The 115,343-nt window shown below is 51.4% G+C and carries 87 protein-coding genes and 1 pseudogene (2 of these 88 running past the window's edge); 80 read left to right on the top strand and 8 right to left on the bottom strand.

Features of this window, described 5'->3' with window-relative positions:
* From MKZ07_RS14165 to MKZ07_RS14065, 21 genes are all read left to right on the top strand, one after another.
* Positions 1 to 781 carry the 3' portion of a glycoside hydrolase family 32 protein gene (locus MKZ07_RS14165; protein ID WP_341026231.1) on the top strand. Its footprint begins 770 nt before the window's first position, so 781 of the gene's 1,551 nt are visible here — the last part of the coding sequence; the start codon falls outside the window, past its left edge; its stop codon occupies positions 779 to 781.
* Positions 762 to 1,652 (top strand): ROK family protein, encoded by an 891-nt coding sequence (locus MKZ07_RS14160; RefSeq protein ID WP_341026229.1) that lies wholly within the window; start codon positions 762 to 764, stop codon positions 1,650 to 1,652. The genes MKZ07_RS14165 and MKZ07_RS14160 overlap by 20 nt, the downstream gene beginning before the upstream one ends.
* A gap of 312 nt (positions 1,653 to 1,964) precedes the next feature.
* Positions 1,965 to 3,710 (top strand): sensor histidine kinase, encoded by a 1,746-nt coding sequence (locus MKZ07_RS14155; RefSeq protein ID WP_341026228.1) that lies wholly within the window; start codon positions 1,965 to 1,967, stop codon positions 3,708 to 3,710.
* Positions 3,707 to 4,900: a response regulator gene (locus MKZ07_RS14150; protein ID WP_341026227.1), complete on the top strand. Its 1,194-nt coding sequence runs from the start codon at positions 3,707 to 3,709 to the stop codon at positions 4,898 to 4,900. Before MKZ07_RS14155 ends, MKZ07_RS14150 begins: the two co-directional genes overlap by 4 nt.
* Before the next feature lie 145 nt (positions 4,901 to 5,045).
* A complete protein-coding gene (locus tag MKZ07_RS14145) occupies positions 5,046 to 6,302 on the top strand; it encodes an ABC transporter substrate-binding protein (RefSeq protein ID WP_341026226.1) in 1,257 nt (418 codons plus the stop codon).
* A 32-nt stretch (positions 6,303 to 6,334) separates the two neighbouring features.
* Complete coding sequence (locus MKZ07_RS14140; protein WP_341026225.1) at positions 6,335 to 7,213, top strand: carbohydrate ABC transporter permease; 879 nt, start codon at positions 6,335 to 6,337, stop codon at positions 7,211 to 7,213.
* Positions 7,213 to 8,031 (top strand): carbohydrate ABC transporter permease, encoded by an 819-nt coding sequence (locus MKZ07_RS14135; RefSeq protein WP_341026224.1) that lies wholly within the window; start codon positions 7,213 to 7,215, stop codon positions 8,029 to 8,031. The genes MKZ07_RS14140 and MKZ07_RS14135 overlap by 1 nt, the downstream gene beginning before the upstream one ends.
* 34 nt (positions 8,032 to 8,065) lie before the next feature.
* Positions 8,066 to 9,232 carry a glycoside hydrolase family 172 protein gene (locus MKZ07_RS14130; protein WP_341026223.1) on the top strand — a complete coding sequence of 389 codons (1,167 nt, stop codon included), beginning with the start codon at positions 8,066 to 8,068 and terminating at the stop codon, positions 9,230 to 9,232.
* Positions 9,233 to 9,280: 48 nt separating this feature from the next.
* Positions 9,281 to 10,717, top strand: coding sequence for a GH32 C-terminal domain-containing protein (locus MKZ07_RS14125; protein WP_341026222.1), 1,437 nt, complete (start codon positions 9,281 to 9,283; stop codon positions 10,715 to 10,717).
* 160 nt (positions 10,718 to 10,877) lie between these two features.
* Positions 10,878 to 12,338, top strand: a complete 1,461-nt coding sequence (locus tag MKZ07_RS14120) for a glycoside hydrolase family 32 protein (RefSeq protein ID WP_341026221.1) — start codon at positions 10,878 to 10,880, stop codon at positions 12,336 to 12,338.
* Positions 12,339 to 12,353: 15 nt separating this feature from the next.
* The gene (locus MKZ07_RS14115) at positions 12,354 to 13,703 is read left to right on the top strand and encodes an ABC transporter substrate-binding protein (RefSeq protein ID WP_341026219.1); all 1,350 of its coding nucleotides are present in this window, start codon (positions 12,354 to 12,356) and stop codon (positions 13,701 to 13,703) included.
* Between the two features lie 85 nt (positions 13,704 to 13,788).
* Positions 13,789 to 14,670 carry a carbohydrate ABC transporter permease gene (locus MKZ07_RS14110; RefSeq protein ID WP_341026217.1) on the top strand — a complete coding sequence of 294 codons (882 nt, stop codon included), beginning with the start codon at positions 13,789 to 13,791 and terminating at the stop codon, positions 14,668 to 14,670.
* Complete coding sequence (locus MKZ07_RS14105; RefSeq protein WP_341026216.1) at positions 14,670 to 15,506, top strand: carbohydrate ABC transporter permease; 837 nt, start codon at positions 14,670 to 14,672, stop codon at positions 15,504 to 15,506. The genes MKZ07_RS14110 and MKZ07_RS14105 overlap by 1 nt, the downstream gene beginning before the upstream one ends.
* Positions 15,507 to 15,578: 72 nt before the next feature.
* Positions 15,579 to 17,330, top strand: coding sequence for a cache domain-containing sensor histidine kinase (locus MKZ07_RS14100; RefSeq protein ID WP_341026215.1), 1,752 nt, complete (start codon positions 15,579 to 15,581; stop codon positions 17,328 to 17,330).
* 15 nt (positions 17,331 to 17,345) lie between these two features.
* On the top strand, positions 17,346 to 18,914 hold the full coding sequence (locus MKZ07_RS14095) for a response regulator transcription factor (RefSeq protein ID WP_341026214.1): 1,569 nt from the start codon (positions 17,346 to 17,348) through the stop codon (positions 18,912 to 18,914).
* A 115-nt stretch (positions 18,915 to 19,029) separates the two neighbouring features.
* Positions 19,030 to 20,358 (top strand): ABC transporter substrate-binding protein, encoded by a 1,329-nt coding sequence (locus MKZ07_RS14090; protein ID WP_341026212.1) that lies wholly within the window; start codon positions 19,030 to 19,032, stop codon positions 20,356 to 20,358.
* A gap of 158 nt (positions 20,359 to 20,516) precedes the next feature.
* Entirely contained in the window at positions 20,517 to 22,298 is a 1,782-nt protein-coding gene (locus MKZ07_RS14085) for a cache domain-containing sensor histidine kinase (RefSeq protein WP_341026211.1), read from the top strand.
* Positions 22,299 to 22,303: 5 nt separating this feature from the next.
* Positions 22,304 to 23,923: a helix-turn-helix domain-containing protein gene (locus tag MKZ07_RS14080; RefSeq protein ID WP_341026209.1), complete on the top strand. Its 1,620-nt coding sequence runs from the start codon at positions 22,304 to 22,306 to the stop codon at positions 23,921 to 23,923.
* A gap of 95 nt (positions 23,924 to 24,018) precedes the next feature.
* A complete protein-coding gene (locus MKZ07_RS14075; protein ID WP_341026207.1) occupies positions 24,019 to 25,926 on the top strand; it encodes a glycoside hydrolase family 32 protein in 1,908 nt (635 codons plus the stop codon).
* 17 nt (positions 25,927 to 25,943) lie between these two features.
* A complete protein-coding gene (locus MKZ07_RS14070; protein WP_341026205.1) occupies positions 25,944 to 26,879 on the top strand; it encodes a carbohydrate ABC transporter permease in 936 nt (311 codons plus the stop codon).
* An 82-nt stretch (positions 26,880 to 26,961) separates the two neighbouring features.
* Positions 26,962 to 27,801 (top strand): carbohydrate ABC transporter permease, encoded by an 840-nt coding sequence (locus tag MKZ07_RS14065; protein WP_042238663.1) that lies wholly within the window; start codon positions 26,962 to 26,964, stop codon positions 27,799 to 27,801.
* A gap of 325 nt (positions 27,802 to 28,126) precedes the next feature.
* On the opposite strand, the pseudogene MKZ07_RS14060 reads toward MKZ07_RS14065, so the two are convergent.
* The 3 genes and pseudogenes from MKZ07_RS14060 to MKZ07_RS14050 form a co-directional block, all read right to left on the bottom strand.
* Positions 28,127 to 28,684, bottom strand: a pseudogene (locus tag MKZ07_RS14060) (aldo/keto reductase); the annotation flags it as partial.
* Positions 28,599 to 28,793: an AraC family transcriptional regulator N-terminal domain-containing protein gene (locus MKZ07_RS14055; RefSeq protein ID WP_341028003.1), complete on the bottom strand. Its 195-nt coding sequence runs from the start codon at positions 28,791 to 28,793 to the stop codon at positions 28,599 to 28,601. The gene MKZ07_RS14055 and the pseudogene MKZ07_RS14060, both read right to left, overlap by 86 nt.
* A 63-nt stretch (positions 28,794 to 28,856) precedes the next feature.
* A complete protein-coding gene (locus tag MKZ07_RS14050; protein ID WP_341028000.1) occupies positions 28,857 to 28,976 on the bottom strand; it encodes a DUF2642 domain-containing protein in 120 nt (39 codons plus the stop codon).
* Between the two features lie 435 nt (positions 28,977 to 29,411).
* Between MKZ07_RS14050 and MKZ07_RS14045 the strand changes: the two genes are divergently transcribed.
* The 7 genes from MKZ07_RS14045 (at position 29,412) to MKZ07_RS14015 (ending at position 35,116) form a co-directional block, all read left to right on the top strand.
* Complete coding sequence (locus tag MKZ07_RS14045) at positions 29,412 to 29,732, top strand: PadR family transcriptional regulator (RefSeq protein WP_341026203.1); 321 nt, start codon at positions 29,412 to 29,414, stop codon at positions 29,730 to 29,732.
* Complete coding sequence (locus MKZ07_RS14040; RefSeq protein WP_341026201.1) at positions 29,725 to 30,285, top strand: HAAS signaling domain-containing protein; 561 nt, start codon at positions 29,725 to 29,727, stop codon at positions 30,283 to 30,285. The genes MKZ07_RS14045 and MKZ07_RS14040 overlap by 8 nt, the downstream gene beginning before the upstream one ends.
* Positions 30,275 to 31,057 (top strand): DUF4097 family beta strand repeat-containing protein, encoded by a 783-nt coding sequence (locus MKZ07_RS14035; RefSeq protein ID WP_341026199.1) that lies wholly within the window; start codon positions 30,275 to 30,277, stop codon positions 31,055 to 31,057. Before MKZ07_RS14040 ends, MKZ07_RS14035 begins: the two co-directional genes overlap by 11 nt.
* Before the next feature lie 23 nt (positions 31,058 to 31,080).
* On the top strand, positions 31,081 to 31,857 hold the full coding sequence (locus MKZ07_RS14030; RefSeq protein WP_341026197.1) for an ABC transporter ATP-binding protein: 777 nt from the start codon (positions 31,081 to 31,083) through the stop codon (positions 31,855 to 31,857).
* Positions 31,858 to 31,860: 3 nt separating this feature from the next.
* On the top strand, positions 31,861 to 34,272 hold the full coding sequence (locus MKZ07_RS14025; protein ID WP_341026195.1) for an FtsX-like permease family protein: 2,412 nt from the start codon (positions 31,861 to 31,863) through the stop codon (positions 34,270 to 34,272).
* Between the two features lie 96 nt (positions 34,273 to 34,368).
* Entirely contained in the window at positions 34,369 to 34,767 is a 399-nt protein-coding gene (locus MKZ07_RS14020; protein ID WP_341026193.1) for a hypothetical protein, read from the top strand.
* A 61-nt stretch (positions 34,768 to 34,828) separates the two neighbouring features.
* On the top strand, positions 34,829 to 35,116 hold the full coding sequence (locus MKZ07_RS14015; RefSeq protein ID WP_341026191.1) for a hypothetical protein: 288 nt from the start codon (positions 34,829 to 34,831) through the stop codon (positions 35,114 to 35,116).
* 369 nt (positions 35,117 to 35,485) lie between these two features.
* Here MKZ07_RS14015 and MKZ07_RS14010 read toward each other — a convergent pair whose 3' ends face one another.
* Positions 35,486 to 35,623: a DUF6809 family protein gene (locus MKZ07_RS14010; protein ID WP_341026189.1), complete on the bottom strand. Its 138-nt coding sequence runs from the start codon at positions 35,621 to 35,623 to the stop codon at positions 35,486 to 35,488.
* A 120-nt stretch (positions 35,624 to 35,743) separates the two neighbouring features.
* Between MKZ07_RS14010 and MKZ07_RS14005 the strand changes: the two genes are divergently transcribed.
* The 9 genes from MKZ07_RS14005 to MKZ07_RS13965 all read left to right on the top strand — a co-directional run bounded on the left by MKZ07_RS14005 (position 35,744) and on the right by MKZ07_RS13965 (position 48,600).
* The gene (locus MKZ07_RS14005) at positions 35,744 to 36,124 is read left to right on the top strand and encodes a hypothetical protein (protein WP_341026187.1); all 381 of its coding nucleotides are present in this window, start codon (positions 35,744 to 35,746) and stop codon (positions 36,122 to 36,124) included.
* A gap of 200 nt (positions 36,125 to 36,324) precedes the next feature.
* The gene (locus MKZ07_RS14000; protein WP_341026186.1) at positions 36,325 to 38,136 is read left to right on the top strand and encodes an ABC transporter ATP-binding protein; all 1,812 of its coding nucleotides are present in this window, start codon (positions 36,325 to 36,327) and stop codon (positions 38,134 to 38,136) included.
* A complete protein-coding gene (locus tag MKZ07_RS13995; protein ID WP_341026184.1) occupies positions 38,129 to 39,895 on the top strand; it encodes an ABC transporter ATP-binding protein in 1,767 nt (588 codons plus the stop codon). Before MKZ07_RS14000 ends, MKZ07_RS13995 begins: the two co-directional genes overlap by 8 nt.
* A 574-nt stretch (positions 39,896 to 40,469) precedes the next feature.
* The gene (locus MKZ07_RS13990; RefSeq protein WP_036699367.1) at positions 40,470 to 41,519 is read left to right on the top strand and encodes a LacI family DNA-binding transcriptional regulator; all 1,050 of its coding nucleotides are present in this window, start codon (positions 40,470 to 40,472) and stop codon (positions 41,517 to 41,519) included.
* Positions 41,520 to 41,786: 267 nt separating this feature from the next.
* Positions 41,787 to 42,755: an ABC transporter permease gene (locus MKZ07_RS13985; protein ID WP_036699368.1), complete on the top strand. Its 969-nt coding sequence runs from the start codon at positions 41,787 to 41,789 to the stop codon at positions 42,753 to 42,755.
* A gap of 12 nt (positions 42,756 to 42,767) precedes the next feature.
* On the top strand, positions 42,768 to 43,679 hold the full coding sequence (locus MKZ07_RS13980; protein ID WP_036699369.1) for a carbohydrate ABC transporter permease: 912 nt from the start codon (positions 42,768 to 42,770) through the stop codon (positions 43,677 to 43,679).
* A gap of 93 nt (positions 43,680 to 43,772) precedes the next feature.
* Positions 43,773 to 45,359, top strand: coding sequence for an ABC transporter substrate-binding protein (locus MKZ07_RS13975; RefSeq protein WP_036699370.1), 1,587 nt, complete (start codon positions 43,773 to 43,775; stop codon positions 45,357 to 45,359).
* A 257-nt stretch (positions 45,360 to 45,616) separates the two neighbouring features.
* Entirely contained in the window at positions 45,617 to 48,001 is a 2,385-nt protein-coding gene (locus MKZ07_RS13970; RefSeq protein ID WP_036699371.1) for a glycoside hydrolase family 2 TIM barrel-domain containing protein, read from the top strand.
* A gap of 149 nt (positions 48,002 to 48,150) precedes the next feature.
* Entirely contained in the window at positions 48,151 to 48,600 is a 450-nt protein-coding gene (locus tag MKZ07_RS13965) for a macro domain-containing protein (RefSeq protein ID WP_036699373.1), read from the top strand.
* Positions 48,601 to 48,627: 27 nt separating this feature from the next.
* Here MKZ07_RS13965 and MKZ07_RS13960 read toward each other — a convergent pair whose 3' ends face one another.
* On the bottom strand, positions 48,628 to 49,425 hold the full coding sequence (locus tag MKZ07_RS13960) for a helix-turn-helix transcriptional regulator (protein WP_036699375.1): 798 nt from the start codon (positions 49,423 to 49,425) through the stop codon (positions 48,628 to 48,630).
* Between the two features lie 187 nt (positions 49,426 to 49,612).
* Here MKZ07_RS13960 and MKZ07_RS13955 point away from each other — a divergent pair, with 187 nt between their 5' ends.
* From MKZ07_RS13955 to MKZ07_RS13775, 37 genes are all read left to right on the top strand, one after another.
* Positions 49,613 to 50,626, top strand: a complete 1,014-nt coding sequence (locus MKZ07_RS13955; RefSeq protein ID WP_036699376.1) for a glycoside hydrolase family 5 protein — start codon at positions 49,613 to 49,615, stop codon at positions 50,624 to 50,626.
* Positions 50,627 to 50,662: 36 nt separating this feature from the next.
* Positions 50,663 to 52,609 carry an alpha-L-arabinofuranosidase C-terminal domain-containing protein gene (locus tag MKZ07_RS13950; RefSeq protein WP_036699378.1) on the top strand — a complete coding sequence of 649 codons (1,947 nt, stop codon included), beginning with the start codon at positions 50,663 to 50,665 and terminating at the stop codon, positions 52,607 to 52,609.
* A 246-nt stretch (positions 52,610 to 52,855) separates the two neighbouring features.
* Positions 52,856 to 53,875, top strand: a complete 1,020-nt coding sequence (locus MKZ07_RS13945) for a hypothetical protein (protein ID WP_036699380.1) — start codon at positions 52,856 to 52,858, stop codon at positions 53,873 to 53,875.
* A gap of 24 nt (positions 53,876 to 53,899) precedes the next feature.
* Complete coding sequence (locus MKZ07_RS13940) at positions 53,900 to 54,322, top strand: hypothetical protein (protein WP_036699381.1); 423 nt, start codon at positions 53,900 to 53,902, stop codon at positions 54,320 to 54,322.
* A gap of 313 nt (positions 54,323 to 54,635) precedes the next feature.
* The gene (locus tag MKZ07_RS13935; protein WP_036699382.1) at positions 54,636 to 55,211 is read left to right on the top strand and encodes a TetR/AcrR family transcriptional regulator; all 576 of its coding nucleotides are present in this window, start codon (positions 54,636 to 54,638) and stop codon (positions 55,209 to 55,211) included.
* Positions 55,212 to 55,276: 65 nt separating this feature from the next.
* Positions 55,277 to 55,888, top strand: coding sequence for a GNAT family N-acetyltransferase (locus MKZ07_RS13930; protein WP_036699383.1), 612 nt, complete (start codon positions 55,277 to 55,279; stop codon positions 55,886 to 55,888).
* 840 nt (positions 55,889 to 56,728) lie between these two features.
* The gene (locus tag MKZ07_RS13925; protein WP_036699384.1) at positions 56,729 to 57,907 is read left to right on the top strand and encodes an ROK family transcriptional regulator; all 1,179 of its coding nucleotides are present in this window, start codon (positions 56,729 to 56,731) and stop codon (positions 57,905 to 57,907) included.
* A 43-nt stretch (positions 57,908 to 57,950) separates the two neighbouring features.
* Entirely contained in the window at positions 57,951 to 58,934 is a 984-nt protein-coding gene (locus MKZ07_RS13920) for an ROK family protein (protein ID WP_051493943.1), read from the top strand.
* Between the two features lie 10 nt (positions 58,935 to 58,944).
* Positions 58,945 to 60,147, top strand: coding sequence for an MFS transporter (locus MKZ07_RS13915; protein ID WP_036699386.1), 1,203 nt, complete (start codon positions 58,945 to 58,947; stop codon positions 60,145 to 60,147).
* An 18-nt stretch (positions 60,148 to 60,165) separates the two neighbouring features.
* Entirely contained in the window at positions 60,166 to 62,415 is a 2,250-nt protein-coding gene (locus MKZ07_RS13910) for a helix-turn-helix domain-containing protein (RefSeq protein ID WP_036699388.1), read from the top strand.
* Positions 62,416 to 62,763: 348 nt separating this feature from the next.
* Positions 62,764 to 64,356, top strand: coding sequence for an extracellular solute-binding protein (locus MKZ07_RS13905; protein ID WP_036699389.1), 1,593 nt, complete (start codon positions 62,764 to 62,766; stop codon positions 64,354 to 64,356).
* A gap of 133 nt (positions 64,357 to 64,489) precedes the next feature.
* Positions 64,490 to 65,356 carry an ABC transporter permease gene (locus MKZ07_RS13900; protein WP_051493947.1) on the top strand — a complete coding sequence of 289 codons (867 nt, stop codon included), beginning with the start codon at positions 64,490 to 64,492 and terminating at the stop codon, positions 65,354 to 65,356.
* 27 nt (positions 65,357 to 65,383) lie between these two features.
* Complete coding sequence (locus MKZ07_RS13895) at positions 65,384 to 66,256, top strand: carbohydrate ABC transporter permease (RefSeq protein WP_036699393.1); 873 nt, start codon at positions 65,384 to 65,386, stop codon at positions 66,254 to 66,256.
* Positions 66,257 to 66,341: 85 nt separating this feature from the next.
* On the top strand, positions 66,342 to 68,075 hold the full coding sequence (locus MKZ07_RS13890; RefSeq protein WP_036699394.1) for a hypothetical protein: 1,734 nt from the start codon (positions 66,342 to 66,344) through the stop codon (positions 68,073 to 68,075).
* Positions 68,076 to 68,169: 94 nt separating this feature from the next.
* Positions 68,170 to 70,542 carry a glycoside hydrolase family 95 protein gene (locus MKZ07_RS13885; RefSeq protein WP_341026175.1) on the top strand — a complete coding sequence of 791 codons (2,373 nt, stop codon included), beginning with the start codon at positions 68,170 to 68,172 and terminating at the stop codon, positions 70,540 to 70,542.
* Between the two features lie 410 nt (positions 70,543 to 70,952).
* Positions 70,953 to 75,281 (top strand): endo-1,4-beta-xylanase, encoded by a 4,329-nt coding sequence (locus tag MKZ07_RS13880; RefSeq protein ID WP_341026174.1) that lies wholly within the window; start codon positions 70,953 to 70,955, stop codon positions 75,279 to 75,281.
* A 964-nt stretch (positions 75,282 to 76,245) separates the two neighbouring features.
* A complete protein-coding gene (locus MKZ07_RS13875; protein ID WP_445670281.1) occupies positions 76,246 to 77,214 on the top strand; it encodes an ABC transporter permease in 969 nt (322 codons plus the stop codon).
* 18 nt (positions 77,215 to 77,232) lie between these two features.
* On the top strand, positions 77,233 to 78,111 hold the full coding sequence (locus MKZ07_RS13870; RefSeq protein WP_036699399.1) for a carbohydrate ABC transporter permease: 879 nt from the start codon (positions 77,233 to 77,235) through the stop codon (positions 78,109 to 78,111).
* A gap of 103 nt (positions 78,112 to 78,214) precedes the next feature.
* Positions 78,215 to 79,921, top strand: coding sequence for an extracellular solute-binding protein (locus tag MKZ07_RS13865; RefSeq protein ID WP_341026172.1), 1,707 nt, complete (start codon positions 78,215 to 78,217; stop codon positions 79,919 to 79,921).
* Between the two features lie 56 nt (positions 79,922 to 79,977).
* Complete coding sequence (locus MKZ07_RS13860; protein WP_036699402.1) at positions 79,978 to 81,690, top strand: sensor histidine kinase; 1,713 nt, start codon at positions 79,978 to 79,980, stop codon at positions 81,688 to 81,690.
* The gene (locus MKZ07_RS13855) at positions 81,644 to 83,272 is read left to right on the top strand and encodes a response regulator (protein ID WP_051493945.1); all 1,629 of its coding nucleotides are present in this window, start codon (positions 81,644 to 81,646) and stop codon (positions 83,270 to 83,272) included. The genes MKZ07_RS13860 and MKZ07_RS13855 overlap by 47 nt, the downstream gene beginning before the upstream one ends.
* A 292-nt stretch (positions 83,273 to 83,564) precedes the next feature.
* Positions 83,565 to 84,926, top strand: coding sequence for an ABC transporter substrate-binding protein (locus MKZ07_RS13850; protein ID WP_235218531.1), 1,362 nt, complete (start codon positions 83,565 to 83,567; stop codon positions 84,924 to 84,926).
* 84 nt (positions 84,927 to 85,010) lie between these two features.
* The gene (locus MKZ07_RS13845; protein ID WP_036699404.1) at positions 85,011 to 85,892 is read left to right on the top strand and encodes a carbohydrate ABC transporter permease; all 882 of its coding nucleotides are present in this window, start codon (positions 85,011 to 85,013) and stop codon (positions 85,890 to 85,892) included.
* Positions 85,892 to 86,719, top strand: a complete 828-nt coding sequence (locus tag MKZ07_RS13840) for a carbohydrate ABC transporter permease (protein WP_036699406.1) — start codon at positions 85,892 to 85,894, stop codon at positions 86,717 to 86,719. Before MKZ07_RS13845 ends, MKZ07_RS13840 begins: the two co-directional genes overlap by 1 nt.
* 74 nt (positions 86,720 to 86,793) lie before the next feature.
* Positions 86,794 to 87,783 (top strand): LacI family DNA-binding transcriptional regulator, encoded by a 990-nt coding sequence (locus tag MKZ07_RS13835; protein ID WP_036699409.1) that lies wholly within the window; start codon positions 86,794 to 86,796, stop codon positions 87,781 to 87,783.
* Positions 87,784 to 88,210: 427 nt separating this feature from the next.
* Entirely contained in the window at positions 88,211 to 89,185 is a 975-nt protein-coding gene (locus tag MKZ07_RS13830) for a LacI family DNA-binding transcriptional regulator (protein ID WP_036699410.1), read from the top strand.
* A gap of 46 nt (positions 89,186 to 89,231) precedes the next feature.
* A complete protein-coding gene (locus MKZ07_RS13825) occupies positions 89,232 to 90,164 on the top strand; it encodes an alpha/beta hydrolase (protein WP_341026168.1) in 933 nt (310 codons plus the stop codon).
* A gap of 97 nt (positions 90,165 to 90,261) precedes the next feature.
* Complete coding sequence (locus MKZ07_RS13820) at positions 90,262 to 91,218, top strand: carbohydrate kinase family protein (protein ID WP_036699433.1); 957 nt, start codon at positions 90,262 to 90,264, stop codon at positions 91,216 to 91,218.
* Positions 91,219 to 91,229: 11 nt separating this feature from the next.
* Positions 91,230 to 92,696, top strand: coding sequence for a sucrose phosphorylase (gtfA, locus tag MKZ07_RS13815; protein ID WP_341026165.1), 1,467 nt, complete (start codon positions 91,230 to 91,232; stop codon positions 92,694 to 92,696).
* A gap of 26 nt (positions 92,697 to 92,722) precedes the next feature.
* On the top strand, positions 92,723 to 93,514 hold the full coding sequence (locus MKZ07_RS13810) for an alpha/beta hydrolase (RefSeq protein WP_036699435.1): 792 nt from the start codon (positions 92,723 to 92,725) through the stop codon (positions 93,512 to 93,514).
* 342 nt (positions 93,515 to 93,856) lie between these two features.
* Complete coding sequence (locus tag MKZ07_RS13805) at positions 93,857 to 95,575, top strand: sensor histidine kinase (protein WP_341026163.1); 1,719 nt, start codon at positions 93,857 to 93,859, stop codon at positions 95,573 to 95,575.
* A gap of 1 nt (position 95,576) precedes the next feature.
* Positions 95,577 to 97,172 (top strand): helix-turn-helix domain-containing protein, encoded by a 1,596-nt coding sequence (locus tag MKZ07_RS13800; protein ID WP_036699438.1) that lies wholly within the window; start codon positions 95,577 to 95,579, stop codon positions 97,170 to 97,172.
* Positions 97,173 to 97,396: 224 nt separating this feature from the next.
* Positions 97,397 to 97,687, top strand: coding sequence for a hypothetical protein (locus MKZ07_RS13795; protein WP_143804197.1), 291 nt, complete (start codon positions 97,397 to 97,399; stop codon positions 97,685 to 97,687).
* A gap of 25 nt (positions 97,688 to 97,712) precedes the next feature.
* Entirely contained in the window at positions 97,713 to 99,254 is a 1,542-nt protein-coding gene (locus tag MKZ07_RS13790) for an ABC transporter substrate-binding protein (RefSeq protein ID WP_341026161.1), read from the top strand.
* Between the two features lie 70 nt (positions 99,255 to 99,324).
* Positions 99,325 to 100,254: an ABC transporter permease gene (locus tag MKZ07_RS13785; RefSeq protein WP_036699440.1), complete on the top strand. Its 930-nt coding sequence runs from the start codon at positions 99,325 to 99,327 to the stop codon at positions 100,252 to 100,254.
* Positions 100,255 to 100,266: 12 nt separating this feature from the next.
* Entirely contained in the window at positions 100,267 to 101,160 is an 894-nt protein-coding gene (locus MKZ07_RS13780; protein ID WP_036699441.1) for a carbohydrate ABC transporter permease, read from the top strand.
* Between the two features lie 20 nt (positions 101,161 to 101,180).
* The gene (locus MKZ07_RS13775) at positions 101,181 to 101,987 is read left to right on the top strand and encodes a Nif3-like dinuclear metal center hexameric protein (protein ID WP_341026160.1); all 807 of its coding nucleotides are present in this window, start codon (positions 101,181 to 101,183) and stop codon (positions 101,985 to 101,987) included.
* Between the two features lie 48 nt (positions 101,988 to 102,035).
* Here the strand turns inward: MKZ07_RS13775 and MKZ07_RS13770 are convergent, their stop codons facing one another.
* Positions 102,036 to 102,605 (bottom strand): hypothetical protein, encoded by a 570-nt coding sequence (locus MKZ07_RS13770; RefSeq protein ID WP_341026158.1) that lies wholly within the window; start codon positions 102,603 to 102,605, stop codon positions 102,036 to 102,038.
* Complete coding sequence (locus tag MKZ07_RS13765) at positions 102,602 to 104,230, bottom strand: xylulokinase (protein WP_341026156.1); 1,629 nt, start codon at positions 104,228 to 104,230, stop codon at positions 102,602 to 102,604. Before MKZ07_RS13765 ends, MKZ07_RS13770 begins: the two co-directional genes overlap by 4 nt.
* A gap of 946 nt (positions 104,231 to 105,176) precedes the next feature.
* Here MKZ07_RS13765 and MKZ07_RS13760 point away from each other — a divergent pair.
* The 5 genes from MKZ07_RS13760 (at position 105,177) to MKZ07_RS13740 (ending at position 112,739) form a co-directional block, all read left to right on the top strand.
* Positions 105,177 to 106,760 (top strand): acyl CoA:acetate/3-ketoacid CoA transferase, encoded by a 1,584-nt coding sequence (locus MKZ07_RS13760; protein ID WP_036699446.1) that lies wholly within the window; start codon positions 105,177 to 105,179, stop codon positions 106,758 to 106,760.
* A gap of 55 nt (positions 106,761 to 106,815) precedes the next feature.
* Complete coding sequence (locus MKZ07_RS13755; protein ID WP_036699448.1) at positions 106,816 to 108,051, top strand: L-lactate MFS transporter; 1,236 nt, start codon at positions 106,816 to 106,818, stop codon at positions 108,049 to 108,051.
* Positions 108,052 to 108,106: 55 nt separating this feature from the next.
* A complete protein-coding gene (locus MKZ07_RS13750; protein WP_036699450.1) occupies positions 108,107 to 109,060 on the top strand; it encodes a DUF561 domain-containing protein in 954 nt (317 codons plus the stop codon).
* Between the two features lie 104 nt (positions 109,061 to 109,164).
* Positions 109,165 to 110,553 (top strand): sigma-54 interaction domain-containing protein, encoded by a 1,389-nt coding sequence (locus MKZ07_RS13745; RefSeq protein ID WP_341026154.1) that lies wholly within the window; start codon positions 109,165 to 109,167, stop codon positions 110,551 to 110,553.
* 68 nt (positions 110,554 to 110,621) lie between these two features.
* On the top strand, positions 110,622 to 112,739 hold the full coding sequence (locus MKZ07_RS13740; protein WP_341026153.1) for a serine hydrolase: 2,118 nt from the start codon (positions 110,622 to 110,624) through the stop codon (positions 112,737 to 112,739).
* 694 nt (positions 112,740 to 113,433) lie between these two features.
* On the opposite strand, the gene MKZ07_RS13735 is transcribed toward MKZ07_RS13740, so the two are convergent.
* Entirely contained in the window at positions 113,434 to 114,393 is a 960-nt protein-coding gene (locus MKZ07_RS13735; protein WP_036699652.1) for an ankyrin repeat domain-containing protein, read from the bottom strand.
* 184 nt (positions 114,394 to 114,577) lie between these two features.
* Here MKZ07_RS13735 and MKZ07_RS13730 point away from each other — a divergent pair, with 184 nt between their 5' ends.
* On the top strand, positions 114,578 to 115,343 hold the 5' portion of the coding sequence (locus tag MKZ07_RS13730; protein ID WP_036699649.1) for a leucine-rich repeat domain-containing protein. 275 nt of this gene lie beyond the right edge of the window; only the first 766 of its 1,041 coding nucleotides appear in the window; its start codon is at positions 114,578 to 114,580; its stop codon lies beyond the right edge, outside the window.

Below are 115,343 nucleotides of genomic sequence, written 5' to 3'. Positions count from 1 at the left end.
TAAGACATTTACACCGGACGAGCCTATTCTTTCGATTCATGATGTGAAATGGATTGATTTCGGGTCCGATTTCTATGCAGCCGTCACCTGGAGCGATATACCGGAAGGAGACGGCCGCAAGCTCTGGATCGGCTGGATGAACAACTGGCGGTATGCCGGGACGCTTCCGACTGACAAGTGGCGGGGAAATGCATCCATTCCACGGGAGTTGAAATTGAGAACCTATCGGGAAGGCCTTCGTCTGGTGCAGGAACCGGTAAAAGAATTGAGAAAGATAGGTTCACCGCTTATGGCTCTGGAGAATGTAACCTTGGTTCCGGGTACGAATCCGCTGGCGGACATCACCACAGATAGAGCGGAATTGATCGTGGAATTCGAAATTGGAACCGCAACGGAGTTCGGAATGAAGGTTAGAAAGTCTGCAGATGAAGAAACGGTGGTCGGGTACGATACCCTGAACATGGAGTTGTTTGTCGATCGCACGAATTCAGGCACTACGAATTTCCATCCGGACTTCGCAGCTAAGCACCAGGCACCGCTGCTGCCTGTTGATAACCGTGTACGCATGTCCATCTTCATGGATTGGTCTTCGATTGAAGTGTTCGGTGGTGAGGGTACAGCGGTCATCTCTGACATGATTTTCCCCGCTTCCGAAAGCAACGGACTTGAGCTCTACGCGGTAGGAGGAAATGTAAAGCTGGTGTCGCTCCAGATCAATGAGCTGGGAAGCATATGGAGAGATAAGATCAAGGAGGAAGCTCATGCGAATCGGGGCAATTGAAGCAGGCGGAACAAAGTTTGTATGTGGTGTCGGGAATGAATTAGGGGAAATTGAGGATCGGGTTCATTTTCCGACGCGTCGACCTGAAGAGACGATGGAGAATGTCATCGCCTACTTCCGGGATAAGAGAGTCGATAGCATAGGGATCGGATCATTTGGTCCGATCGACCTCGAACACTCCAGTCCGACTTACGGTTATGTGACGACAACGCCAAAACCTGGCTGGTCCGGATATAATTTCGTAGGTACGCTAAAATCCGTCTTCGATGTTCCGGTCGGTTGGGATACGGACGTCAATGCTGCCGCGTTGGGCGAAGCCACATGGGGTGCAGCACAAGGATTGGATAGCTGCGTCTACTATACGATCGGGACTGGCGTAGGAGTCGGCGTCTATACCGAGGGTAACCTGGTACATGGACTTGTTCATCCAGAGGGTGGACATATCCTCACAAGGCGGCATCCGAACGATGACTTTGGTGGCAATTGTCCCTATCATGGCGATTGTCTGGAAGGCATGGCCGCCGGCCCGGCGCTGGAAGCAAGATGGAAGGCTAAGGGTGATACACTGCCGGAAGACCACCCGGCATGGGAGATGGAGGCGTTCTACATCGCGCAGGCCATATCAAATGTCATCCTGACGTTATCCCCTAAGAAAGTCATTCTCGGCGGGGGCGTGATGAAGCAAGTCCAGTTATTCCCGATGATCCGGGCGCAGGTAGGCAGCATTCTCAATGGATACGTGAGTGCCAAGCCTATTGTATCGGATATCGAACAATACATTGTCGCACCTATGCTCGGCGATAATGCTGGCTTGTGTGGGTCCTTAGCACTGGGAGTAAGAGCATTGGATTTAGGCACCGGTGTAAGTTAGTAGTTGAATCATATCAGAACAAGAATACATAAGGAGCCGCCGAATTGGCGGCTCTTTATGTATTTGGTGGAGAAATCTGTGCGTAGAAGCGTCAAGAACTTGGAACGGCAGTGAAGAATCCTCCGGCGTATGGGGAGACCCTCCCCCACACGGGATTTTTTTAGAAAACCGTAAAGAGACGCTCTATAAGTCCAAAAGATGAAATGAATGGTCTGTGGGAAGGGAGTCCGAGGGGTTCATAATGCGTGCGAGTTGTTGATACAATGGCTTTTGGACAGACTATATTAGGAATCTTAATGGAGGATGTTTGTGATGGCGCTGCATCGTAAAATTTATCTTGCCTTTGTTGTATTTATATTGGTTCCGATCAGTTTGTTGGGGATCGTATCCTACCGTTTGTCTTACGCCGCGATCAAGGAAAAGGTGGGCCAGGAAACACTTCAAACCTTGCGGGCGACAGACCTGAATATTCGAAATGTGGTAGAGCAGGCCGATTCCTTCTCCGGGTATGTGATTGCATCCGAAGAAATACAGAGTTTCTTAAAACATAATAATAAGGATTCCCTGCTGGACTTCTACTACCAGCGCCAGGCCATTGCCGGAATTCTGTACGGTCAAAATGCGCTGGATGATCTGATTCTGTATAGCGCCGGGGGGAGCGACTATCACTTTATGAACGGGGACATTCTTCCGTTTAGAGATTTTCAGCAAACGGATTTTTATCACCGTATGCTGGAAGCCGAGGGGAAGAGTGTATGGCTCCCGCCCACGGAAAGATATCCGGATCAAAAAAAGTGGTCGTTCATGCTCGGGAGGACGATCAAGGATACGTTAACGTTGAAAAATCTCGGCTACCTGATTCTCGAAATCAATATCAAACGCTTCGATGATATCTTCCTCACGCGTTACCCGGATGGATCAAGGGAACTCCTGATGGACAGCAACGGGAACATTCTCTATGAAGCCAATCACGACAACATTGGAAAACGTCTGGAACTGCCGATCGTGAATAGCTTGTCCTCTGGGACCGAAGGTACCCTGATTGATACGGAAAGCGGTCAGAAGAGTCTGATTTCCTATATCACATCCGATTCGCTGCATCCGGGGGATGCCCCCTACTATCTGATATCTATCAAGCCTTGGAGCGCCGTTTCCAAGGAGACCGATTACATCCGCAATACGACGGTTTGGCTGGTTGGTTTTGTCATCCTGCTGGCTGTACTGTTTAATTTTCTGTATGTACGGCAAATCGTAAGCTTCATCATTCAATTGCTGGCCCGCATGAAAAAAATAGAAAGCGGTAACTTGAATGCATCCATGCCTGTATACCGTTCGGTAGAACTGTCGCGGCTGGCTTACGGCTTCAACCGGATGAGCAACAGGCTGCGCCAACTGGTCGAGGAGGTTGGGCTGGAGCAGGAGCATAAACGGAAGGCCCAATTTCAGGTGCTTCAGAACCAGATCAACCCGCATTTTCTGTACAATACGCTTGAATCGGTGAACGCGCTGGCGCTGATGAACCATCAGAAGCCAATCAGCAATATTGTGATCAATCTGGGCAGGCTGCTGCGGTCCAGCATTCATGCGGACGATGAGGTTACAGTCAATCACGAGCTGAATCATGTGGTCAGCTATATTGAAATTCAGAAGGTACGGTTCGATGACCGCTTCTCCTACAAGATTGACGTAGATCATGCCTTGCTGGACCACCATGTACTTAAGCTGGTGCTGCAACCGCTGGTCGAGAACAGTCTGCTTCGCGGATACAGCAAGAAGAAGCCCGATTTCTCCATCCATATTACCGGAGGAATCAATGCGCGGGGGGATGGCTATCTTCGGGTGCAGGATAACGGAACCGGGATTGATGACGACACTTTACAGCGTATACTGCAACAGATGTCGGCTGCCAAGCCCGGGCTCGTCCACGGACTGTCCAATGTGCAGGCTCGCTTGCGTATGTGGTACGGGGACTGCTATGGTCTGATGATCTGTTCCCACCCTCATGAAGGAACGGCCATTCAATTGAACTTTCCACTGAAACGGGAGGCAGCTAAATGAAATATAAGGTACTGATCGTTGACGATGAGCCGCTAATTCTAAAAAGCCTGCAAACTTCAATCAACTGGAGCGGCATGGATTGTAAGGTCATCGGAATCGCGGAAGACGGCGAGGAAGCGCTGGAGCTGATGCAGTTAGAACTTCCGGACATCATATTAACGGATATCTCCATGCCGGGAATGAACGGTATCGAGCTGCTGGAGCAGATAAGCCGCTGGTCCGAGCGCCCGGAAGTGATTATTCTGAGTGGATACAGCGATTTTGAATATGCCCGCAAAGGACTGCAATACCGGGTGTTCGACTATATACTCAAGCCGATTGATCCTCTGGAGCTTGAGAAATGCATCCGCAGTATGATCGCCTGGTTCCAGGAAAAGGAGCAAGTCAGACACTCCACAATGAAACAGCAGCTCTATGATGCGATGATGGGCAGCGGGTTTGACTCCAGTAAGTTCCGCAGTACCGCCATGTACCGGACTGCAGTCATTCTGGCTGACGATTCCAGCGCTTTGCATCTGGTGCAATGGGAAGGAAGGGCGATTCCTGAAGGACTTCGCAGATTCGTCTATTCTACCTCTAAGCGCTACACTGTGGTCGTATTTTACATAGAAAGTGAGGACGATGATTTTGCGGAGTTGACTGCGGCTGAATTGCAGGACCTGGGCAGTCTTCTCGGGGATGACATGTTGATCGCTGCCGGGCCGGTGGTACGCGGGTTGGAGGAACTCGCGGAATCGTATGATGAGGCAGCCGGCATATTGGATCTGCTGCAAACGCTGAATTCGGCGGAGACTTCTCAGCACCGGGTGTGGACGATTCAGGAGGTGGACCAGTCGCTGTCGAGCCGCAAAACGCCGGCCAAACAGATTGGAGCAGCGCTCGCATATATGAATGAGCATTATCGCGAGGATTTGGCTATTGATCAGGTGGCGAAGCATGTAGCCATGAGCACTAGCCATTTCAGCGCACTGCTTAAGCAGATGACGGGCAGCACTTTTTTAGAGCATATGACGGAGCAGAGAATACAGCAGGCCTGTATGCTGCTCTCGGGAACCAATATGAAGACGTATGAGATTGCAAACCAGGTAGGTTATACCGATCAGCGTTATTTCAGTCAGGTGTTCAAGCGCAAAATGAACATGACGCCGAGTGAATACCGGGCGGGATTGTCCCGGAACGCAGATGTATGACCTTATATGAATGACAGAATAGATTTTTCAACATGAATCATAGAAACGCCTCGTTTTTAGATGCGCTTACAAAAAATATAATAGAGTTGTAAACAGAGAAAACAAGTTCTTGAGAGCACTTACAAACAAAGAGGAGGTAATGATTTTGAAGAATCATGGGGTCAAATGGGTAAGCATGATGCTAATGGCGGGGCTGGTGCTTGGCGGCTGCGGGGCGAAGAATAATGCTTCGGAAGAAGTGAAGGGCAGTGAACCAGCAGAGAAGAAAATTGAATTTTTTCAATGGAAAGTGGAAGCGGTTAACTTTTTTGATGAAAAGATCAAAGAATTCGAAGCTGCTAATCCCGGGGTCAAAATTGAGCAGGTCAATGTTCCCGACGGTCCCGCGGTGCTGAAGACCAGAGTTGCCCGGGGGGATATACCGGATATCTTCATTTCCTACCCGATTGAACAAGACTATGTGCTCCGCGCACAAAACGACTATCTGCTTGATCTTACTAACGAAGAATTCGTTAAGAATATCATCCCGGAAGTGCAGGACCGTTATTTGATCGACGGCAAAATGTATGGAGTGGCCTTGAGTCAGAATGCAATGGGCGTCATTTATAACAAGAAAATGTTCGCTGAGAACAAGATCGAGATTCCTCAAACCTGGGATGAATTTGTCGCTACCATGGAGAAATTCAAGCAGCTGGGCATAACTCCGATTCTGATGCCTAATGCGACAGCGGATGTTAGCGCCTTCAATATGAACCTGTTGGCCAACTCGTTTGACAAGGCATACTGGGAGAAAGCCAACAAGGGAGAAGCGAAAATCGAGGGTGACCCGCTTTGGGAAGATATCGCCAAGAAAATGCTAGTAGCTTATGATTACGCGCAAAAGGATTCGATCGCTACCAAGGCGGATCAGATCAACCAAAGGTTCGTGAATGGTGAAGGTGCTATGTATGTCATGGGGACATTTATATTGCCGCAATTAGAAAAGCTGAGCCCGGAATTTGAATATGGCATGTTCCCGTTCCCGGCCACCAATGATAAAGACAAGAATCTGGTTCTTGGCGGAGTGGATACCGGATTCACGATATCGTCCAAAGCCAAGTATCCGGAAGAAGCTAAGCAATTCCTTACCTTCCTCACCTCTAAAGAGAGCGCACAACAGTTCTCCGACTATGAAGGCAGTATCAGTGCGGTGAAGGATGTCCAAATGAACAAGGAGCAAGTGAAACAGATCGCTGAGCTAGTGAAAGAGGGACGGTCCTCGAACTGGCCTAACCACTACTGGCACGGAGGGACTGGAGCGGAGAACGATTTCCGTAAATACTCGCAGCAATTCCTGATGAGCAGAGACAGCAAGGCTTATCTAAAGAATCTGAACGACATGTTCATAATGTATAAAGAATAGAGAAATTATAGATAGAGAAAGGGTGTTGACACATGCGACAGAAAGGTGGGCGTGCCTCCTGGATAAATGCCGGGTTTATACTGCCCGGGTTGCTGTTGCTGATTGTCTTTCATACGTACCCGCTGATATCTGGATTTGTTTACAGTCTTACGGACTGGAACGGAGTGGCGAGAAGCTTTGACTTCATCGGGTTGGACAATTACGTATCATTGCTGACGGATGCCCGAATTCTAAATACACTATTATTCACTTTTAAGTATGCGCTGGTGTGCGCGGTCATGGCCAATGTAGTGGCTCTGGCCGCGGCCCTCGCGCTCAATCGCAAGATGCGGTTCAGAAATATGCTCCGTTCGATTTATTTTTTACCATCTGTTCTTGGCCTCTTAATTATCGGGTATATCTGGCGGGAAATCTTCGGCAAAGTGATTCCTTTATTAGGAAATTCTCTTCATATCAGTTTTTTGCAAAGTAATTTGCTATCCGATTCTGACTTAGTATTCTGGGCAGTTGCGTTAGTTACGGTATGGCAGTCAGCTCCTCTGCTGCTTGTGATTTACCTGGCAGGACTGCAGACCATTCCTACAGATCTGTATGAGGCGGCAAGCATCGACGGGGCAAACCGGTTCAATGAATTTGCGAAAATCACGCTTCCGTTGATCATGCCATCCATTACGATATGTTTTGTCCTGGCCATGAAGAATAACCTGATGGTGTACGATTTGCTCGTTGCCCTGACCGGTGGCGGACCAGGCTTCAGTACCGAGTCCGTAACGATGCTGATCTATAACGTCGGAATTCTAAATAACCGCTATGCCTATGGGCTGGCCTCCTCGATTCTGTTGTTTATCATCATTCTCTTGACCGCTCTGCTGCAAGTTGTGCTGTTGCGGCGGAAGGAGGTGCAGCTGTAATGAAGTCGAACCGTTATGCAAATTGGGCTATTCAGCTTCTGGTATGGCTTGGAGCCGCACTGATGCTGTTTCCGCTCTATCTGACTGTTACCGTTGCACTGAAGAAGCCTGGGGAGGGCGGCAATATTATGACTTTTCCCAAAGAAATATACTTTGGGAATTTCAAACAGGCCATTGAGCTTGGACGATATTTCGAGGGATTGCTGAATTCGACCTTCATAACAGTCATCTCCCTGTTCCTGATCATTTTGTTCGGGGCGAGTACGGCCTATGGCATTTCCCGAAGCCATTCCAAGTCTTCCCGCCTTCTGTACTACTTCTTCATCAGCGGAATGTTCGTTCCGTTTCAGGTGCTTATGCTGCCTCTGCTGAAGCAGATCAGCGCGGTGGGGCTACTGAATAAATACGGTGTTATATTGCTCTATACGACTTACAGCCTGTTCCAGAGCGTCTTTCTCTACACCGGCTATCTAAAGTCGATTCCGAAGGAACTGGAAGAAGCGGCTCAGGTGGATGGATACGGGCCGTTCAGACTGTTCTGGAAAATCATTTTCCCGCTGCTGAAGCCGATGACCGCCACGCTGATCATTCTGAATACGATCTGGATCTGGAATGATTTCCTGCTGCCGCTGGTTATGCTGTCCGATCCTGGCGAATATACGCTGCCATTGCTCCAATATGTATTCCAGACACAATATTCTACGGATTTCAGCCTGGCATTCGCGTCCTATCTGCTGGTTATGCTGCCGATATTGCTTGTATATTCCGGCCTGCAAAAATACATTATTAACGGGATCGTAAGCGGTGCTGTCAAATAGTGCAGGCCCGGATCTGAAGGGAGATTATAAAGAGATGAGTGAACTATACAACCTGATTCATAAACAGCCCGGCAAAAGCAGACGGCAATCGAGCTGGGACCAAACCGGGGGGAACCGGGATAATGTCACGGTCAAGGCAGGTGCCTCCTTATCCATCGGTCAAATGAAGGGATCAGGAATCATCCGTCACATTTGGATCACAATCGCTTCTGAAGAGCAGTATGTATTCCGGAAAATGCGTCTGCGCATGTTTTGGGATGGAGAAGCCGCGCCGAGTGTCGATTGCCCGATCGGTGATTTTTTCGGAGTCGGACATGGAGTAGCCAGCCATTTTGTGTCTCAGCCTCTGAATATGATTACTTCGCAGCATGAGATAGAGACCAAAGCGGCGATGAACTGTTTCTTTCAAATGCCCTACCGCAAAGAGGCGGTCATTGATATCGTGAATGAATGCGAGCAGGATATCGTGTTGTATTACTATATCGATTACACAGAAATGGCCGTAAGCGATGATTGCTTTTATTTCCATGCCCAGTGGAGACGCGAGAATCCAACGCCGGGCAACATGGACCTTGCGGCGCTGCGTCCGGCGCATGATCTGCAAACCGATCCGTGGTGGAGCGAGAATCAGGTGAATGCGGCCAAAAATCTGTCGGGAACCGAGAATTACTGCATCCTGGATGCAGAAGGAGAAGGTCACTACGTTGGCTGTAATCTGAGCATAGACCATATCGACCCGATTCCTGGCTTCAGCTGGCCGGGGGAAGGCGACGATATGTTCTTCATCGACGGAGACCAGTGGCCGCCGACGCTGCATGGCACGGGTACGGAGGATTATTTCTGTGCGGCCTGGGGATACCCCTCGGGTAAATATGATTCCCCGTATCACGGGATCTCACTAGCGGCACCGCTTCGGGGCTATGGACCGGCATGGCGCTCGAAGGCAACGATTCCCTTTAAGGATTATTCCGGTAAATGGACTATGTACCGCTTCCATCTATTGGACCCGATTATATTCAGCAAGTCCTTGCGCTTCAGCATTGAGCATGGCCACGGCAATAGTCAATCCAATGACTATTCTTCGGTCGCTTACTGGTATCAACGTGAGCCGCATAAGGCATTTCCGGAAATGCTGCCGGTGAATCTCCGGCTTCCGCTGTCCGAGAAGGAGAGCGCACGCAAATTTTATCAGGGCTTCTAGCAGGCGAGAGAATACATTTATTCAATATTTCCCGAGGAGGAATTTTTAATGAAGGGCAGCAGACATATTTTCTTTATGCCGGAAAAGGAACGGGCACCGATGCCTGGTACTGACGTATGCGGGGACTTTATGCCATTTTACCATGAGGGTGTTTACTACCTGTTCTATTTATATAAATTCTGTATTTATTATACCACCACGAAGGATTTCGTAAGCTACACGGACCCGGAGCCGGCACTTATTTGCGGCAGTCCCGAAGATCAGCACTGGCATATCGGTACCGGCAGTGTCATCCACCGCGACGGCGTCTTCCATTTCTATTTCTCGGCATTTAATGAGGGGCATAAGGATATTGAAGGGAAATTCGAGCAGGTGCTGATGCGGGCAACGAGCACGGATCTCAGAAGCTGGACCTTTGATCCTGACTTTTTTGTGACACCGGATGTGGAGCATTACGGCAATTTGCACTGGCGTGACCCGCATGCCTTTTGGAATGAAGAAGCGGGCTGCTATTGGCTGGCCGTAACGGCGACCGAGAAGGATGAACTGCTCCACCGGAGCAGCTGTACCCATATCATGACTTCTTCGGATTTGAACGAATGGACGCACAGCAAGAAGCTGTACGCCCCTCGAATGTTCGACTCCCAGGAATGTCACGACTTCTTCAAGATCGGCGATAAATGGTATATGATCTTCTCCAACCTGACCCGCTGGTGGGAGACCCGTTACCGGATGGCTGACAGCCCCGATGGGCCATGGATCACGCCAAGCTTCGATGATATGTTTGACGGACGGACGTTCTATGCAGCTAAGACCGTAACCGACGGGGAGCGCCATTATCTGGTGGGCTGGCAGGGCATCCGGATGAACATGGACGACAACGCCAAGTATCAATGGGGAGGCAGTGTGCTGGTTCATGAACTGGTGCAGCGTCCGGATGGGACGCTTGGCGTGATGCCGGTCCCGGCGGTGGAGCAGTCCTTCGACCGCCCGCTGGTGCTTGACCCCGAAGTCCATCTGGGTGAATGGAGCGGGACAACCCGCATCACGGGTATTGAACGTTATGGTTTTGGTTGGCAGGAGCTCGCGCAGCTTCCAGAGCATGCTCTGCTCCAGGCGGATGTAGACTGGAAGCCGGGAACCGGTGCCTTTGGCTGGATGCTGCACACGGGTGGAGACAAGCTGGAACAATGGTGCCAGGTTCGTATAGAGCCTGAGAGGGGAAGACTCCTGTTTGATCGTTCGAACAAATTCCACGATGATTATCATTATATCGAAGAACGTCCAATCTCCCTCAAGGCAGGGGAGCCGGTCCGGATCAAGGTGATCATCAGCGGCAACATCGTTGTCGCCTATGCCAATGATGTTGCGCTGGCCGCCAGAGCCTATGATTTCCCTACAGGGGGATCCGGCCTGTTCATTGAGAACGGCGAAGCGGTATTCACAAATGTTGAGATCAGAGGAAATGCTGAGGCAACACTTTAAACTAATAATTCAAAAGAACCTCCGGTTGCCACTTTGTGATGGCAGACGGAGGTTTTTTTGAAAGCCAAAAATATTGAACATAGGATAAAGAACTTGGAATATAAAGCGCTTTCTTAATGTTATATACTCAAGGCACGTTAAAAGAAAGGGGTTGCAAACAGTGTCGAATTTGTTCTACAGGCCGGCAGGAGCCTGGGTGGGAGACCTCATTCCCTACTATAAAGACGGTACATTCCGGTTGTTCTATCTTCATGACTGGAGGGAGAATAAGAGTATTCACGGGGAGGGAACTTCCTGGTTTGAGCTACGCACAAGCGATTTCGTACACTACGAGGAAATGGGGGAAATGCTGAAGCATGGAAGTGTGGGCGAGCAGGATCTCAACTGTTATACCGGCTCGATCATCGAAGCCCAGGGAGAATATCATCTGTTCTACACCGGCCTCAATCCGAATCCGGAATTCGTAGAGAACGGGGTGCCGCTCCAATGCGTCATGCACGCCGTGAGCACGGATATGGAGCAGTGGATGAAAATTCCTGAGGATACCTTCTATTCCGACGGTATTCAATATGAAAGGCATGACTGGCGTGATCCCTTTGTATTCTGGAACGAAGAGGCGGGGGAGTACTGGATGCTTCTCGCCGCAAGGAACAAAGAAGGGCCTTCCCGGCGCCGGGGAAGCATCGGTCTCTGTGCTTCGAAGGATCTGAGGCAATGGGAAATCCGCGAACCGTTCTGGAATCCGAACCTGTACGTGACGCACGAATGCCCGGACTTATTTCAAATCGGCGAATGGTGGTATCTGGTCTACTCCACGTTCTCGGAACGGTTCGTCACCCATTACCGCATGAGTAAATCTTTAAGCGGACCTTGGACGGCGCCGAGAAACGACGCGTTTGACGCCAGAGCGTTCTATGCCGCCAAAACATGGAGTGACGGAAATAAGCGTTACGCCTTTGGCTGGGACCCAAGCAAGGAAAACGGGGATGATTACGGGGATTGGCAATGGGCCGGGAATCTGGTCGTGCACGAACTCGTTCAGGAACAGGATGGAACCTTAACAGTTCGTATCCCGGAGACGGTCTCCCGTCATTTTGCCAAGGAGCAGGCTGCCGTGTGGGGTTCCCGGCTTGGGGAGTGGAAGGAGTCAGAGGGAGGGATAGCGGCGGCGGCTGACGAGACCTTCTCTTGCATATCTGCGGGTTCCATGCCGGAAACCTGCAAAATTTCGGCCCGGTTATCCTTCACCGAAGGAACCAGAAGCTGCGGGATTATGCTTCGTGCAAGTGAGGACAATAACGATGCCTATTATGTTCGCCTTGAACCCCTTCATAACCGCCTGGTGTTCGACATGTGGCCCCGCCGGATCGAGGGGGAGATGCAGTGGCATATCAAAGGAGACCACCCACATGCGGTAGAGCTGGAAGTACCCATAGAGTTGCATGCCGATACGGATTATAATATCGAGATCGTTGTGGAGAATTCGGTATGCGTCGTATACTTGGCCGATCAGGTCGCCTTGACTACACGTTTGTATAATTTAAAAACCGGCAACTGGGGCTGTTTTGTTCAGGAAGGCCGGGCGAACTTTGAACAGGCATCCCTTTCAGTTCCCAACTAACAGGAGGTCTTATAAATGAAACGTTATGTCAAAAGGCTGACTCTCTCGTTATCTCTGGTTGTCCTGGCGGCGACGGTGAGCGCATGCGGAGGCACAAATAATAATAACGGTGCTTCAGAAACCGGATCGGCAAATCCGCAGAAGGTGGACAAGAAAACATACAAGTGGTTCGTGGCCCGCGGCGTAGACAGCCCTCCGGCTGTTACTGTAAAAGAGATTGCAGAGGAGTTCTCCCGGACGCATCCGGAATTCGAGCTGGTTCTGGAGGGCACGGGTGACCGCCCTTCCTACCTGCAGAAGCTGCGGACATTGATTGCCAGCAATGAGATGCCCGCCATGTTCGATACAGATTCGGATGCCTATGCTTCCAAGCTGGTGGAGCAAGGCAAACTGGTCGATATGAAAAAACTGCTGGAGGAGCTGGGGAAATATAAGGATTTCCGTCCGGTGGCCCTACAATATCAACAGTTTGCAGACGGCAGCATGTATACTTTCCCGCTGGAATATGGCATCGAGGTATTCTGGTACAACATCAAGATGTTCAAGGATCTTGGCCTGGAGCCGCCGAAGACGTTCGATGAGTTCATGGAGGTTGCCGAGAAGCTGAAGCAAAGTGGGGTTACGCCGATTGCCGTAGACGGCAAGGATAAATGGCCGGTTCTCCGGTATCTGGCGTACAAACCGTTCCGCATGACAGGCAATGATTTCATCGAGAATGTAAAGCAGGGCAAAGCATCCTTCAAGGACCCGGCCGGCATGGAAGGGATTAAGTTTGTTCATGATCTGGGCACCAAAGGGTACTTTCAGCAAGGGTTCACTGCAACGGACTACACCGCAGCGCGCGATTTGTACCTGAGCGGAAAAGCTGGTATGTATTACATGGGTTCATGGGAAACCATGAACTTCGTCAATGATAAAGTAAGCGCGGAAATGAAGGACAATATCGGGTTTTTCCGGCTTCCCATGATGGAAGGTGCGACAACGGCTGACAATGATTATTTTATTAACTCGGGCATTGGCGTTGCCTTCAACCAGGAGACCTTCGATGATACGATGAAGGAATTCGTCAAATACCTTCTGGAGCAATACCCGAAGGCCTATACGGAGAAAGGCCAATTCTCGCCTTTCAATTATTCACTTGATCAAGAGCAGGGGATGCCGGAGCTCTTCTACAAGATTCAAGATGAAATCGCGAAATCCGGCAACGTGTTTGCGGTTCCGTGGGATACGCGCCTTGATCCGGCCACGAATGAGCTGCTCGGCAACGAATTGAATGCCCTGGCTCTGGGAGCCCATACTCCGGAAGAATTTGCCGAACTAATGGATCAGGCGATTAAAGAAAACGCACCGAAATACTTCAAATAGCGATTCTAAACAAGGCGGCCAGCCGCAAGCTGGTTGGCTGCTGTAAGTACAATAAAAAAACTAAAATTAGGGAATGAGCAAGCCTATGGATAAAGTCCTGCGCAACCGCAAAGCCGCTCTCGTCTTTCTGCTGCCTGCATTATTGGTGTATTTGCTCACCGTGCTGGCGCCTATTCTTTGGTCGATGTATTTCAGTTTCTTCTCCTGGGACGGAGTATCCGATATGCTCTATATCGGCTTTGACAATTACACCAAGATGTTCGGCGGAGATAAAACCTTCTGGAAGGCATTCAGCAACAATCTGATCTATGTCTCCATTATTGTAGCCATGCAGGTGTTGCTCGGTTTGCTGGTTGCCATCCTGCTGACCAGCATCACCAAAGGGAGAGAGTTGTTCAAAACCTTATATTTTGCCCCTGCCATCATCACCTCAGTAGCGATAGCCCAGTTGTTCCAAAATGTGTATTCGTTCGAGCCGGTCGGAATCCTGAACTATTGCCTGCAGCAGATCGGTCTTGGCGACTGGAGCAAGCCTTGGCTGTCCGACCTCAATTGGGCTCTGAGTGCGGTATCGGTACCTGAAGGCTGGCGTTATATCGGTCTTTATATGATTATCCTGTATAGTGCGTTGATCTCCATTCCTGCCGATATCGAGGAGGCGGCCAGAATAGACGGAGCTTCTTCGTGGAAGCTGTTTCGTTCGATCAAAATGCCGCTGATTAAGCCGGTTCTGATGGTCTCAATTATTATGGCGACTACAGGGGCGCTGAAAGGGTTCGACATCCCGTATATCATGACGAACGGGGGACCCGGCCGCGTAACCGAATTGCTGCCGACCTATATGTATAAAACCGCATTCTCCAGTCTGGACTTCGGCTATGGCAGCGCGATGGCTGTATTTATCGTCATTGAAAGCCTCATTGCAGTTGCCTTTATCAGACGGATGATGGACAGTAAGGAGACCTGATGATGAAAATTTCTGGATATTCCAAGGCGGTCCTTCTAGTTGTTTCCTTTGCGCTGCTTGTCATTCAAGTGTATCCGCTGGTTTGGGTGTTCATCTCCAGTTTTAAGGGTCCTAACGATTTCTCAGGGGATAATCCGCTCAGCCTGCCAAGCCAATACACCTTCGATAATTATTTCAATGTGTGGAGCAAAGGGAACCTGGGGACTTATTTTTCCAATAGTATCATAGTCGCCATGACGACCATCGTGCTTGTGATCTTATTCAGTGCCATGGCTGCTTTCGTGATCGAGAAGATGTCCTTTAAATGGAGTCAAAGTGTGCTGTTCTTATTTCTGTGCGGCATTATGATCCCGATTCAGGTCGTGCTCATCCCGCTGTTCATTCTTTATAACAAAATAGGAATCATCAATACGCTCGCTTCTCTTATTTTGCCCCAAGTAGGTTTTGCCCTGCCGATCTCGATTTATCTGTTCGTGAGCTTCTATAAATACATTTCGAATGAGATCATGGAGGCCGCTGTAATGGATGGCTGTGGTGTGTATCAGGTGTTCTGGCGTATGATTTTCCCACTATCCCGGAATACGATCGTCACAGTTGTCGTTATGAATCTGATATTCGTCTGGAATGAATTTATATTCGCCAATACGTTTATTCATGATCTGAAATCACGGACCATTCCAGTTGGCTTAATGGATTATATCGGGCAGTACGGTTTAACGGATTGGGGAGCGACCTTTGCTGCCATCAGCATCACGACCATTCCGACGATGGTGGTCTATTTCATGTTCAACAAGAGCGTTATTTCCGGCATGACCGCAGGAGCAACGAAAGGTTGATCTCCCGTATCCCTTGGCCAGAGGGTATACTGAAAGTACCAGGCTGCAACTTTGCAGGGTCAGGGGGATCTCATGAAAATACACCGGCTGTTCCTGTCGATCAGCATCCGCAGCAAAATCATTATACTGTCCATCGCCTGTTCCTTGCTGCCGCTTGTGCTGATTGCTTCCTTAACCTTCGTCTATGTAAGCAAAGTGATCGAAAACAAGATGTCCGACACCACCTCCAATCTGCTGGGCTCCATCAATTGGAATATCCAGACGTTCGTGAACGATGTGGAGGCGATCTCGAAGCTGATGTTGTCCTCCCGTGACGTTCAGAATTTCCTTGCCTATAGCAAGAATGATTTCAAGGAGATCTATGACCTTCAAAATGCGACCCGCAGTCTGATCGTCAATATTACCAACAACAAATCCTATATACGTTACGTTTACGTGGGCAGCGGGCAAAGGGAACTGATTACCACAAACCAATGGGACAGGTTAACGTACGACAATATCTATCAGGCAGTCTCACGGACGAAATGGTATCAACAGGTGGGAGATATGGGCGGGCGGGGCTTGTGGCTGAACAGCGATGAAGTCCGGCTGGTCAAGGACACTCCGAACCTGCTGCTGTATGGTAAACAGTTAAACAACCTGGAGACGCTCGAACCGATCGGCATGTTAATCATTTCAATCGACAGGCGGGTCTTCGATGAGATGTTTCGAAACATTTCCAATGCGGAAAACGGGAATTTGATGATCCTGGAGCAAAATAAAGTCATTTATTATAACTCCCGCACAGCCGGCCTGAAGCAGCTTCCTCCCAAAGAAATGAATCTGCTCTACGGTTTGCCCGAACGAGGCACCCGCATCGAAACGATGGGCGGAGAACGGTATGTCATCACCTTCGATACCAATCCGGTAACCCGGTGGAAAGTCGTCAGCATGATCCCTTATTCTAATATCAATTCGGAAATTGTCTGGATACGTAATATTACGCTAACACTGACAATGGTGGCTTTCCTGCTGGCTGCTTATGGTTCGTATTTAATCTCGAAGCGTATCACGAAGCAATTGACTTTACTCTCCTCTGTTGCCAGAAAAGCGGCCAAACGGGAGAGGATCGAAGGAATCCTCTTTCAGGAGGAAGATGAAATCGGGAAAATAGGCAATCAGTTCTTAAGGACCTTCCGCACCAACTCTGAATTATCGGACAAATTAATAGAAGCCAGGCTGAAGGAGCGGGAAGCAGAGCTGCACGCGCTGCAAAGTCAAATCAACCCTCACTTCCTGTACAATACGCTGAATTCCATCTATCTGATGGCCGAACGAATCGGTGCCAAAAACATCTCGAAAATGGTCATGTCGCTGTCTAACATGTTTAAGTTAAGCTTGAATAACGGGGACTATATTACCACTGTCCGCAATGAGATCGACCAGGTGAAAAATTACTTGGAGATTCAAAATATCCGCTATAACGGAAAGTTCGAGGTGACCATTGAGCTTGAACCGGAAATTGGGCATATCCGTATGCTTAAGCTCCTGATACAGCCGCTGGTGGAGAATGCGATTTTTCATGGAATCGAGCTGAAGGAGAGCCAAGGGAATATTTACATTCGGGGACGTATCGAAGGAGAGACGCTTGTATTCGAAGTCGAGGATGACGGCGTAGGCTTTGATCCTGCGGTTACGCAGCCTAAGGGATATGCATTAAGGAACATCCAGGAGAGGATTCAATTGCATTATGGCCAGAACCACGGGCTGCGCATCGACAGCATTCCAGGCACCGGAACCAAAGTTACCGTAAGGATCGGAATCATGGATGAAGACCGGCTATGAAGGTGGGATTACATCATGTATAAACTGTTTATAGCGGATGATGAACAGCTGGTGGTGGAGACATTGTCGGCTGTGATCGACTGGAACGCGTATGGTATAGGGATCGTAGGGACGGCAACTAACGGCAAGCAAGCCCTGGAACGGATTCTTCAGTCCGATCCGGACATTGTGCTGACAGATATTCGGATGCCCGGCCTGAATGGGCTGGAGCTGATCCGTGCCTTGAAGGAGAAAGGCCGTAAGGCGGAATGTATCATCATTAGCGGGTATTCCGAGTTCGAATATGCCAAAGAAGCCATCAAGCTGGAGGCTGTGGATTATCTGATCAAGCCGGCAGAGCTGGAGGAAGTAGCCAAGACTGTCTCAAGAGCGCTCAAGCGTCTGGAGCGTAATGCGGATGCCACGGAGAATCGCCCTGAGCTTCGGAATGTGGCAGCCTTGAACCGGGCGGCGTTTACAGATCTAATCGTCCATGCCAAACGCCCATCGTTCGATCAGACGCCCTACGAACGGTATAACCAGTTTGCGGTCCTCGTGATTGGAAGTACGCAGACGCTGTGGCTTGAACGAATGAAGAATAATGGCGCTACGGATGCGCTCCTCAGCTTTTTGACGAATCGCGGAATCGTTGTGGACCTGCTCTACGAGCAGCAGAAAGTCATCTTATTGTGTATGGCGGCCATGGAGGACAATGAGCCGTTAACAGAAATTGTGCTGGCTGCAGCCGAAGCCTTCTCGAATGACAGCTCAGCGGACGATATTTCATTGTCGTTTGGACTGGGGCCGGTTGTAGCTGGAATTATAGATGCAAATCTCTCTTTTGTGGCCGCTGACAAGGCATGTGAAATGGGGGTGTTCTTTGGGGTTCCGGTTATGGAGGGAAGCCGCTTAGAGGAGATTACCCGCATATCCTGGAAGTGGCTGAGCGAGTGGTCTGACTACCTCCAGTCCTTCGTCCGTTACGAACAGAAAGAATTCGAGGAGATGCTTGAACGCTGGATGGAATGGGGGACGGGTCGGCTGATGGCTCCTGTTCTGCTTAAGAAGGCAGGCATAGAGTGGGGGAACAAGATGCTCGATCTGATTGAACAGGACTATGGAATTAAGATTGAGAAAGTGATCGGCGCCCGCCCGCAGCTGATGGACAGGATACTGGACACGACGGACTGGGCGTCTTTGCAGCAACAGTTGCAGGATTTAGCGAAGAGTGTGCAATTCTATTTGAGTGTAACTAAGACTACCATGAAGGAAAAAGTGGTTCAGGAAATCAAAGCGTATCTTGAAGCCCATTACCATGAAAATATCGGGCTGGATCAATTGGCCGAACGGTTCGGGCTCAATTCCTCCTATGTAAGCAACTTGTATTCCAAGTCGACCGGACAGACCATTCTGGAATATATCACTTTGCTGCGCATTCAGACAGCGAAAAAGATGCTGAGAGAAAGCAGCTTCAAAATCTTCAAAATATCCCAAAGTGTCGGCTATGATAACCAGCGGTATTTCTGCCAGGTATTCAAGAAGGTTGTGGGTGTAAGTCCCGGCCAGTATAGAGAAGAACATATGATGAAAAGTGATTGCTTTTGATAGAAATACCGAACATTTTGAAAGTTGAGTGCAGAGAATAATGAATTTTATCATCGGGCAGGTTTGATAATATTCAATTGTAAGCGCAGACAGTAGATGAAAGGGGAGGGCATTATTGAACAGTAAGAGTAAAGTGGTACTAAGCGCAATGTTGGCATGCGGACTGCTCGCCGGATGTGGAAGCAAAGGGGAAAACGCGCAGCCGGAGGCGGGAAGTTCGTCGGCACCCAAAGAAGAGAAGGTGTCGCTCACGTTCTGGAGAAACTCGGGCAATGACGCCGAGAATTCAGCCTATGACAAGCTGGTGACCTCGTTTAATGAAGCGCATCCAAATATCAAGGTTGAGATGAGTCCAATTCCGTATGCCGATTACGATACCAAGCTGAGAACATCCATTGCTTCGGGCAGTCCCCCTGATATTATGGCCGTCGACGGCCCGAATATGGCTTCTTACGCCCAGGCGGGTGCTTTACAGCCGCTGACCGCCTTTTTCAAGAAGGACGGTAACCTGGAGGATATTCCGGAATCGACCATTGCCACGTATACCTATAATAATGAAATTTACATGGCTCCGCTCACTGAATCCTCCATTGCTCTTTTTTATAACAAAAAAATGTTCGAAGCGAAGGGAATCCCTCTTCCCTCCAAGAACCCGGAAGAGCCTTGGACTTGGGATCAGGTGCTGGATGCAGCTAAAAAGCTTAACGACCCGGCCAAAGGCGTGTACGGCATTGACCCGGCGCAGGGCTTCGGTAATGCAGGAACAGCAGCATACTTTAAATATCCGATTATTTGGCAGTTTGGCGGCGAGATCATGAGCCCGGATGGAACAACCTCCAAAGGCTACCTGGATAAGCCGGAGACCAAAAAGGCGTTGCAATTCTTCTCCGACCTGTATAATAAAGATAAAGTGTCCTCTCTCGAATACCCGCCAGATCCGTTCCCGAACAGCCAGCTGGCGATGACGGTTGACGGCTCCTGGTCACTGGGCAATTATGCTGACAAGTTCCCTAATTTCAAATTAGGCGAAGATTATGATATCGCGCCGCTTCCGAAGGAAACCCAGCAGGCTGTCGCGAACGGAAGCTGGTCGCTGGCCATTTCCTCGAAGAGTAAGAATGCTGAAGCTGCCTGGCAGTTTGTAAACTGGGTGACGGGTTCTGAAGGGGCTAAGACCTATTGCTCCATCACAAAAGATATTCCGGCCCGCTATTCAGTAGCCAACGAGTTCCCTGAGCTGGGTCAATATCCGAAGAATATCTTCGTCGTACAGAATCAGAAATTCGGCAGACCGCGTCCGATTACACCGGTCTTCCCTCAAATGTCCGAAGCGGTAAACAAGATGATTGAGGAAGTGACCATCGCCGGACGCAACGCGGATGCAGCCATTGCCGACGCCATCAAAAAGATTGACAAGGCATATGCAGATCTGCCGAAAAAATAATAAAATCTCCAAACATTACAGAAACGGCAGCCGCCCTTTATCAAAAGGGCGGTAAAGCTGTTTCTTCTTTCAGCTTCAAGAAGCTTTAAAATTCAGCTTTACGTTGTGGGGTTATTTTGAATTTTTGGACCATAATGATAGCAAGGGGCGCGGTTGTCATGTTCTACTCGTTACGCAGCAGATTGATGTGGGCTTTTTCGGTCCTGCTGATCCTTCCGATTACGGCGGTTGTCTTCATCCTCAGCAAGGAATCGTCGGAGCAGATCCGTAAATCTACCCAGACTTCCACGCTGCAAACCATAGACCAATTTGCCTCCCATGTCAGCACGCTGCTGACGCAGATTGAGGATATGGGCAACCAGGTGCTGAGCAGCGACATCACCCAGGAATGGATAACCGCCGACCTGAACGATGAGAGCACTAATGGGGAAAAGTATCTGGCCAAGCAAAAGCTGCGGGAGCTGTTATCCTCTTATGCGATCAATAATTCGAATGTGATTTCCATTTCCACCTTTGCGGACGGAAAGGGCGGGTTATGGACACAGGACCTGGGCTACTTGAAGAGCGACTGGTACAGCCAGTTTATGGAGCAGGACGTACGCTGGACGCAGGCTCATAAGGACAAGGATCAGGCCGACGACAGCATACGTTCGCGCGAAATCAATAGCCTTGTGCTTCCTTTGGTGCAGCTCCAGTCCTTTAAGGATGTCGGAGTAATCAAACTTAATTATCCTACGGTGCTGCTGCGCCAGGATTTGGATAAAATCAGCTTCGGCAAAAGCGGCAAAGCCTTCCTGCTGACGGCTGATGGCCTGAGTGTACTCAATCAGGATCTGAGAGGGGCTGAGGGGCTGCTTAGAGACGGGCTTGCTACTGTGCAGAAACAAAGTGGAGGACAGACCAGCGGGATTTTCCCGCTTCACCAAGGGGGGACCGACTATCTGTTCTTTTACCGCAGGCTGCCTGCACAGAACTGGCTGATCGTCGGCGAGGTGCCGGAGGCGGAGCTGTATGCCACCATCACCAAGCTCAAAGAAACGCTGCTCCTTGCCAGCTTTGTGCTGCTGCTCCTTGTCATTATTGTGGCGCTGTGGCTCTCTACCGGCATAACGAAGCCATTAAGTGCCATGGCCCGGGCCATGCGGCATGTCAAAAACGGGCAATTTGAGCTGGCGTTGAAGGATATGCCCAAGGTTAGATCGCGGCAGAGCGAAGTGGATTATGCGGCGGGTGTATTTGAGCAGATGACCCATCAGCTGAAGTATCTGATCGAGACGGAATTCGAGACCAATCTACGCCGGAAAAATGCCGAATACAAAGCGCTCCTGCTGCAGATCAATCCACATTTTTACAACAATACACTGGAGATCATCAGCGGTCTGGCGGCGATGAAGCGGGAGGATCTGGTCATGGACGCCACGGAAGCACTGGGTAAAATGATGCGGTATTCGCTGAGTCTCGATACGGATCTGGTTCAAGTCAGCGAGGAGCTTGGCTATATCCGTGACTACCTGTTCCTCCTAAAGCTGCGGCATGAGGATCATTTGATGGTGGAGGTCCGGCAGGATTCTGCCGCGGATCAGCTGCTCATCGCCAAGTTCATTCTGCAGCCGCTGGTAGAAAATGCGGTGAAGTACAGCCTGGAAAAAGGGGGAATCGCCGAGGTGGCGATCACCTCCAGCGTGTGTGGAGAGCGCCTGCACCTGCAGATCCAGGATAACGGTTCAGGAATGACACCGGAACTGATCGCCAGCATTCTTGCCGATACGGAGCTTAGGGACAGTGTGGGAATCTTAAATCATAAAGGGGACAGCATCGGACTGCGCAATGTACTCTCCCGCTGCCGTCTGTATTACGGCGGGCAGTTTGAAGCCGTGCTTGATTCGAAGCTAAATACAGGAACAACCATTACACTGAAGCTGCCGCTGATAGAGAGGTGATTATTATGTATGATATTATGCTGGTGGATGATGAGAAGGGGGTCCGCAACAGTATCAAAGCTAAAATCGATTGGGAAGCCGCCGGATTCCGGGTCGTCTCGGAGGCCTCAAGCGGCAATGAAGCGCTGCAGCTGCTGGAGCAGGGACCGCTGCCGCAGCTCGTCATCTCCGATATCCGTATGCCGCAGATGGACGGCATTGAATTTATCCGTATCTGCAAAACGAAGTATCCGCTGCTTAGGACGGTTGTGCTGTCGGGATACTCTGACTTTGATTATCTGAAATCGGCCATACAGCTTGGAGTGAAGGATTATTTGCTGAAGCCGGTAGCCCGCGCAGAACTGAATGAGCTGCTTGGCAAGCTGGGTGAAGAAATTAGACAAGAGCAACAAAAACTGCAGGCCTCAAGGCAGGATCTGCTGCAGAAAAATGAGCAGCTGCGGCTGCTGCAGGAGAATTTTTTGCTGCAAATGGTCAAGGACGAGTGGTACAGCTTGGCGGCGATCAAGGAACGGCTGCAGCAGCTCCAGCTGACCCCGCTGACGGCGGATGATCTGAAGCTGCAGTTTGTCGCTGTGGAGATGAGAGTGCCGGCAGGGCGGATGGCGGACCGGCAGGAGCGCCGGGATCTGCTCAATTTGGCTTTTCAGATGTTATGCCGGGAGACGGCTGCCAAGCGGGAAGGAATCTATCCATTCAGCGATGTCGCCAATTCCGCGATGATGTATTTTCTGGTTATTATGAAGCCGGGGCCGGAGCATACCGATCGAACGGACAGGTTCGTAGAAGAACTGAAACGAAACATCGCCAGTTACCTGAAGCTGGAATGTGTGACGGGAATTGGCGAGGAAGTGGAGGGACTCAAGCGGCTGAAGAACGGTTATGCTTCATGCATGCTGTCCTGGAGTCAAAGCACCGTGTATAAAGATGAAGAGGGCGAACGGAGCCGGGTGATGGAGCTTACGCAGGCTTTTACCCCGGAGGTGGAGCGGAAGCTGGTGCAGGCGATTGAGAATTTGGACATGAGCACCTTCCGCCAGCAGCTTGACACCATTTTCAGTAGCGACAGAGATACGCCGATGTTTGCTTTTACCTTTCTGGCCCTGCGGATGCTGCTGATGTTCAGCTCCATCGCCAAAAAGTTCGAGCTCGGCGGCTCCGCCCTGCAAAAGTATTTGTGGAACTGTCAGATGACCATTGCCGATTACCAGTCGCGTGAAGGCGTGCGGGGGCAGATCGATGAGCTGGCGCAGCTTGTCATGGGCGAAGTGAAGAAGCTCCGCTTCTCCAGCGGACAGCATATGGTCGAAGCGGTCAGGAAATACGTGGAGGAGAACTTCTCCTACGAGCTGGCGCTCTCTTCTCTTGCTGAAATGTTTCATCTGAATGAGACCTATTTATCCGGGCTGTTCAAGCAGCATGTGGGCATTACGTTCAGCGACTATGTCACCAAGCTGAGAATGACCAAGGCGGAGCAGCTTTTGCAAGAGAACGAACTGAAGCTGACTGATATCGCCATGCTTGTCGGCTATTCCAGTTCCAGCTATTTCAGTACCTCTTTCAAGAAAAACAGCGGCAAAAGCCCCAAGGAATACCGTGAATGGTATTTGAAGAATCAACCCTGAGAACATCACAACTTCTGAGCCGATCATATTGAAATAATTTCTCTGGCCGATCAGCTACAATAGTGTCAACTAAACAAGGAATAGGAGTATGCAGCATGAATGTTTCCGGGGAGAAGCAAGCGCATAAAAGGAGCAAAACTATAAGCAAACTGGCGTGTGCGGCTGTAGTACTGCTGGTTATCGCAGGGTGCACTATTGGCGGCAACGGCAATCATAGAAGCAATACTTCTACAACTCCGTCCAATGCCATCTCTACTACTGCACCTGCCGTCTTCCAGTTTTCTGATGATCCCAATTACTACACGGAGCTATACCGCCCGCAGTATCATCTGTCGCCGGAAAGCGGGAATATGAGCGATCCGAACGGAATGGTATATTTCGAAGGTGAATATCACCAGTTCTACCAGAACAGCGGCCAGTGGGGTCACGCCGTCAGCACGGATCTGATTCATTGGCAGCATCTGCCGGTAGCGCTCCTGCGCGATTCGCTCGGGGAGATTTGGTCAGGCAGCGCCGTGGTGGACTGGAAGGATACGAGCGGTTTTTTTGGCGGTGAAGCGGGACTGGTTGCGATCTTCACCCATTTCAAAGGGGGAATGCAGTCGCAGAGCCTGGCGTACAGTTCTGATAAAGGACGCACCTGGATCAAATATGAGGGCAATCCCGTGATTCCTAATCCGGGACTCAAGGATTTCAGAGATCCCAAGGTGTTCTGGCATGAGCCTTCGCACGCTTGGGTGATGGTTGTCTCGGTGGACAACCGGGTGAGATTCTATTCCTCTCCAGACCTGAAGACCTGGCAGATGACCAGCGAATTCGGCGCCGATCAGGGCTCGCATGCCGCCGTCTGGGAATGTCCGGATCTGTTTGAGCTTCCCGTGGAAGGCAGTAAGGAGACCCGGTGGGTGCTGGCGCTCAGCATCGGCAATAACAGCTCAACCCGTGGCTCGGCGGCGCAATATTTCATCGGCAGCTTTGACGGACAGACATTCAAGAACGAGAATGAGCCCTCCAAAGTGCTGTGGACCGATTACGGAAAAGACTTCTACGCCGCAGTGTCCTACTCGGATATTCCGGAGAGTGACGGCCGCCGGATCTATGCCGGCTGGATGTCCAATTGGCGCTATCCGTTCTCGATGCCAAGCGCTCCGTGGAAAGGGAATTTGTCGCTGCCACGGGAGCTGAAGCTGCGCGAGATTCCCGGTGAGGGATTACGCCTCGTCCAGCAGCCGGTGCAAGAGCTGGAAGCTTTGCGTGGCCAAGCGGTCAAGGTGGAATCCCAGCGGCTAGAGCCAGGCAGCAATCCACTGGCCGGTCTGCACGGGACCTCCTATGAACTTGATACCGAGTTCACCGTGAAGGGGGAGGCGGAATTCGGAATCAAATTGAGAAAAGGTGCAGATCAGGAGACCAATATATCGTATAACAACGCTAATTCAACGCTAACGGTGGATCGAACCCAATCAGGCGACAGTTCATTTGAAGCCGGGTTTGCTGAAACAGTCCAGGCGCCCTTAAGAGCGGTGAACGGTAAAGTCAGGCTGCATATCTATGTGGATGAATCGACGCTGGAGGTGTTCGGCGCAGACGGTGAGACTGTGATTTCCAGTATTCTTTTCCCGGAGGCTACCAGCAATGGGTTGGAGCTGTATGTGAAACAAGGGGACGTGACGCTGGACAAGGCCGTCTTTTATCCGATGGCCAGTGTATGGCGGAATGAGGATCCGGATAGCTCGGAACCGCTTCGCGTCCTGCTTAGCCAATCTAGTGTCGATGTTCCGCTTGGCGGCACTACGGAAGCGGCAGCGGCGGTCGTTCCGCTAGCAGCTCCCCAGGAGCTTACTTGGGTGTCGAGTGATGAGGCCGTTGCACAGGTGGAGAGCCGTTCCGGAACAACCGCTGTCGTAAAGGGGCTGAAGGAAGGCCAGACGGAGATTAAAGCTCTTGCCCCGGGTGGGCAAATATATACCGTAATGAACGTGTACGTCTATAAACCGGATTGAAATGGAGTGAAAAGATCATGACAAGCGTTACAGCGGCAGCTGAGTCTGCCTCCAAAACTGCCCCATCCAGCAAAAAGCCCCGCCGGTTTCTGCGGGGAGAAGAAATAACCGCCTGGTGGTTCGTGCTGCCTTCCTTTGCTTTGCTGCTCATCTTTGTGTTCTATCCGATGCTGCAAGCCTTTGTGATCAGCTTTCAGAATTATAACCTGGTAGGATCGACCCGCAGCTTCATCGGGCTGGACAATTACAAGTCTCTGATGACGGACAGGGATTTTCTGGCCAGTCTCAGGCATTCGTTTCATTTTGCCATCGTAGTGATTCCGATTCAGACCGCGATTTCACTGGGCTTGGCACTATTAATCCAGAAAAAGTTCAAGCTTACCGGTCTGTTCCGCACACTCTATTTCATTCCGGTAGTCATTTCTACGGCTGTGGCCGCAACGGTGTTCAAACTGATCTACAACAAGGAATTCGGGATTCTGAACAATGTGCTGAAGACACTTCATCTGCCCACTACCAATTTCCTGTCCAACCCGGATACGGCGATGAACGGCGTGATCATGCTGGGAATATGGAAAGGCGTAGGTTTTTTCATGATTATCTTCCTGGCCGGACTGAACAACATTCCGCAAGATTTATACGAGGCGGCCCGGGTAGACGGTGCTACCAAAGTTCAGCAGTTCTTCCGCATTACGCTTCCTTTGCTGAACCGTACCACGGCCTTCGTGGTGATTATGACGACCATTGATGCCATTAAGCTGTCCGGCCTTGTGTTTGTATTGACCAGTGGAGGACCCAACGGGGCTACCGAAACCGCAGTCTATTATATCTATAAAATGGCCTTCCAGCAGATGCAGATGGGCTACGGCACCGCTGCCGCCTTTATTCTGTTCGCGATTGTTCTCGCCATCTCGCTCGTGCAAATGAGACTGTTCCGGAACGCGGAACATTAATGGAGACGCTTCTGTAGTCCATTTTGCTGCAGAGGAATTTTAAGGAAGCGGCTGTTTCGTAAAACTACTAGGAGGAATCCACATGAACCGCTTTGCAAGCATTGCCAAGTATACGGTGATGACCGTTCTGGCTGTCATTTCAATTATCCCGATCCTCTGGATGATCTCGGGTTCACTACGCCCTTATGAGGAATTATTCAAGTACTCCTCCAGTCTGAATATTCATTTGTTCGTTCCTGTTCAGCCAACGCTGGCTAACTTCAAAGAGGTTATCTTCAGTGAGGGCAACCCTTTTCTCCGCTATATCGCTAATACACTGTTTGTGGCAGGGATTGTAACCCTGCTGGTGCTGTTAGTGAATTCGATGTCTGCGTTTGCTTTTGCCAAGCTGCGTTTCCGTGGCAAAGCGGTTGTCTTCGCCCTGTTCATGTCGGCGATGATTATTCCCGGTGAAGTAACGCTGGTCCCGAACTATCTGCTGATGAATTATTTCGGCTGGCTTAACTCCTATAAGGCGCTGGTGATTCCTTCGATGCTGTCTGTGTTCGGAATCTTTCTGCTGCGGCAGTTCTTCGCGGAGATTCCGGATGAGATTCTGGAGGCGGCCAAAATCGACGGAGCCTCGATGTCCCGGACTTTCTCCAGTATTGTCTTGCCTGCGGCTGTCCCGCCGATGATCACTCTTGCGCTGATGACCTTTCTTGGCAACTGGGATTCCTATCTGTGGCCTCTAATCGTTATCAATGACGAAAAGAAACAGATGATTCAGGTAGCCATTGCCACGTTCTCCTCGGTGGAAGGAACAGATTGGTCCAAGATTCTTGCCGCAAGCACCATTTCCACGGTTCCGATCCTGATCCTGTTTCTGTTCCTGCAGCGCTATTACATTCAGGGCATTACGATGTCCGGTGTGAAAGGGTAATGGAAGGAAGGGGAATAACGATGAAATACGACAAGGTGGCTCATGCTGACGATACTTGCTCCAATGTCTGCAATGGCCGCCCCGGCTGCCATGAATAACAACAGCAACCTTACGTATGAGGCAACGAAGAAGACCGTGATCGAAAAAGCAAGAGGCCCATGCAACCCCGCATGGGCCTCTTACTCCGTTCAATTCACTTCAAACCACCCGGAATCGCAACCTCATGCCCAACGGTAGCTGCCATGCGGGCTATCGATTTCGGGTCGGGATTTTTGACATTTACGTCGATACGAGGGGTGTATGCGGCTTCCAGCCGCTCAGCTTCTTCGTCGGCACAGAGCGGGATCATCTCGTTCTCTTCTTCGCGTGCAATCAAGTTGTAGTTGTGTTGCATGGAGATGAAGCGGGCCCAACCGTTTGCTTTCTGGAGATGAAGGGCCTTTGCGAACTGCCAAGTTCTCATGGTGGAAGCGCCCCAATAGCGCACTTTGCCCATTTTTACGAGATCATGGAGGGCTTCAAGCGTCTCTTCCCACGGGGTAAAAGGGTCAGCCCCATGAATCTGGTACAGGTTGATATAATCCGTTCCAAGACGTCTCAAGCTGTGGTGAATTTCCGTCATAATCGCCTTGCGTGAGAGCCCGAATGAATTAGGTCCTGAACGCATGGGAGCACCCAGTTTGGTGGCAATGACGACGTTCTCCCGTGTAGCATAATCCTTGCGCGCCCTGCCGACGCTTTCCTCGCTGGTTCCGTGCGAATACAAATTAGCGGTATCGAAGAAGTTGATCCCTCCCTCAAGTGCGTGTCTGATCACAAGGCGGCTGCCTTCCTCGCCCAGCGCCCAGCCAGGGTAACCACTGAGGGGATCTCCAAAGCCCATACAACCGATGCAGATCGGGGGATGCTTCCAGCACTTCGGCAATGATCGGCAAATCCATAGAGGCTACAAGGTAGTGCGGTGGACCATACCTGAAGCGCTCTTTACCAATGACGATATCCTTAAGACCTTGAACGACGATGCATAGTGAAGGGTGTTAAGCTTGCAGGGAGGTTCAGCCTCGGTGGAATGGTAAGGAACGGAACAAGCAGCCGCTAATCCTACCGCGAGTGGTTTCGAGCACCACCTGCTTACCTTTTACAGACATTAAGGTTTCGACTACGTAGGGATCAATAGGCTAGACCATAATTGCTTGCGGCATTTGTTGCTACAATTCCAGGCAACTTGTTGATAATTCGTTTCCATGGGTAAACCTCCTCAAATACTATCTCGTCAACAGTCTATGGACTACAACCCATATCCATCACGGCATATGCCCATAGCACACAAAATTCATAATGAAATAAGCCCATTGTAACGAGAGATAAACGATGAGAATGGATATGAACGCAATCATTACAATAGCCTTGAGCAGTCCCGACAGTAGCATAGAATTGATCTCCGCCAGTTACATCTGAAGGACTAATGTTAAGGAGTGAGAAAATCATGAGTAAACGTGAAATACAACTATTACCTCCAACTACCTTGCATTAAACAGTAGCAGATGGTAATCTTTGTATTAGTAACTACTGTTTATTGCACAGTACTAAATAAAGCGTGGTGATAAGTATTGAATGTTCAGTTCAAGAAGGGTGTGCTGGAGCTTTGTGTTCTTGTTTTAACATCGCAGAAAGACCGTTACGGATATGAGCTGGTGGAGCAGATCTCGCAGAAATTCGCCATAGCCGAGGGCACCATCTATCCGTTGTTAAGAAGGCTGGCGGCGGATGGATTATTTTCCACCTATTTATCTGAATCGGGTGAGGGGCCGCCCCGGAAGTACTATAAGATTACCGATGAGGGAAGGAGAGTCATGAACGACATGATTGAGGAATGGAATGCTTTTGCCATAGGAGTGCAGGAGATCATTGGGGGGGATCAGATTGAATAAAGAGGCCTATCTGAATGAATTGGCACGGTATCTGAAGCTGCTTCCTCCTGAGGAATGTGCTGATCTTATGGGGGAGTTCAAGGAGCATTTCGAGTATGCCCGGTTAAGCGGGCGGTCTGAAGCAGAGGTGATCACCAAGCTGGGTCATCCCCGGTTGATCGCCCGTGAATTACTGACCCAGTCGCAAATTGAAAAAGCGGACAAAGCCCCAACGCTCTTAAACGTAACGAGAGCGGTTAAGGCAACGGTTAGTTTGGGATTATTCAACTTAGTTATTGTTCTGCTGCCTTTTGTCGCCTCTTTGGCGATCTTGGCCGGGGTATTCGGCTTTGGATTTTTCTTGATCCTCTCTCCGGTTATATTAATAATTCAGTATCAGTCGGCCATGCTTATCTTCAATGGTATTTTTCTGATGCTTGTTTTGGCCGGCGGGGGGCTTCTGATCGTCATCGGAGCACTAAAGTTCACCCGGGTGTATTACCATCTTGTGCTCCGGTACCTGAAATATAATATGACAGTCATCAAAAAGGATGTGACCTCTTTTGAAAAATAGATTCCGGAACGTAACCAGACTTGCCCTTCTATTAATTGCTGTCGGAGTCATTGGAAATGTAGTGCTGTATCTGTTAGGCAATTCACCATTCAATTTGGTTGAGCTATCGGTTGAACAACCTGTCCGGATGGACAAGACCACAAAACTCCTTATCCATGCAGAGACGGGGACGGTGGATGTGGTTCCTATTCAGGGAGATGAAATCAAGGCAACCTTAGGAGGAAAGACGACCAAGTCGCTCCTTAAGGATTACCGGCTGAATATTACTCAGGATCAGGGACAGACCAGCATTGAGGTTGTTCAGGACAGCCGATTCCGCTTTTGGGATATCTATACGGATCTTAAGCTCACGGTAGGGATTCCTGCAACCCGGCTAGACCAGCTTGAGGTGGTAACGGACACGGGAAAAATTGATGTCGGCCCCGTCCTGGCGAAGGAATATCGGGCAATAAGTGACACGGGTTCTATCAAGCTGGATATAGAGGAGGGGATCATTCATGCGGAGACGGATACTGGTGAAATCACGGCCTCGCTTGAGCGCATCCGTCAAGATATCCATGCCACCTCGGATACTGGAGATATTACCATACAGACCGCTGAAGCGCCTCAGGCGCTCCGTACCCAATTCTCTGCGGATTCTGGAACCGTTCAGGTGACGCTGCCGGGTTATCAGGATGGTACTATCGGTGAGGGCGGGCCGCTCGTCAAGCTTATCTCTGACACCGGCGATCTTAAGATTGAACATTCAGGCGAAGATCAGAAAGAAGAATAAGATTGATTTTAGGAGGCGACCCCTTGATAACACAGATTCCCGGCAAAGAAGTCTTAATCAAGACTGTTGATCTATGCAAAATCTACTCCTCAGGCAATGAACAGTTTCTCGCAGCTAAAAGCATTAATCTCGAAGTATACAAAGGTGACTTTACGGTGATTATGGGCAGCTCGGGCTCAGGCAAATCTACGTTGCTATACCTCCTCAGCGGCCTTGACGGGATTACTTCCGGAGAAGTGATGTTCAAGGGACAGCGAATCGATGCATACACAGAGAAAGAGCTTACGGATTTCCGGTCCAACAAAATCGGCTATGTGTATCAATCGATCAATCTGGTTCCTGATTTCACCTTGCTGGAGAATGTGGCTTTCCCGGGATACGTGGCTGGCCGCAGCGCAAGCGGGGTGAACGAGCAGGCATTAAGCCTGCTGCACCAGATGGGGATCGGGGCACAAGCCGGACGCCTGCCGTCCCAGGTATCTGGAGGACAACAGCAGAGAGCGGCGATTGCCAGGGCGCTCATCAATTCGCCGGAGGTGATTTTTGCGGATGAGCCTACAGGGGCATTAAGCCAGGAGCAAGGCGCAGTGATTCTGGATCTGTTGACGGAGATGAACCAGAATGATCAATCGATCCTTATGGTGACGCATGATATCCAGGCTGCGTGCAGAGCGGACCGGTTAATCCTGGTCAAAGATGGCACGATCGACGGGATTCTGGAGCTTGGCAAATACGCACCGGATCAGTTGAAAGCGAGAGAAAACCAAATTTTCATGTTCATGTCAGGGGAGGAGAGGTAGCGGATGTATGCGGTATGGAAACTATGCTGGACGAATCTGAAGCACAAAAAAGTGCAAAACAGCTTCATTGCGATCATCATCATGCTGGCAGCTCTGCTCCTCTCGACCGCCGTGTCCGTTCTCAACAACACCAACCGGATGTATGGGAGTATGCATGACCAGTCCCGTGGCGCTCACCAAATATTGCAGATGGAGAATGGCATCCACGATCCGGTCGAGGTACATAAATGGTGGGAGGAGCAGTCAGGGGTAACGGCTTCGGATTTGATGCGGTACCGCTATCTGTCCAGTATGTCTCACGCCGGGAAAGAGATCCCCAATGTGGACTTGTTCATGATGGATGCGCCCGAAGGGCCTTTTCCCGTGGACCGGCTGCAGTTCGTGGAAGGGGAAGAACAGAGCACACCGGAAGCAGGAACGGCCTGGATTCCCACCTCGCTGGCTTATTCCAATGATATTCATGTGGGCGATTCGGTTGAGTTCAAGACAGATGAAGGGACCATCCGGTTGAACGTTGCGGCCGTCGTTGTGGATATTTCCTACTGTTCGCCTTTTGCTACAAGCGGGAGAATCTGGCTGAATCATGAGGATTATAACACGCATATGACCCTGCTGCCAGGCGGCGATAAGTATATGACCGGACTAAGATTTGAGGATTACAGCCAACATAGGACCTACTGGGATAGATTCGAGCAGTCTCTCGGGACCCCCTACCTGGAGTCGGTTAAGGACTTCGAGAGCTTGTCTTCCTATTATATGATTGCGAACCAGGTGATCAGCTTTATGATGATTTTTCTGGCTGTAGTCATGATCTGCGTGGCCCTGTACACCTTGGGATTCACGATTGCCGATGCCGTCCTCTCTAATTACAGAACGATAGGGATCATTAAATCTGTCGGATTATCGTCCCGCAAAGTCATTATGGCCTATGTTGCGCAATACACCTTCCTGGCGCTCGTATCGGTCATTCCGGGGATGCTGGTCAGCAATATCCTCTCCGGCACCATTGTTGCGGGTTCCATGGCTTATCTCAACACAGGTTCATCAGGGATGAATGATCTATTATCAGTTACAGGCGTGGGGACCAGCATTGCTGTTGTTGCAATAATTTTCCTCTCGACCCTGCTGTTTGCGAATAAGGCGCGCCATGTTGAGCCGGCCCAAGCTGTTCGTTATGGCATGTCCGAGAAGGAATACTCCCACCAATCCAGGGGTAATGGAACATGGAAAAGAAAGCTTCTGCAGCTAGGCACTCTTCCCACCTCGATGATTATCGGGCTAAGGAGTGTCACCAAGAATATCCGGGGTTCGCTGCTGATTGTGCTGATCTCAGCGTTGTCCACTGCGGTACTTGTCTTTGGGTTCCTGTTCGTATACAGCATTGCTTCCATCCATGGAACCATTGCCAAATGGGGGTATGATTCGGCCGATCTGTCCATCAGAATCGATAATCCAGCCAAAATGACTTTTGCACAGCTTCAGGAAGAAGTCCTCTCCGACCCAAGGGTTAAGAATTACTCGCGGTACGGGGATGCCAATGCGGTGGTGCCGATTCCTCCGAAGGACGGGTCTGCCGTGAAGCAGGATACGATGGGAATCTTACTGACGGTCGCGGATGGAAACTATGATGAGATAGGCTATGAGAATGTGGACGGTCACAACCCTGTGTCTGCCAATGAAATCTCGGTTGGAGTGAATGTCGCCCGAACGCTGGGCATCCAAGCAGGGGATTCTCTGGACATTTATATTGAAGGGGAAGAACATACACTGACCGTCACCGGAATCTACCAGGCGATCGCGAACATGTCCAATTCGGGGCGGATTACCGCCGATGTCATCAGAACGAGTAATCCGGATTATGGAAGTGAGATGAGCACCACTTTTATTAATCTGAATGAGGGTACTTCAACCGATTCATTCGTGAATGAATTGCAAGAGCGGTACGGCAGTGTACTCGGCATCGCCAGTCAGGCTTCGCTTGTGGATGAGGTATTCTCCCAGGCGGTCAAAATCATCGTGCTGCCAGTGTCCGTCATGGCGCTGTTGTTCATCGTCATTACGTTCGTGATCATCTACAGCATTTGCCGGATCAATATGAAAAAAGAGAGCCGAACCTACGGCATTTACAAGTCCATCGGCATGACCTCACGCCAGATCCGTCTGTCGGAAACCACCGGAATCCTGGTCGTATCGGGGATCGGTGCGCTGGTAGGGATTCCTGTAGGTTTATTAGGCCTCCCGCCACTGCTGAACGTGATCCTGTCCGATTATGGGATTATTCAAGTTCCTTTGATTATGAATGGGGGAGGTATCACTGCGATGATTCCCCTGAGTGTCATTGCCGCAGGTTTGGGGTGCTGGGCAGCATCTAAATCTATTCGAAGTGCGTCGCCGCGGGTGTTGGTGGTGGATTGATGGGGGGGAAGGTGTTAATAAGAAGGAATAAATACTGCACTAGCGTGAATATTCTAAATATTCATGCTAGTTTAATTCGCGGGGGGATTAAAGAAGATGAATAAAAATATCTTAAGATTAATCTTGATTTTAGTTGCAGGTATGATTATTTGGGGTGGAATATCTCTGTATCGTTCTCCAACAAACGAAATCAATCATTACATATCTGAATTTCAGTTCAGTAAAAGTGACCCTATTTTATATCCTGTAAATATCTCTAAATTTCTTGCATTTAGCGAGCAGGAGAGTCTTCCCGCTCCATCAGTTAAACTAAATGTCCTCAAACGATCTTTAAATACTACTGAAGTATTAGCCAGTTTTGAAATAATGGTATATGGTCCCGAAAATGTATTGAAAGAGATATACTCCGGCCAACTGAAGTTTTTCTTAGTTCAAGACGGAATAGAATGGAAAATTAGTGCTGTTGAAGTTATAAATGAAATGAAACATAAATAACTACTAGTCTCTTCAGTGACAATGGAAATTAGGTGGGGATAAACACTTTGCATAGATTTAAGTGACTTTATTTGGAGAACCCATCTATAAAACCTCCAATATGGAAGATGCATATTGTTATATAATTCAAGTTAAAGATAATACATTGGATCATTGGATATTTACTGCTTATGAAGGTCAGAGTGGGCCGGCCATTGGATACGAAGGGGTTAATGATAAAGGAGCTGAACTTGCTGCAAATGCTCTTCTTGACGAATTAGACAAAGTTATTCCAAAAGACTTTGAGGAAATACTTTTTTATGAGGACTTTGAAACCACCATTACTTATGGTTATAAAGCCGGAGTATGATATTATAACGAGGAATTAGGTAATGTTAAATGATAAGGATTAATTATGCGAATTCCCTGAAAATTGTTTGTAATTCTTCGTTTCATCATATTCCCAAAGAAAAAGTCTATTAATGGACAATGCAGTTTTTTTCCCAGTCATCCTCAGCGCATTTTGAAATGGTAACTTGAATAACTTCCTTTATAGCTTCTAAGTTGAATTCAGGAACTACCAAAAACCCGCGGTCTCCGGTCACACCTCCTTCAGCAAAAACATGAACACCCTTTAGTTCCTTTTTACCTTTATATAACGATTAATTTGTTATTCATGAAGTCTTATCACCAACACCACTCAACCTACCAGCAAGCTCCTCCTCCCCCGTTAAAACCTCTACCATAATCCCCACTCCCAAGCGAAATCCATACTTGAAACTCTTTTTCTTAAAATAGAATACTGCGGGTCATTGGGTATGATATTTTCATCGGGATGCAAGTTGCCGTGATACAGGCTCTCTAGGATACTATCCACTTGCCCATCTCCTTCATCCTTAAAGTACTTTGTGTTCAACAATAAAAGATATAAACTGTTAAATCCACGTAGTATACTCTACAGAACGATAGAAATATGGTTTTTTTAAAGGAGGTACCCATGAAAAAGAGAAAATTACTGCTTTCATTCATTCTTCTATTTGTTATTGCCTACATCGCGTTTGGGGCATGGATATTGCATGATACCAAGCTCCTTTTAGAAGAAGCGATGAAAAGAGACGCTAATATGAATTACATGAGTCCTTCAGTATACAGCAAAATAAATCCTGTTGAACGTGGTATGACATCCGATGGCTTTGAGTACCATTCAAGCTCTCATCATATCGGTTTTGTATTGCCGCTACATTACTTCGCAGGTGCAAAAGTATATGTGACTCAGAAATATGATGACGATTATTTTGGATTCAGAGAACCTGTTCAGTTAACGCTGAAATTGAAAGCCGGGAAGTGGTACGCGACAAAGGTAAGTATTCAGCCCTAGCGGGAATATCATACTTGGCTCTAATGAAATGACTGCTGCCCACCCCGGCACAGTCATTTTTATTTTCCAGCCACCCAACCCCTATAATCTGACAGGTTATTCCTCCAGGATGGAAATGATACTATGAATTAGGGCACGCTTTGCGAGTCTTTCCTATTGTGATTCGTCCCTACTATAATTCATTCCAACAAGGAGACTACATGCTTACTTCAAGAAAATATACAGTATTCGATCTGATCAGGATTCCGCTTCGGGTGATTCCGGTGCAGACGGCGGCGGCGATAGGGTATATGCTGGTGGATGCTCTGATGCCTGCTTATCAGACGCTGGTGTTGGCTTATTTCATTAATACGGCGACCCATATTGTGAATGGGAGGGCGGAGTATTCGTTAATCTATAGGCCGCTAGCGCTGATTATGGTTTATGTGATCGTCACTCATCTGCTTCCCAGCCTGATGCAGCTCATAGAGTTGACGGGGCGCAACCGGCTGAATGTGCGGCTGAAGCGGGAGATGGTGCTCAAGCGGGCGCGGCTTGCATATCAGCATATTGAGAATAAGGAGACTGCGGAGTTAATCCATAGGGTGTGCGGAGATCCGGTGGGTCATTTCATGGGCGGGTTCAACAATCTGATGAATGGACTGAATCTGCTGATTGGGACCGCTTCGCTGCTTGTGATTGTGATGTCGTCCACGTTCATTACGGGGATTGTGATTGTGCTGGTTACGGTGCCTTTGTTCTATATCGCCATGAAGACGGGCAAGGCGAATTATGTGCTGGGGATGGATGCGCAGCGGATACGGAGGAGGAGTGCGGATCTGGCCCATATCCTGACCAGCCGGGAGGATGCGGAGGAACGCACGTTATTCGGGTATAGTCCGGCGCTCAGGGATCGGTACGACAAGCTGTATGATCAGACGTACGCGGTGGAGAAGAAGATACAGATCCGCAGCTTCCTTCATCTGAAAAGCGGCTCGATCATCGCCCTGCTGATCGGCATCATTATTGTGGCCTTGCTGCTACCAGCGCTGCACTTGGGCGAGCTGTCGATTGGCCTGTTCATCTCGCTGGTGACCGCGATCTTCAGCCTCGTGCAGAGGATGTCCTGGCAGTTAGCCGAGACGATGCAGGAGCATGCGCGGATGAAGGAGTATCTGAAGGACTTCTCTGCTTTTGCCGGACTCAGTGAGAAGACGGATGCTGCTGCTCTACCTGTGGAGCTAGACGGCTTCGTCTTTCAATCGCTGGAATTCAGGCAGGTGAGCTTCCGCTACCCCGATACGGAGAGATACATATTGAATCAATGCTCGTTCACTATGGTTAGCGGGAAGAGCTATGCCATTGTCGGAGACAACGGGGCCGGTAAGTCTACCCTGATCAAACTGCTTACCGGGATGTACGATACCTACGAAGGTGAAGTCTTCATTAATAATAGGAACCTGCGGGAGTACAGCTACCCGGAGCTGAAAGGCATCATTGCAGTAGTCTTCCAGAATTACGCCAAGTATGCATTGACGATACAAGATAATATCCGGCTGGGGGATATCCTGAAGCTGGATGAAGAAAGAATCCATCACTGTATAAGCGAGATGAATCTGGACGGGATGGTCCAGGGGCTGGAATCCGGTCTCAATTCCTATGTCGGCAAAATCAAAGAGAACAGCGTTGATCTCTCCGGTGGACAGTGGCAACGGCTGGCGATAGCGAGACTCTTGTATTCCAGCTCAGCTATCCATATCATGGACGAGCCTACGGCTGCCCTGGACCCCATAGAAGAGAGCCGGCTATATGAAATGTTCAGCAGCATCCGCGCAGACAGGTTCACCATTTACATCACCCACAGACTGGGCGCTGCGAGAATCTCGGATGAGATCCTGGTGGTGCGTAGCGGGCGGATTGCGGAGCAGGGCTCCCATGAGCAATTGATGGAAAAGCCGGACGGCATATACCGGAAGATGTTCGCCAGCCAGAAGTCGTGGTATGAAACAGAGAGTAAGGTGCAGCATGGATAGAATACAGGGGAAGGGATTCCTGAGGAACGGAGCCAGATGCCTGCGGCTGTTATTCCAGGTGAGTCCCGGGAAGTCTTACACATACATCGGCATTGCCTTGCTCCAGGCGGTCTCATGGGTGCTGCAGGTGTTATTGTTGCAGAGATTTTTGGATGCGGCTGCTGCCTATGCTACGGACCGAATAGACTTCAAGATGATTCTCTTTTCCTTAGGTGCGCTTGCCCTTATGTATCTGTTCTATCATATCATGGACGGACTCGGGAATTGTTATGAGGAGATTTACGGGCTAAGCGTGGGCAAGCACCTGAACCTGATGATTTTTAGAAGAGTAGATTCTCTGCAGGTCTCTGAATTCGAGGATACGAGGCGGCTGGATTATATCCACAAGGCTGTGAACGGGAGCGGCAAGCTGATGTGGATCGGGACTACCTTACTGGATATTCTGTTCTACTATACGACTTATTTCGTGTTCATCGGGTGGTATCTGTTCACGCTCAAGCCGGTGCTTGCGCTAAGTATTGTCGTCGTATTTGTTCCGGTGATGCTCTCTGAGTGGGTGATGATGTCCGCATTCAAGAATCTGGAGGCGGCATCTGCCCCGATCCGGCGGGAAAATGAGTACTATGAACAGTGCTTGACGGACAAAGCGTATCTCTCGGAGACCCGATTGCTGGGAGCTACTTCCTTTTTCGAGAATCTGTATACCTCTGCCCTGCAACGGTTGAACGCTATTGTACTTCGGACGCAGGTACGCAAGCATCTCGTTCAGCTCATTCTGAATATAGTGACGGTTATTGGCTATGGCCTGATCGTGTATATGCTGTTTGTGTCTGTGATGAAGCAGGAGATTTCTATTGGAGCTTTTGCGGCGGTGCTTGCTTCGATTGGCAGTCTATACCGGTTCATGAACAAGCTAATCACCGAGAGAATCGCCTGGGCTACGGAGAATATCGGTTCTACTGAGAATTTTCTGGACTTCATAACCGAACCGGCCGAGGAAAACAGCAGCATGCCAAGGCCCGAAGACAGTGATATTGAGTTACAAGGTGTCCGGTTCCGCTATCCGCTGGCGACCCGCAATGCGGTGGAGCAGATCAATCTAATCATTCCGGACAAGCAGACGCTGGCGATTGTAGGCGAGAATGGAAGCGGGAAGACCACACTGTGCCGCATCATTATGGGGTTATACCCGCCAACGGCAGGAGAAGTGTGGTACGGGAACGTGGAGGCTTCGCGGATTAGCTATGAGCGAACGTCGGCTGTTTTTCAACATTATCGCAAGTATAATGAGACCATCCGGGAGAATGTGCGGATCAGCCAATATTCGAAACCAGCAGATGTCGCAGTAGTATCCGTGTGTGTGGAGGCCGGGGTGCTTTTATCCGGTGAAGGGGTTAAGGAAGGGCTGGATACGATGCTGGGACGCGAGTTCGGCGGCACGGATCTATCCGGCGGTCAGTGGCAGCGTGTAGCGATTGCGCGCGGATTGTTCCGGGACAGCGACTGTATGATCTTGGATGAACCTACGGCGGCCATCGATCCTCTGGAGGAGACCCGTCTGTATAACGGCTTCGCCGCCCTGTGCCGGGATAAAACCGCAATCCTCGTCTCCCACCGATTAGGCTCTGTGAAGCTCGCGGACCGAATTCTCGTGATGAAGGACGGACGGATCGTGCAAGACGGCACGCATGAGAAGCTCATGAGCACGGCGGGCGAGTACCGGACGATGTATGAGGCGCAGCGGAAGTGGTATGTGTAGGGGAAGGGGACACAGGCTTAACCCGTACTTTTTCAAAACCTCCCTTTTGGAGTTCGTTATAGTTCCCGTGTGTGTATTTTATGGTGTCTCCAGCGTTGTGTATAAGGGCCAGGGGCTCGATGATTTCAAGGGTCAGATCGTCTGTTCTAGCCGTATCTAACGCATCTGCATTTTCAAACTTTAGATAATTGGCATCTACTGAAACGGTTTCTATTAAATACGAATCGGGTTGTGAAGTTGCTGATTGGGAGTCTGTTTGCCTCAAGTAGACACCAACCATAATAGGAAGAGCAGCCAGACCTGCAATTATGAAACTTCTTGTTCTACGGTTGATCATCACTTCATCTCCCTATTCAGATCCTTTATACTAAAATTATACCCTATCTCATGTATTATGCCTGTTACCTGCTTGATTAACTTGATAGTGAGTGCCATGGAATGAAACCGATTACATCAGAGTAAAGCCTGGATTCAAAGTGGGGAGGAATAGCAATAAATGGTTTACTAATACAGAGCTAAACGATAAGATGAAGCCAAAACCAGTTATTGCCGATGGGCAAAGAGAGGAAGCAGAATGAAGCCCGTTACCGTATATGATATCGCGAGGGAAGCCAACGTCTCGGTTGCCACTGTATCCAGAGTGCTTAATAATACCGCCCCCGTCAAAAAAGAAACGAGAGAGCGGATTACTGCGCTGATTGACAAGCACCAGTTTCAGCCCAACGCGCTTGCGCGAAGCCTGATCCGCAAAGAAACCGGGATGATCGGGTTCATCCTGCCGGATATAACCAACCCGTTTTTTCCGGAGGTTCTGGCCAGCTTTGACCGGGAGACGAGAAAACTGGGCTATACCTGTTTTTTGTGCGATACCGTCTCTTCGGACGAGGAGACAGACCGCCAGTATGCGCGGGAATCACAGTATCTGGGGATATTGATGGAGAAGCAGGTCGATGGCATCGTGATGATAGGCGGCAGGCTGGATTTGTCCAAGCCGGATGAATCGCTGGTGCGGGAGGTAGAAGAAGCGGCCAAACGTGTTCCGGTGCTGATGATTAACGGAAATCTGCCCAACACGAAGATTCACAGGGTGGCGGTCGACCAGAGGCTGGGGGCGGAGCTGGCTGCACAGCATTTAATCGATCTTGGACACCGGGATATCGCCGTCATTGGCGGTTTCGTGCATATGTCCAATACGCAGCAGCGGCTTCAAGGATTCCGGACGGCTATGCGAAACAACGGTCTGGAGGTCCGTAAAGAATGGATGGTTCATGGGGGATTCTCTGTCAATATGGGCTTCAAGTTTGCAGAACAGGTGCTGAATTTGCCGGATCGGCCTACAGCTATCATATGTATGAACGACCTGGTGGCCATCGGCGCACTGAAAGCGGCTGACCGGGCGGGACTTGCCGTGCCGGCAGAATTGTCCATTGTTGGTTATGATGATATTCCATTTGCGTCCTTCAGCATTCCTGAGCTGACTACGGTTTCACTGATGGCGAACGAAATCGGCCATCTTGCGGCAGAAATGCTGCACAAGCTGATTGCCGGCAAAAACGTGCCCCGTTTACATTCGGTTATTCCCGAGCTAAGGGTACGCCAAACGACAGCGCCTCCCCAGAAATAATGGATTTAAAAATATAAATTAATAGTTGACTTTGAAATAACGAGGGCTTATTCTGTTGAAGAAAGCCCTTACATTTTGATTTTTAATGAAACCCATTTCACCTATAATCCGATTACTTGCTGAATGAACAAGGAAACTCCCTGGGAAATTTGCGAGAAGAAGAGAGACAGGATGAATAACGGGTTTCATTTTTTTATTTAATTGTGAAATGGGTTTCATTAATTTAACAGTCGGTAGCTGCTATCTAATCAATTAAGGAGGGGTCTTATGTCTACTGCTTCACCTGCCCAATTGACAGAGAAGAGGTATACCAAACCCAAGCGCGGCCGCTGGAAACGTTTTAAGAACAACAAGACATTGCTGCTGATGTGCTTTCCGGCGATAGCGTTTTTTCTCATCTTTTCCTATATGCCTATGCCTGGGCTGTATCTGGCGTTTATCAAGTACAACTATTCTGACGGCATCTTCGGAAGCGCCTTTGCCGGGCTGGAGAATTTCCGGTTCCTTGTCATGACGGGTGATCTGTGGCGCCTGACCTTCAATACCATCGCTTATAACATCGCGTTTATCCTCCTTGGGAACATGCTTCAGATTACGGTCGCTGTACTGTTGAACGAGATGCGGTCCAAATGGTTCAAAAAAGTATCCCAAACCATGATGTTCCTGCCGTATTTCGTATCCGCCGTTCTGATCGGCCTCATCGCCTACAACATTCTGAGCTATGATTATGGCATTTTGAACTCGGTCCTGCACTCCTTGGGACTTGATCCGGTGAAGGCTTACTCGAGTCCGGGGGCGTGGCCTTTTATCATAGTCATCACGTATTTATGGCAAAGCACCGGATATGGCTCTATTGTGTATTTCGCCGCCATTATGGGGCTGGACAGTGAGATTGTGGAGGCTTCGGAGATCGACGGAGCCAATGCTTTTCAGCGTATCCGGTATATCGTACTGCCTTGGCTCAAACCGACCTTTATCATTCTGCTGCTGTTCTCGCTTGGCGGAATCCTTAAGGGGAACTTCGGATTATTCTTCAATCTGGTGGGGGCTAACAACACAGCGTTATACGCCTCTACGGATATTATCGAGACCTATGTGTTCCGCTCGCTGATGACCAACTTCAACTTCTCGATGGGCAGTGCGGTCAGCCTGTATCAGTCCTTGTTCGGATTCATCGTTGTTCTAACTGCTAACTGGCTGGTCAGAAAGGTATCGCCTGACAATTCACTTTTTTAGGAGGACTTGCCCATGGATGAGACTTTTGTAAGCGCACGCAAAAAAAAGGATACCAGCGGCCTTGTCGTTCAGTGGATCGGATATCTGTTTATCGGCTTGTTCGCCCTCTGCTGCCTGTTGCCGTTCTTGCTGGTGCTGGGCACCTCCTTCACCTCCGAGTCGGCCATCAAACTCTCCGGCTTCAACTTCTGGCCCAAAGAATTCAGTACGTTCGCTTATAAAATCGTGTTTGAGAATCCCGATCTGATCATCGGATCGTATATTGTAACCATAGTTATGACGATTGTAGGTACAGCGATCGGCCTGCTGCTGGTGGCTATGACGGGATATGCGCTGCAGCGGCCGGACTTCATGTACCGCAATAAAATTTCTTTCTTCATTTACTTCACTACACTGTTCTCTGGAGGTCTGGTGCCGTTCTACCTGCTCATCACCCAGTATCTTCATTTAAAAGATAACTATCTGGCGGTTCTGCTTCCTGGTCTGCTAAGTCCGTTCCTGATCATTATGATGAAAAGCTTCGTCCGCTCTATTCCTCATGCCATTACGGAATCGGCGAAGATCGACGGAGCGGGCGATTTTACGATTTTCCTCCGGCTGATTCTGCCCATGACCACGCCCGCCCTGGCCACAATCGGGCTGTTCATCGCCTTGGGTTACTGGAACGAATGGTATAACTCCATGCTGTTTCTGTCGCCAGATATGAAATATCGCACCTTGCAGCTTTTTTTGTATAACGTGATCACCAGTGCCGATTTTGTCCGTAATTCCGCTGCCGCCTCGAATGTGCAGCTTCGTGATGTGCCGCTCGAGTCCATGAAGATGGCGACAGCCGTAGTTGCCACGGGTCCAGTCATTTTGTTCTACCCGTTCGTACAGCGCTACTTCATTAAGGGTATCACTGTAGGGGCCGTAAAAGGCTGATCTTCCAGACCCTTCAATTCTACTGCAACGATGTGCCAAGGCAATCAAGCCTTCTCACATAAAGTAAATTAAATACAGGGAGGTTGTACAAGAATGGGGATCAAAAAAGCATCAGGCATGTTGTTGACACTCCTCTTACTGTTTACGCTGGCCGCCTGCGGTGGCGGAAATAATGCGGCTAACAATGGGGCAAATACGACGAATGACACTGGAAACAAAGACAGCTCGGCGCCGGACACCTCCAAGTTCGTAAAAATCAGTTATGTAGTGCTGGGTGATAAGCCGAAGAATGGACAATTCGAAAAGGTGCTGGCCAAGGTCAATGAAATTATGAAAGAAAAAATCAATGCCGAGCTGGAATGGAAATGGGTCGAATGGGCCGATTGGCAGACCAAATACAACTTGCTGCTGGCCTCTGGGGAGAAGGTTGATCTGATCACCATCGGAACAGATTGGCTCGATACCTGGGCCAATGCGCAGCGCGGAGCCTTCATGAATCTGGATGAGCTGCTGCCGAGGTATGCACCGGAAACCTGGAAATCCGTCCCGGAGAAGGATTGGAACGAGAGCCGTTACAACGGCAAAATTGTGCTGATTCCTGAGAATGATTACACGCAATGGGTCAACCATGGATTCTTCTACCGCGGCGACTGGGCGAAGGAGGCCGGGCTCAACGAACCGATCAAAAATTGGGAGGAAATTGGCCAGTATCTGCAATATATCAAAGACAACAAGCCGGATGTCATTCCATGGGATATGGCTTCCGGTGCGGTGACATGGGGAGGCTATATTCAGTCCTATACGGATAACCTGGACCTTCCGCTCTCTACAGGCTACATGCCCGTATTTACAGCGGTATCGAACGATGAGAAATATACCGTAGCTGAACCCATCTTCAGCGATCTCTTCCTGAATTATGCCAAGCTTATGAAAGAATGGGCTGATAAAGGATTCTGGCGCGAGGATGCGCTCAATAACAAAAATGACAACCGTATAGCCCTCAAGGCCGGGTTATCCGGTCTGGACCAGCATCACACACAGACCTTCTCCACGCTGCGAGTAGAGATGGACAAAGCAGAGCCAGGCTCTGAGCTGCAGATGTTCCCGTTCAACCGGACCGGCGGGAAGAATCTGATGGAGCTGTCGATTACGCACGGCGGTACCTCCCTAGGTGCCCACAGCAAAAATCCGGAGCGGGCGCTGATGGCGTATGATTTGATCCGCAACAACGAGGAAATCTATCATCTGATCAACTATGGTATTGAAGGCGTTCAATATGAGATCAAGGATGGAAAAAGAACATTGCCAGCCAACTACAATGAAGCTTCTGACAGCTTCTATGCAGATTTCTGGGGTGGCCGAATGGATAAATTCGAAATCCCAAGTGAGACGGTGTGGAGTGAAATCGGCACACTCTATGACGAATACGACAAAATCAAAATTCCGTATCCTTACGGTCAGTTTGTCTTCGACAAAACTCCTGTGGAAAGTGAACTGACTGCGATCTCGCAGGTGGCCGGGGAGCTTGGGCCGGCTATCAACTTCGGGAAGGTAAGTGATCCAGCCAAAGCAGTGGAGGAGTTCAGAGCCAAAATCAAGACTGCCGGATATGATAAAGTCAAGGCTGAATTGCAGAAGCAGCTGGATGCGTTCAAGAAAAAAATGGAAGATGCGAAATAAACGGCTATATAAATTGAACTGAAAAATTTAAGTTAAAGGAAAAGTGGCGGAGGGGAATTTTGGAACTGGAGGAGCGGGAGCGTCCGCCTTTGTCTGCGGATTTCAACCGTTAAAAACGGGATAAATCAAGAAATCTGCAGACAACAGCGGCCGGAAGTCCAAAACTTCTCTGGAGTCACGGTTAATCCTAAAACCTAAAAATCATTAGTTCAATTTATCTAATAACCTATTCTTAAGACCGGATAAAGGAGAAGCGCATGAACGAGTCCAGAAGCAAGATATGGCTTAATGCGGAGTGGTGTTTCAATCGCGGGGATGTACCTGAGGCATGGTACAAGGGATATGACGACAAAGATTGGCGTGAAGTCACACTTCCGCATGACTGGGCCATCGAGGCTGATTTTTCCAGAGATTATTCCAGCGGCAGCGGATATCTGCCCGGCGGAACCGGCTGGTACCGCAAGCATATTGTGTTGCCGGACCGGCTGGAGGGCAAGCGTGCGTACCTTACCTTTGAGGGCGTCTACAACCATTCACAGGTCTGGGTTAACAGCTATTATTTGGGCAAACGGCCTTATGGTTATAGCACGTTCACTTATGAAATCACGGATCTGCTGGTGTATGGCGGAGCCGTGAATACCATTGCGGTAAAGGTGAACCATGCGGAGACAGCAGACACCCGCTGGTACACCGGTTCAGGGATCTACCGTGATGTATATCTGACATTTACGCATGACATTCATGTTGCAGAGTACGGTGTTTTTGCATCGACAGCTGAAATTGGCCGGGAATGGGCGGAGCTGCAGGTCGAGACCCGGATTATGAACGAAACAGGGGAACCGGCAGAGATCTGTGTACGTCATACTCTTGTGGATGAGGAGGGTGTCGAATCGGGTACCTCGGCCAATCTGCTCGCGGCGGCGGGCGGTACGGAATTCAGTCAACAGGTCATTCAAGTGAAGGAACCGAAGCTCTGGTCGCCGGAAGCCCCCAACATGTATACGCTTCTTACAGAAGTTATCTGGAAGGGTGCAACGGTTGATGAGGTCCGCACTCCCGTTGGCCTCCGGAGCATTCAGTTCGATCCGGCAGAAGGGTTCAAGCTGAATGGAGAGGCTCTTAAGATCAAGGGAGTCTGTGTGCATCATGACGCCGGTTGCCTCGGCGCTGCCGTTCCTGGCGATGTCTGGGTCCGGCGGCTGCGCTACCTTAAGGAAATGGGCTGCAATGCAATCCGCATGAGCCATAATCCGCCGGCTCCGGTTCTCCTGGATTTATGCGATCAAATGGGATTTATGGTGATGGACGAAGCTTTTGATGAATGGGAGGGCGTCAAAAACAAGTGGTCTACCGGACATAATGTATATCCTCCAAAGCACTTCGGCTATTATGAGGATTTCCCGGACTGGGGCATTACGGATATTCAGGAGATGGTGCAGCGTGACCGAAACCATCCTTCTATTATTATGTGGAGTATTGGCAATGAGGTAGACTATCCTAATGATCCGTACTGTCACCCCTACTTCCAGACGATGACCGGCAACAATGATGCCAACAAGCCTGCTGAAGAACGTGTATATGATCCGAACAAGCCGAATGCTGAACGTCTTGCTGTCATAGCCGGTAAATTGGTGGAGGCTGTGAAGGCATGTGACAAGACAAGGCCAGTAACGGCTGCGCTTGCTTATCCGGAACTAGCCAATCTTATCGGTTATTCCGATACGCTCGACGTGGTCGGCTATAACTACAGAGAGTCTTTATACCAAAAGGATAGGAGCTCTTACCCGGACCGTGTGCTCTATGGCAGCGAGAATTCTCCGGGACTGCAGGAGTGGCTGGCGGTCCGCGATAACACCGATATTTGCGCACAGTTTATATGGACTGGAATCGATTATCTGGGAGAAGCGCATGGCTGGCCGATACGGGCTTCGCAGGCAGGGTTCATGGACCTTGCCGGCTTCCCGAAACCAAGCTATTACTACCGTCAGAGTCTGTGGAGCGATACGCCGATGGCTTATCTCGCAGTCCGCAGGGCAGATGAACCGGGAATATCTGACACTGGTGGACGGTCAGGTGGCGAGCCAAGCTGGAACTGGGAGCCGGGCGAGCGGTTGATCGTAGACGGCTATACCAATCTGGCGGCTGCGGAACTGTACCTTAACGGCAAGCTGCTGGGGCGAGGACATCCGGATGAGAGCGGGGAGCTGCTGCTGAGCTGGGAGGTGAACTTTGAACCGGGAACGCTGCTTTTAACGGGGAAAGACCAACAGGGCAGAACGGTCAAGCGGGAGTTGCATACGGCAGCAGCGCCGGAGCAGCTAAGGCTGACAGCCGATACCCTGCAGTTGCGGGCCAACCTGCGGGATATCGTCCATGTGGAGCTGGAAATTGTGGATTCGGCGGGCATTGGGGTATATAGCGCTGAGGTTCCTGTCACAGTGACCGTAGAGGGCGCGGGTAAATTACTGGGATTGGAGAATGGAAATGTGCAGGATCTGGAGCCTTACCGTTCCCATACCCGAAGTACCCATCACGGCAAGCTGCTGGCGTATATCAGGACCGGAGCAGTCTCCGGAACGATTAAGGTCACTGCGGTCACTCCAGGACTATCGCCGGCAGAGTTTGAAATAAGCTCTTTATAGATAGCAATTGCATTATGGAGGGCATGACGACGCTATTCGGTTTCTCCGAATGGTGTCGTCTTTTTCTCAATTTCCAAGCTGATAATGATATAATCCTACATAAAAGCTCTACTAAGCTATCTAAAGTCACAACAAACAAGGAGAAAACCATGGCCATCCAACTCGTAAACGGCGATCTACTAGAAGCTAGTGAAGATATTCTGGGGCACCAGGTGAATTGCCAGGGGGTGATGGGTTCGGGAATTGCGAAGATCCTGCGGGACCGTTATCCGAATTTATATCCTGAGTATAAAAAGTATTGTGACCAGTACACACCTGACGGGTTGCTCGGACACTGCCAGCTGGTGCAGACGGGCGCGAAGTACACGGCGAATCTGTTCGGTCAGCTGAACTATGGAAGGAGCAAAACCCGGTATACGGATTATGCTGCGCTGGAGCAAGCGTTAACTACACTGAAGACAGAAGCACAGGCCAAGGGGCTGTCTGTGGCGCTCCCGTACAATATTGGCTGTGGGCTGGCAAATGGGGAGTGGAGTGTGGTAGAGGAGATGATCGGGAAGGTTTTTGCAGACTATGAAGTTACTTTGTATAAGATTTAAATATCACTAAAAATAAAGCCAGATTGCTTACAAGCGGTCTGGCTTTATTTTGTGCTCCCTGTACTGGGTGGGCGTCTGCCCCGTCTGCTGCTTGAACTGGCGCATGAAGTGAATCTCGCTGGCGTAGCCGCTCATTTCGGCGATTTTTTTGACGGAGGTGTCTGTGGTGGTGAGCAGGTATTTCGCATGTTCGATCCGGCTGGTAATGACGTCGGCCATCGGGCTTACGCCGAAGAAGTCCTTGTACAAGTGCTGGAAGCAGGACCGGCTCATGGTCAGCTCGTGGGACAGTCCATCTATCGTCCAGTTCAGGAAGGGCTGGTTGTAGATTTTGGTGCGGATAATGGACATCTTGTTGTAATGCGTGTTGCCGACTTCCTTCTGGGTTGAATGAATCCGGTTGCTGAGCTTAATGAAGAATAATTGCAGATATAATTCAATGGTCTCGTCCTTATGCGGGTTCTCGGAATAAGCCTCATAGCACAAATTGTTAATGATAATCGACAGCTCGTTCAGGTCGCCAATCGGGATCACTTCATCCCTGGGGATCGCCAGCCGGTCCAGTAGCGCTTCATCCCCCGGCTTGTCCAGCCGGAAATGGAACCAGTCATTGGTGAACTGTGACCCGTAAGCCCGGTAGAACTGGGGCGTATGTTCACTGTACAGAATGAAGGAATCTGGACCTGTCACCCGGCTCTCTCCCTCCAAAGTGAAGATGGCTGGGGTCTTCAGCAGCAGCAGCATATAGTCTCCTGACCCTTGGGGCCTGTTGATAATAAAATCCGCGTCATGGCTGTGATTGTAGCCGATATTGTGTATGTTCATATGAACCTCCTGCGCAGCAGATAGGTCTATTGTAGAAGCTAAGGGTGCCTTTTGTAAATGAGGATTGCACAATAAGTTAGTACTTACGCACGATGTGTAATTGTTCTGCGGCCCGGGTTTATCTATGCTTAAGACAGGTAGCAGTAAGAGCTTACAATGAAGGCTGAGGCCGGAGAGGATGATTGTGATGAAAGAATGGATTGGTTATACCAGAGGGGTGAATCTCGGAGGCTGGCTGTCCCAGTGTCCGTATCAGCATGCCCATTATGAGAGCTTCATTACAGAGAAGGATATCGAGACGATTGCCTCCTGGGGTCTGGACCATGTCCGGCTGCCGGTGGATTATGAAGTGATAGAGGATACGGGGAATGCTGAGACTTACGCCGGGTTCAAGCATATCGACAATTGCATCCGCTGGTGTGCTGCCCATGGGCTGAATCTCATTATTGATCTGCATAAAACACCGGGCTTCTCCTTCAACAGCGTGGCCGAGAATTCCCTGTTCGATGATCCTGCGCTCCAGGAGCGGTTCCTGGATCTGTGGAAGGCGATTGCCAGCCGGTATGCCAGTTATAAGGATACTGTGGCTTTTGAATTGTTGAATGAGATTGTGGAGAAGGACAGCAGCCGCTGGAATGCGCTGGCTCACCGGACAATTGCCGAGATCCGCAAGCACGCCCCGGAGACCAAAATCGTTATCGGCGGCATTCAGTGGAACAGCGTGCACACCCTCGTGCTGCTAGATCAGCCGTATGACGAGAATATCGTGTACACCTTCCACTTCTACGAGCCGTTCCTGTTCACACACCAGCGTGCGGCTTGGGTGGAACAGATGCCTAAGAGCAGTATGGAGTATCCGGGTGACCTTGCGAACTACCGCAGTACTTCGGCGGCTATTGGCGCTTTTGGCTCCGGGCTGCATGCAGAAGGTATCCACGAGATGGGGCCGGCGTACATGACCAGTCTGATTCAGAACGCGATTGATGTCGCTGCCGAGCGGAATGTGTATTTGTACTGCGGGGAATATGGCGTTATTGAACAGGCCCCGTCACAGAGCGTAGTGAACTGGTACAAGGATGTGCATGGAGTGTTCGAGCAATACAAGATCGGCCGGGCCGCATGGACGTATAAAAAGATGGATTTCGGCATCTCCGACCGTTACGAGAGCAGCATTACGTCTGAGGTTATTTCTTATTTGTGAGCGGCTTAATACTCTTTATGAAGCGAGGTCTTATAAATGAAAATACAAATTACAGATAAACCCGGAGTATCGATCTCCAAGGGAATGATAGGGCTCTTCTTCGAGGATATCAACTATGGTCTGGACGGCGGGCTGCATGCCGAGATGATTGAGAACCGTTCCTTTGAGTTCATGAAGGCACAGGGCGACAGGGGGAGCTACAGCGAGAGCCATGACGGTCTTTATGGCTGGACAGCTTATCCCGCAGAGGCCAGCGGAGCCATGCTTCAGATTGGGGCGGAGCATCCGCAGAATGAGGTGAATCCCCATTACCTGGCGTTTACCGCCGGGGAGACGCAGAACGCTTTTACCAATAAGGCCTATGATGGCGTGTCTCTGAAGCCGGGACTTACGTATGAGGTATCCTTCTATGCCAGAGCGGAGGGGTATGCAGGGGGCATTGAAGTTTCGGTTGAGAAGAATAGCACAGTTATGGCGCAGGCTGTCATCGCGACAGCGGTAGGGGAAGAGTGGACACGCTATACAGCGCAGCTTAGCAGCATTGAGCCTGTATCGTATGGGGATTTCGTCATCCGGCTGGATGCGCCGGGCACGGTCTGCTTCGACTTCATCTCCATGATTCCCTCCGATGCGGTGCTGGCTCTGTTCCGCCGGGATCTGGTCGGGCTGCTGGAGGAGATGAAACCAGGCTTCCTGCGGTTCCCCGGAGGTTGTATTGTTGAGGGTTATAACCTGGAGAACCGCTACCAGTGGAAGCGGAGTGTAGGAGCCGCCGAGCAGCGCAAGAATAACAGCAGCCGCTGGGCGCTGCACGGGAATAATGAAGAGAATCAGTACACGAGCGAGTACAGCCACTATAATCAGAGCCTGGGGATTGGGTTCTATGAGTATTTTCTGCTGTGTGAATACCTGGGGGCGCGGCCGATTCCGGTGCTGAATGTCGGGCTGGCCTGCCAGTTCCAGTCTACTGAGCATGTGGGCGTACATGATGATGATTTCCAGGAGTATATTCAGGATGCGCTCGATTTGCTGGAATTCGCCAACGGACCGGTGGATTCACCTTGGGGCCGCCTGCGGAGTGAGATGGGCCACCCTGAGCCGTTCGGGCTGGAGATGATCGGGATCGGCAATGAACAGTGGGAGACGGAGCATGCGGACTTTTTCACCCGATACGATCTGTTCGAGCAGGCGATTCATGCAGCGTACCCGTCTGTGCAGCTGATCGGTTCTGCCGGGCCGGATGTCAGCTCAGATAACTACACCCGGGCGTGGGAATATTACCGGAAGCGGGCTGAGGGTAATCCGAATTTCGTCTACGCTATCGATGAGCATTACTATGTGAAGCCGGAATGGTTGTGCGAGAACGTGCATTTCTATGATGAGTATCCACGTAATATCAAGGTATTCGCCGGGGAGTATGCAGGCCATTATGGCAACGGGATGAATATGCCGCACTTCAACAGCTGGGGCGCTGCGCTGGCAGAAGCCGCATTCCTGACGGGCCTTGAGCGCAATGCCGATATCGTCGTGCTGGCCTCTTATGCGCCGTTGTTCGCCAGACTTGGCTACGCCCAGTGGTCGCCGGACATGATCTGGTTCGATGGCGAGAACAGCTATGGCACGCCAAGCTACTATGTGCAGCAACTGTATAGTACACTGATGGGAACGAAGGTGCTGCAGACGGAGCATGACCAGGAGGAGATTCCTTACACTGTTTCTTTTGATGAGGAGCAGCAGGTTCTGTATGTGAAGCTGGTGAACACGCAGGACCGTACCGTTCGGGTGGAGCTGGAGACGGCGCTGGGCTTGAACGGACGCGGGGTGGCCTATGTGATGCAGGGCGAGGAGACGGAAGTGAACTCGATTGAGACTCCGCGCAACATCGCACCTGCCAGTGTGCCGCTTGAGACCGCAAGCCGGATGGTTTATACACTGGAGCCGAAGTCGTTCCATGTGCTGCGGATGGAGTGTGGGGTGGAGTAAAATAAGGCGGGCTGAGCTGAGGTGAAGCTCACAAGAATAGATTGTACGAAGATAAGGGGAGACGGGAAGTTGCCGTCTTCCCTTCTTTTTGCGGCAATGAAAAGAGTAATTCCAGTTAACATAAGACAATTTTATTTTATTCCATTCATAGCTATTAAATTGAAATTTAGTGATTTAATTCATATTTATGCATGTAAACTATAGGTACATTAATAGATAAAATAACATAATGTGGAGGTTAATAGTATGATTGGAAGAAAGGTTTTTAAAACAGCCGCTATTTCTTGTCTTACATTAGCATGGTCCTTTCCCGTTTATGCGGATAAGGTGGAAGTTCATGATCATTCTGGAATGGAAATGCATGAACATGCTTCTATGCAAAATCAATCATCTGAAGTGAGTGATACTTCTTCTATGGTTCATGGTGTGTTAGAAACTAAATATTCTTACACTGGAATGACGCTCGATCAAGTTAGAAGTCATTTTGAGAAACTAAACTTGAATCTTGAGGACCTCGTTGCTCAATCAACAATTAGTATTGATGATGGTGTTGCATCTATTAATACAGAACTCCCGGAAGCAACCGTATTACTTGATAATCAATCCGTTGAAGTTGTGGATAAAGAGTTTATGTTTCATGAAGTGACACCTGGTGCCCATGATTTGCAGGTGTATAGTTACGATACTTTAGTATATGATAGCGAAATCAATATTGAAAAAGGTACTAACCAGCTTCCCGTAGAAGTAAATTTAGACATTAATGAAATTGTTGAAAGAGCAAAAGAGAAAATGGAAAATCCACAAGAGAAATCTATTTCTATAAACGACGTTCTTTTTCAGCCACAAACCGATTCATTTGTGACTCCTATGTCTGACCCGGATAGTTGGAATGGTTATCATGTCGGGCAAATTTTAGGTAAAGGGAAAGGGAAAATGTTACTATTAACTAATCAAGGGCATGTTAGTTGCAATAAATCAGATTATGATCAAGGAGCCAACTTTCCGTACAACAATTCAGACTGTGCCCTAGCAGTTTCAGGAGGTGCGCTCTTTCAATCAAATAAAGTCTTGTATAGCGCCTATGAACAAGGGGTGTTCTGTGTAAAGGAAGCTATGAATTCTGTTGAGAATCCTTCTGCAGCGAATGGTTGGTGTAACTGGCAAGCTAAACCAAACGCGGTATTCGTCCATAACTATCTTAATAAAGGTTACAATTGCTCAAGTTTCATGTTCTTAGGTAATGATGAACGATTAAATAAATTTTAATTAATCTGGAGGCGGTTTATAATTATGAGAAAGACAATAATTGTTTTTTATAGTACAGTTATTATCTTTTTTATAATAATCTTTATTGTAATGTATAGTTTGTTCAAACCAGATAATCCACAAGAAAACTTTGAAATAACATTTGGCTACAATATTAATGATTCAAATCTTGCCTTTGTTGATTCAGCATCTGCATTTACCAAACGGGAAGGTCTTAAAGCGCAAATTTCCTTCCCAGATTCTATAAAAAATGATTTTGATGCTACTTTTAAAGTAAAACGTCAGTCGGATGGAAATATAGTTATTGAGCAGAAATTTGAAAATAAGGTTGGAGTCTCGGGGCAGTTAATAACCTTGAATGTATCTGATTGGCCTTCCGGGATGTATGAGTGTACCTATGAATCAAACAACGAAATTCTTGCTGAAGAAACACTAATACTCAAGTGAAAATCTAATTTCAGTGTTTCGCTAAAATGGTAAATTTCGGGGAGCTAGTGTTGAGGTATTCCGTGCAACAATTTTGCATGGTAAGTAAGAAGAAACAAGCAAGTTACCAGTTATGTGTGCCGGTAGCTTGTTTGTTTTTTTGTAATGAACCAATAGTTACTCCTTCAGCCAACGCGCATTGAACAATTTGACACCGCCAACATCCCGGTATAAAATAAACTAAAATGATAGATTAATTTATCATTTTAATCACTTTAATATCATTAAGTTAACAAACCTATTACTCATTCTAAAGCAGAGGCAGGCCATATTCATGAAAATCAGTGTCAAAGATACCAAACGAAAGGCTATTCTGGATGCGTCTACGGAGCTGTTGGCGCTCAAGCAGACGGCTACGCTGCAGGAGATCGCGGATCACGCAGGGGTTGGAATTGCGACGCTGCACCGCTACTTTTCCACCAGGGAGCTGCTGCTGGATGCGCTGGCGCTGAATGCGATCGGGCTGGTGGAAGAAGCGCTTGGGGGCGTTACCGCAGAGGAGCACGATATGCTTCCATTCCTGACGGAAGTGTTCGAGGTGCTGATTCCATTGGGCGGCAAGGTGTCTTTTCTCAGCAGCGCCGCCTCCGTGGACGAGAATCCGCATATTGTAGCCGAGGAAGCACGGATCAAGCAGCCGCTGCGGGAAGCGGTGGAGGGCTGGCAGGCACGCGGTCTGCTGAATGCCGGAATGACCGCCCACTGGATCATAACGGTCATGTATAATCTGTTGTTCGTTGCCTGGCAGGAGATCCAGAAGGGGAATCTGGCGAAGAATGACGCTCCGAAGCTGCTGGTTCATACAGTCCTCCAAGGCTTCGGCAGAACAGGGCATGGGGACGGCAGGTAACCGTGAAGAGGGCTCGTTCTCCAAGATGAATAGAATCTGTAGTGGAATAATAAGGAGGAATGTGTATGTCAACACTGCAAGTAGAGATCGTAGACCGCTTGGATGAAGAACAGAAACGTGAGGTCGCCAGGCTATACTATCAGGCTTTTACCTTGAAATTCAGCGGAATATGGATCTTCTCCCGTAAAGAGCAGGATATTGTGGATGTTCTGAGCCGCTGTCTGCATTATGACAAGGCCCTGTATGCGGTGTATGAGGGAAGGGTCGTAGGCTTTGCTGGTCTGGAGATAGGCGTTGGCTTCTTCATGACACTGAATTACCGTTCGCTCAGACAGACCTTCGGGCTGCTCGGTGGCGCTTGGCGCTATGCAGCCTATGGCATCTTCCGCCTGCTCCATGGCAATACCCCCTCTAATGCAGTGCATATCGATCCGCTTGTAGTGTCCGAGCAGGCCAGAGGGCTGGGCGTCGGAACCCGGCTGCTGGAGGCCGTCTTCGCGTGGTCTCGGGAGGCGGACCGCAGTAAGGTGCTACTGGAGGTTGTCGATACCAATCCGCTGGCGAAGAAGCTGTATGAGCGGGTGGGCTTCCGGACCTTCAAGGTGCAGAATACCCGGTTATTCTCCTCGCAGGCCGGCTTCCACAAAGTGCTGCATATGGAGAAAATGCTGAATTAGCCTGGCACGCATTCCCGGTCCGCAGGAGGATCTGCGGACTTTTGCGATTAGTGGTGGGGGGCGGACTGAGATTCCGCTATTGTGGATTTACAGCGCCATAGTGACTTTTGGCGGACTGACAATCCGCTATTGCTGCTCAAACAGGCTGTTTGGGTGACTTCTAGGGCGGATTGCGGAATCTCTGTCCTCGAACAAGCGAATAAGTAGCAATTTCGGCAATATAGCGGAATCTCAGTCCCCAACATGAGGCTCGTACACATCAGTTCCTCCCCCCAAGCTCGTCGCAAAATCGTATATTCCAAGAATCCGCAGAGCTGATCTGTGGGTTCTTGCTGCTGGGGAGGGAGGGGCAGACCTGACCGGGAAAAGGGCCGAGCGAATGCTGCGGATGGTCAAGTGTGCATAGGTAATAGAAAGTGTGTGGTCAAGGGCATCGGCTAAACTGCTATGGCCAAGTTTTCAAAGTGGCTGCGGACTGAGATTCCACTATTGTGGATTTTCAGGGCCAAATGAACCTTTGGCGGACTGACAATCCGCTATGCTGCTCAAACAGGCTGTTTGGGTGACTTCTAGGGCGGATTGCGGAATCTCTGTCCGCGAACAAGCGAATAAGTAACAATTTCGGCAAAATAGCGGATTCTCAGTCCGTGCCATCAGGCTCGTACACATCAGTTCCTCCCCCCAAGCTCGTCGCAAAATCGAATATTCCAAGAATCCGCAGAGCTGATCTGTGGACTACTGTTTTATTAGGGTCTGGATAAATCGCCCGAAAGACTGTATATTAGACTTTATATTAAGTTAGTAAACTTAATTAACTATATATAGAACGGAGTATGAATCGTGAAAATTCAAACGGCCGGGACCCCCAAGGTCATGCGCAATCTGAATGAATTTCTGATTCTGGACCGGATCATCAGCGGCGGACCGCAATCCAGAGCGGATCTTAGCCGGTATACGGGCTTAAGCAAGCCTACCGTATCCTCGGCCATTGCTCATCTTATAGAACGCGGACTGGTCAGAGAGACCGGCAGAGCGGAGAACACCCAGGGCCGCAAAGCGACTCTAGTGGAATTCAACCCGAAATGCTTCTTTACCTTAGGGGCAGAGGTGGGGGGAAGCAGCCTGCGGATAGCACTTGCGGATATGAGCGGAGAGATCTGCTATTACAAGCAGCTGTCTATGCCGGAGAGCGGACTGACAGAGGCGGTGTGCCAAGACTTTCTGGTGCAGAGCATAGAGGGAATGCTTGCGGATTCCGGGATTTCCCGGGAGAAGCTGCGGGCCGCAGCCTTCGGGATTCCAGGCGTAGTGGACCCGGCAGATGGCAGCGTATCTGACCTGGTTGCCCCGCTGCGCGGGTGTGAAGGGGTGCTCGCAAGGACTAATCTGGCCCAGCTGTTCCCCGTGCCTGTCGTGACGGAGAATGATGTCAACCTCGCGGCTCTGGCGGAGTATACCTCTTCGGGGATGGAGGTAAGCGGCTCTCTGCTGTACTTCTCCATCGGCGAAGGAACCGGGGGCGGTCTCATTATCCACGGGGAGATCTACCGGGGGCTTGGCGGCGGTGCAGGCGAACTTGCCAATCTGATGCTGAGCGCAGGCAGGCTGGAGAATGTACTATCTGCAGACGGATTAAGGCAACTGGCTAACCGGATGGCAAAAGAACACACAGGTGCAAGTGATACGGCGTATCTGCTGTCCATACCTGGAGAATTAGCGGAGCAGATATGGGATGATGTGCGCAGAGGTGAGCCTCTTGCACTGGCTATTATCGAAACTTACTGCAATCTGCTTGCAGAGGCAGTGGGCAGTATTTGTACAGTGATGGCTCCAACGACTGTGGTCCTTGGAGGCGAACTGGGCAGCCATGGTGAGATCCTGCTGGAGAGGCTGGAATCCCGGCTGGGCGGACTTCACCGGAAGCCCCGGCTGGCTGCTTCCAGCCACGGGGACAAGGATGTAGTTCATGGAGCGGTCCAGACCGCGGTCCAATTGGCTTTTCGTGAGATGCGGGCATAAGGAGCATAAGCTTATATTAAATAGAATGACGGGGGAATCCTAGATGAATATGTTAACTGCAGGAATTGATGTGGGCGGAACCAAAACACTACTATGCCTAACAGATGAAGAAGGAACGGTGCTTGAACAGTACAAAGTAGAGACGCAGCTGAGCCGGGAGCCGGAGGTGTTCTTCCGCTGGTTATTCGCCGAACTGGAGCAGCTCTGCAAGCGTAACGGCACTACGCTCACTTCTCTGAAGGGAGTAGGCATCGGGTTCCCGGGAGTCATGAATGAGCGCACCGGCACACTGACCAGCGCACCGGCGCTCAATTGGCCTGGAGCCCTGGATATCCGTCAGGTAATTGCCGCTTATTATCCCGGACTGGTGGTGCTGGACAATGATGTGAATATGGCAGCTATGGGCGAGTATGCAGCGGGATCTGCTGCGGGGTCTGAGCATTTCATTATGATCACGGTCGGCACGGGGGTGGGCAGCGCCTTGTTCCTGAACGGGCAGCTCTACCGGGGAGCCAGCTTCGCTGCGGGTGAGATTGGCTATCTCATCGTTGAGCCGGGGGCGGTTCATGCTGCTGCTGATCCGGAGTACAGTGAGTTCGGTCCTTTTGAGATGGAGGTATCCGGCACGGGAATCGGGGCGAAGGCGGCTGCTAGGCTGCACGGGAATAACAGCAGTTCATTGATCCGGGAGCTGGCACAGGGCGATACAGTCCGGGCGGAGCATGTATTTGCAGCGGCGCAGCAGCAGGATGAGACAGCGCTGGCGCTGCTGGATCATGCGTATGAACAGATGGCGGCGGCGGTCAAGAATATTGCGATTACGCTGGATCTGGAGCTGGTGATTCTGGGCGGCGGTGTCGTGGAGAAGAACCCGGGCTATGTGCAGGAGGTTGCAGCACGGGTCAGCCGGTATACACCTGAGCAATCGTTATTGATCCGGCAGGCGGTGCTCGGTAATCAGGCGGGAGCGATAGGTGCTGCGGCCGCGGCCCGAAGCAGGCTGAACGCAGGAACCGGGCAGAATTGAGGGTATGAAAATGAGACGCGGAACAAGTATAATGAGATTCTCTGTAGGCAGCAAGGAGAGCGAGGTCCTGCTGAAGATGCGCGGGCTGTATCTGTTCACAGGTCTGGCCGGGGGCAGCTTCAACCCGTATGTCACCTCCCTTCTGGTTCATCAGGGCATGACGAGCCAGAGAATTGGAGTGATGATGGCCTTCGGCACCTTGCTGGCGATTCTGTTTCAGCCGTTATGGGGAATTTTGGTGGACCGCTATCAACGAACAAGACTGGTACTGATGCTTACCCTGATTGTTCCCGGCACCATAGTCTATCTCTACAATGTAAAATGGCTTGTCGTTATTGTGCTTGTATACAGCTTGTATACGATTTTTCAGAGCACCCAGACGCCGATTGCCGACTCTTATGCAGTGAATGCAGCTTCAGCCGCAGGCACCTCGTTCGGCACCATCCGGCTGTTCGGCAGTATCGGCACGGCGCTGGGAGGGTACTTCGGCGGACTGTATCTGAACTGGATGGGAGTTACAGAGCTATGGATTCCCTTCCTGATCTTCAACCTGCTTGCCCTTCTGCTCGTGATTACCATCCCGGTGAATGTGGAGCGGCGGACGCAGCATGTAACCTTCACCAGCGGAATCAGGCAGCTGCTGGGCAACCGGGTCTTTCTGCTGTTTCTCGCCGGCTGTTTTCTGGTGAACCAGACGCTTACGGCCTTCAACTCCTTCTTTGTCCTGACCTTCCAGATGGCGGGCGGGAGCTTCGCATGGTCAGGCATCGCCCTGATGATTGCTTCCATTACCAGCGTTCCGGCAATGCTCGTGGCCGCAAGAGTCCTGAAGAAGTACGGTTATGAGAAAACATTGATGCTGGCATCCGTTGTCTACATGCTCCGCTGGGCGATCCAATGGCTCATTCCTGTTCCCGGTGTTATGATAGGTGTCCAGACGCTGCACGGCATGTCGTTTGGTTTCTTTTACATTGCAGCTGTGGAATATGTGGCCTCTATTACGGGCAAAGAGCTGCAAGCCACAGGGCAAAGCCTGTTCAATATGGTGTTTGTCGGTCTTGGCGGCATTGCCGGTAACCTGCTGAACGGGTATCTGCTGGAGACCGGCGGCCCGGGGCTGATGTATTTCTCCTGTACGGTCAGCGCCGCGTTAGGTGCATTGCTGCTGTACAAGGTAAGCTCTATTTCACGTAAGAAGCAGCAGTCTGAATAAGAAGAAGGGGGAAGCTCTATGAAGCGCAGTTGGTATAGTCGGATGCTATTCTCATACTTCCCTGTCTTCCTGCTTGTAGTCACTGTTCTAATCTTCCTGGCCTTCATGGTCATTACGGAGCTGTCCCGCAGCGAGACGGAGAAGGCCAACTACATATCCACCAGCTATGTGGCGGATACGGTGGAGCGGACCTTGAATGATATAGAGCTGGGGGTGCTGCAGGAGATCGGAAACAACTATTCCTATAATGACTTTCTGGATGCGCCCTCCGGCACGGATTCGCCCGCTGGCAGCTCGTATGAAATTGTGCAGAGTATGAACCGTCTATCTGAACGCTTCAGCCTGATTGATTCGATCTATGTCTACCGTAACAAGGACAAGCTGATGCTGGGCCAGAGCGGATACGTGAATCCTGGGCAGGGCCAGGGGCTGGAGGCGGAATATTTGCAGCAGCTCTCCGTGAATAAGGAGCAGCAGGGGTGGAGCGCTGTACGGATGGTTCAGCCCAGGAACTCTAAGGACTTGCGGCCGGTAATCAGCCTGGCCAGCAGGCTGCCGATTCCATGGGGCTCCGACGGCTATATTGTTATTAATGTCAGTGTGTATCGCTTACAGCGTCTGGTGGACAGCTTGACGAGTGGAGAACTGTCCTTCCTGCGGATCAAGGATGTCTCGGGGACGCCAATCTATGATTCTGCTCCCGCCGCAGACGGCGAGAATAACAGAACGCTCTCGAAGGTCGAGGCGAAGGATCTGGGCTGGACCTTCGAGAGCGGGCTGCGGGCCGGGCGCTTATTCGACTGGATCTCGGTGATCTCCTACGTCTGGTTCATTCTCGGGCTGCTGACGATTGCGCTGGGCGTAGTGTATATCATCTACATCACCCGGCGGAATTACCGGCCCATCCATCAGCTAATGGTGCGGATTCAAGGACTTCAGCCTGCGGCCAAGGATGCCGCTCCTGACGTAGCTTCCGATGAAATGGCCCTGATGCATAATGCGCTGGACCGGCTGGTGCAGATCACCACCGACTATGAGCGGGAACGCTATGAGAATTTGGTCATTCAGCGCCGGGAGCTGTTCCAGGATTTCCTTAGCGGGCAGCGGCTGGAGGATGCGGCAGAACGGCTGGAGTCGCTGGACCCTTTTGAGGGCACCAGGGAGTTCGCAGCCTTCGTTGTATTCGCAGCCGAGCTGAACCGGGAGAGGGACTGGCATGCGCTGCCTGCACAGGATCAGAACCTGCTGAAATTTGCCTTAACCAATGTACTGGGGGACCTGATAGCAGATAAGCCGCTTCAGGCCTGGGCCGAATGGATCAGCGGGGAGCGGCTGGGGATTATTATTGGCCTCCGGTTCCAGCCGGTGAAGGATGACAGCGATACGATGCTGGAGCTGGCAAGAGACTGCCACCGCTGGATTATGGATAATCTGCGGGTATCCCTGACCTTCGGATTGGGTACGGTCGTCCAGGACTGGCGGGAGATCCGGAATTCTTACGCGGCAGCGGCTGAGGTGCTGAGTCACCGGTTGGCACTGGGAACAGATATTGCAGCAGTCCAAATGAATCAGCAGGACGATTCCGGACTCCAGAGCTATAAATACTTCGGGAGCTTCACCCAGCTTGTCCGTGAATTCCGCCTGTCGGGCGAGAACTGGCGTATCCGGCTGGACGAAATCTTCGATTCCTTCCGCAAGGACCGTCTGAAGGACGAAGAGATCTATATGCTGCTGGAAGTGCTGCTCCAGGCACTGGAGCAGGAGCTTAAGGGCATAGCGGAGACGCTGGACCGTCAGCTTGCGGCAGCATGGAGCGGCGGTCTGCGGGAACGCATCCGGGGAAGCACCGATCTTGAAGAGATCCGGGAGCTGCTGACCGGCTGGCTGAATGAAACCTACCATGTCTATGTGTCGGTCAATGAGCTGAAGAGCCACCGGGTGATGATTACCGAGGTTAAGCATTATATTGAAGAGCATTATGCCAATCCGGATCTCTCCTTGAATCATCTGAGCGAACGGTTCCAGATCTCTGCGAAATACGCCAGCTACCTGTTCAAGGAAGAATTCAATATGAAGTTCGTGGACTTTCTCGCAGAGCTGCGGCTGATGAAGGCCAAGGAACTGCTGGATACGACTTCAGAGAGCATACAGGATATTGCACTGCAGATTGGATATGCTAATTCCATTACCTTCGGACGGGTCTTCAAACGTATTACGGGCATGACCCCGGGGGATTACCGCAAATTGAAGCTCCATAAAGATGAATAAGCACTGCGTAAATCCGGCTTCAGCTGATTCCGGGTTTGCGCTTTTTTTGATTAATGGGTGAGATATGGGGCAATGGGTGATATGTACATGACGTATTATGTTATATATAAGTTAGGTATTTAAGTTTAAAAATACAATTTTCGTGAAGGATTTCTACGATAATTGTATATTCGAAATGAAAAATGCTGCAATTTCATTGGGTTTTTCATGAAAATACAATAAGAAACATGTATATTGTCGAATTACGCAAACGATGTAATAATTCATCACATGGTCAAGCCGCAAGCATCATACAGAGACAACAGGCTGATTGAAATCAGAAATCGAAAGGGATAGGTGGTAGGAAATATGACAAATGTTAACGGTAAAAGAAAGTTGGCTCTCGGTCTCTCGGCGGTTCTTATGTCATCTATGGTATTGTCTGCATGCTCGTCTAAAGATTCCAGTGAAGCAAGCGGCAACGGTGCAGCAGCAGCCGGCAGCTTGAAGATCGAAATTTTTGACCGTGGCAATGCGCCCGCCGGTGTTACGGCATCCGATAACTTCCTCACTAATTATGTTAAAGAGAATTTCGGTAAGGCTAACAATATCGATGTGGAATTTGTCCCTATCCCCCGCTCAGAGGAAGTGACCAAGCTTAATGTCCTGATGGCCAGCGGAACTGATGTCCCTGATATCGTCTTCACCTATGACTCCGGGACCTTCAACAAATATGCCGAGCAAGGCGGGCTGACGGATCTGACTCCGCTGCTGAAGGAACACGGACAGAATCTGACCAAGTTCCTTGGCGAGGATACTCTGCGCTACGGTCAATACGATGGCGTCCAGTATAGCATTCCCGCCAAACGTTCAACGGTAGGTAAATATGCTTCCTTCATTCGTCAGGATTGGCTGGATAAGCTGGGGCTTCCCGTTCCGGCTACCTCAGAGGAGCTGTACAATACACTAACTGCCTTCAAGACCAAAGATCCGGGTGAAACCGGCGGCAAGGTGATTCCGCTGGGCATGACGATTGCTGCGGCGCAGTATGATTCGCTGGTCTGGTCCTTCATCAAGCCGGTCACTGAGCAGGAGCGCTACGAGCTTACACAGAACCTGAGCTCCCGGGACTACCCGATTCTGCTGCCTGGATTCAAGGATGCCATTCAATATATGAACAAGCTGTATAACGAAGGGCTGATCAGCAAGGATTTCGCCCTGGACGAGAATAAAGAAACTCTTACACAGAATATCGGGAACGGGCTTGTGGGCGCATTCAGCGATGATAACGATGCGATCTTCTACCCTGACGGTGCTTATGATGTGATGACGAAGAATAACCCGAAGGCTGTACTGAGCGCCATTGATCCGTTCACGAACAGCGAGGGGAAGACAGCCAAGCCGGTATCTGCTCCGAACGGGATGTATATTATGATTCCGAAGTCCAGCAAGCATGCGGTGGAAGCTATTAAGTATCTGGACTGGATGTCTGCAGATGGTCATCTGCAATATATCCAGAACGGGATTGAAGGCGAGCATTACACGCTGGAAGGCGGTGTGCCGGTCTCCATTCCGGATATGTCTGTCGAATCCTCCAACAAGCTGTCAGGCGGCGGGGATATCGGGATTATCGCGAACGGACGGATTTTTGAGAGCCAGGACAAGAATAATGAAGCCTTCGTGAAGAGCTTCCGCACCAAGTATCAGGACATCATCGCAAAATCACTTACAATTTCTACCACTAATCCAATTGAGCCGGTGTTCACCAGCCGTCCGATTGAGGCAGAGAGCAAATACGGCACGACACTTAGCGATAAAATCAAGCAGTTGATGGTGAAATCTACAATGGTCTCCCCTGGCGAATTCGAAGTCACCTATGAGAGTATGCTGAAGGACTACATGTCAAGCGGCGGACAGGCCATTCTGGATGAACGCAAGGCTGCCTACAGCGAGCAGAAATAATTGAATTAGCGGTCCGTGAGGGAGGGGGAGCGGCAGGGCTGCCGGTCTTGGCTGCTTCCCCCTACAGCCTCAGGGGCACAGTGGAGGAGGAATCGTTGTGGGATACACCCGTTATTTCCGCAGAAATTGGCAGATGTACGCATTGCTGGTCTTACCCATCCTGTTCTTTATTATTTTCAAGTACGGTCCAATGTATGGTGTGCAGATTGCGTTCAAGGACTTCAACTTTTTCAAAGGCATCGGTGGCAGTGAATGGATTGGTCTTGACGGATTCCGCGAGGTATTTGCGAATCAGGACTTTTATATAACCTTACGCAACACGTTGATGCTGAACTTTCTGGATTTGATCGTTTCTTTTCCCGCCCCCCTAATTATTGCGATCATGCTGTTTGAGCTGAAGGTGGTCTGGTTCAAGAAGCTGTCTCAGACGATTCTGTATATTCCGCATTTTATTTCCTGGGTAATCATCGGCGGGATTGTATACCAGCTATTTGGCCAGCAGTCCGGGATGATTAACAACCTGTTAACAAGCTTGGGGCTGGATGCCATTCCCTTCCTCTCTGACAAAAATTATTGGCTGATCACTTACCTGCTGACCGGTGTCTGGCAGAGCGCAGGCTGGGGGACGATTCTCTATCTGGCGGCACTCGCGGGCATCAATAAAGAGCTGTTCGAAGCGGCGGAGGTCGATGGGGCCGGAAGAATCAAGCGCATTCTGCATATTACGATTCCAGGGATCAAGCCGACGATTGTTACGCTGCTGATCATTAATCTGGGCAACATGATCTCGATTGGCTTCGAGCGGCCGTTCGTAATCGGTAACCTTGCGGTTATGGAATACTCGGATGTGCTGAGTACCTTTGTCTACCGGATCGGTCTGGAATCGGGGCAGTATACGCTGGCTACGGTGGTTGGATTGTTCCAGGCGGTGGTCGGACTTCTATTCCTGCTGGTGGCGAACTATATTTCCAAGAAGCTTACAGACGAGAGCATCCTATAATCAACCTTTGGATCGGGAGTGTACATTATGAATGAAAGAGCAGCTAACAAGGCGTTTGATACATGGATTGTGATCTGCTTGACCTTATCGGTGCTGGCATGTCTGATTCCGTTCGTGCATATTCTCGCTGTATCCTTCAGCGGAACGGTCCCGATTGCTTCGGGCAAAGTTACTTTGTTCCCTATGGACTTCAATATTGAGGCGTATAAAAAAGTGTTCGGTGATGCCGCGATGATCCGCTCGCTGGCCTTCACGATATTCCTGACGGTGCTGTTCACAGCACTGTGCATGGTGATGACGGTTGCGGCGGGCTATGCCCTGTCGAAGAAGGATCTGAAGGGCCGTAAAATCTTCATGTTCATCATTGTTGTCACCATGTTCTTCAGCGGCGGTATTATTCCAGAGTATATTCTGACACGGGAGCTGCATTTGCTGAATACGATCTGGGCGCTGGTGCTGCCCGGACTTATTAGCCCCTTCTATATGATTATCCTGATTTCTTTTCTGGCCGGGATTCCGGACGCGCTCAAGGAGTCCGCTGAGATCGACGGCAGCAGCCAGTTCGGGACGCTAATCCGTATCATTCTGCCGTTATCCATGCCGGTGCTTGCTACTCTAAGCCTGTTCTATGCCGTCGGCAGATGGAACGGATTCCAGGATACGCTGATGTATATCACGAAGCCGGAGCTGTATCCGCTCCAGCTTAAGCTCTATCATATGATCCAGAACAGCCAGGTAACCGATATGATGAGAATGGAGGGGAATGCGATCAGCACGGTTGTGCCGGAGAGTCTGAAGGCGGCTACTGTAGTGTTCGCCACAGTGCCTATTCTACTCGTCTATCCATGGCTGCAAAGATACTTCGTCTCCGGTGTGATGACCGGAGCCGTGAAGGGCTGAGGCTATTGACTATTATAGTATTGTCTGTTGCAGGTTCAGTATAATTCACGCCCTAACAGGGCTGGCAGATAGGGGAGTCAATCAGATGTTCAAGAAGATAACGGACATTAATGATAAATGGACACAGGAATCCATGGAGCTGCAGATTAATGACCGGGAGAGCCGGTACTTCGGGGGTGTGCGTGATCCGCTGAGCGGCGTAGCCTGGCCGAATCACACCGGCACGGCCCAGTATCTGGCGGCATGGGCGGCTGCTCTGGTGAATGAGCAGTCCCGGTATTACCGGGATCTGGTGCTGCTGGAGCAGCTGCATGAGGGGATGGCGTTCATGCTGCGGTTCCAGCATGAGGACGGTACGATCTCGCCGGGCTGGACGAATTATCATTCACCGCCGGATACAGCGTTCGTGGTGGTCGGATTAGCCAATATCCTCACGCTGCTGGAGCGGCAGAGCTGGCCGCCGCTGAAGCCGGTGACGGATCAGATTAGAGTCTTCCTGGAGCGGACGATTCCGGCGATGCTGACCGGGGGTGTGCATACCCCGAATCACCGCTGGGTGCTGACTGCCGCGCTGGGGTCTTTGTACCGGATTTTTGCCCTGGAGGAGCTGCAGGCAAGAGCCGGGGAATGGCTGCAGGAGGGGATGGACATTACGCCGGACGGCGAATGGACGGAGCGGAGTAACGGAATCTACAACACGGTCAGTGACATTATGCTCTATTACGCCGCGCAGGATCTGAACCGTCCTGAGCTGCTGGAGCCGGTCCGCCAGAATCTGCGGATGATGAAATATCTGGTTCACCCGGACGGTGAGGTGGTCACTGATTATTCAGGGCGGCAGGATTTCGGCAGCGTCTACTCGCTGGCTGACTATTATCTGTGCTATCAGCTGATGGCAGAGCATGACCATGACCCGGAATTCGCAGCTCTTGCGCTGCTGGCAAGCCGCTCAGTTATGCATCCGGGCTCGCTGCCCAATCAGATTATGCTGGGATTCCTGCTCTATCCGCAGATGCAGGCGGCTTCAGTCGCGCCGGGAGAACTGCCGGACAGCTACCGCAAGGTAATAGATGGCGCGTTCAACCGTCAGGAGCTGATCGGACGAATCGGGCAGGACGGCTACGGCGGACCTGTCCGCCACAGCAAGCAGCATACGGAATTCGGCGCTCCGGTTGCCCGGGTGCGCAGCGGAGAGACCAGTGTAAGCGTGATGACCGAGGCCTCCTCGCTGTTCTCGCTGCGGCATGGCCGGGCAAGGCTGCTGGGGGTTCAACTGGCTTCAAGCTTCGAGCCGGGACTGATTACGATGGATTCACTTACGGAGACAGCGGACGGATTCCAGCTGGAGTCAGCTGCCGATAAAGGCTACTATGGCACTATTCCCGCAGATAAGCTGCCTCCGCGCACCGGCTTGCCTACCAGCCCGTGGTATCTGCTGCCGCATAGCGAGCGGCCGCTTACCCATAACCAGACCAGCAGTGTCTGCGTGAAGGTAAGCGAGTGGGAAGCAGGCTGGGATCTGCACTTCTCAGCACCGTCCCCGGCAGATGTGCTGACTCAGATTGTCCTGCTCTTCGGCAGCGAGGGCAGACTCGAAGGCTCCGCGCTGACGCCGGTACCGGGTATGAGCGAGACTTCCTTCTGGGCTGCCGGGACGCTGCGCTACAGCTCCGGGGAGGATTGGATGGAGCTTGAGCAGGGCTGTCATGAGCATCATCTGGCCGATATCCGCGGGATGAGTTATCCCGAAGGCTGCCAGAAAGTCCTCGTAACACTCATCACTCCGCTTGAGTATACTCTGCGGATTCGTCTTTCCTGACAGATGCCTATATAATGAGAGTGTTATCAGGATTTATCAGGATGGAAGGGTTCAGCCAGATTAGAAATTACGGTGTATGGAGGTAAGCTGAGCAATGAATATTTCATTTAATAGCCCTGCCACTTTTTGGGTGGAGGCGCTTCCAGTCGGGAATGGACGGCTGGGAGCCATGATTTTTGGCGGCATTGAGAAGGAGCGTCTGGCGCTGAATGAGGACACGCTGTGGTCCGGGTACAAGACAGACTGGAATAATCCGGGGGCTCTCGAGGTTCTTCCTAAGGTTAGGGCGCTGATTGCAGAAGGCAGGAATGAAGAAGCGGATGAACTATGCAAAAAAATGATGGGTCCATACGCCCAGTCCTATCTGCCGTTCGGGGATCTGCTGCTTACGATGGAGCACGGGCAGACCACAGACGGAGAGTATAGCCGGAAGCTGGACTTGTCCACGGGTGTTGGTACCGTCTCCTATGTAATCGGCGGTGTCCGGTATACCCGGGAGGTCTTCGCTTCTCACCCGGACCAGGCGATCATTGTCCGCTTAACGGCCAGCGAGGAGCACCGGCTCAGCTTCCGGGCGAAGCTGGACAGTCCGCTCCGTCACCGTTCGGAAGCAGACGGAGAACACTACACGATTAGCGGACATGCTCCTGAATATGTGGCACCGAATTATTTCGAAGTCGATCAGCCGGTCCGTTACGGTGGAGAGTCCCCGCGGAGTCTGAAGTTCCACGGCCGTCTGGCTGCGGTCCAGACTGGAGGCCGTCTGGAAGCTAGTGCTGACGGCATCCAGGTTACCGGCGCAACGGAAGCGGTTCTATACTTCAGTGCGGCAACCTCCTTCGATGCGGAATCCGGCACAGTGAAGGCGGATTATGATGTAAGTCAGCAGACAGATGGGGCTGTACAGCAGATCATCAATGAGCCTTATGCTGGGCTACTAAGCCGTCATGTTGACGACCACCGGGAGCTGTTTGACCGGGTAGAGCTGCATCTGGGAGAGAGCCTGGCTCCAGAGGGCATGCCAACGGATCAGAGAATTGCGGCCTACGGCAGCAATGATCCGGGGCTGGTAGAGCTTCTGTTCCATTACGGCCGTTATCTGCTGATTGCCAGCTCCCGCCCCGGCACTCAGCCGGCGAATCTCCAGGGCATCTGGAATCAGGATACCCGGGCACCTTGGAGCAGCAATTACACGCTGAATATCAATGCGGAGATGAATTACTGGCCGGCTGAGATCTGTAATCTGTCCGAGCTGCATCAGCCGCTGATTGACTATACCCGGAGGCTGGCGGTCAACGGCAGCGAGACGGCCCGGATTAACTATGGCGCACGCGGCTGGGTAGCCCATCATAACGCCGATCTCTGGGCGCAGTCGGCTCCCGTTGGCGGCTACGGCGACGGAGATCCGGTCTGGGCATCCTGGGCGATGGGCGGGGTATGGCTTACCCAGCATCTGTGGGAGCATTATGCCTTCAGCGGCGATCTGTCCTATCTGCGGGAGACCGCATATCCGGTAATGAAGGAAGCGGCCTTGTTCTGCCTGGATTGGCTGATCGAGAACCCGGACGGGTATCTGATTACCTCACCATCCACTTCTCCTGAGCATAAAATCGTAGACGGCGACAAGAAGTATGCCGTCAGCGAAGCGGCAACCATGGATCTGTCGCTGATCGCGGAGCTGTTCACGAACTGCAGCCTTGCTGCCGGATTGCTTGGGCTGGACGGCGAATTCGCGGCTGAGCTGGAAGCGGCACGCGCACGGCTGCTGCCACTCAAGATTGGTGCCGGAGGGCGGCTTCAGGAGTGGTCGGCGGATATGGAGGACGAGGATGTACATCATCGCCATGTCTCCCATCTGGTCGGGGTCTACCCCGGCAGATCGGTAACGGAGAAGTTAGCTCCCGAGCTGTATGAAGCTGCCAGAACCTCGCTTGAGATTCGCGGAGACGGCGGAACCGGCTGGAGCCTGGGCTGGAAAATCGGACTATGGGCCAGATTCAGACAGGGCGACCGCGCCAAGCAGCTGATCACTAACCTGCTGACGCTGGTTCAGCCGGAGGCCGTTAACAATGAACGCGGCGGCGTCTATCCGAACCTGTTCGACGCTCATCCGCCGTTCCAGATTGACGGGAACTTCGCGGCTACAGCCGGAATTGCCGAGATGCTGCTGCAATCCCACCAGGGAGTTCTGGAGCTTCTGCCCGCCCTGCCTTCAAGCTGGAGCGAAGGACGGGTGAAGGGACTGCGCGCCCGCGGCGGCTATGAAGTGAACCTGACCTGGAGCGCTGGCATTCTCGGGCAAGCGGAGGTTACCGCTCATCTTGGGGGAGAGTGCCGGGTTCTGGCAGAACGGCCTCTAGAGATTACGCGCGGAGAAGACCGGCTGTTGGTGGAGCCGGATTCGGACGGCCTGGTGAGTATTGAGATGCAGGCAGGGGAACGTATCATGGTGAGGTATGCGGAGTGAAGTGGGTAGAGTAAATAAAGAAGAGTAGATCAGAGACTGTATAGTTTGCAGCGCACTCGGAGGGATGGAGTGTGCTGCTTTTTTGCGTAGAAATAGGAAATTGGCCGGGTTCCGCCGGGGCACAGGCCAGGCGAGGTCGCATGTAACCGAAAAACCGAACCATTGGGTGTGGCGGCGTGCGGGCCGAATGTAATCGAAAAACCGATTACATTGCGCAGAGGCGGAGGAGCGTGGTTCGAAACATGTGCTGGCGCGAGGGGGGCCGGGTGTATGCGGAAAACCGCTAATTTTTCCCGCCCCGCTTATCATTTTGTTATCAATACTATCAAATTGTTATTTGTAAACGATTTCCATAGAGCTATAATTCAATCTGTAAGCGCTTTATAAAGAAGATTCTTAGGAGGGTACAGATGCTCAATCGTAAACGAATGATGAGCTTAGGGCTGGCGCTGGCCGTCTTGGCAGCCTCGGTGCTGCCGATGCGGACACCGGTCTATGCTGCGGCTGAGGGAGATGCGGCAGTTGTTCTTGCTTCGGACTTTGAGGACGGCACCGCACAGTGCTGGACCAAGAAGGGAGACGAACAGCTTACAGTAACGAAGGAGGTCTATCATGGAGGCACATACAGTCTGTACGTGGATGGGCGCACCAAGGATTGGGAAGGGCCCAATCAGGTTCTGACGGATCATATGACTCCGAACACAGCCTACACTGTGGGAGCATGGGTGAAATCTCCGGCGCCGGTCAAATTCACAGTACATACCCAAATCGGCGAAAAAGAGGACTGGACGCTTGTAGCGGAACTTAGCGGAGCGAAGGGGTCGGGGGAATGGACGTATCTGGAAGGTACTTTTATTACAGGCGATAAGGTAGGCTTCACGGAGATTTATGCAGAAGCCGCAGCAGGAACATCCTTCTACGTGGATGATATCAAGATTACCACCGCAGCTGCTGAAGTCCCGGAAGGGGAGGAAGGGCTGCGCACGGATTTTGAAGACGGAACGCTTCAGGGCTGGAAGAACCGGATTGGACCGGAGTCGCTGTCCGTGAGCCAGGATACTGCCAATACCGGGACCAACAGTATGCTGGTCGAAGGAAGAGAGCGCAGCTTCCATGGGCCAAGCCTGAGTGTGAAGGAGCATCTGCGGCCGGGCAAGAGCTACCAGTTCTCGCTGTATGTCCGTCTGAAGGAGAAGCCGGAGGCCGACAAAAGCCTGCAGATGACGGTGTATAAGAAGGCCGGCTCCGAGAGCTGGAATGCAATTGATAAGGTTGATATTAAGGCCGATCAGTGGGATCAGTGGCATCTGCTGAAGGGGACTTTTCAGTACAGCGACCAGCCGTCTGAGGTGAACCTGTTCGTGGAGACTCCTTATGTTACAGAGGAGACTGTGGATACGTTATCTTTTTATGTAGATGATGTGGTTGTTGAACCCGCACCTGAGATGAGCATTGAACAGGATATCCCTGTGCTAAAAGACATCTATGCGAACGACTTCGCCATTGGTGCCGCTGCGTACTCCTGGCAGATGGAAGGGGTCTATGGGGAACTGCTGAAGAAGCATTTCAACAGCATCACAGCCACCTATGAAATGAAGCCCAAATTCCTTGCTCCTTCCGAGGGCACTTATGTGTTCGACGGGGCGGATAAATATGTGAATTTCGCCCAGGCGAACGGAATGGGACTTCGCGGACACGCGCTGTTGTGGCATGTGGATGCTGCCGAGTGGATGTTCACGGGTCCTGACGGCCAGCCGGCAAGCAGAGAGCTGCTGCTTACGCGTCTACAGAGTTATATCGAGACCGTTATGCACCGCTATAAGGGCAAAATCTATGCCTGGGATGTAGTGAACGAAGCGATTGCCGACAATGGCGGCGGCCCGGACGGGATGAGACTGTCCCCTTGGTATAAGCTGATTGGTCCGGACTATATCGAGAAGGCTTTTGAATTCGCCCGTGCGGCGGACCCGGAAGCGAAGCTCTATTACAATGATTATTACACAGAGGTACCGGAAAAGCGTGAGCATATCTACAAGCTGCTGAAGACGCTCAAGGCGAAGAATCTGATTGACGGCGTGGGCCTCCAGTCTCATCACGGACTATTCTCCCCATCCATTTCGGAGATTGAAAAGACGATTCAGCAATTCTCGCAGCTTGGGTTGGACATTCAAATCACTGAGCTGGACGTAGATTCGGGCATCAGCCCTTCTGCTCCGCTGCCTGCGGATATTGCTGCGCGGCAGGGCAAACGCTATAATGATCTGTTCGAGCTCTACAAGAAGTACAAGGATACGATCTCCTCAGTCTCCATTTGGGGCGTGCAGGATGAGAAAAGCTACAACAACCATGCTATGTTGTTCGATGAGCAGCTGAAGGCGAAGCCTGCTTTCTGGGGGGCGGTGGACCCGTCCAAGCTGCCGGCCATTCACAATGTAGCCGTGGCGCTTGAGGGTACGCCTCAGGCAGGCGCAGCCGGGAAAGCCCTATGGAGCAAAACAGCAGGGATTCCACTTGAACAGGGCAGCACAGTATCTGCCAAGGTTCATACGCTGTGGGATACCGATAACCTGTATGTGAAGGTAGACGTAACCGATGCAAGTCAGAACGGGGAAGACAAGGTTGAGCTTTTCCTGGATGAGAACAATGGGAAGACTACGGCGTATCAGCCGGATGATCGCAAGATCAGCTTGCCGCGTTCGGGCTCCGGGACCGAAGGAGTCAGCTTCACCAGCACAGAACGCGAGGGCGGTTATATCATTGAAGCAAGAATTCCGCTCGTAACCGTCAAGGGTGCCGCAGGCGCGGAGCTGGGTCTTGATATCCGTGTCAGTGACGCCGGTGTTCCGGCTTCTGTTCCTGCCTACTGGAATGACAGAAGCCGGTCCCAGGACACAGATACCAGTCATTACGGTGTTCTCCGGCTCTCTGCCATGCCTAATTCGGCGGAATCGCTGAAGGGTCAGGTGAAGATCGACGGACAGATGGATACGCAGTGGGAGAAGGCAAAGCCTTTTCAGGTGAAAATGACTGCCGCGCCTTACAGTACCACCGCAGAAGCCAGATCGATGTGGATGGAGGACAGCCTCTATCTGATCATTGATGTGAAGGACGCCTTGCTGAAGGCGGATGCTGCGAATCCATGGGACCAGGACTCCGTGGAGATCTTCATCGATGAGAATTTCAGCAGAACCCCGTATTATGAGGGGGATGACGGCCAATACCGGATTAACATTAATAATGTGGCATCCTTTGGCGGAGGAGCCTCGGATAGCAGATTGACCAGCGCGGTAGTCCATACGGACACCGGGTACCGCGTGGAAGCCAAGATACATTTCGGCACGATCAAGGGGGCGGCGGGAAGCTCCATCGGGCTTGATCTCCAGATCAATGATGACCGGGGCGACGGCACCCGCAGTACGAGTAAATGGAATGACAGGGGAGAGGATACGTGGCGGGATACCTCAAACTTCGGGATTTTGACCTTTGTGGCACCTGAGGCGGCACCGCCAACCCCTACAGATGGGACTTCTTCGTATCCATCGCCAGGCTCGTCACCACCTGTGAAATCACCGGCTCCGGCAGCGGTCTTCGCAGATGGCAAGCTGACCGTTCAGACTTCCCCGGATAAGGCTGGAGTGCTGAATGTTGATCTCACGCCGGATGTAGTAAGTCAGGCCGTGCTTCAGTCGCTGGACAGCGGCATTCTGAAGATTGCTGTCAAGCCTGCCTCCGGGACCGAAGTGCTGCAGCTGGGGCTTCCGCTTCAGGGTCTGGCTGCACAGCCGAAAATTAAGGAGATTCGTATTGAGAGCGGCTTCGGGGCAGTGCTGAGCCTGAACACACAGCTGCTGAAATTGCAGGATACGCTGGCCGGGGATGTTCTTCAGCTTCAAGTGAAGCGCGTAGGCCAGGACGGATGGCCGGCAGCAGTGAAGACCCGCTTGGATGGAGCGGCTGTACTGGACTTCTCGCTTGCGATCCGTGGAGCTAAGAACACAGCAGTGGACGCTGCTGCGCTTACCCTGCTGCTGCCTTATGAACTTAAGTCAGGCGAGCGGGCGCACCAGCTTGCAGTCTATCAAGTGCTGGAGAATGGTAAGCTTGCAGTTGTGAAGGATCGTCAATATGATCCGGCTACAGGCTATGTCTCCTTCCAGACCAAGGAGCTTGGACAGTATGCGGTTGCCACAGTGAAGCTGCCGGATCATAAGAGCAGCAAATGGGCTGCCGAGAGCGTTGAGGCTCTGGCTGCAAGCGGAATACTTCCTCTGGGAGCAGAGGCTTCCTATGAGACAGGGGTATTGATGAACCGGGCGGAATTTGCCCAGCTGCTGGTCGATGCTTTTGACCTTCAAGCTGGAGCAGCCGCTCCAGGCTTCAAGGATGTCAGTAAGGATTCCCCGTATGCCGAGGCTATCAACATTGCTGGAGCCTTAGGTATTGTAAAAGGTAGAGCAGACGGGCTCTACAGTCCGAGCGATACACTCAGCCGTCAGGAAATGGCGGTAATGCTGTATAGACTTGCCCAGCTAGAGCAGATCAAGTTGAAGGCCGATCCAGCAGCGGTTCCAGAATTCAAAGATCTGAACCTGTTGACACAGGAGGCAACCATCGCTATTGAGAAGCTACAGGCTGACGGAGTCATCCAAGGCACACAAAACGGCTACTTCATGCCTAAGGCCCAGATGACCAAAGAGCAGGCTGCCGTGGTAGTGTACCGTATAATCAGCCTCAATTAGTAGAGTAATGTCCGCAAGTCTATAGCATTCGTTCGAGCAGCGGTTCTCCCGATAAGGGGGCCGCTGCTTTTTGTGGTGGGATGGAGGGAGCGTATCATGCGGGAGGCCAATCGATGGATAGAGAGTGTCGCTAGGGGCGAGTGGATGTCAATAGCGAGAGTGAGTCGCTAGGGGCGAGTGGATGTCAATAGCGAGAGTGAGCCGCTTGGTGCGGTTGGACATTGATGAGTGGAGAGTAGTTTGGAGCGGGTGGATATTAGTGATGGGAGTAATAGGGCTGCGATGCTCATGTTGGACGACTGTTTTGTCTACCTTGCCTGCGTTGCCCCGATACTGCGTCAGGAAATAGTTGGATTTTGGGCACTTGTTCGCGCTTGGAATGCCCCTCGCCAGACAGTAGTTGGAAAAAAGGCACTTGTTACGCCGAGATTAGAACAAAAAGAAGATTTCCTCGAAAATAAATAGCATAAATCCACCTAATTTCCTCAAAAGCTCCAAACCGGCTAAATTAAGATATGTTTATCCAATTAATTCTCTAGTAGGTTGTGCAACCATCGCTGGGGCGGCGGCTTAACTGGAAGTTACTCGATGGTGCCGGGCCATGTCATGACTAGGGGATAGTTTCTGTAATGGTTTGTCCTTTTTCAGTGACCTTGCCCCGCGCTTAAACAGCGGAGAGAACGGAACGACCCGCGGAAAAGCGGCAGCGGTCGCCTTTGTGTCCGGATTTTCACCGCTAAGGTAAAAATACAATAAAATCTGGACACAACAGCGATTGTAACAACGGTCCGTTCGCGGAGCGTCCACCCAAGCGCCACCGTAATGCTATCTCCAAAACTGTTGTGGTTATCATTTTGTTATCAATGCTTTGTATTTATCATGTAACTGTCATGTCCGGCTAGGTATTATTAATTTATAAACAAAGTAAACGGATACACGTTGACCAGCAAAGGGGAGCAGGAGCATGAAAAACTTGGTTACGCCAGCCAGCGTAAAAGGCGAGAAACTGGATGTAAATGCGGGGAGTCCCCGGAAAAAATCGAAATGGAAATCGACGATTAGTCTCGATCTGATGGTTCTGCCGGCTTTGATCCTTACCTTGATCTTCGCCTATATTCCGATGACAGGACTTGCGATTGCCTTCAAGAATTACAAGCCGGGCTTAGGCTTTAGCGCCTCCAAATGGGTGGGGCTGGAGCATTTTGAATATCTGTTCAGTATTCCCGAGAACGTTCAGATCATCTGGAACACACTGATTATTGCCGGTCTGAAAATGATCGCCAACCTGATCGTTCCCTTCTTATTCGCACTGCTGCTGAATGAGATCCGCAAGATGGCATTCAAAAAAATGGTACAAACCATTGTCTATATGCCCCACTTCCTGTCATGGGTTATCCTGGGCGGTATCATCTCCGACCTGCTGGCCAGAGATGGAGGCCTGATCAACCAGGTACTGGTCAGTGTATTCGGCATCCAGCCGATTTTCTTCCTGGGTGACGGGAACTGGTTCCGGTTTGTCGTAGTAGTGAGTGATGTTTGGAAAGAGTTCGGCTTCAACACCATCGTCTTCCTGGCCTCTCTGGCGGGAATTAACCCGGCACTCTATGAAGCTGCTGAGGTTGACGGAGCTGGACGCTGGCAGCAGACATGGTCTATTACAATGCCGGCCATGCTGCCGATTACCATCGTGGTAGGAACACTGGCGCTGGGTAACGTGCTTAACGGCGGCTTCGACCAGATCTTCAACCTGTATAACGCGCTTGTCTTCGATAAAGGGGACATCATCGATACATTTGTCTACAGACTAGGAATTGTTGACGGTAAGTTCAGCTTCTCCACAGCGGTCGGATTGTTCAAATCCGTTGTCAGCTTTGTCTTGATCGTAACAGCTTACCGCCTTTCGTATAAATTTGCTAACTACCGTATTTTCTAGAATGGAGGCCAATGTGGCATGTATCATAAAACAAAACCTTACCGCATCTTCACCGTGTTCAACTATATCCTGATGATCGCAGTCTCAGTCATGTGTGTTGTCCCACTGATTCACGTCCTTGCTGTATCGTTCAGCGGGAAATCGGCAGCCAATGCCAATCTGGTGGGTCTGTGGCCGGTAGATTTCACAGTGGACGCCTATACCAAGACCGTAGCCAATGAGAATTTCATCCGGTCCATCTGGGTGACCCTGCAGCGCACGGTGCTGGGAACGCTGTTCAGCATGGGGATAGTCATTCTGGCCGCCTATGCGCTGTCCAAAGAGAACGCCCGGTTCAGACGCCGGAACATGTATATCTGGCTGCTGGTCTTCACCATGCTGTTCAGCGGCGGTCTGGTGCCGATGTACATTCTGATTCAGAAGCTGCACCTCATGAACTCCATATGGGTACTGATTCTGCCGGGGGCCGTCTCGGTATGGAATGTCATTCTGCTGCTTAACTTCTTCCGGGCCGTGCCCAAAGAAATGGAAGAAGCCGCCTTCATCGACGGCGCAGGTCATTTCAGAACACTGTTCAGCGTGTATCTCCCGGTATCCATGCCGGCCATTGCTACGCTGTCGCTGTTCACGATTGTCGGTCACTGGAACTCCTGGTTCGACGGCCTGCTGTATATGACGGATCACCGCAACTATCCGCTGGCGACCTTCCTGCAGTCGGTCATTGTCCAGCAGGACTTCAGTAAGGTGACCGTACGGCCGGAGGATCTGGAGAATATCTCGCAAAGAACGGTCAAAGCCGCTCAAATCTTCATCGGAATGGCACCGATCCTCATCGTGTATCCATTCCTGCAGCGTTTCTTCGTGAAGGGAATTGTCCTCGGGGCGGTTAAGGAATAGCCGTCCTTCCTATTAAAGGGGGTGATGCACGCGCTGGAAGTGAAAAAAGATTGACTCATATAATTAATATGATTAAATTTTAATTAAAGGGGTGCAAGATTAAATGATAAAGAAAATGAAATTCTCTGCTGCGGCAGTGTTATCCACGGTCATGCTGGGCAGCTTGCTGGCTGGATGCGGCGGCAATGCTGACAACAAGAAGGCAGAAGGGGACAACAAGCCGGCGGCAAGCGAAGATGCTATGTATTCGGCTCCCTTTGAGAATGGTAAATATACAGAGCCGGTAACCATCTCAACCGTATTTCCCATCGCCAGCAGCCTGAAATTCAAGAACGGCGAGAACATCGAGAATAACGTGCACACCAAATGGGCCAAGGATACGCTGGGCATTGACATCAAGTATCTCTGGACCGTAAGTGACCAGAACAACGCCTATGAAACCAAGCTGCGCCTGATGCTTACTTCTGGTGAGAAAATGCCGGATATCATCTCTTTCCGCGGCAGCCCTTCCCTGATCTCCGATCTGATTGACAGCGGCCAGTTCACCGATGCGGGCGAATTGTTCGACAAATATGCTTCCGATATCTACAAAAAAGCGATGGCCGAAGAGCCAACCGTATGGAATCCCTACATGAGAGACGGCAAACGTATGGGTATCCCGATTCTGGAAAACGCTTATAATAATGATCCGGTCATGTATATTCGTGAGGATTGGCTGAAGAAGCTGAACCTTAAGGCTCCGACGAATCTGACTGAGCTGGAAACCGTGCTGGATGCGTTCACGAATCAGGACCCTGACGGCAACGGCAAGAAGGATACAACGGGACTCGCTGTAGGCTTCAAAAACAACCTGAACACATGGATGTCGGAAGCCGGATGGGTCTTCGGAATGTTCGGCGCTATGCCGAACCAGTGGAACAAGACAGCGGACAACCAGCTCGCTTACGGTTCTGTTCAGCCGGAGATGAAGGAAGGCCTGGCAACGATGCAGAAATGGATGAAGGCAGGCTACATCTCCTCCGAATCCGGTCTGTATGATGAGAACAAAGCAACAGAAGCTTTTACAGCAGGCAAATCCGGTATCATTGTCGGCCCTTACTGGATGACAGGCTGGCCGCTGCCGGATCTGCAGAAGAACGTTCCAGGTGCAGTGCATAAGGCTTATCCGCTTCCGGCAGGCCCGGACGGCAAGGTAGGCAGACACGGCACGAAGATCGCCTCCGGTGCTGTATTGATCAACAAGGATATGGAGCATAAAGACGCATTCTTCGTCTACCAGAACTATCTGTTTGATAACTGGGCCAACCCGGACAGCACAACCTTCGTGAACGGCTTCGCCAAAGGCTATGACTATGATATCGCTGAAGACGGAACCGTCCTGAAAGAGCAGGATACGGATAAGATTCCAGGCGGCTGGGTGGATGCGATCCGCTATACCCTAACTTACGATGGCGCTATTATTCCTAACCTGATGATGAACACGCTTGCTAAGCTCGCTGGCGGCGCAGAGCCTGCTAACCAGTATGAGAAGAATCTGTCCGAGCGTATTCCTGAGCAGATCTTAGCAGCCAAGATCATCATCGACCAGAAGGACAGTGTAATGCCTGAGATGTTCACAGGTACACCTACTGAAACTCAGCTCGCCCGCGGAGATATGCTGGAGAAGCTGGAGAAGGAAATTCTGAACAAAATTATTTATGACAAAGCATCGGTAGACGAATTCGATACCTTTGTAGAGAAATGGAAAACTACAGGCGGCGACAAAGTGACCACAGAGGTCAATGAATGGTATCAATCTCTGCAGAAATAAAGATATAAAGAATAAGGGCGGCCCCTAGGCCGTCCTTTCATTTGGAGGAGGGCAATGTGAAATATCGTCTGTCGATCTTTCAGTGGCTGTCGTTTGTCCTGATGCTGATGCTGCTGATCATTGTAGGTGCGTTTTGGCTCATCTACCGGCTGAACGTGAAGGACATTCAGAATGAGCTGAGAAAAAATAAAATGTACGAGGTTGAATTCATGACCTCCCAGCTATCCACGCAATTTGAACAGGTGCTGACAAATACCATTACTTTGTCACAGGACCAGTCTGTGCGTGGATATCCTTATATTCTGAAGTTCGGGGATCAATATTCCAAATATGAGATGAAGCTGACCATCATCGATAAGCTGGCTCTGAACACGGCCTCTACCTCCTGGAAGAATACAGTTATTCTGTACTATGAGGATGAGAAAGAGACGGTATCCTCGGATTCCTCCTTCTCCTTCAGCACTTTCAGTCCCCCGGAGCAGGTGCGGAACCGCTGGGTGCTGCACATGGATAAGGAAGGCAAGGGATATTACTCCAACATCATGCGCAGTCATATTAGCTCGCTGTTAATTGAGGTCAGGATTTCTCTGGATAATCTGGTGAAAATGATGGATCAGTATGTCTCCGGTATGCCGCTGCTGTACGATGCCTCTGAGCGGGCCTTTATTCAGCCGCGGGCAGCATTTCCGCAGGAGCTGTTACAGTCGATCAGTCCTGGGATTAACGGGGACAGGGGAACCATCTCCGCTACAGAGAACCGTACAGAATACCAGATTAACTATAAGAAGTCGGACATGCTGGATTTGTATTTCATAGACGCCTATCCCAAGCGACAGTATATCGAACCGATTAACCGCAATAACCGGCTGTTCCTCTATGCGGTACTGGTGGTGCTGGTTGGTATTATGTTCTACACACTGCTGCTCCGCAAGCAGGTCCAGAAGCCTGTGATCATGCTGCGCAAGGCGATTGACCGGTTTGACCGGGGCGACTTTTCCAGCCGTGCCGTTGATCTGCAGGTCAATGAGTTCAAGGTGCTCGGCAATTCCTTTAACCGGATGGCGGAGAATACACAGACGTTGATTGAGCAAGTCCTGCTGGGCGAGATTGAAGTCAAGGAAGCGAAGCTGAAGCAGTATCAGGCGCAGATTAATCCGCATTTTCTCTATAACTGCCTGAATTTCATTCAGAGCAAAGCAAGCATCGAGGATTATCATGCGGTCACCGCGATGACGCTGCATCTGGCCTCCTACTGCCGGTACATTCACAAGATTGAACAGCTGGATTCGACGCTTCAGGATGAATTGGATTTCGTCGAGCATTATTTGCATATGATCCATTTGCGCAAAAAAGAAATCACCTTCGAGTTCGGTGTCACGGCAGAGGCGGGCAGATACCGGTTGCCAAGGATGATTCTGCAGCCGCTCGTGGAGAACTGCATTAAGCATGGCATTGAACCGAGCCTGAGGCCCGGCATCATCTCGGTTGCCGCCGAAGAAGATGCTTCGTATCTGCTGATTACCGTGAAGGATAACGGAATCGGCATGACGGAGGAACGGCTCGGCGCGGTCCGCCGCCATATCGAGGACAATATCATCAGTAATGAACAGCTCGGAACCGGGCTAAGGAATGTGAATCAGCGGCTGCGCTTGTATTTTGGCAAGGACTCGGGGTTATCCGTAGACTCCGTGCTGTCCGAAGGCACCTGTTACCGGATTCGTATTGAAAAGGAGGGAGAAGCTCATTCTGCAAATTCTGCTGGTAGATGATGAACAATATGTCGTAGATGATCTGGAGCTTGCTTTTCCATGGCAGGACTTCGGGATTGAAAAAGTATACAAAGCCTACTCCGGCGCCCAGGCCATGCAGATGATCGGACAATACCCGGTGGATATAGTCATTACGGATATTGCCATGCCCGGGATGAGCGGGCTGGAGCTGGTGAAGCAGGTGCGGAAGACCCACCGGAGAATCAAGTGTATTCTGCTAACCGGCTATGCTGAGTTCGAATATGCCCGGGAAGCCCTTCAGTATGGGGTGGTAGAGTATCTTGTTAAGCCGCTGGATCACCAGAAGCTGCGTGCTGCTCTGGAGGGCACGATTAAGACCATCAAGAAGGAGCTCGACCGGACGGCATCCTATGAGCAGGCGATGCTGGCCTTCCGGGAGCATCTTCCGGCGCTGAAGGATAAGCTGCTGGCCGAGCTGGTTCAGGGCAAATCCTATCCGCAGGAACGGCTGAAGGACAAGCTTCGCGGATATCAGATTGATTTTCAGCTAAATGACCGGGTCTTCCTGATTCTGATCCGCCTGGAGGAGCATTTCACGAACTTCGGGCTGGATAGCCAATTGCTCTTTGAATACGCGGTGACGAACATTGCCTGCGAGCTGCTGGGCTCCGGCTTCGAGATGTGGCATGGCCGGGATGCGCATGAGAACCTGGTGTTTATTGTGAAGAGCAATGAAGCGGGGGCGGTTGACCCGGGCAAGATTCTGAAGCAGCTAACCCATAATACCCATCAGCTGCACAGCAGTGTGAATGAATATCTGAATGGCGGAATTTCGGTCATTCTGTCCTACCCGGGCGAATTCCCGCTGGATATCCGCGCCATGTATGAGGATTCCCAGTCGGCGTTAAGACAGCAAGTAGGCAATGACAAGGGCTATTTCATCTCCTTGACGGACAAGCAGAAGAGCTCACCGGTCCAGCCGCTCAAGGACTTATATGCTTCCCCGACACTGATGCATCTGCTGGAGACCGGCCAGTGGCAGGGGTATAAGGAACGGCTGCAGCAGATGAAGGAGTTCAGCAACAGCCTCCCGGCCTATAACGAAGAATATATTGAGGAGATCCGCACCATGATTCTCGGCTCCTTTCACTATATTGCCCATAAGAATCATAGTCTGCTGTCCGATCTGGTCGGGCGGGAGCTGCTGGATAAGACTCTATTCCGTTCCTTGTCCCAGCTGATCAGCTGGGGAGAAGCGCTGGTGGATACCTTGCACGGCAAGCTCGAACGGGATACACAGAATAACCGGATGGGCATCGTCAATGAGATGCAGAGCTGTATCGCGGCTAATCTGGCAGAGGCCAGCCAGCAATTCGTTGCGGATGCAGTCTCGCTTCATCCGGCATATGTCTCCAGACTGTTCAAGCAAGTCAGCGGGATCAGCATCAGCGAGTATATCCTGAATCTGAAAATGGAGCAGGCCGTAGCAAGCCTCCGTAACTCCGATCTGAAGATCTATGAGATCTCCGAGCAGCTCGGCTACGCCAACAGCCAATATTTTATCAAAGTGTTCAAGGAGCAATTCGGCATGACGCCCCAGGATTACCGGGGGAAATTGTAGGGGGGATGCGTGGTCTCGTCCCGTAATATCAGAGGTCTCGGCTCATTTGGGCTGAGGCCTTTTTTGTCGGATGTATGCGGAAAACCGAATACATTCAGCGGCAGCGGCGCGTGAGCCGAATGTAATCGAAAAACCGATTACAATTGGACTGGACGTGGCGCGTGTGGCGGATTTTATTAGCTAAAATTTAAATATGATAACCGATTGACATAAATATGTTAACCGGTTATCATAAAGTTGCATCCGAAATGTATGCGCATTCAAAACAATCAAAAGTACGGGGGGAATTCATTTGAAATTGAGAAAAGCTGCAAGCTTCGCTATCGCTCTGACGGTGGTCACCGGATTACTCGCAGGCTGCTCCAAGGGGAATTCGGCAAACGGTGCTGTTAAGGAAGAAAAGGGAGAGACGCCAGCAGCAGAGCAAGCCGCCAAGGATGTTAAGCTCACCTTCTTCAATACCTCTGCAGAAGTCAATACCGTATTCGAGGAGCTGTTCAAGAAGTACCATGAGCAGAATCCGCAGGTGACGATTGAACTGATTCCTACACCGATCGGCGGCGCGCAGCTTGAGAAGTTTCAATCCCTGCTGGCCTCCGGCAATCCGGCGACAATCGTGAATCTGGATGCAGGCACCATACTTCAATATAAGGATGATTTTCTGGATTTAGAGCCGGAGAAGGCGAAGTATGAAGCCCTCACTAATCCGGGAGCCATCGATGGCGCATTGCTGGACGGACAATTCCTGGGTATTCCCTGGACTGCCCAAGGCTATGGCCTGCTGTACAACAAGCGTGCGGTAGAAGAGGGTATCGGCGGTGCCTTTGATCCCGCATCGGTGAAGACCCGTGATGATCTGGAAGCGGTCTTCAAGAAGATTGAAGCCTCCGGCAAAGCACCGGTCATGCTTCACGGGGCAGACTGGTCGCTTGGCGCCCACTATCTGGGATTGACCTATTCCCTGCAGTCGCAGAAGGTGGAGGACAACCGGAAGTTCGTGGAGGAGCTGAAGAACGGGCAGGTTAAGCTGACGGAGAATCCGGAGTTCACCGGACTGATGGATACCTTCGATCTGCTGAAAAAATACAACGCACGTAAGAGCGACCCGCTCGTTGCCGATTATAACCGCGACAGCGCGGATTTCGCCAAGGGAGCTGCCGCCTTCTACTTCATGGGGGACTGGAGCTGGGCGGTCATCGGAACGCTGGAAGGCCGCGATGCCGACTTCGGTATCCTGCCGCTGCCGGTGAGCAATAATCCGGAGGATTTCGGTAACACGCAAGTCGCTTACAGCGAGCCTAAGCTGTTCGCCATCGATGATTCGAAGTCTACGCCGGAGCAGCAGGAAGCCGCCAAAGCGTTCATCGAATGGATGGTCAGCAGCGAGGACGGGCAGAAGGCCATTATTACCGACATGGGGCTGTCCATGCCATACAAGGATCTTAAGGCGAAGAGCACGAACGTCATGTCCAACGCCGTTAGCGAATACGTGAAGCAAGGGAAGATTATCAACATCGGGGTCATCAATTACCTGCCGCAGGATTACTGGGCCAAGACCGGAGCTGCGATGCAGAAGTATCTGGTAGGCAATATCGACCGCCAGGGGCTTGCGCAGGAGGTTCAGGATTACTGGAAATCGTACGCAGGGAAATAGAGAATTTCTTCGTTTGTGCTAAAAGAACAGGCTGAACTGGGATATTCTCCAGTTCAGCCTGTTAAGAGGAAAGGGGGCAGCACTATGAACAAAAAGCTATCACTGAAGAATGCGGGGACGTTTCTGGTCTTCGGAGGTCCCTCAATCTTCGCTTTTGCCGCCGTAGTGATCATACCGTTCATCGTCGGCTTATATTTGACCTTCACGAATTGGGATGTCCGTACAGGCGACAGCAGCCTGATCGGCTTCACGAATTATCTGGAGGTGTTCAGGGATAAGGTGTTCCTTCAGCAGCTGTGGTTCACCCTGAAGTATGTCTTCTTCACCGTGGTGATTGCCAATGTCTTCGCTTTCTTCATCGCACTCGCCCTGACGAGAGGCGGGAGAGGCGAGCAATGGCTGCGCACAGGTTTCTTCACACCCAATCTGGTCGGCGGGATCGTACTCGGCTACCTGTGGCAGACGCTTTTCTCACAAGTGCTGCCTTACCTTGGCGCTAAATACGGCTGGGAGCTGTTTCAGACCTCATGGCTGACGAATACGGGGACGGCATTCTGGGCGCTGATCATTGCAACCGCCTGGCAGCTGGTCGGGTATCTGATGATCATCTATATCGCGGGCTTCACTGGCGTTCCGAATGATGTGCTGGAGGCAGCAAGCATCGACGGGGCAGGGCGGACTTCGGTGATCCGCAGAATTATTCTGCCGCTGACGGTTCCTGCAATCGTCATCTGTATTTTCATCTCCCTGTCCCGGTCCTTCTTAACGTATGACATTAACCTGGCCTTAACCAAGGGAGGACCGTTCAATTCAACGGAGCTGGCCACCTACCATATCGTGCAAAAAGCCTTCCTCTCCAATCAATACGGTGTCGGCCAGGCAGAGGCAGTTGTTCTGTTCGCTGTCGTAGCGATTATCGCGTTGACGCAATCCTATCTGCTGAAGAAGCTGGAGGTGGAATCTTAATGAATGCTAACCGGCGTATCCTCTCGGGCGTGCGGACAGGATTCCTGTACCTGCTGCTGTTTGCCTTTTTAACACCGTTCCTGCTGATTATTATGAACTCCTTCAAGACCACCCAGCAATTCTTCGAGAGCCCGCTGTCCCTGCCGGCAACGATTAATTTCAAGAACTACGCCAGCGCTTTTGACAATATGGACTTCATGCAGGGGTTCATGAACTCGCTGATCATTACGGGGATTTCTGTCACGATCATTATTATTTTCTCGGCGATGACCGGGTACTTGTTCGTCCGCTACAAATGGAAGGTGAATTCCATCTTCTTTTTCCTCATGCTGGCCTCCATGGCTCTGCCCTTCCAGGTGCTGATGATTCCAATGGTGATGCTGTACGGGAATATGGGCCTGCTGAATACCAAGCTGACGCTGCTGTTCATGTATCTCGGCTTCGGGGTGCCGTTTGGCGTCTTCACGTTCCACGGCTTTATCAAAGGGATTCCATACGAGCTGGAAGAATCGGCGTTTATCGAAGGGAGCACCACGCTGCGGACGTTTTTCAGTATAGTGCTGCCTTTGCTGAAGCCGGTGTTCGTCACCCTGCTGGTGCTCGATGTGCTCTGGATTTGGAATGACTATCTTCTGCCCAGTCTGGTGCTGCTGTCGCCGGATCAGAAGACACTGCCGCTGTCCACGTATACCTTCTTCTCCTCCTATTCTGTGGACTATGCGCCGCTGATGGCCGGGCTGATTATGACGATTATTCCCGTGCTGATCATCTACCTGTTCCTGCAAAAACAGATCATCAAGGGGATCACGGAAGGGGCGCTGAAATAAGGGGGAGTTGACGATATAGCTGAAATCTAACCCGAATTCCTCTATAATTGGAACTAAAAAGCAAGGTGGTTCCTATGGCGAATCTGAAGGATGTTGCGAAGCAGGCAGGACTTTCTGTGAATACAGTGTCCAGAGTCCTTAACAATAGAGGGTATATCAGTGACAAGACGAAGGAGAAGGTCTACCGGGTGATGAAGGAAATGAATTATCAGCCGAATGAAATGGCCAGGGCCTTGTTCCGCAAAAAATCCAATATGATCGGGCTGATCATCCCGGCGATTTCCCATCCTTTTTTTGCCGAGCTGACTGCCTATCTCGAATATTATGCAGACCTTAAGGGCTACAAGCTGCTGCTCTGCAATTCCAACCGCAACGTCTCCAAGGAAGTAGATTATATCGAGATGCTCAAAAAAAACCAGGTCGATGCCATCATCATGGGCAGTGCCGTGCTGGATGTGCAGCATTATCTTCACCTGGGCCTGCCGATTGTCTCCTTCGACCGTGTAATCTCTGAGGACATCCCCGTGGTCACCTCGGATAATCTGGAGGGCGGCCGGCTGGCTGCCCGGTTATTAACCGGCAAGGGTTGCCGGCACACGGTCTATATCCAGCGGGGCATCGACGGTCCCCAGCATCACTTCATGCTGGCCGGTCTGAGAAGGCAGGGGTACGAAGAGGAGATGAAGCTCGCCGGGCTTACGCCGCTGTACTTGCAGCTGGAGGTTGAAGAGGGGAGCTATACCGGAGGGGACACCGCCATTGCCGCCTTCCTTCAGGAGCATCCTGAGATTGACGGCGTATTTGCCAGCAGTGATGTGATTGCCGCCGAGGTGATTCATGCCTGTAACCTGCTGGACAAGGAGATTCCTTCAGCGATGCGCATTGTGGGCTATGATGATGTGCAGCTCGCCTCCATGATCTCACCGCGTCTAAGCACGGTCGGGCAGCCGATTCAGGAGATGAGCGAAGCCATTATGGAGCTGGCCGTCCAGCAGATCGAGGGACAGGCGGTGACGATGGTGAATACATTCCCGGTAACGGCTGTGGAGCGCGGCACGACCTGATACCCCGGGCGGGCAGCTTCCCTGCCAGCGTCTGCCTTAGTAGAGCGTCAGATTTAAATTTATGGATTGGACCAGTAAGAGGAAACCACCTGAACTATTGGGTTCGGTTTTTCGCATAATCAGAGATAAGTATATTCGGTGCAACTAAAAACAGTGAAAAGGAAGGCATTCCTCCACTAACTGTATTCCATACAACTAAATTTGCTGGAATGGGTGAAAATCCAGGTATAGAGGTATTTTAATTGCACGAAATACAGCTAAATGGAGATATGGCAGCACACCAGACGATTTAGTTGTACGGATTGCAATTAAGCCATTCTTACAGTTTTAAAGCTGCTGCTGTCCTATTATATTAACCGGTTAACACAGAGCCATGCCCTGTTCCGCTGAACAGAGGAAGGTGGCTGACCCGGGTCAGGAGGTACGGATGGCTGTAACCATCAAAGATGTTGCCGAGAAGGTCGGCGTCTCCGTCACTACCGTCTCCCGTGTGCTTAATAACCGGGGATACCTCAGTGAGAGTCTGAAGCAAAAGGTGAACGATGCCATGGAGGAGCTGAATTACCATCCGAGTGAGGTGGCACGCTCCTTGCTGCGCAAGAAATCCAATATTATCGGCCTGATTCTGCCGGATATCTCCCATCCGTTCTTCGGAGAGGTAACCAAGCATATTGAGGCCTATGCTTATGAACAAGGCTATAAGCTTATGCTGTGCAATTCCCTGCATCACAAGAAAAAAGAGAAAGAGTACATCGATCTGCTGCGGGCCAGCCGGGTTGACGGCATTATCATGGGCAGCCATACGATGAGCGTGAACGATTACAAGTCGATCAACCTGCCGCTGGTGTCGCTGGACCGGCAGATCTCTAAGTCGATCCCGTTCATTGCCTCAGATAACTATCAGGGGGGAGTGCTGGCCACCCGGCTGCTGCTGCGCAAAAAATGCCGGAGCATCGCCTATCTTAGCGGGAATCTGCGCCTTAATCTGCTGGCCAAGCAAAGGCATGACGCCTTCCTGGAGCAGGTCAAAGGGCAAGATGTTGCGTACACCGTAAGGCAAACCGATCTGAACGGATTCAAGTATAAGGATTACGAGAAGCTGGTTAGCAGTCTTTTTCAGGAACGTCCTGAGCTGGACGGCGTATTCGCGAGCAGCGATATGCTGGCGCTGCAGGTGCTGAAGCAGTGCAGAAGGCTGGGCAGAGACGTGCCCGGTCAAGTCAAGGTCGTAGGCTATGACGGAATTGCCGCCCTGAATGCGGAGGAGCTGACTACCATCGTACAGCCGATCAAGAAGATGGGCGAGCTGGCCGTTCAATATCTGCTTCAGCAGATTGCCGGCGAGCCGGTCCCGCTGGAGACCATTCTTCCCGTCCGGTTATCGGAGAAGGGGACCACTTGAAGCACACAGGATTTATTCACATTCGAACGATATGGAGGGAAAATAGATGAATTTCATTCACCGCGTGGCCCCGGAATTAAGAGAGGGGATGGCCGGATTGCCGCCGCTGCATTTGCCGGGGGATCTGGCCGCAGCCCGGAATATGCTCCCGTTGCCTACTGAACCGTCGGGCCGCGTCCGCATTACGGAGCGGGTCCTGATTGCCGGTTCCGGGCCGGTGCGGATCAGAATCTATGAACCGGCGAAGCGGAGTAAGCATAAGCTGCCTGCCCTGCTCTGGACTCATGGGGGCGGCTATATTCTGGGCCAGCCGAGCGGCGATGATGCGTTATGCGAGAGCTTCGTCCTTGCGGCCAACTGTGTTGTCGTGTCGCCCGATTACCGCCTTGCCCCGGAGCATCCGTACCCGGCAGCGGTGGAAGACAGCTTCGCGGCATTGGTGTGGCTTGCAGATCCGGGGAATGATCTCCAGATTGACGGGGCCCGGATTGCTGTAGGCGGCGCGAGTGCGGGCGGCGGTCTGGCGGCTGCCTTGGCCCTGATGGCTAGAGATAAGGGAGGTCCTGCCCTCTGTTTCCAGCTTCCGCTGTATCCGATGCTGGACGACCGCAACATTACACCTTCCAGTTATGAGGTAACTCACCCTGCGGTGTGGAACCGGGCCAACAATCTGGTGGCATGGGAGATGTACCTGGGCGGTCCTGCCGGGGGCGCAGACACCTCCCCGTATGCGGCACCCGGCCGTGCGGATCAACTGGCGGGGCTTCCGCCCGCCTATACCTGCGTCGGACAGCTTGACCCGTTCCGGGATGAGACAATTGACTATGTGGCGCGGCTGGCACAAGCCGGTGTAGAAGTGGAATTTCATCTCTACCCGGGTGGCTATCATGGCTTCGAGCATGTCGTTCCTGCAGCCGAAGTCGCCCGCAGAGCCAGAGAAGGCTATATCCATGCGTTAGCAAGAGCCTTGAACTCTTAAATTGTAAAAAGAGGACGGGTTTTTGAAAGTATTGCGTACACAGAAACCATAGAATGAATAGGACGCAAGGATATTGGAGTGCCAAGGGGGAGTGCGGGTGTTTAGACTCGGAGAGACAATACGGTTTGAAAATAAGACGAACGATGTGCTAACAGTGGGCGAGCTGCTCGTGGATATGATCTCCAATGAGTATGGCGAGGACACGGTATGTGATGGATATACGCGGTATTTTGGCGGATCGCCTTCGAATATTGCCATTAATGCAGGGAAGCTGGGCATCCGGTCGCATGTGGCTTCGGCGGTGGGCAGGGATAGCCTCGGCAACTACTTGATGAACCGGCTGCAGAGCGCCGGAATGGCGACAAGCGGCATCCAGCAAGTCGATGATTCTACCAGTATGGTGGTGATTACGAAGAGTCAGGCTACGCCGGTTCCGATCTTTTACCGTGCGGCAGATTACCAGCTGGAATACAATGAGGCGCTGAAGCAAGCCTTGATTCATTCCAGCATTGTCCACTTCTCGTGCTGGCCGATCTCCAGGAACCCATCCCGTAGGGCGGTAGAGCGGGTGATCGAGACAGCAAGGAAGCATAAGGTGCTGATCGGCTTCGACCCCAACTATCATCCCTCGATTTGGCAGAAGGGGGAGGACGGGGTAGCCTATGTCAAAAGCATCATCCCGAAGGTCGATATCATCAAGCCTTCCGAGGATGACGCGGAGCGTCTGTTCGGACCCGGCACGCCGGAGGAGCAGATTGCCAGATTCCTTGCGCTTGGCGCGAAGCTGGTCATTCTGACGCTGGGCAAGGACGGGGCACTCGTCTCCACCGGCAGCGAAACGGTGTCGTTTGCCACCAAGGCTACGCAGATTGAAGATACGACGGGAGCAGGCGACGCCTTCTGGTCCGGATTCTATACAGCTATTATCAAAGGGTATACGCTCATAGAGGCGCTGGAGCTTGGATTTGCCGTCAGCGCGTACAAACTGAAATTCACCGGTGCGGTAGTCGATCTGCCTGCGCTTGAGGTCATTAAGCAACAATTCAACCTGTAGGAGGCTCTGAGATGACACTGAAGAATCAAGTACAGTTAATTACCTATCCCGATTCACTGGGCGGAGACCTGAAGCAGCTGCATCAGGTGCTGCGCGGTCCCTTCGCCGGGCTGTTTGCCGGGGGGATTCACATCCTTCCGCCCTTCCCCTCTTCAGGGGACCGCGGCTTTGCGCCGCTGACTTATCTGGAGATCGAGCCGGAATTCGGCACTTGGGAGGACATCCGCAGCCTTGGGAAAGAATTCGATGTGCTGGTGGATCTGATGGTCAATCATATCTCCAGGCAATCGCCGTATTTCCAGGACTTCCTGGAGCATGGCCGGGCTTCTGAATATGCGGATCTGTTCATTACCCTGGACAAAATCTGGGAGAATGGCGAGCCTGTGCGTGCGGATATCGGGAAGATGTTTCTGCGGCGGCCGCTGCCGTATTCTACCTTCACAACCTCTGGAGGGGAGGAAGAGAAGGTCTGGACCACTTTTGGCAAAACTGATCCTTCCGAGCAGATTGATCTGGATATCCATTCTCCGCTTACCCGCGACCTGCTGCGGCAGTTCTTCCTGAACTTCAAAGAGCAGAATGTCAAGATCGTCAGGCTGGATGCGGTCGGGTACGTGATCAAGAAGCTGGGCACCAGTTGTTTCTATGTGGAGCCGGAGATTTATGAATTCCTGGATTGGATCAAGGAGATGGCCGATTCGCTGGACATAGAGCTGCTGCCGGAGGTGCATGCACATCACAGTATCCAGACTAAGCTATCAGAATACGGCTGCTGGATCTATGATTTCATTCTGCCTTACCGCGTGCTTGAGGCGCTTACCGGCAGATCCAATACGGCGCTGTACGACTATCTGCGGACCCGCCCGCATCAGCAGTTCACGATGCTGGACTGTCATGACGGTGTTCCGGTGAAGCCGGATCTGGATGATCTGATCGATACGAAGGAAGCGCGGGAGCTGGTGGATCTCTGCGTGGAGCGCGGGGCGAATCTGAGTCTGATTCTGTCCGAGGAGCATAAAGCGCCGGATGGCTTCGATGTCCATCAGATCCGCTGCACCTATTACAGTGCACTGAATGAAGATGACGATGCGTACCTGGCAGCCAGAGCCATTCAATTCTTCGCGCCGGGTATTCCGCAGGTCTATTATGTAGGCCTGCTGGCTGGCCGTAATGATCTGGAGCAGGTGGCCCTGACAAGCGAAGGACGGGAGATCAACCGCCATAACTATACGCTGGAGGAGATTGAAGCGGAGAGTGAGCGGGAGGTCGTGCAGCGGCTGATGAAGCTGATCCGTTTCCGCAATGAATATAGCGCCTTCAATGGAACCTTCCGGGTACTTGAGGCAGAGGCGGATGAAATCAGGCTGATGTGGGAACATGGAACAGCATATTGCCGGCTGCATATTAACCTGCAGAATTATAAGTCTGTTATCGAATATATAGATCAGCAGGGACAAGAAGCGGTATACTGGGTCTGATTCTAATTCGTTAAGGGGGAATGATGATGGCTACAATGCAAATCAGCCTGTTCTCGGCAAGTCTGAAGCGGGAGGTCACGATCCAGGCCATATTGCCGGTGGATCTGCCGGAGGGCTGGGGACTGCCGGCCTGGTCCGGTCAGCCCTTGAGATCGCTCTATCTGCTGCACGGCTTCTCCGGCAGCCAGAACGACTGGCTGAACTTCTCCAGGATCAGGGAGCTGGCAGACAGGCATCAGGTGGCAGTATTCATGCCGGCCGGGGAGAACCGCTTCTATGTCAATGATGAGCTTAGGGAAGAATATTACGGTGAGTATATCGGCAGGGAGCTGGTAGACTTCACCCGCAAGCTGTTCCCGCTATCAGCAGCCAGAGAGGATACCTGGATCGGCGGCTTGTCGATGGGCGGGTACGGTGCGATCCGCAACGGCCTGAAATACGCGGAGCGCTTCGGCCGGATCATCGCCTTATCCTCGGCCTTAATTCCGTATAGAGTAGCCAATATTGCCCCAGACTATAAAGACGGAATTGCCAGTTATTCCTACTATGCCAGCGTCTTCGGCGATCTGAGTAAGCTGCTCGGCAGCGACAAGGACCCCGAGCAGCTGGTGCGTGATGTGAAGGCGCAGGGACTTGCCCTGCCGGAGCTGTACATGGCTTGCGGAACCGAGGATATGCTGCTGGATGTGAACCGCCGGTTCCATCAGTTCCTAGACAGCGAGCAGGCTGCCCATTACTATGAAGAGGGCCCGGGCGACCATAACTGGGTGTACTGGGATAAGCATATCGAAGCTGCGCTGGACTGGGCGGTTAATTGATTTTCTAAGAAGCGCTTAAGAAAATAACGAAAAGCAAAAAGAAGCGGAGGGGAATTTTGGAACTGTAGGAGCGTTAGCGTCCGCCTGAAAGCTTTCCGTAGGAAAGCTCGCTTCGGAAGCATCAGCTGTCACCGGATTTCTACCGCGATTAGCGGTTAAAATCAAGAAATCTGGGGACAACAGCGGCCGGAAGTCCAAATATTCACCGTAGGACGACAGAGCTTTAAGTTCATTTTTTCAGCTTATATAACCGCAAATTGCATACTTATACGCCCCTGGGTCTGGCCTAAGAAGGTAACGGCTCAGGGGCGTGCTGAATTCCGGGGAAAGGAAGAGGCGGGGATGATCCGAACCAACAGTATCGTGTTCAAATTTTCGTTGCAGATGACAGTGATTCTTGCGATCCTGCTGTCCATCCTTGTTCTGAGTAATATCTACTCCCTGGAGGTTGTGCGGAGCAATGCTCTGACTAGCTCGCGTAATACACTGGCCCTCTATCAGGCCAATATTCATAATAATTTCAACAATTTCTCCAAGGACCTCATAGAGGTATTCGACCATAACGTGGATGCCGCCGTGAATTCGGCGGGGATGGATGAGAACAGCCGGTATTTCAGGGTCCAGCAGCTCAAGAATAGCCTGCAAGCAAAAATAGCAGGCGATAATTCGAGCGACGGCATGTTCATCAGGCTCTCGGATGAGCTGGTGCTGGAGCAGTTCAACCGCCGGATTCAATCGGAGGATAAGCTGGCTCTGGTGGATTTTATTAATATGCATACATTCAGTACGGCTCCGGCAGAACATAGCGGGGAATGGAAGGTCTTCCAGATCCGCGGCGAGTCGTACTTGTTCAAATATATTACTTATTCAGAGGTCAGCTTCGGAACGCTGGTGAAAGCGGACACGCTGCTGGCCATGGTCGACAGGGGAGGCAATGATCAGAACCGGTATGTGCTCAGTGATTCGAAGGGAACTATACTGGCAGCGAGTAATATCTCTCTGCAGGAGGGAGAGACGACGCTTGAGAGCTTAACCAGGCAATATAAGCGGGATTACCTGATTGTATCTGAACCGATCGGCGAGTTCGGGCAGATGACCCAAATGGTTGCCAAGGGCAGTCTGTTCTCGGGTCTGAAGCTGATTCAGTGGGGGATCGCCCTGCTGGCAGTTCTCTCGGTCATTGTGGTACCGCTGGTGCTGAGATTCCTGACGAGGGATGTACTGAGGCCGATTCTGGAGCTGGTGAAGGCGGCGAAGGCGGTTGAACAGGGGCAGCTGGAATACCAGATTCCGCAGAATACCCCCTACTCTCTGGAATTCTTGAAGCTGTTCCATGCGCTGGAGTCCATGGTCAGTGAGATCAAGGATCTGAAGATTCAGTCCTATGAAGAACAGATCGAGATCAGCCGCGCCGAGATCAAGTATCTGCAGATGCAGATCCGGCCCCATTTTTTCCTGAATGCGATCTCAACGATCACCAGCTTAAGCTATCAGAATAAAAACGAGGAGATTCGCCGGCTGATCCACTGCCTCTCCGAGCATCTCCGGTATATGTTCAGAGGGGGGCTGATGGAAGTGACGATGGAGGAGGAGATCCGGCATACTGAGAATTATATCCGGATGCAGGAGATCCGTTATCCTGAACAGATTTTTTTCATGATCGAGATCCAGGAGGAAGCGCGGCAGGTGCCGGTTCCGCAGTTCATGATTCAGACCTTTGTGGAGAATACGTTCAAGCATGCTATGTTCGTTCAGGAGCTGCTGTCTATTTTCATCAGGGTGCGGATGGAGCAGCGGGACGATAGTTCATTTGTCAGCATTGTAATAGAAGATAACGGGGCAGGCTTCGCTTCTGAATGGCTGGATCAGCCGGAGCGCGAAGAGGCAGGGGAGGATGGAGGCAGAGTGGGCATTGCCAATATCCGCAAGACCCTCAGACTGCTCTACAAACGGGAGGATCTGCTAAAGCTGTCGAATATCGGGTCTACAGGTGCGAGGGTTGAGCTGTGGATTCCTGTGAAGCCAACGGAATGGAGCCAGCCCGGCTTAGAGGGAGGATAATATGCGTTGTATGCTGATTGACGATGATATTCCTACAGTTGAAGCGCTGCGCAGCATCGTGAATTGGGAGGAATTCGGAATTACGGAAGTGCTCACCGCCCATAATATACAGGATGCGAAGCAACTATTCGAGAACGGTGAGCCGGATCTGATGATTTGCGATATTGAAATGCCGCGCGGGTCGGGCATTGATATGATCAAGTGGGCCAGAGACCGTCATTATGAAGGCGGATTCATCTTCCTGACCTGTCATGAGAGCTTCACCTTCGCCTCCAAGGCGATCTCGTATGACGCCGACTCGTATCTGGTCAAGCCGCTGGACAAGCAGGAGCTGGAGGCAGCGCTGCGTAAGTCTATGGATACGTTGAAGAACAAAGTCATGCTAGGCGAATACAGCAAGCTGGGCCATGCGTGGCTGAAGAACCAGGATCTGATAGAACGCAGCTTCTGGAGTGATGTGCTGACGGCGACGATCTCTCCCCGGCCCCAGCTGATCCAGAGTGAGGTGCAGAAGCGGGAGCTGGCAGTTCAGGTGCATGCGGAGTATAGGCTTCTGCTGGTAAGCGTTCCCCGCTCCCAGATTGAACGGGAATGGGATGAGAGCATCTTTCATTACGCCCTCTCGAATCTGGTCTCTGAAATTCTTAGCAGCCGGGTGGGCAGCGGACGTATAATTGCTTATCAGGTCGATAAAGTATTCTACAATACGATCATTGCCGAGAGTCCGGCGGATATGAAGGAGCTGGAGGCGGGTGCCGGAGAGATCATCCGGCTGTCCAGGCTGTATCTGAAATGTACGGCTACCTGTTACTTCAGTGAGCCTGCGGCGATCTCCCGCCTGGCGCAGCTGAAGACGGAGCTGGAGCAGGCGGACGAGTCGAATATTATTTTCCGGGGCAAGCTGCATTTGCCGAATAAGCCCTTCCATGTGGATCTGACCGAGCGGTTCTCCCTGGATACGGAGCTGTTCACCTTGCTGTTCGTCCAGAAGGAGAAGGCGCAGATTGTGAACCGGCTCAAGAAAGAACTGGAGCTGCTGACGAGTCTGAACAAGCTGGATGCGGCCACGCTCCATTCGATCCGCGAGGACCTGCTTCAGGTGGTCTATTCGCTGCTTGCGCGGCACCACATTCAGGCGCACCGGCTCTTCGAGGGCGAGCTCAGCCAGCAATTGACACAGGATGCAGAGAGCAGTGTGTTCGACTTCATGAAATGGGCGCAAGCGCTGACGGACAAGACGGTGGATTCCATCAAGGAGGTGCTGCAGTCTGAAGGAGTGGTCGAGCGGGCCAAAAGGTTCATTCAAGAGCACTACACCCAGGATCTGAGCCGGGAGGATGTTGCAGCCAGCGTATATCTGACCGCGGATTATTTGGCCAAGGTGTTCAAGAACGGGACCGGCCAGACTGTGAAGGAGTACCTGAACGACTGCCGGATCAGAGCGGCGAAGCAGAGGCTGGTGGAGAGCACAGCGAGCATCGGAGAGATTGCGATGGATACCGGCTTCGATACCCTCTCTTATTTCTCCACGGTATTCAAAAAATGGACAGGCGAAACCCCGGCAGCCTATCGCTCCAAGCATAAATCCGCCCTATAGTTATGACAATGATACCATTAGGAAGCTCCGTATCTCCTACCGGAGGCGGGGCTTCTTGCTGAGCAGGCAGGTATCGTGCCTAAGGTGCGCAGCATCCTGCTGGTTGACTGACTGGAGGTGCTGGAAACTATGTTAAGGGAACTAGGAGAAGGTTGCTCCTGCGCAGAATTTAGTTGGATTTTATACACCTGTTGCCGAACGTATGAACGCTGACGGAGGAATAGTTGGATAAACAACACTTAATTAGACATAATTCCGGCAAAGCAGAGAAAATGCTAATATTAGATGCTATTTTTCCACTTGTTGAGGTAACTTTAGAAGAAATGGAGAAATTAGAATACGTTTTTCCACTTGTTTGTTTGCCAAGGCCGGGCGTTCTGCCGCCGTCCCCCAGAGAACTAATTAGCAATACAGAGCCGAGAATCCTCACCACCCGCCCAGTGCGGTTTTTTATAAAAACAGCCCGTATTATTGAAAGCCCGCCCCCCTCCAGGGCCGGTACAATGAGAGTGTAAATACAGAACAGGAGGCATGATGATAATGAAGAACAAGGGGTTAGGTTCACTGCTGCTGTCCATGGTAATCTGCGGTTCGCTGCTCTCCGCCTGCGGCGGAAATTCCAATACATCGTCCAAGAATTCCGGGGATACGGAAGCTAAGGCCAAGGTGGCTGAGATTGTATTCGCACTGCCTTCCTTTAACCGGATTCCCGATGATCTCAGCAAGGTAACGAATGCGATCAACGCCATCACAACGGAGAAGATCGGGGTGAAGGTGGACTTCCGTCTCTTCGGCCCGGCAGATTACGCCCAGAAGGTCAATCTTGCGCTCCAGAGCGGGGAGAAGATGGATGTCTTCACCACCCTCGGACAATTCTCCAACTATGTATCCAAGAGCCAGGTGGCCCCGCTCGAAGAGCTGCTTCCTGAACACGGTAAAGAGCTGACAGCCATTCTGGACAAGGATTTCGGGCCGGATATTCTCAAAACCACCACGATGGACGGACATATCTACGGCATTCCGGTAAATAAAGGGATGGCACTGCCGACCAATATTATCTACAACGCGGATATGCTCGCACAGGCGGGCGTAGCAGCAGACTCCATCCAATCGGTAGAGGATCTGCCTGCCGTGTTCGGTGCGGTGAAGCAGAAGCTGCCGGATGTGGTTCCGTTTGGCCCGATCAACGTGAATCCGACGGATACGGGACTTGTGAACTGGATGAAGGGTGCAAGCAAAGTGGATTACCTGACTGATACCACCGGAGTCGGCGTCGTGATCGGTGACAACGGCAAGGTCGTTAACTTCTACGAATCGGATGTCTTTAAGAACGGGATTCAGATGATGAGAGACTGGTTCGACGCCGGGTATCTGCAGAAGGATACCGCAACTACGACGATCACAGCCATGGAGATGGTGTCCTCCGGGCGCGGTTTCTCTTTCCTGGGCGGCTACAGCGGCATGGAGGTTGGCAAGCAGCTGAGTGCGCAGGTCGGCAAAAATATTGAGACCAAGCGCATCGCCCCATTTTACTTCGATACAAGCGCCGTGAACTCGGTAACCTGGATGGTCTCCAGCACCTCGAAAGAGACGGAGGCCGCTGTGAAGTTCCTGAACCTGCTCTACACCGACAAAGAGCTGATTAACACTATTCTCTTCGGAATCGAAGGGGAGGATTACCTCAAGGTAGATGAGCATCATGTGAAATTCCCGGAAGGCATGGACGCCAATACGGTGCCTTATACAGCCATGCTCAGCTCAGGGATCGTAGGCTCCGAATCGCTCCAGTATCAGCTGGAGGGAATTGACTGGTCGGATGTCGAGCTGAAGCTGAAGGAGAATAAGGATACCGCAAGATCGCCGTATTTCGGCTTCATTTTCGATCAGGGTCAAGTGAAGACGCAGATTAGCGCTGTGAATAACGTGGTCAGCCAGTTCCTGCCGGCACTCGTCAGCGGATCGGTGGACCCGGAGACCATCATCCCGAAATTCATCAGTGCGCTGAAGGATGCCGGTGCAGAGGCTATTATTGACAGCAAGCAGCAGCAACTGGATGCGTGGCTTGCCGCGCAAAAGCAATAATTATTATATGAATATGCTGTGGGCGGAGCGGTAACTGAGGCTCTGCCCCCTGCCATGGAGGTGAACCGGCATGACTGCCAGACGCAAGTCCCCATCCAAGCCGCTCAAAAAAACATTGCCGCTCCTCATACTCGCGGGTCCAGGCCTGCTGTATTTTCTCATTAACAGCTATTTCCCTATGTTCGGGGTGTTCATCGCCTTCAAGGATGTCAATTATGCCAAAGGCATCTTCGGCAGCGACTGGATCGGCTTCAAGAACTTCACCTTTCTCTTCCAGACCAGTGACGCCTGGATTATGACCCGCAATACGCTGCTGTACAACCTGGCGTTCATCGCGCTTGGAACCGTAGTCTCCATTATCATTGCCATTCTGATGTCGGAGTTGCTGAATAAGCTGTATTCGAAGCTGTTCATGACCGGGCTGATTCTGCCGAATCTGATCTCGATGATCGTGCTTTCGCTGCTCGTCTTCGCCTTTCTGAATGCCGACAGCGGATTCGTGAACCATTCGATTCTGCGGCCGCTCGGCCTACCGGAGATCAACTGGTATTCGGAGGCGAAGTACTGGCCGTACCTGCTGGTCCTGATTCAGATCTGGAAGACGGCAGGCTACGGATCGATTGTTTATTTTGCCTCGATTGCCGGAATTGACAAGAGCATCTATGAGTCGGCCAAAATCGACGGTGCCGGGAAACTGAAGCAGATCCGCATGATTACCCTGCCGCTGCTGAAGCCGACCATTATTGTGCTGGTGCTGATGTCGATGGGCCGGATTTTCAACTCCGACTTCGGCTTGTTCTATCAGGTGCCCATGAACTCCGGTGCGCTGTACAGCACTACCCAGACGATTGATACGTATGTCTACCGCGCCTTGATGCAGCTCAATGATATCGGAATGTCGGCCGCCGCCGGTCTGTATCAGTCACTGGTCGGCTTTGCGCTTGTGCTTACGGTCAATGCCATCGTCAAGAAGGTCAATCCAGAAAACGCATTGTTCTAGGAGGAAATTCAGATGATCCAAACAAGAGGAGAACGGGCGTTTACGGTATTTTCTGCGGTCGTGATGATCCTGCTGACGGTTTTTGCTTTTTTGCCCTTCCTGCTGATTGTAATTGCTTCGTTCACTGAGGAGACGGCCCTGATCCGCAACGGTTATAGCTTCTTCCCGGAGCATACCAGCCTGGAGGCGTACCGGTATATTAAGTCCTCGGCGTATATTTTCATCAGAGCATACGGGGTTTCCTTTCTGGTGACGATCCTTGGAACCGCGATTGGACTGCTTATAACAAGCATGCTGGCTTATCCGATGTCGCGGTCTGATTTCAAATATCATAATACGCTGGCCTTTGTCGTGTTTTTCACCATGCTGTTCAGCGGGGGGATTGTGCCTTCGTACATCATGTGGACCCAGTATTTCCATATCAAAAACACACTGTGGGCGCTGATCCTGCCCAATCTGCTGGCGAACGGGTTCAACGTCCTGCTGGTCCGTAACTACTTCAAGAATAATGTGCCGCTGGAAATTATCGAAGCCGCCCAGATCGACGGTGCCTCGGAGCTGCGGACCTTCTTCCGCATCATGCTTCCGCTGTCCATGCCGGTCATGGCAACGGTCGGGATGTTCATGGGCCTGGCCTATTGGAATGACTGGATCAATGCGTTATATTTTGTATCTAAGCCGCAATTGTACGGTATTCAGAATCTGCTGATGCAGCTTATGAGCAACATCCAGTTCCTCAATTCCGGCCAGGCCGGGAGTGTGCTCGGAGCCGACACAGTATCGCTGCCAAGTACAGCGGTGCGGATGGCGATGGCGGTGCTGGGTATTGTGCCGGTGCTGTTCGTCCTGCCGTTCATGCAGAAGTACCTGACCCGCGGCGTGGTTATCGGAGCTGTCAAAGGCTAAATATGAAAGGAGATGAGCGTATGAAAGTGCAAGAGGTGATTGACCGGATTCTGCTCGATTGCTGCGGGGGACGGAGGCTGGAGCAGACCTGCGATGTGCTGGCGAGCGGCAGTGAAGAGATGGAGGTCACGGGGATTGTCACAACGTTCATGGCGACGGTGGAGGTCATCAAGGAAGCTATTGCTGCTCGCGCCAACCTGATTATCACTCATGAGCCGACCTACTATACCGGCAACGATACGCTGGACTGGCTGCAGATGGACCCGGTATATCTGGCGAAAAAAAAGCTGATCGAGGAGCACGGCATTACGATCTGGCGCTTCCATGACCATATGCATCTGGCGGATACGGACCGGATCTATGACGGCCTGCTGAAGGAGCTGGATTGGGCGGATAAGAAGCTGGACGACAAGGACGCCTGGGGATATCTGATCGAGGAGACTACCGTGGGCGAGCTGGCCGGCTTCCTGAAGCAGCGGCTGGGTATGAAGGTGATTCAGATTGTCGGCAACCCGGAAGCGCCCTGCTCCCGTATCGGCATTCTTGTCGGCGGCGGCAGCCTGGGACTGGGCCGGGAGCAGATGCCGATGGAGCTGATGCAGGAGAAGAACCTGGATGTGATGGTCTGCGGCGACATTACCGAGTGGACCTTATGTGCTTACATCAATGACGCTGCGATGCTGGGCATGAACAAGGCGATGATCGTGATCGGTCACGAGCGCTCCGAGGAATGGGGCATGAAGTATATGGCGCAGTGGCTGGCGCCGCTGGTGGACGGGGTTCCGGTTACCTTCGTGGATGCCAGGGAGCCGTTTGTGTATTTGTGAGGCAAAAGCAGCCATCCACCGCTACCGGGAGGATGGCTGCTTTTTATACTACTGCAAGACGTAATTGCCAGTAGCTCTGTAATTACCTGCCTTGGCATCCCAGGTGAAGATCCCCTCTGCCAGATCCCAGCCGCCGCCCTCGTCCTTGAAGTCCTTCCAGTATTGGTGCAGGCGCCCCTTCTTATCGATCTCGGCTCCCTGATCCCCCATGAACTGAAGCTTCTTGGTCAGAGTGCCATAGTTCAGGCGGTAGACCGAGACTTGGGTATTCGAGGGCAGATAATCCACGGTAACCGCCAGTTGCTTCTCCGTTGGAGAGACAGCGAAGATTTGCATATCCGCTTCATCCTCTCCGAACTCCATAATCTGCTTATCAATTAATACAACTACACCCTTGGAGTTCACCAGATACAGATTGCCCGACTCTGTGAGCAGGAAGCTCTCCTTCTTCTGATCGTTATTCAGGTCTGCGGTCTTCAGCAACCGTACCGTTTCCCCCGGGAACTTTTGCTTCAGCAGTGTCTTGGCATCCAGCGCTTCAGCATAGGCCGAAGGGGCGGAGGCTACCAGTAACAGGGAGGCTAGCGCTCCTATGAGCTTGTTCTTTTTTATTTTCATATGAAGAAGTCTCCTTTCTTCCGGTTCTCCAGTAAATGATCTACCGCCGCCTGTTCGATGGGCAGACCCCCGGTGTAACGCTCCATATAAAGGGCAAAGCCCTCCACATCAGTAGGGTTAGGCGCTACCTCCTGTCCTTCCATGTTACAGAACACCTTAGAGGTCAAGTAATCCGCCAGGCTCTCGTTCGGCTCCTTATGCATCATATAAGAGGCCAGAATAGCTATTCCCCATGCGCCGCCTTCACCAGCCGTAGACAGGACTGAGACCGGAACATTGAGTGCTGCAGCACAGATCCGCTGGCCAACCTGCGGGGTGCGGAACAATCCGCCATGCGCTGAAATACGGTCAATAGTTACCCGTTCCTGCCCGGTCAGAATCTCCATTCCGAGCCTTAACGCAGCGAAGGCGCTATACAGATGCACTCTCATGAAGTTAGCCAGAGTGAAGCGGCTCTGCGGCGAACGGACGAATAGCGGACGTCCCTCAGCAAGTCCGGTGATGTTCTCGCCTGAATAGTAACCGTAGCTCAGCAAGCCGCCGCCATCCGCATCTGCTTCCAGTGCCTGGTTCAGCAGGACGCTGAATAACTGGTCCATGTCTGGCGTAAGGCCCATGGCCTCATAGAATTCACGGAACAAGCCGACCCAGGCATTCAGGTCGCTGGAGCAGTTATTGGCAAGTACCATAGCAACCGGGCTGCCTTCCGGTGTATTCACGATATCAATCTCAGGGTGGACCGCACTTAGATTCTGCTCCAGCACAAACATAGCAAAGACCGACGTCCCTACAGAAATATTGCCAGTTCGTTTCCTGACACTGCCTGTAGCCACCATACCTGTTCCGGCATCGCCCTCCGGCGGACATAGCGGGATACCGGCCTGCAAACGGCCTGACGGGTCGATCAGCCGGGCACCTGCTTCACTGAGCTTTCCTGCATTCATACCGGCTGTATACACTGTAGGCAGGATATCTTGCAGCTTCCAAGGATAGCCTCTCCCGGCAATTAGAGTCGTGAACTGCTTCACCATAACTTCATTGTACTGCTTCGTTGCTTCATCGATGGGGAACATCCCGGAGGCATCCCCGATTCCGAGAGCCCTGCAGCCGGTTAGCAGCAAGTGAACGTAACCCGATAGTGTCGTAAGATAATCTATTCTGGCCACATGCTCTTCACCGTTCAAAATAGCCTGATACAAGTGGGCGATACTCCAGCGCTCTGGAATTTTGAACTGGAATGTCCCGCTTAGCTCCGCAGCAGCAGCGCTTGTTGTAGCATTGCGCCAGGTACGGAATGGAACGAGCAGCTCTCCCGCTTGGTCCAGCGCAATATATCCCTGCATCATGGCCGAGCAGCCTATGGAGCCGACGGTTTGCAGAGTGACGCCATAGGTCTGCTGAACCGCTTGCTGTAATTGCTGGTAGGCTGCTTGCAGACCTTGAACTACCTCCCTGAGATCGTAAGTCCAGTAACCCTTAGTGAATTGATTCTCCCATTCATAGGTGCCGGAGGCGATCGTTTCAAAATGGTGATCGATCAGCACAGCCTTGATTCGTGTGGACCCGAACTCAATCCCAAGCGACGTTTCTCCCTGAACAATTGCCTGTTTGACGGAATGCGTCATGACAGCGTTCCCCCTCTAGCTAAAATTGTCCAGAATATAACATATACAAGGGATAGTGTCCAACCCTTCCGCTCATTTTTGAAAATATAAGAACTTATATGTTTCAGACGATAACTTATCCTTATATTTCTCGCTGAAACGGTACCGTCCTTTAAAAGGACAGCGAAGCCGTTTCTACTTGACCGGTTTTGCCCTGATCGGCTGTTGCAAATATGCAATGCACCCCCCGTAAGAAAAATAATTTATTTTTTTTGGCCGCGCTAAAATGTCTTGAAGTCTTATCTCTGACCCTTTGACTGATCCGCCGGACAGGATATGCCTTGGAGCGCTGGATTTAATATCCATCCAACCTGGCTGGAGAAAACAGTGTGGTTATTTTGCGACTGGCGGGTCCTGCCGGAATGCAGAAAATATAACCCAGATTGGGAGCAGTATTCCGGTATGTATAAGAAGCACTAAAGATATTAACGAAAAGCAAAAAGAAGCGGAGGGGAAATTTGGAACTGTAGGAGCGGAAGCGACCGCCTGAAAGCTTTCCGTAGGAAAGCTAGCTATCTACAGCATCAGCTGTCACCGGATTTCAACCGCTATTAGCGGTACAAATCAAGAAATCTGGTGGCGGGCAGCGGCCGGAAGTCCAAATGTTCACCGCAGCGACGACGAAGCTTTGAGTTCGACCCTTAATAGGCTTGAATTTTAAGAGAACAGCTGCCCAACAATCTGCCCAATCCGCCAAGCCAGTCGCAAAAAAACAACAGAAAAATGCCTTGAATTCAAGGCATTTTGGAGCTATTGACCGGTCATATATTCTGTATTACGATGGCCTTGAGAAAACTTTCACAAAGAAATTCAGTCTCGCAAATCAGCAAGAATGAGACACACAGAAGGGCCATCATTTTTTTTGACAAGTGTAGTGAAATAATTCACATAAAGAGGAGCAGATGAAATGACAAAAGTAATTTCAGCCGCCAAAGCAGCGGAACTCATCAAGGACGGGGACACAGTAGCAGCGAGCGGATTCGGATTATCCTGCTGGGCAGAAGAGATGGGGATCGCCATTGAAGAGCGCTTCGTGCAGACCGGACAACCGAAGAATCTGACCGTGATGCATGCCAGCGCCGTCGGCAACCGCCGCGATAAGGGCATGAGCCACCTGGGGCATGAAGGCCTCATCAAACGCTGGATTGGTGGTATCGCCATCGCTTCCCCGGGATTGGCCAAGCTGATTGAAGAGGATAAATGCGAAGCCTACAACCTGCCGCAAGGGGTCATTACCCAGCTCTACCGCGAGATTGCTGCCAAGCGTCCAGGTGTGATTACCAAGGTAGGCATGGAGACCTTCGTCGATCCCCGTGTTGAGGGCGGCAAGATGTCACCTTCTACGAAGGAAGACATTGTGAAGGTGATTGAACTAGAAGGCGAAGAGTGGCTGTTCTACAAGACCTTCCCGATTCAGATCGCCCTGATCCGTGGAACCGTAGCTGACGAGAATGGTAACCTCACCCTTGAAAAAGAAGGCCTGCACATGGAGGTTCTGCCGATCGCCCAGGCCGTCCGCAACTCTGGCGGTATCGTGATCGCTCAGGTAGAGACCGTGGCCAAGAATGGAACCTTGAATCCCAAGGATGTGAAGGTTCCGGGCATTCTGGTAGATTACCTCGTCGTGTCCACCCCGGAGAATCATTACCAGACCGAGAATACGCAGTATAATCCGGCGTTCTCGGGCCATGTCAAAGTACCGGTAGATTCGATTGAAATCCTGCCGCTGGATGAACGCAAAATCATCTCCCGCCGCACAGCCGTAGAGCTTCAGCCGAATACCATTCTGAATCTCGGTGTCGGCATCCCGGTGAATGTAGCGAACATCGCTGCTGAAGAGGGCGTGGACGACCAGCTGATTCTGACGACAGAGGCAGGCTCGATCGGCGGGGTTCCCGCAGGTCTGAAGGACTTCGGCCATGCGTACAACTCAGAGGCGATTGTAGATCATGATGCCCAATTCGATTTCTATGACGGCGGCGGCATTGACCTGTCGGTCCTTGGTCTGGCCCAGACGGATGAGTCGGGGAACGTGAATGTCAGCAAATTCGGCACACGGGTTGCGGGCTGCGGCGGATTCATCAATATCTCTCAAGCGGCGAAAAAGCTGGTGTTCGCGGGTACTTTTACAGCGGGCGGGCTGCAGATTAAGGTAGAGAACGGCAAGCTGCACATCATTCAAGAGGGCAAAGCCAAGAAATTCATCTCAAAGGTACAGCAGATCACCTTCAGCGGATCTTATGCCGCCAAGGTTCAACAGCCGGTTGTGTATGTTACGGAACGCGCCGTCTTTGAACTGCTGAACGGTAAAATGACCTTAACCGAAATCGCACCAGGCATCGACTTGCAGACAGAGATTCTGGATCAGATGGACTTCAAGCCCGTAATTTCACCGGACCTGAAGGAGATGGACGCGGCTATGTTCCAAGAGAACTGGGGCATGCTGAAGTCGATTATCGCCGATAAGAACCGGGTTTTGCAAGAAGTATAGTCAATGTAAGTACCTTAAGCTGAACTTATAAACTAACTAAAAAAGGGATGATACCATGAACGTAGAGTTGAACCGCTGGAGGATCTTGATTGCCTCAACGATCATTAATATCTGTGTAGGCGCCATTTATGCTTTTAGTATTTTCGCACTTCCATTAACGAAGGTTTTCAGCGTGAGCATGCCGGATATTATGATTGCTTTTACCATTAATGCAGCGATTTCCCCGATTCCAATGATCCTAGGCGGTAAGCTGGTGGATAAAGGAGGAGCCAAGAAGGCGGTCTTCATCGGCGGTGCGATGTTCGGAATTGGTTTCATTCTCTCGGGTCTGGCTACTGCACCTTGGATGCTGTATATCACTTATGGTGTTATTACCGGGATTGGCCAGGGAATCGTGTATTCCTCGACCATCGGGAACAGCGTGAAGCTCTTTCCGGATAAAAGAGGTCTGGCAGCGGGGATCGTTACCGCCGGATATGGCGGCGGCACCATTGCTATCGCTCCTATCGCTAATGCGCTGATCACCAGCAATGGCGTACAGTCTGCCTTAATTACACTGGGTGTTGCTTTCCTGGTGATTATTCTAGGGCTTGGGTTGCTCGTCAAACCCGCCCCGGCCGGCTATGCTCCTGAAGGCTGGACCCCTCCGGTAACCGGAGCAGCCAAGGCTTCTGTGAATGTACCATGGAATGAGATGATCAAGAAGCCGTTATTCTATGTGATTGCCTGCCTGTTCCTGATCGGTGCCCTGTCTGGTATGATGGTAACCGCGAATGCTTCTGTAATCGGTCAAAAAATGTTTGGCTTAACCGCAGCCGCCGCAGCGCTCTACGTAAGCTTGTACTCGCTGAGCAACTGCCTGGGCCGTGTGTTCTGGGGCGCAGTGTCCGATAGAATCGGCCGCGTGAAATGCCTGCTCATGATCTATCTGGTCATTGCAGCTATGATGCTCACAATTGCTTTATCGTCTTCTGTCGCCGGATTTGCTGTCGCCATTGCCGGAATCGGCTTATGCTTCGGCGGAACAATGGGCATCTTCCCGTCCATTGTCGGTGAGAAGTTCGGGATGAAATATTACGGCGTGAACTACGGTGTCACCTTCATCGGCTACTCGGGAGCCGCGTTCTTCGGACCGAGAATTGCCGGTAGTGTAGCGGCAGCCAATGACGGCAACTTCACGAATGCTTTTTACATCGCGCTGGTCATCTCCCTGGTCGGCTTCGCCTTAACCTTCGTCTACAAAGCGATGGAGAAGCAGAAGGCTGAGCCAGAAGTGGCTAAGGCGGCTTAAGAAATGGCCGGAAGTTCATATAAACAACATTAATTAATATATGGAGGTAATTATAATGTCGTTTACACAACTGTTAGGAATTAAATATCCAATTTTCCAGGGCGGTATGGCTCAGATTGCCGTGTCTCCACTGGTAGGCGCTGTGTCCAATGCGGGCGGGCTGGGAATTATCGGCTCCGGCGGCTTCACCGCCGACCGTCTCCGTGACGAGATCCGCAAGGCCAAAGCAAGCACCGATAAGCCGTTTGCTGTCAACCTGATGCTGATGATGAACAATATCCCTGAGCTGATCCAGGTTATTATTGAAGAAGGCGTGAAGATCGTAACCACAGGCGCAGGCACCCCCGCTCCTTATATGCCGATTCTGAAGGAACATGGCATTATCGTAATTCCGGTAGTCCCTTCCGTCAAAATCGCCAAGAAAATGGAAGCGCTCGGTGTCGATGCGATTGTGGCTGAAGGAACGGAAGCTGGCGGACATGTAGGTGAAACTACGACGATGGCCTTGCTGCCGCAAGTTGCCAGCGCGGTATCGATTCCGGTAATCGGGGCCGGCGGAATTGCCGATGGACGCGGGATTGCCGCTGCTTTTGCACTCGGAGCTCAAGGTGTTCAGGTTGGAACCCGGTTCCTCGCGACTGTGGAATGCCCGACACATGAGAACTTCAAGCTGGCAGTCATCAACGCCGATGATACCAGCACAACTGTAACTGGCCGCAGCTTGGGCGGTCCGGTAAGAAGCATTAAGAACAGTATGATTGCCGAATTCCTCAGAATGGAGAATGAGAAGGCATCGCGTGAAGAGCTGGAGAGCTTAAGCCTGGGCTCGCTGCGCAGAGCTGTATTTGAAGGGGATACCGATACCGGCTCCGTGATGGCTGGACAGATCTGCGGGATGGTGAACAAGATTACTACCGTGGAAGAGATGATCACCACTATGTTCGCTGAAGCGCAGGAAGTCATGGACAAGATGGGCAAAGTAACCTTCGAAGCTGTAGCACATGCCTGATTAAAGTTTGCTCCGCACCAGCCAAATGGTATCATTGATCTAATGATGCTGTTTGGCTTTTTGTCTAGCCGGAATGTAAGCGTTCATATCAAGGGTTAGGACTGATGAATGTGACCAAAAAAAACAAAAACACCCATAAACCCTCAATCGACGAGTTCGTGGAAGAATATCCGTCTACGTTATTTGTTACCGATCAGAACGGAAATATCCTAATCTCCAATGAATTCACCGCACTAACCATCGGCATCCATCTGGAGGAGCTGCTTAAGGCGAACGTTCAGGATCTGGTCAAGGCGGGTTATTACACTCATTCCATTACTATGGAGGCTATTGCGACCAAGCAGAAGGTATCCCGGACCGTCAATACCTCCAGAGGCTTCCATGTCTTCTCGTCGGCGATTCCCATTCTGGACAAGGACGGGGAGGTTCAGCTGGTCGTTACCACCTCCAACGAATTCAGCCAGGAGCAGAACTATTATGAAGCCAATGTGCCTGTCGCCCAGCAGATCCATAAGCAGTTAGGCGGTATGGCAGCGGAGAAGAAGAAGGGCATCGTGGCCGAGAGTCTGGCGATGAAGCAGATTATTAAGGTCTGCAACCAGATTGCGTCTTATGACAGTAAGGTGCTGATCTACGGCGAATCCGGGACGGGCAAGGAAGTCATTGCCAAGTACATCCATCTGAAGAGCGAGAAGTGGAAGGGTCCGTTCATTCCGATTAACTGCGCTGCGATTGCTCCGGCTCTATTTGAATACGAATTGTTCGGGTACGAGAAGGGCGTGCTTGAGGGCCAGACGGAGGTCAAGGCCGGTATGATTGAAATTGCGAGCGGCGGCGTACTGTTCCTTGATGAGATTGCCGATCTGCCGATGGAGATGCAGGCCAAGTTATTGCGTGTGCTTGAAAATAATGAAGTGAGACGCGTAGGCGGAATTATGAATATTCCGGTCCATTGCCGTGTGATCGCAGCCACCAACCGGGATCTGTGGAGTCTGGTCAAGAAGGGGCTATTCCGCGAAGATCTGTATTACCGGATCAATGTGATTCCGATTTATATTCCGCCGCTGCGCAACCGCAAGCTGGACCTGGTAGGGTTAATCTCCAGCTTCATCGCCAGCTTCAATAAGATGTACGGCAAGAAATATGTGCTCAGTGCCGAAGAGTTCGACAAGATGCTGAACGAGCCCTGGCATGGGAACGTGAGAGAATTAAGGAATTACATCGAGAGACTGGTCGTAACCGAGCATGTGGCCCTGAGTCCGCAGGAAGAGGAGCCGGCCTACGACTGGTTCTCCCTGGACCATTTTATCGAGAAGAATAAGCAGCAGCTCTCTACCCTGAAGGATTTCACTGCCATAGCGGAGGGCCATTATATCAAAAAAGTGCTTAAAGACTGCTCCGGAAATGGTACAGAAGCGGCCAAGCGGTTGAGTGTGGACCGGTCGGTGATTTACAGAAAGCTGAAGAAGATGGAAGAGGTATTGCGGAATTAGTTGAACCAATTCCCAGGATAAGGCGTATTACTTCTATGCCTATATTCTATGGAAATGGAGTGAATTGAATGAATTTGTCATTATTGCGCCGCCGCTCTGCCTTTTGGACAAGAACCGTACTTGCGGCTACCCTGGTGCTGACACTGACGGCTCCGGCTGTCCATGCCGCCGCTGTTCCCCCTGCTTCTTCGGCCGCTCCGGCTGCAGCGGCTGTAACGGGCAAGCCGCTGACTACTGAGAATGTGGATGCCTTCCTTAAGCCGTTCTTCAGCTCGAAGGAGGTGCAGGCACAGCTTGCCGGTGCTGTTGTGGTAGTTGTTAAGGACGGCAAGACCGTAGTGAAGGAAGGCTTCGGATATGCAGACAAGGCTGCCGCAAGCAAGGTAGACCCAGACAAGACCGTCTTTCGCCTGGCCTCCGTCTCCAAAACCTTCACCGCCACTGCTGCCATGCAGCTCGTGGAGCAGGGGAAGCTCGATTTGAAGGCGGATTTTCAAACCTATACCGGCAAGCTGGCCTTCGACAATCCCTTCGGCGTTCCGGTAACGGTTGCGGATCTGTTGACTCACACAACCGGCTTCCGTATCCAGGACCCGATGCCGGAGGATTTCAATCAGGATTTCACCACCAAGGTGTCGATTGAGGAATATGTGGTGAAGCATATGCCGCCGGTGGTGCGCAAGCCGGGCACCTCTTACATGTATGACAACTTCGCTTCGATGCTGCTCGGTCTGGTGGTAGAGAAGGCCAGCGGCATGCCGTATGAGGATTATATGCAGCAGCATGTATTCGCCCCGCTGAAGATGGATTCAAGCGGCTTCCTGCTGGAAGGTAAGCTGAAGGACAATCTTGCTACTGCTTATGATGCTACTGGCAAAGAGGTCGATCTGTACAATGTGACGCCAACCGTGATGCCTCAAGGCGGCATGCTGTCTACTGGCGATGATGTTGGGAGGTTCATGACGGCTTTTCTGAACGGGGGTGCGGTTGACAATACCCGTATTCTTAAGGAAGACACAGTACAATCTATGGAGGAATACCGCTCCGAGATTCATCCTTTGCTGCCGAATACCACCTACGGCTTTGAAGCGCCTATTCAGCTTCCGGGAGCCGGCAGCAGCTCCAAGATCATTACCAAGGCTGGTGATTTAGTCGGGTTCAGCACGTATATGGTTCTAATCCCCGAGCAGAACACCGGGGTGTTCATTGCCTATAATCAGCAGAGTGCACTGCGGGAGCAGTTCTATCCGGCCTTTATCCAGACATTCTTCCCGCAATATGCCTCTCCGGTGAAGCTGGATGCCTACAAGCCGAAGAGTGCTGAAGCGCTGAAGGCATTCACTGGCTACTATGCGGATCTCCGTATGAAGAGTCTGGTGTCTACAGTCTCTGTGCAGAATGGTGCGCTAATGATTAACGATACTTTTCTGGGTTCCCGCAAGCTGATCCAGGTAGATGATAATCTGTTCACGGATGAGCTGACCGGTAAGTTAACGGGCTTTGCTCTGGAGGCAGACGGACAAAGCGCTTATATGAAGGAGCCTTACCTCAATCCGTTCAGCTACGGGCAAAAGGGGCCGGATGGCGTCGGTTATGCCGATGTTCCCGCAAGCCATCCTTATGCAGCTCCGGTTCAGATGCTCCAATCGCTGGGGTATCTGACGAATGATGCCACGCTGAGCTTCCAGCCTGAGGCGGGCATTACGCGCGCCCAGTATGTGCGGCTGATGATGGAGAGCAGCGGACTCAAGGGAAGTTCGACTGAGAAGCTGGCCTTCCCGGATCTGCAGGGCCATCCCGATGCCGCTTTCATTCAGCAGGCAGTTGAGCTGGGAATGATTGAAGGAACAGCAAGCGGAGAATTCCAGCCGGACCGGGTGATCTCCCGCCAGGAGGCTGCGGTCATGATATGGAGAGTATACAATAAGCAATACCCGGATAAAGTGTTCCAGAACGTGAAGCTATCCGGTACTACAGATAAATGGGCCGTTCCGGCCGTGAAGATGGCCGTTGCCCTGGGCCTGTACGGACCAGACTTCAAGCCGGATGCCAAGGGCGCCGTGGACTACAAGTCCACAGCCGCACTGAGCAAAAAGGAGAACGCCGCCATTCTGTACGCGCTGTTCTCGAACCCGATCGACCAGATCGTGAGCAAGCTGTCGCAGGCTGCGGAAGGCGGGAAGTAGGAACCTGCGGTTTGCACAGCAGGTATGACTAATGTGCCGGAGCTTTGGGATGATGCTATTTATGAAGCTGTCTAGTCGAAGCTTCCGGCGACAATGAACACAGGACCGGCCTTGGGCTGGTCCTGTTTCGTTGTGGAACCGCCGTGCTGTATAAGGGCGGGTATGGGGGCGAGAGGAGTAGAGGAGTAAATGAGTAAATGAGAGGGATAAATCCCTTTGGTGAGGGTGGAGGTGGGCAGGATGAGTAAATGAGAGGGATAAATCCCTTTGGTGAGGGTGAAAGTGGGCAGAATGAGGGAATGAGAAGGATAAATCCCTTTGGTGAAGGTGAAAGTGGGCAGAATGAGGAACCGAAGAGCACTAGTGCACCTGATTCCGCCGAAAGCGGGTGATATGAGGAAATGAAGAGCACTAGTGCACCTGATTCCGCCGAAAGCGGGTGATATGCTGAAATGAGGAGCACTAGTGCACCTGATTCCGCCGAAAGCGGGTGATATGAGGAAATGAAGAGCACTAGTGCACCTGATTCCGCCGAAAGCGGGTGATATGCTGAAATGAGGAGCACTAGTGCACCTGATTTTGCTGAAAGCGGGCGATATGCTGAAATGAGGAGCACTAGTGCACCTGATTTTGCTGAAAGCGGGCGATATGAGGAAATGAAGAGCATTAGTGCCCTCAGTCCGCCCAGCGCTACTTACTGATGTGCGGACTGAGCGCCCAGCCCCTCCAGCCATGCTGCTAGTTCAGCAGCATGGCTGCGCAGAGCGGCGTCCAGGGGAGTGAGGCCGTCCCATGGGGAGGGCCAGCTTAGCTCGGCTCCCTGGCCGAGCAGGTATTCGGCGGCGGCGCGTTGTCCGCCGTGGCAGGCGCACCAGAACGCAACATTTACCTCGTCCGGTGCTGTTGAACCGGAGCTTGCGCCCCAAGGGAAGCGGCGGGAGAGCAAGTATCCGGCGAAGTGGGCTTCCATCCTATCAAGCAGCCCGAGCGCCGCCGCATGCCAGAGCGCTGAATTGGCCCCGCGCTCCACCAGCCGCTGCGCTGCCCGCCACTGTGCGAATGCCACGGCATCGTCCAACGGGGTCCCGCCAGCGATGACGGCGCCCGAGGCCTCAATGTCAGCGCCGGCGTCAAGTAGAAGGTCCAGCACCTCGATGTCATCGCAGCTTGCTGCCCAGTGCAGCGGCGTCTCGCTGTGCGGTCCGCCGAACTGGGCATTCGCGTCTGCCCCAGCTTCTATCAGCGCCGTTACAACCGCTGCATTATTGGGATAATGCCCCGGCCAGTCGGTAGCAATATGCAGCAGTGTACGTGACATCCCTCGATCAGTGCCGCCGCCTGTGTTCTCGCTGTTTGCTCTTGTCCCAACGTCGCCACTATTAGCATTACCATTGCCTTCGTTACTAGCCCCAGTGTTACTAATGTCCTCGCCGACAGTCTCTGTAATCCCGGCATCGCCAGTCTCCCCGCTCCCGGTCCCTTCGTTACTTGCACGCCCCTCTTCAGCCCCAACAATCCGGGCTTTAGCGAGCCCCGGGTTTCCAGCCAGTAATTGTGTCAATCCCGGCACATTGCCGGTACGAATCGCCTGCACCGCCAATACTGCCAGTGGATCATCATATGCCAGCCAAGTCTGAGGATGCTCATTGTTCATCCGTTAACCCCTCCGTTTTCGGTTCGACAGTGTCCCATAGTCATCACTGCATCTTCCAGCATCTATAGATTTCCTTCATTATAACAGAATAACAGATGCCTAATGATGGAGGCGACTTCATCCGAAGTGATCCATTCTCCAGGGTATGGTAGAATAATTCCAACGATCCGGGAGGGGGAGAACCATGCAATTTGAGATTAGCCTTGATTTCGCAGATGAACGTTTCCGGGAGTTTGTAAAGGAGAACTTCTGCGGTGAACGTGAATCGATACGTAAGAGTGACATAGACTCAGTGACCACATTAAACCTGGGAGGCCGGGGAATCTCAAGCCTTCAAGGGATTGAACATTTTACAGCCCTTCAGGAGCTGGATTGCAGCAGGAACAGCCTCCGTACCCTGGACCTCAGCCGGAACACGAAGCTGGAGAAGCTGGAGTGTCAGGAGAATATGATATCCACATTGGACTTAAGGAGTAATCCCGGACTCACGTTACTCCAATGTTGCTATAACTCGCTGCATGAACTTAACCTTGAGCACAATACAGCATTGGAGCAGCTCGATTGCAGCAGCAATTATATCATTACTCTGAATATCGCAGAGTGTAAGGAACTTGTGGAAATCCGCTGCAATCATAATCATCTGACCCGCCTGGAGACTAGCAATCATCCCAGACTTACGAGTCTGCGCTGCTTCAATAATCATGTTACGGGTCTGGACCTCAGCCATAATGTTAAGTTGACCAAGCTCTATTGTTCTGAGAACAAACTGACGGTACTGGATACGAGCCATAATCCGCAGCTTGTGGAGCTGGATTATGCCAATAATCTCATCACCCAGCCTGATCATGAGGTGGAGGGGGTAGGAACCTTGCTCTATGACACTACCTTCACTTGCTATAGCGCAATTCTTTCCTATTCGGGCCATGAGCTTCCTGTGACAGCGGAGGTAA

It is taken from the genome of Paenibacillus sp. FSL P4-0338 (assembly GCF_038002365.1).
GTDB lineage: Bacteria > Bacillota > Bacilli > Paenibacillales > Paenibacillaceae > Paenibacillus_AQ.
This window is presented reverse-complemented; position numbering and strand designations above follow the sequence as displayed.

Coding starts and splice junctions, on each gene's coding strand:
- MKZ07_RS14160 (WP_341026229.1), top strand. CDS start 762: ATGCGAATCGGGGCAATTGAAGCAGGCGGAACAAAGTTTGTATGTGGT.
- MKZ07_RS14155 (WP_341026228.1), top strand. CDS start 1,965: ATGGCGCTGCATCGTAAAATTTATCTTGCCTTTGTTGTATTTATATTG.
- MKZ07_RS14150 (WP_341026227.1), top strand. CDS start 3,707: ATGAAATATAAGGTACTGATCGTTGACGATGAGCCGCTAATTCTAAAA.
- MKZ07_RS14140 (WP_341026225.1), top strand. CDS start 6,335: ATGCGACAGAAAGGTGGGCGTGCCTCCTGGATAAATGCCGGGTTTATA.
- MKZ07_RS14135 (WP_341026224.1), top strand. CDS start 7,213: ATGAAGTCGAACCGTTATGCAAATTGGGCTATTCAGCTTCTGGTATGG.
- MKZ07_RS14130 (WP_341026223.1), top strand. CDS start 8,066: ATGAGTGAACTATACAACCTGATTCATAAACAGCCCGGCAAAAGCAGA.
- MKZ07_RS14125 (WP_341026222.1), top strand. CDS start 9,281: ATGAAGGGCAGCAGACATATTTTCTTTATGCCGGAAAAGGAACGGGCA.
- MKZ07_RS14115 (WP_341026219.1), top strand. CDS start 12,354: ATGAAACGTTATGTCAAAAGGCTGACTCTCTCGTTATCTCTGGTTGTC.
- MKZ07_RS14110 (WP_341026217.1), top strand. CDS start 13,789: ATGGATAAAGTCCTGCGCAACCGCAAAGCCGCTCTCGTCTTTCTGCTG.
- MKZ07_RS14105 (WP_341026216.1), top strand. CDS start 14,670: ATGATGAAAATTTCTGGATATTCCAAGGCGGTCCTTCTAGTTGTTTCC.
- MKZ07_RS14100 (WP_341026215.1), top strand. CDS start 15,579: ATGAAAATACACCGGCTGTTCCTGTCGATCAGCATCCGCAGCAAAATC.
- MKZ07_RS14095 (WP_341026214.1), top strand. CDS start 17,346: ATGTATAAACTGTTTATAGCGGATGATGAACAGCTGGTGGTGGAGACA.
- MKZ07_RS14085 (WP_341026211.1), top strand. CDS start 20,517: ATGTTCTACTCGTTACGCAGCAGATTGATGTGGGCTTTTTCGGTCCTG.
- MKZ07_RS14080 (WP_341026209.1), top strand. CDS start 22,304: ATGTATGATATTATGCTGGTGGATGATGAGAAGGGGGTCCGCAACAGT.
- MKZ07_RS14075 (WP_341026207.1), top strand. CDS start 24,019: ATGAATGTTTCCGGGGAGAAGCAAGCGCATAAAAGGAGCAAAACTATA.
- MKZ07_RS14070 (WP_341026205.1), top strand. CDS start 25,944: ATGACAAGCGTTACAGCGGCAGCTGAGTCTGCCTCCAAAACTGCCCCA.
- MKZ07_RS14065 (WP_042238663.1), top strand. CDS start 26,962: ATGAACCGCTTTGCAAGCATTGCCAAGTATACGGTGATGACCGTTCTG.
- MKZ07_RS14025 (WP_341026195.1), top strand. CDS start 31,861: ATGTATGCGGTATGGAAACTATGCTGGACGAATCTGAAGCACAAAAAA.
- MKZ07_RS14020 (WP_341026193.1), top strand. CDS start 34,369: ATGAATAAAAATATCTTAAGATTAATCTTGATTTTAGTTGCAGGTATG.
- MKZ07_RS14005 (WP_341026187.1), top strand. CDS start 35,744: ATGAAAAAGAGAAAATTACTGCTTTCATTCATTCTTCTATTTGTTATT.
- MKZ07_RS14000 (WP_341026186.1), top strand. CDS start 36,325: ATGCTTACTTCAAGAAAATATACAGTATTCGATCTGATCAGGATTCCG.
- MKZ07_RS13995 (WP_341026184.1), top strand. CDS start 38,129: ATGGATAGAATACAGGGGAAGGGATTCCTGAGGAACGGAGCCAGATGC.
- MKZ07_RS13990 (WP_036699367.1), top strand. CDS start 40,470: ATGAAGCCCGTTACCGTATATGATATCGCGAGGGAAGCCAACGTCTCG.
- MKZ07_RS13985 (WP_036699368.1), top strand. CDS start 41,787: ATGTCTACTGCTTCACCTGCCCAATTGACAGAGAAGAGGTATACCAAA.
- MKZ07_RS13980 (WP_036699369.1), top strand. CDS start 42,768: ATGGATGAGACTTTTGTAAGCGCACGCAAAAAAAAGGATACCAGCGGC.
- MKZ07_RS13975 (WP_036699370.1), top strand. CDS start 43,773: ATGGGGATCAAAAAAGCATCAGGCATGTTGTTGACACTCCTCTTACTG.
- MKZ07_RS13970 (WP_036699371.1), top strand. CDS start 45,617: ATGAACGAGTCCAGAAGCAAGATATGGCTTAATGCGGAGTGGTGTTTC.
- MKZ07_RS13965 (WP_036699373.1), top strand. CDS start 48,151: ATGGCCATCCAACTCGTAAACGGCGATCTACTAGAAGCTAGTGAAGAT.
- MKZ07_RS13960 (WP_036699375.1), bottom strand. CDS start 49,425: ATGAACATACACAATATCGGCTACAATCACAGCCATGACGCGGATTTT.
- MKZ07_RS13955 (WP_036699376.1), top strand. CDS start 49,613: ATGAAAGAATGGATTGGTTATACCAGAGGGGTGAATCTCGGAGGCTGG.
- MKZ07_RS13950 (WP_036699378.1), top strand. CDS start 50,663: ATGAAAATACAAATTACAGATAAACCCGGAGTATCGATCTCCAAGGGA.
- MKZ07_RS13945 (WP_036699380.1), top strand. CDS start 52,856: ATGATTGGAAGAAAGGTTTTTAAAACAGCCGCTATTTCTTGTCTTACA.
- MKZ07_RS13940 (WP_036699381.1), top strand. CDS start 53,900: ATGAGAAAGACAATAATTGTTTTTTATAGTACAGTTATTATCTTTTTT.
- MKZ07_RS13935 (WP_036699382.1), top strand. CDS start 54,636: ATGAAAATCAGTGTCAAAGATACCAAACGAAAGGCTATTCTGGATGCG.
- MKZ07_RS13930 (WP_036699383.1), top strand. CDS start 55,277: ATGTCAACACTGCAAGTAGAGATCGTAGACCGCTTGGATGAAGAACAG.
- MKZ07_RS13920 (WP_051493943.1), top strand. CDS start 57,951: ATGAATATGTTAACTGCAGGAATTGATGTGGGCGGAACCAAAACACTA.
- MKZ07_RS13915 (WP_036699386.1), top strand. CDS start 58,945: ATGAGACGCGGAACAAGTATAATGAGATTCTCTGTAGGCAGCAAGGAG.
- MKZ07_RS13910 (WP_036699388.1), top strand. CDS start 60,166: ATGAAGCGCAGTTGGTATAGTCGGATGCTATTCTCATACTTCCCTGTC.
- MKZ07_RS13905 (WP_036699389.1), top strand. CDS start 62,764: ATGACAAATGTTAACGGTAAAAGAAAGTTGGCTCTCGGTCTCTCGGCG.
- MKZ07_RS13900 (WP_051493947.1), top strand. CDS start 64,490: ATGTACGCATTGCTGGTCTTACCCATCCTGTTCTTTATTATTTTCAAG.
- MKZ07_RS13895 (WP_036699393.1), top strand. CDS start 65,384: ATGAATGAAAGAGCAGCTAACAAGGCGTTTGATACATGGATTGTGATC.
- MKZ07_RS13890 (WP_036699394.1), top strand. CDS start 66,342: ATGTTCAAGAAGATAACGGACATTAATGATAAATGGACACAGGAATCC.
- MKZ07_RS13885 (WP_341026175.1), top strand. CDS start 68,170: ATGAATATTTCATTTAATAGCCCTGCCACTTTTTGGGTGGAGGCGCTT.
- MKZ07_RS13880 (WP_341026174.1), top strand. CDS start 70,953: ATGCTCAATCGTAAACGAATGATGAGCTTAGGGCTGGCGCTGGCCGTC.
- MKZ07_RS13875 (WP_445670281.1), top strand. CDS start 76,246: ATGAAAAACTTGGTTACGCCAGCCAGCGTAAAAGGCGAGAAACTGGAT.
- MKZ07_RS13870 (WP_036699399.1), top strand. CDS start 77,233: ATGTATCATAAAACAAAACCTTACCGCATCTTCACCGTGTTCAACTAT.
- MKZ07_RS13865 (WP_341026172.1), top strand. CDS start 78,215: ATGATAAAGAAAATGAAATTCTCTGCTGCGGCAGTGTTATCCACGGTC.
- MKZ07_RS13845 (WP_036699404.1), top strand. CDS start 85,011: ATGAACAAAAAGCTATCACTGAAGAATGCGGGGACGTTTCTGGTCTTC.
- MKZ07_RS13840 (WP_036699406.1), top strand. CDS start 85,892: ATGAATGCTAACCGGCGTATCCTCTCGGGCGTGCGGACAGGATTCCTG.
- MKZ07_RS13835 (WP_036699409.1), top strand. CDS start 86,794: ATGGCGAATCTGAAGGATGTTGCGAAGCAGGCAGGACTTTCTGTGAAT.
- MKZ07_RS13830 (WP_036699410.1), top strand. CDS start 88,211: ATGGCTGTAACCATCAAAGATGTTGCCGAGAAGGTCGGCGTCTCCGTC.
- MKZ07_RS13825 (WP_341026168.1), top strand. CDS start 89,232: ATGAATTTCATTCACCGCGTGGCCCCGGAATTAAGAGAGGGGATGGCC.
- gtfA (WP_341026165.1), top strand. CDS start 91,230: ATGACACTGAAGAATCAAGTACAGTTAATTACCTATCCCGATTCACTG.
- MKZ07_RS13810 (WP_036699435.1), top strand. CDS start 92,723: ATGGCTACAATGCAAATCAGCCTGTTCTCGGCAAGTCTGAAGCGGGAG.
- MKZ07_RS13805 (WP_341026163.1), top strand. CDS start 93,857: ATGATCCGAACCAACAGTATCGTGTTCAAATTTTCGTTGCAGATGACA.
- MKZ07_RS13800 (WP_036699438.1), top strand. CDS start 95,577: ATGCGTTGTATGCTGATTGACGATGATATTCCTACAGTTGAAGCGCTG.
- MKZ07_RS13790 (WP_341026161.1), top strand. CDS start 97,713: ATGAAGAACAAGGGGTTAGGTTCACTGCTGCTGTCCATGGTAATCTGC.
- MKZ07_RS13785 (WP_036699440.1), top strand. CDS start 99,325: ATGACTGCCAGACGCAAGTCCCCATCCAAGCCGCTCAAAAAAACATTG.
- MKZ07_RS13780 (WP_036699441.1), top strand. CDS start 100,267: ATGATCCAAACAAGAGGAGAACGGGCGTTTACGGTATTTTCTGCGGTC.
- MKZ07_RS13775 (WP_341026160.1), top strand. CDS start 101,181: ATGAAAGTGCAAGAGGTGATTGACCGGATTCTGCTCGATTGCTGCGGG.
- MKZ07_RS13770 (WP_341026158.1), bottom strand. CDS start 102,605: ATGAAAATAAAAAAGAACAAGCTCATAGGAGCGCTAGCCTCCCTGTTA.
- MKZ07_RS13765 (WP_341026156.1), bottom strand. CDS start 104,230: ATGACGCATTCCGTCAAACAGGCAATTGTTCAGGGAGAAACGTCGCTT.
- MKZ07_RS13760 (WP_036699446.1), top strand. CDS start 105,177: ATGACAAAAGTAATTTCAGCCGCCAAAGCAGCGGAACTCATCAAGGAC.
- MKZ07_RS13755 (WP_036699448.1), top strand. CDS start 106,816: ATGAACGTAGAGTTGAACCGCTGGAGGATCTTGATTGCCTCAACGATC.
- MKZ07_RS13750 (WP_036699450.1), top strand. CDS start 108,107: ATGTCGTTTACACAACTGTTAGGAATTAAATATCCAATTTTCCAGGGC.
- MKZ07_RS13745 (WP_341026154.1), top strand. CDS start 109,165: ATGAATGTGACCAAAAAAAACAAAAACACCCATAAACCCTCAATCGAC.
- MKZ07_RS13740 (WP_341026153.1), top strand. CDS start 110,622: ATGAATTTGTCATTATTGCGCCGCCGCTCTGCCTTTTGGACAAGAACC.
- MKZ07_RS13735 (WP_036699652.1), bottom strand. CDS start 114,393: ATGAACAATGAGCATCCTCAGACTTGGCTGGCATATGATGATCCACTG.